The organism is Micromonospora sp. NPDC126480 (assembly GCF_040302465.1).
In the GTDB taxonomy this organism is placed as follows: domain Bacteria; phylum Actinomycetota; class Actinomycetes; order Mycobacteriales; family Micromonosporaceae; genus Micromonospora.
The window spans coordinates 1-114,117 of sequence record NZ_JBEORU010000006.1 but is presented as its reverse complement, the minus strand read 5'-3'; the positions used below and the strand labels follow the sequence as shown (position 1 = coordinate 114,117).

103 protein-coding genes (1 of these 103 only partly in view) are annotated in these 114,117 nt (G+C 73.0%); 39 read left to right on the top strand and 64 right to left on the bottom strand.

What is annotated here, in order from left to right; all coding sequences use genetic code 11:
- The 3 genes from ABTW87_RS07970 to ABTW87_RS07960 form a co-directional block, all read right to left on the bottom strand.
- A protein-coding gene (locus ABTW87_RS07970) for a VOC family protein (protein WP_350649637.1) crosses the window boundary here: on the bottom strand, window positions 1-189 show its 5' end (the start). 204 nt of this gene lie to the left of the window's left edge; only the first 189 of its 393 coding nucleotides appear in the window; the start codon lies at window positions 187-189; its stop codon lies off the left edge, out of view.
- An 80-nt stretch (window positions 190-269) separates the two neighbouring features.
- Entirely contained in the window at window positions 270-1,439 is a 1,170-nt protein-coding gene (locus ABTW87_RS07965; RefSeq protein ID WP_350649635.1) for a sensor histidine kinase, read from the bottom strand.
- Window positions 1,439-2,104 (bottom strand): response regulator transcription factor, encoded by a 666-nt coding sequence (locus tag ABTW87_RS07960; protein WP_350649633.1) that lies wholly within the window; start codon window positions 2,102-2,104, stop codon window positions 1,439-1,441. Before ABTW87_RS07960 ends, ABTW87_RS07965 begins: the two co-directional genes overlap by 1 nt.
- Before the next feature lie 136 nt (window positions 2,105-2,240).
- Between ABTW87_RS07960 and ABTW87_RS07955 the strand changes: the two genes are divergently transcribed.
- Window positions 2,241-3,413 carry a C39 family peptidase gene (locus tag ABTW87_RS07955; RefSeq protein ID WP_350649631.1) on the top strand — a complete coding sequence of 391 codons (1,173 nt, stop codon included), beginning with the start codon at window positions 2,241-2,243 and terminating at the stop codon, window positions 3,411-3,413.
- Between the two features lie 10 nt (window positions 3,414-3,423).
- Here the strand turns inward: ABTW87_RS07955 and ABTW87_RS07950 are convergent, their stop codons facing one another.
- The 3 genes from ABTW87_RS07950 to ABTW87_RS07940 form a co-directional block, all read right to left on the bottom strand.
- Window positions 3,424-4,689, bottom strand: a complete 1,266-nt coding sequence (locus ABTW87_RS07950; RefSeq protein WP_350649629.1) for an outer membrane protein assembly factor BamB family protein — start codon at window positions 4,687-4,689, stop codon at window positions 3,424-3,426.
- A gap of 73 nt (window positions 4,690-4,762) precedes the next feature.
- Window positions 4,763-6,034 (bottom strand): outer membrane protein assembly factor BamB family protein, encoded by a 1,272-nt coding sequence (locus ABTW87_RS07945; RefSeq protein ID WP_350649628.1) that lies wholly within the window; start codon window positions 6,032-6,034, stop codon window positions 4,763-4,765.
- A 146-nt stretch (window positions 6,035-6,180) separates the two neighbouring features.
- A complete protein-coding gene (locus tag ABTW87_RS07940; RefSeq protein ID WP_350649627.1) occupies window positions 6,181-7,455 on the bottom strand; it encodes an outer membrane protein assembly factor BamB family protein in 1,275 nt (424 codons plus the stop codon).
- A 168-nt stretch (window positions 7,456-7,623) separates the two neighbouring features.
- Here ABTW87_RS07940 and ABTW87_RS07935 point away from each other — a divergent pair, with 168 nt between their 5' ends.
- Window positions 7,624-9,450, top strand: coding sequence for a DUF6311 domain-containing protein (locus tag ABTW87_RS07935; RefSeq protein ID WP_350649871.1), 1,827 nt, complete (start codon window positions 7,624-7,626; stop codon window positions 9,448-9,450).
- 47 nt (window positions 9,451-9,497) lie between these two features.
- Here the strand turns inward: ABTW87_RS07935 and ABTW87_RS07930 are convergent, their stop codons facing one another.
- Entirely contained in the window at window positions 9,498-11,306 is a 1,809-nt protein-coding gene (locus ABTW87_RS07930) for a DUF6311 domain-containing protein (RefSeq protein ID WP_350649626.1), read from the bottom strand.
- The gene (locus ABTW87_RS07925; protein ID WP_350649869.1) at window positions 11,306-13,048 is read right to left on the bottom strand and encodes a DUF6311 domain-containing protein; all 1,743 of its coding nucleotides are present in this window, start codon (window positions 13,046-13,048) and stop codon (window positions 11,306-11,308) included. The genes ABTW87_RS07930 and ABTW87_RS07925 overlap by 1 nt, the downstream gene beginning before the upstream one ends.
- 281 nt (window positions 13,049-13,329) lie before the next feature.
- On the opposite strand from ABTW87_RS07925, the gene ABTW87_RS07920 reads away from it, so the two are divergent.
- Window positions 13,330-14,526 (top strand): hypothetical protein, encoded by a 1,197-nt coding sequence (locus ABTW87_RS07920; RefSeq protein ID WP_350649624.1) that lies wholly within the window; start codon window positions 13,330-13,332, stop codon window positions 14,524-14,526.
- Window positions 14,527-14,614: 88 nt separating this feature from the next.
- On the opposite strand, the gene dxs is transcribed toward ABTW87_RS07920, so the two are convergent.
- The 4 genes from dxs to ABTW87_RS07900 all read right to left on the bottom strand — a co-directional run bounded on the left by dxs (window position 14,615) and on the right by ABTW87_RS07900 (window position 21,188).
- Window positions 14,615-16,567: a 1-deoxy-D-xylulose-5-phosphate synthase gene (gene dxs, locus ABTW87_RS07915; protein ID WP_350649622.1), complete on the bottom strand. Its 1,953-nt coding sequence runs from the start codon at window positions 16,565-16,567 to the stop codon at window positions 14,615-14,617.
- Window positions 16,568-16,673: 106 nt separating this feature from the next.
- The gene (locus tag ABTW87_RS07910) at window positions 16,674-17,840 is read right to left on the bottom strand and encodes an anhydro-N-acetylmuramic acid kinase (RefSeq protein WP_350649620.1); all 1,167 of its coding nucleotides are present in this window, start codon (window positions 17,838-17,840) and stop codon (window positions 16,674-16,676) included.
- 52 nt (window positions 17,841-17,892) lie between these two features.
- A complete protein-coding gene (locus ABTW87_RS07905) occupies window positions 17,893-19,128 on the bottom strand; it encodes a class I SAM-dependent RNA methyltransferase (protein WP_350649619.1) in 1,236 nt (411 codons plus the stop codon).
- Complete coding sequence (locus ABTW87_RS07900) at window positions 19,125-21,188, bottom strand: APC family permease (protein WP_350649617.1); 2,064 nt, start codon at window positions 21,186-21,188, stop codon at window positions 19,125-19,127. The genes ABTW87_RS07905 and ABTW87_RS07900 overlap by 4 nt, the downstream gene beginning before the upstream one ends.
- A gap of 163 nt (window positions 21,189-21,351) precedes the next feature.
- Here ABTW87_RS07900 and ABTW87_RS07895 point away from each other — a divergent pair, with 163 nt between their 5' ends.
- Both ABTW87_RS07895 and ABTW87_RS07890 read left to right on the top strand, forming a co-directional pair.
- Entirely contained in the window at window positions 21,352-22,017 is a 666-nt protein-coding gene (locus tag ABTW87_RS07895; RefSeq protein ID WP_350649615.1) for a potassium channel family protein, read from the top strand.
- A gap of 2 nt (window positions 22,018-22,019) precedes the next feature.
- The gene (locus tag ABTW87_RS07890; protein ID WP_350649613.1) at window positions 22,020-22,709 is read left to right on the top strand and encodes a potassium channel family protein; all 690 of its coding nucleotides are present in this window, start codon (window positions 22,020-22,022) and stop codon (window positions 22,707-22,709) included.
- 15 nt (window positions 22,710-22,724) lie between these two features.
- Here ABTW87_RS07890 and ABTW87_RS07885 read toward each other — a convergent pair whose 3' ends face one another.
- From ABTW87_RS07885 to dut, 4 genes are all read right to left on the bottom strand, one after another.
- Window positions 22,725-23,402, bottom strand: coding sequence for a DUF3159 domain-containing protein (locus ABTW87_RS07885; RefSeq protein ID WP_350649612.1), 678 nt, complete (start codon window positions 23,400-23,402; stop codon window positions 22,725-22,727).
- On the bottom strand, window positions 23,399-23,779 hold the full coding sequence (locus ABTW87_RS07880) for an OB-fold nucleic acid binding domain-containing protein (protein WP_350649611.1): 381 nt from the start codon (window positions 23,777-23,779) through the stop codon (window positions 23,399-23,401). The genes ABTW87_RS07885 and ABTW87_RS07880 overlap by 4 nt, the downstream gene beginning before the upstream one ends.
- 126 nt (window positions 23,780-23,905) lie before the next feature.
- Complete coding sequence (locus ABTW87_RS07875; protein ID WP_350649610.1) at window positions 23,906-24,562, bottom strand: DUF3710 domain-containing protein; 657 nt, start codon at window positions 24,560-24,562, stop codon at window positions 23,906-23,908.
- 91 nt (window positions 24,563-24,653) lie between these two features.
- Window positions 24,654-25,160, bottom strand: coding sequence for a dUTP diphosphatase (gene dut, locus ABTW87_RS07870; protein ID WP_350649609.1), 507 nt, complete (start codon window positions 25,158-25,160; stop codon window positions 24,654-24,656).
- Between the two features lie 90 nt (window positions 25,161-25,250).
- On the opposite strand from dut, the gene ABTW87_RS07865 reads away from it, so the two are divergent.
- Window positions 25,251-25,754 (top strand): DUF3093 domain-containing protein, encoded by a 504-nt coding sequence (locus ABTW87_RS07865; RefSeq protein WP_350649867.1) that lies wholly within the window; start codon window positions 25,251-25,253, stop codon window positions 25,752-25,754.
- A gap of 69 nt (window positions 25,755-25,823) precedes the next feature.
- On the opposite strand, the gene ABTW87_RS07860 is transcribed toward ABTW87_RS07865, so the two are convergent.
- Both ABTW87_RS07860 and ABTW87_RS07855 read right to left on the bottom strand, forming a co-directional pair.
- Window positions 25,824-26,702 (bottom strand): hypothetical protein, encoded by an 879-nt coding sequence (locus tag ABTW87_RS07860; protein WP_350649607.1) that lies wholly within the window; start codon window positions 26,700-26,702, stop codon window positions 25,824-25,826.
- Window positions 26,703-26,844: 142 nt separating this feature from the next.
- Window positions 26,845-27,141, bottom strand: coding sequence for a DUF4193 domain-containing protein (locus ABTW87_RS07855; protein ID WP_007075406.1), 297 nt, complete (start codon window positions 27,139-27,141; stop codon window positions 26,845-26,847).
- Between the two features lie 433 nt (window positions 27,142-27,574).
- On the opposite strand from ABTW87_RS07855, the gene ABTW87_RS07850 reads away from it, so the two are divergent.
- Window positions 27,575-28,087 (top strand): LytR C-terminal domain-containing protein, encoded by a 513-nt coding sequence (locus tag ABTW87_RS07850; protein WP_350649865.1) that lies wholly within the window; start codon window positions 27,575-27,577, stop codon window positions 28,085-28,087.
- Window positions 28,088-28,126: 39 nt separating this feature from the next.
- On the opposite strand, the gene ABTW87_RS07845 is transcribed toward ABTW87_RS07850, so the two are convergent.
- Window positions 28,127-28,945 (bottom strand): inositol monophosphatase family protein, encoded by an 819-nt coding sequence (locus tag ABTW87_RS07845; RefSeq protein WP_350649603.1) that lies wholly within the window; start codon window positions 28,943-28,945, stop codon window positions 28,127-28,129.
- Between the two features lie 286 nt (window positions 28,946-29,231).
- Between ABTW87_RS07845 and ABTW87_RS07840 the strand changes: the two genes are divergently transcribed.
- Entirely contained in the window at window positions 29,232-30,845 is a 1,614-nt protein-coding gene (locus tag ABTW87_RS07840; RefSeq protein WP_350649601.1) for an RNA polymerase sigma factor, read from the top strand.
- Window positions 30,846-31,090: 245 nt separating this feature from the next.
- Window positions 31,091-31,324, top strand: a complete 234-nt coding sequence (locus ABTW87_RS07835) for a DUF7455 domain-containing protein (protein ID WP_073835435.1) — start codon at window positions 31,091-31,093, stop codon at window positions 31,322-31,324.
- A gap of 226 nt (window positions 31,325-31,550) precedes the next feature.
- Here ABTW87_RS07835 and ABTW87_RS07830 read toward each other — a convergent pair whose 3' ends face one another.
- The 3 genes from ABTW87_RS07830 to ABTW87_RS07820 all read right to left on the bottom strand — a co-directional run bounded on the left by ABTW87_RS07830 (window position 31,551) and on the right by ABTW87_RS07820 (window position 34,353).
- Window positions 31,551-33,284: a DEAD/DEAH box helicase gene (locus ABTW87_RS07830; RefSeq protein WP_350649599.1), complete on the bottom strand. Its 1,734-nt coding sequence runs from the start codon at window positions 33,282-33,284 to the stop codon at window positions 31,551-31,553.
- 177 nt (window positions 33,285-33,461) lie between these two features.
- Window positions 33,462-34,094, bottom strand: a complete 633-nt coding sequence (locus ABTW87_RS07825; RefSeq protein WP_350649597.1) for a trimeric intracellular cation channel family protein — start codon at window positions 34,092-34,094, stop codon at window positions 33,462-33,464.
- Between the two features lie 40 nt (window positions 34,095-34,134).
- Entirely contained in the window at window positions 34,135-34,353 is a 219-nt protein-coding gene (locus ABTW87_RS07820; protein WP_350649595.1) for a DUF3039 domain-containing protein, read from the bottom strand.
- 88 nt (window positions 34,354-34,441) lie between these two features.
- Here ABTW87_RS07820 and ABTW87_RS07815 point away from each other — a divergent pair, with 88 nt between their 5' ends.
- Window positions 34,442-35,365 (top strand): pseudouridine-5'-phosphate glycosidase, encoded by a 924-nt coding sequence (locus tag ABTW87_RS07815; RefSeq protein WP_350649593.1) that lies wholly within the window; start codon window positions 34,442-34,444, stop codon window positions 35,363-35,365.
- Window positions 35,362-36,258 (top strand): carbohydrate kinase family protein, encoded by an 897-nt coding sequence (locus ABTW87_RS07810; RefSeq protein ID WP_350649591.1) that lies wholly within the window; start codon window positions 35,362-35,364, stop codon window positions 36,256-36,258. The genes ABTW87_RS07815 and ABTW87_RS07810 overlap by 4 nt, the downstream gene beginning before the upstream one ends.
- A gap of 41 nt (window positions 36,259-36,299) precedes the next feature.
- Here ABTW87_RS07810 and ABTW87_RS07805 read toward each other — a convergent pair whose 3' ends face one another.
- Window positions 36,300-36,656 (bottom strand): DUF3099 domain-containing protein, encoded by a 357-nt coding sequence (locus ABTW87_RS07805; RefSeq protein ID WP_350649864.1) that lies wholly within the window; start codon window positions 36,654-36,656, stop codon window positions 36,300-36,302.
- A 105-nt stretch (window positions 36,657-36,761) separates the two neighbouring features.
- On the opposite strand from ABTW87_RS07805, the gene ABTW87_RS07800 reads away from it, so the two are divergent.
- Window positions 36,762-37,049, top strand: a complete 288-nt coding sequence (locus ABTW87_RS07800) for a hypothetical protein (RefSeq protein WP_350649589.1) — start codon at window positions 36,762-36,764, stop codon at window positions 37,047-37,049.
- A gap of 13 nt (window positions 37,050-37,062) precedes the next feature.
- The gene (locus tag ABTW87_RS07795) at window positions 37,063-37,371 is read left to right on the top strand and encodes a YlcI/YnfO family protein (RefSeq protein ID WP_350649587.1); all 309 of its coding nucleotides are present in this window, start codon (window positions 37,063-37,065) and stop codon (window positions 37,369-37,371) included.
- A 32-nt stretch (window positions 37,372-37,403) separates the two neighbouring features.
- On the opposite strand, the gene ABTW87_RS07790 is transcribed toward ABTW87_RS07795, so the two are convergent.
- The gene (locus tag ABTW87_RS07790) at window positions 37,404-38,636 is read right to left on the bottom strand and encodes a low temperature requirement protein A (protein ID WP_350649585.1); all 1,233 of its coding nucleotides are present in this window, start codon (window positions 38,634-38,636) and stop codon (window positions 37,404-37,406) included.
- 45 nt (window positions 38,637-38,681) lie between these two features.
- Window positions 38,682-39,272: an HhH-GPD-type base excision DNA repair protein gene (locus ABTW87_RS07785; RefSeq protein ID WP_350649584.1), complete on the bottom strand. Its 591-nt coding sequence runs from the start codon at window positions 39,270-39,272 to the stop codon at window positions 38,682-38,684.
- Window positions 39,273-39,415: 143 nt separating this feature from the next.
- Here ABTW87_RS07785 and ABTW87_RS07780 point away from each other — a divergent pair, with 143 nt between their 5' ends.
- From ABTW87_RS07780 to ABTW87_RS07770, 3 genes are all read left to right on the top strand, one after another.
- Window positions 39,416-40,474, top strand: a complete 1,059-nt coding sequence (locus tag ABTW87_RS07780) for an iron ABC transporter substrate-binding protein (protein WP_350649582.1) — start codon at window positions 39,416-39,418, stop codon at window positions 40,472-40,474.
- A gap of 74 nt (window positions 40,475-40,548) precedes the next feature.
- Entirely contained in the window at window positions 40,549-42,075 is a 1,527-nt protein-coding gene (locus ABTW87_RS07775) for an ABC transporter permease (RefSeq protein WP_350649862.1), read from the top strand.
- A gap of 67 nt (window positions 42,076-42,142) precedes the next feature.
- Window positions 42,143-43,216 carry an ABC transporter ATP-binding protein gene (locus ABTW87_RS07770; protein WP_350649580.1) on the top strand — a complete coding sequence of 358 codons (1,074 nt, stop codon included), beginning with the start codon at window positions 42,143-42,145 and terminating at the stop codon, window positions 43,214-43,216.
- 72 nt (window positions 43,217-43,288) lie between these two features.
- Here ABTW87_RS07770 and ABTW87_RS07765 read toward each other — a convergent pair whose 3' ends face one another.
- A complete protein-coding gene (locus ABTW87_RS07765; protein WP_350649578.1) occupies window positions 43,289-44,509 on the bottom strand; it encodes a S8 family peptidase in 1,221 nt (406 codons plus the stop codon).
- A gap of 176 nt (window positions 44,510-44,685) precedes the next feature.
- Between ABTW87_RS07765 and ABTW87_RS07760 the strand changes: the two genes are divergently transcribed.
- Both ABTW87_RS07760 and dtd read left to right on the top strand, forming a co-directional pair.
- Complete coding sequence (locus ABTW87_RS07760; RefSeq protein WP_350649576.1) at window positions 44,686-46,170, top strand: DUF7782 domain-containing protein; 1,485 nt, start codon at window positions 44,686-44,688, stop codon at window positions 46,168-46,170.
- Window positions 46,170-46,592, top strand: a complete 423-nt coding sequence (dtd, locus tag ABTW87_RS07755; RefSeq protein ID WP_350649574.1) for a D-aminoacyl-tRNA deacylase — start codon at window positions 46,170-46,172, stop codon at window positions 46,590-46,592. The genes ABTW87_RS07760 and dtd overlap by 1 nt, the downstream gene beginning before the upstream one ends.
- Before the next feature lie 78 nt (window positions 46,593-46,670).
- Here dtd and ABTW87_RS07750 read toward each other — a convergent pair whose 3' ends face one another.
- Genes ABTW87_RS07750 through ABTW87_RS07735 form a run of 4 tightly spaced genes read right to left on the bottom strand, consistent with a single transcriptional unit; the run spans window position 46,671 to window position 52,203 of the window.
- Window positions 46,671-48,995 carry a beta-xylosidase/alpha-l-arabinosidase gene (locus ABTW87_RS07750; protein ID WP_350649572.1) on the bottom strand — a complete coding sequence of 775 codons (2,325 nt, stop codon included), beginning with the start codon at window positions 48,993-48,995 and terminating at the stop codon, window positions 46,671-46,673.
- A 39-nt stretch (window positions 48,996-49,034) separates the two neighbouring features.
- Complete coding sequence (locus tag ABTW87_RS07745; protein WP_502891548.1) at window positions 49,035-49,880, bottom strand: carbohydrate ABC transporter permease; 846 nt, start codon at window positions 49,878-49,880, stop codon at window positions 49,035-49,037.
- Window positions 49,881-49,891: 11 nt separating this feature from the next.
- On the bottom strand, window positions 49,892-50,896 hold the full coding sequence (locus tag ABTW87_RS07740; RefSeq protein ID WP_350649570.1) for a carbohydrate ABC transporter permease: 1,005 nt from the start codon (window positions 50,894-50,896) through the stop codon (window positions 49,892-49,894).
- On the bottom strand, window positions 50,893-52,203 hold the full coding sequence (locus tag ABTW87_RS07735) for an ABC transporter substrate-binding protein (RefSeq protein WP_350649568.1): 1,311 nt from the start codon (window positions 52,201-52,203) through the stop codon (window positions 50,893-50,895). Before ABTW87_RS07735 ends, ABTW87_RS07740 begins: the two co-directional genes overlap by 4 nt.
- Window positions 52,204-52,342: 139 nt before the next feature.
- Here ABTW87_RS07735 and ABTW87_RS07730 point away from each other — a divergent pair, with 139 nt between their 5' ends.
- From ABTW87_RS07730 to ABTW87_RS07720, 3 genes are all read left to right on the top strand, one after another.
- Entirely contained in the window at window positions 52,343-53,413 is a 1,071-nt protein-coding gene (locus tag ABTW87_RS07730) for a LacI family DNA-binding transcriptional regulator (protein WP_350649566.1), read from the top strand.
- A gap of 164 nt (window positions 53,414-53,577) precedes the next feature.
- On the top strand, window positions 53,578-57,270 hold the full coding sequence (locus ABTW87_RS07725; RefSeq protein WP_350649564.1) for a S8 family serine peptidase: 3,693 nt from the start codon (window positions 53,578-53,580) through the stop codon (window positions 57,268-57,270).
- A 137-nt stretch (window positions 57,271-57,407) separates the two neighbouring features.
- Window positions 57,408-58,391, top strand: coding sequence for a helix-turn-helix domain-containing protein (locus ABTW87_RS07720; RefSeq protein WP_350649562.1), 984 nt, complete (start codon window positions 57,408-57,410; stop codon window positions 58,389-58,391).
- A 20-nt stretch (window positions 58,392-58,411) separates the two neighbouring features.
- On the opposite strand, the gene ABTW87_RS07715 is transcribed toward ABTW87_RS07720, so the two are convergent.
- Window positions 58,412-59,200, bottom strand: a complete 789-nt coding sequence (locus ABTW87_RS07715) for a sporulation protein (RefSeq protein WP_350649560.1) — start codon at window positions 59,198-59,200, stop codon at window positions 58,412-58,414.
- A gap of 249 nt (window positions 59,201-59,449) precedes the next feature.
- Here ABTW87_RS07715 and sigB point away from each other — a divergent pair, with 249 nt between their 5' ends.
- The 4 genes from sigB to ABTW87_RS07695 all read left to right on the top strand — a co-directional run bounded on the left by sigB (window position 59,450) and on the right by ABTW87_RS07695 (window position 61,820).
- Complete coding sequence (sigB, locus tag ABTW87_RS07710) at window positions 59,450-60,466, top strand: RNA polymerase sigma factor SigB (RefSeq protein ID WP_502891543.1); 1,017 nt, start codon at window positions 59,450-59,452, stop codon at window positions 60,464-60,466.
- A 117-nt stretch (window positions 60,467-60,583) separates the two neighbouring features.
- Window positions 60,584-60,922 (top strand): ArsR/SmtB family transcription factor, encoded by a 339-nt coding sequence (locus ABTW87_RS07705; protein ID WP_350649558.1) that lies wholly within the window; start codon window positions 60,584-60,586, stop codon window positions 60,920-60,922.
- On the top strand, window positions 60,919-61,416 hold the full coding sequence (locus tag ABTW87_RS07700) for an SRPBCC family protein (RefSeq protein WP_350649556.1): 498 nt from the start codon (window positions 60,919-60,921) through the stop codon (window positions 61,414-61,416). Before ABTW87_RS07705 ends, ABTW87_RS07700 begins: the two co-directional genes overlap by 4 nt.
- Complete coding sequence (locus tag ABTW87_RS07695) at window positions 61,413-61,820, top strand: VOC family protein (RefSeq protein ID WP_350649554.1); 408 nt, start codon at window positions 61,413-61,415, stop codon at window positions 61,818-61,820. Before ABTW87_RS07700 ends, ABTW87_RS07695 begins: the two co-directional genes overlap by 4 nt.
- Before the next feature lie 57 nt (window positions 61,821-61,877).
- Here the strand turns inward: ABTW87_RS07695 and ABTW87_RS07690 are convergent, their stop codons facing one another.
- The 3 genes from ABTW87_RS07690 to ABTW87_RS07680 all read right to left on the bottom strand — a co-directional run bounded on the left by ABTW87_RS07690 (window position 61,878) and on the right by ABTW87_RS07680 (window position 66,587).
- On the bottom strand, window positions 61,878-64,433 hold the full coding sequence (locus ABTW87_RS07690; RefSeq protein WP_350649552.1) for a bifunctional acetate--CoA ligase family protein/GNAT family N-acetyltransferase: 2,556 nt from the start codon (window positions 64,431-64,433) through the stop codon (window positions 61,878-61,880).
- A gap of 24 nt (window positions 64,434-64,457) precedes the next feature.
- Window positions 64,458-65,639, bottom strand: coding sequence for an acetoin utilization protein AcuC (locus ABTW87_RS07685; RefSeq protein ID WP_350649550.1), 1,182 nt, complete (start codon window positions 65,637-65,639; stop codon window positions 64,458-64,460).
- Window positions 65,640-65,714: 75 nt separating this feature from the next.
- Window positions 65,715-66,587 carry a sulfurtransferase gene (locus ABTW87_RS07680; protein ID WP_350649548.1) on the bottom strand — a complete coding sequence of 291 codons (873 nt, stop codon included), beginning with the start codon at window positions 66,585-66,587 and terminating at the stop codon, window positions 65,715-65,717.
- Window positions 66,588-66,744: 157 nt separating this feature from the next.
- Between ABTW87_RS07680 and ABTW87_RS07675 the strand changes: the two genes are divergently transcribed.
- The gene (locus tag ABTW87_RS07675; protein WP_350649546.1) at window positions 66,745-67,431 is read left to right on the top strand and encodes an iron-dependent transcriptional repressor DtxR; all 687 of its coding nucleotides are present in this window, start codon (window positions 66,745-66,747) and stop codon (window positions 67,429-67,431) included.
- 14 nt (window positions 67,432-67,445) lie between these two features.
- Here the strand turns inward: ABTW87_RS07675 and ABTW87_RS07670 are convergent, their stop codons facing one another.
- Window positions 67,446-67,688: a DUF5522 domain-containing protein gene (locus ABTW87_RS07670; protein ID WP_350649544.1), complete on the bottom strand. Its 243-nt coding sequence runs from the start codon at window positions 67,686-67,688 to the stop codon at window positions 67,446-67,448.
- Between the two features lie 377 nt (window positions 67,689-68,065).
- On the opposite strand from ABTW87_RS07670, the gene ABTW87_RS07665 reads away from it, so the two are divergent.
- Window positions 68,066-68,386, top strand: a complete 321-nt coding sequence (locus ABTW87_RS07665) for a TraR/DksA family transcriptional regulator (RefSeq protein ID WP_350649542.1) — start codon at window positions 68,066-68,068, stop codon at window positions 68,384-68,386.
- 143 nt (window positions 68,387-68,529) lie between these two features.
- Here ABTW87_RS07665 and ABTW87_RS07660 read toward each other — a convergent pair whose 3' ends face one another.
- From ABTW87_RS07660 to ABTW87_RS07650, 3 genes are all read right to left on the bottom strand, one after another.
- Entirely contained in the window at window positions 68,530-68,757 is a 228-nt protein-coding gene (locus ABTW87_RS07660) for a hypothetical protein (RefSeq protein WP_502891542.1), read from the bottom strand.
- Between the two features lie 202 nt (window positions 68,758-68,959).
- Window positions 68,960-69,139, bottom strand: coding sequence for a hypothetical protein (locus ABTW87_RS07655; protein ID WP_350649540.1), 180 nt, complete (start codon window positions 69,137-69,139; stop codon window positions 68,960-68,962).
- Window positions 69,136-69,324, bottom strand: coding sequence for a hypothetical protein (locus ABTW87_RS07650; RefSeq protein ID WP_350649538.1), 189 nt, complete (start codon window positions 69,322-69,324; stop codon window positions 69,136-69,138). Before ABTW87_RS07650 ends, ABTW87_RS07655 begins: the two co-directional genes overlap by 4 nt.
- A gap of 130 nt (window positions 69,325-69,454) precedes the next feature.
- On the opposite strand from ABTW87_RS07650, the gene ABTW87_RS07645 reads away from it, so the two are divergent.
- Window positions 69,455-70,297 (top strand): helix-turn-helix domain-containing protein, encoded by an 843-nt coding sequence (locus ABTW87_RS07645; protein WP_350649536.1) that lies wholly within the window; start codon window positions 69,455-69,457, stop codon window positions 70,295-70,297.
- A 10-nt stretch (window positions 70,298-70,307) separates the two neighbouring features.
- Window positions 70,308-70,478 carry a DUF397 domain-containing protein gene (locus tag ABTW87_RS07640; RefSeq protein WP_350649534.1) on the top strand — a complete coding sequence of 57 codons (171 nt, stop codon included), beginning with the start codon at window positions 70,308-70,310 and terminating at the stop codon, window positions 70,476-70,478.
- An 82-nt stretch (window positions 70,479-70,560) separates the two neighbouring features.
- Here the strand turns inward: ABTW87_RS07640 and ABTW87_RS07635 are convergent, their stop codons facing one another.
- The 3 genes from ABTW87_RS07635 to nrdR form a co-directional block, all read right to left on the bottom strand.
- Window positions 70,561-71,496, bottom strand: a complete 936-nt coding sequence (locus ABTW87_RS07635; protein ID WP_350649532.1) for a DUF2332 domain-containing protein — start codon at window positions 71,494-71,496, stop codon at window positions 70,561-70,563.
- 148 nt (window positions 71,497-71,644) lie between these two features.
- On the bottom strand, window positions 71,645-75,580 hold the full coding sequence (locus tag ABTW87_RS07630; RefSeq protein WP_350649530.1) for a vitamin B12-dependent ribonucleotide reductase: 3,936 nt from the start codon (window positions 75,578-75,580) through the stop codon (window positions 71,645-71,647).
- A 65-nt stretch (window positions 75,581-75,645) separates the two neighbouring features.
- Window positions 75,646-76,140 carry a transcriptional regulator NrdR gene (gene nrdR, locus ABTW87_RS07625; protein WP_350649528.1) on the bottom strand — a complete coding sequence of 165 codons (495 nt, stop codon included), beginning with the start codon at window positions 76,138-76,140 and terminating at the stop codon, window positions 75,646-75,648.
- Between the two features lie 570 nt (window positions 76,141-76,710).
- Here nrdR and lexA point away from each other — a divergent pair.
- A complete protein-coding gene (gene lexA, locus ABTW87_RS07620) occupies window positions 76,711-77,496 on the top strand; it encodes a transcriptional repressor LexA (RefSeq protein ID WP_350649526.1) in 786 nt (261 codons plus the stop codon).
- A 41-nt stretch (window positions 77,497-77,537) separates the two neighbouring features.
- Here lexA and ABTW87_RS07615 read toward each other — a convergent pair whose 3' ends face one another.
- Together ABTW87_RS07615 and hflX are read right to left on the bottom strand one after the other, a co-directional pair.
- The gene (locus tag ABTW87_RS07615; RefSeq protein ID WP_350649524.1) at window positions 77,538-79,136 is read right to left on the bottom strand and encodes a hypothetical protein; all 1,599 of its coding nucleotides are present in this window, start codon (window positions 79,134-79,136) and stop codon (window positions 77,538-77,540) included.
- A gap of 47 nt (window positions 79,137-79,183) precedes the next feature.
- Complete coding sequence (gene hflX, locus ABTW87_RS07610) at window positions 79,184-80,635, bottom strand: GTPase HflX (protein WP_350649522.1); 1,452 nt, start codon at window positions 80,633-80,635, stop codon at window positions 79,184-79,186.
- 195 nt (window positions 80,636-80,830) lie between these two features.
- Between hflX and ABTW87_RS07605 the strand changes: the two genes are divergently transcribed.
- Window positions 80,831-82,303, top strand: a complete 1,473-nt coding sequence (locus tag ABTW87_RS07605; RefSeq protein ID WP_350649520.1) for an NAD-dependent malic enzyme — start codon at window positions 80,831-80,833, stop codon at window positions 82,301-82,303.
- Window positions 82,304-82,392: 89 nt separating this feature from the next.
- Here ABTW87_RS07605 and dapF read toward each other — a convergent pair whose 3' ends face one another.
- From dapF to ABTW87_RS07585, 4 genes are all read right to left on the bottom strand, one after another.
- Window positions 82,393-83,241 (bottom strand): diaminopimelate epimerase, encoded by an 849-nt coding sequence (dapF, locus tag ABTW87_RS07600; RefSeq protein ID WP_350649519.1) that lies wholly within the window; start codon window positions 83,239-83,241, stop codon window positions 82,393-82,395.
- 7 nt (window positions 83,242-83,248) lie between these two features.
- Complete coding sequence (gene miaA / locus ABTW87_RS07595; RefSeq protein WP_502891547.1) at window positions 83,249-84,274, bottom strand: tRNA (adenosine(37)-N6)-dimethylallyltransferase MiaA; 1,026 nt, start codon at window positions 84,272-84,274, stop codon at window positions 83,249-83,251.
- A complete protein-coding gene (locus ABTW87_RS07590) occupies window positions 84,157-84,876 on the bottom strand; it encodes a class III extradiol dioxygenase subunit B-like domain-containing protein (RefSeq protein WP_350649515.1) in 720 nt (239 codons plus the stop codon). Before ABTW87_RS07590 ends, miaA begins: the two co-directional genes overlap by 118 nt.
- Before the next feature lie 97 nt (window positions 84,877-84,973).
- Entirely contained in the window at window positions 84,974-85,450 is a 477-nt protein-coding gene (locus tag ABTW87_RS07585; protein WP_350649514.1) for a hypothetical protein, read from the bottom strand.
- Between the two features lie 491 nt (window positions 85,451-85,941).
- On the opposite strand from ABTW87_RS07585, the gene ABTW87_RS07580 reads away from it, so the two are divergent.
- Entirely contained in the window at window positions 85,942-87,150 is a 1,209-nt protein-coding gene (locus ABTW87_RS07580; RefSeq protein ID WP_350649512.1) for a DUF349 domain-containing protein, read from the top strand.
- A gap of 398 nt (window positions 87,151-87,548) precedes the next feature.
- Window positions 87,549-88,973 carry a pectate lyase family protein gene (locus ABTW87_RS07575; RefSeq protein WP_502891541.1) on the top strand — a complete coding sequence of 475 codons (1,425 nt, stop codon included), beginning with the start codon at window positions 87,549-87,551 and terminating at the stop codon, window positions 88,971-88,973.
- A 40-nt stretch (window positions 88,974-89,013) separates the two neighbouring features.
- Here the strand turns inward: ABTW87_RS07575 and miaB are convergent, their stop codons facing one another.
- The 3 genes from miaB to selD all read right to left on the bottom strand — a co-directional run bounded on the left by miaB (window position 89,014) and on the right by selD (window position 92,397).
- Window positions 89,014-90,513 carry a tRNA (N6-isopentenyl adenosine(37)-C2)-methylthiotransferase MiaB gene (gene miaB, locus ABTW87_RS07570; protein WP_350649511.1) on the bottom strand — a complete coding sequence of 500 codons (1,500 nt, stop codon included), beginning with the start codon at window positions 90,511-90,513 and terminating at the stop codon, window positions 89,014-89,016.
- 214 nt (window positions 90,514-90,727) lie between these two features.
- Window positions 90,728-91,207, bottom strand: a complete 480-nt coding sequence (locus ABTW87_RS07565) for a hypothetical protein (RefSeq protein WP_350649509.1) — start codon at window positions 91,205-91,207, stop codon at window positions 90,728-90,730.
- Between the two features lie 200 nt (window positions 91,208-91,407).
- On the bottom strand, window positions 91,408-92,397 hold the full coding sequence (selD, locus tag ABTW87_RS07560) for a selenide, water dikinase SelD (RefSeq protein ID WP_350649507.1): 990 nt from the start codon (window positions 92,395-92,397) through the stop codon (window positions 91,408-91,410).
- A 181-nt stretch (window positions 92,398-92,578) separates the two neighbouring features.
- On the opposite strand from selD, the gene ABTW87_RS07555 reads away from it, so the two are divergent.
- The 4 genes from ABTW87_RS07555 to ABTW87_RS07540 all read left to right on the top strand — a co-directional run bounded on the left by ABTW87_RS07555 (window position 92,579) and on the right by ABTW87_RS07540 (window position 95,985).
- Window positions 92,579-93,334, top strand: coding sequence for an amino acid ABC transporter ATP-binding protein (locus ABTW87_RS07555; protein ID WP_350649505.1), 756 nt, complete (start codon window positions 92,579-92,581; stop codon window positions 93,332-93,334).
- A gap of 61 nt (window positions 93,335-93,395) precedes the next feature.
- Complete coding sequence (locus tag ABTW87_RS07550) at window positions 93,396-94,277, top strand: glutamate ABC transporter substrate-binding protein (protein ID WP_350649503.1); 882 nt, start codon at window positions 93,396-93,398, stop codon at window positions 94,275-94,277.
- Between the two features lie 41 nt (window positions 94,278-94,318).
- A complete protein-coding gene (locus ABTW87_RS07545; protein WP_350649501.1) occupies window positions 94,319-95,026 on the top strand; it encodes an amino acid ABC transporter permease in 708 nt (235 codons plus the stop codon).
- On the top strand, window positions 95,023-95,985 hold the full coding sequence (locus tag ABTW87_RS07540; RefSeq protein ID WP_350649499.1) for an amino acid ABC transporter permease: 963 nt from the start codon (window positions 95,023-95,025) through the stop codon (window positions 95,983-95,985). The genes ABTW87_RS07545 and ABTW87_RS07540 overlap by 4 nt, the downstream gene beginning before the upstream one ends.
- Window positions 95,986-96,035: 50 nt before the next feature.
- Here ABTW87_RS07540 and rny read toward each other — a convergent pair whose 3' ends face one another.
- From rny to ABTW87_RS07490, 10 genes are all read right to left on the bottom strand, one after another.
- Window positions 96,036-97,802, bottom strand: coding sequence for a ribonuclease Y (gene rny, locus ABTW87_RS07535; protein ID WP_350649497.1), 1,767 nt, complete (start codon window positions 97,800-97,802; stop codon window positions 96,036-96,038).
- Window positions 97,803-98,445: 643 nt separating this feature from the next.
- Entirely contained in the window at window positions 98,446-99,117 is a 672-nt protein-coding gene (locus ABTW87_RS07530; RefSeq protein WP_350649496.1) for a regulatory protein RecX, read from the bottom strand.
- 10 nt (window positions 99,118-99,127) lie between these two features.
- A complete protein-coding gene (recA, locus tag ABTW87_RS07525) occupies window positions 99,128-100,174 on the bottom strand; it encodes a recombinase RecA (RefSeq protein WP_350649494.1) in 1,047 nt (348 codons plus the stop codon).
- A gap of 185 nt (window positions 100,175-100,359) precedes the next feature.
- On the bottom strand, window positions 100,360-100,560 hold the full coding sequence (locus ABTW87_RS07520) for a DUF3046 domain-containing protein (RefSeq protein ID WP_091190932.1): 201 nt from the start codon (window positions 100,558-100,560) through the stop codon (window positions 100,360-100,362).
- A gap of 3 nt (window positions 100,561-100,563) precedes the next feature.
- Entirely contained in the window at window positions 100,564-101,949 is a 1,386-nt protein-coding gene (locus ABTW87_RS07515; RefSeq protein WP_350649493.1) for an MFS transporter, read from the bottom strand.
- A gap of 69 nt (window positions 101,950-102,018) precedes the next feature.
- Window positions 102,019-103,158, bottom strand: coding sequence for an acyl-CoA dehydrogenase family protein (locus ABTW87_RS07510; RefSeq protein ID WP_350649492.1), 1,140 nt, complete (start codon window positions 103,156-103,158; stop codon window positions 102,019-102,021).
- A 63-nt stretch (window positions 103,159-103,221) separates the two neighbouring features.
- Window positions 103,222-103,797, bottom strand: a complete 576-nt coding sequence (locus ABTW87_RS07505; RefSeq protein WP_350649491.1) for a hypothetical protein — start codon at window positions 103,795-103,797, stop codon at window positions 103,222-103,224.
- Window positions 103,787-104,374: a hypothetical protein gene (locus ABTW87_RS07500; protein ID WP_350649489.1), complete on the bottom strand. Its 588-nt coding sequence runs from the start codon at window positions 104,372-104,374 to the stop codon at window positions 103,787-103,789. Before ABTW87_RS07500 ends, ABTW87_RS07505 begins: the two co-directional genes overlap by 11 nt.
- A gap of 108 nt (window positions 104,375-104,482) precedes the next feature.
- Window positions 104,483-105,181, bottom strand: coding sequence for a UdgX family uracil-DNA binding protein (locus ABTW87_RS07495; protein ID WP_350649488.1), 699 nt, complete (start codon window positions 105,179-105,181; stop codon window positions 104,483-104,485).
- A gap of 253 nt (window positions 105,182-105,434) precedes the next feature.
- The gene (locus ABTW87_RS07490; protein ID WP_350649486.1) at window positions 105,435-106,775 is read right to left on the bottom strand and encodes an aminotransferase class I/II-fold pyridoxal phosphate-dependent enzyme; all 1,341 of its coding nucleotides are present in this window, start codon (window positions 106,773-106,775) and stop codon (window positions 105,435-105,437) included.
- Between the two features lie 38 nt (window positions 106,776-106,813).
- Between ABTW87_RS07490 and ABTW87_RS07485 the strand changes: the two genes are divergently transcribed.
- Together ABTW87_RS07485 and leuE are read left to right on the top strand one after the other, a co-directional pair.
- Complete coding sequence (locus ABTW87_RS07485) at window positions 106,814-108,055, top strand: bifunctional pyridoxamine 5'-phosphate oxidase family protein/GNAT family N-acetyltransferase (RefSeq protein WP_350649484.1); 1,242 nt, start codon at window positions 106,814-106,816, stop codon at window positions 108,053-108,055.
- Complete coding sequence (gene leuE / locus ABTW87_RS07480; RefSeq protein WP_350649852.1) at window positions 108,055-108,723, top strand: leucine efflux protein LeuE; 669 nt, start codon at window positions 108,055-108,057, stop codon at window positions 108,721-108,723. Before ABTW87_RS07485 ends, leuE begins: the two co-directional genes overlap by 1 nt.
- Window positions 108,724-108,733: 10 nt before the next feature.
- Here the strand turns inward: leuE and ABTW87_RS07475 are convergent, their stop codons facing one another.
- From ABTW87_RS07475 to ABTW87_RS07460, 4 genes are all read right to left on the bottom strand, one after another.
- Window positions 108,734-109,657: a sporulation protein gene (locus ABTW87_RS07475; RefSeq protein ID WP_350649483.1), complete on the bottom strand. Its 924-nt coding sequence runs from the start codon at window positions 109,655-109,657 to the stop codon at window positions 108,734-108,736.
- 23 nt (window positions 109,658-109,680) lie between these two features.
- On the bottom strand, window positions 109,681-110,745 hold the full coding sequence (locus ABTW87_RS07470) for a hemolysin family protein (protein WP_350649481.1): 1,065 nt from the start codon (window positions 110,743-110,745) through the stop codon (window positions 109,681-109,683).
- Window positions 110,742-112,100 carry a hemolysin family protein gene (locus tag ABTW87_RS07465; protein ID WP_350649479.1) on the bottom strand — a complete coding sequence of 453 codons (1,359 nt, stop codon included), beginning with the start codon at window positions 112,098-112,100 and terminating at the stop codon, window positions 110,742-110,744. The genes ABTW87_RS07470 and ABTW87_RS07465 overlap by 4 nt, the downstream gene beginning before the upstream one ends.
- A gap of 180 nt (window positions 112,101-112,280) precedes the next feature.
- Window positions 112,281-113,834 carry a M20/M25/M40 family metallo-hydrolase gene (locus ABTW87_RS07460; protein ID WP_350649478.1) on the bottom strand — a complete coding sequence of 518 codons (1,554 nt, stop codon included), beginning with the start codon at window positions 113,832-113,834 and terminating at the stop codon, window positions 112,281-112,283.
- Between the last annotated feature and the right edge of the window lie 283 nt (window positions 113,835-114,117).

The following is a 114,117-nucleotide window of genomic DNA, read 5'->3' as shown; positions in this document are numbered from 1 at the left end:
CCGGCCCTCCGGCACCCGCTGGAAGAGCATCCCGCCGTCGGCGATGTCCGCGCCCGACAACAACGCGCACTCGTCCTCACCCGGCTTGTTGTCCGGATCGTGTCGCAGGCCGGTCGCCTCCGCCCAGAAACTCGCCACCCGGAACGGGTCGGCACAGTCGAAATCGACCCAGCGCACTCTCGAAACCATGACCCGAGCCTCTCATCCGGATCAAACGGTTTCTCCGGGACGCTGCCGCGTACGGGCCGGTCCGGGCGGACGTGCCGGCGTCAGCGACCGGCCTCGACGGTCGGGGCGGTGTCGAGCCCCGGCAGCAGCACGGTCACCTCGAGGCCGCCGCCCGGCTGCGCGACGGCGCTCACCGTTCCCCCGTGCGCGTCGCACACCGCCCGCACGATCGACAGGCCTAGGCCGGAACCCCGCGCCCCGGTCCGCTCCCGGCCACCCCGCCGGAACGGCTCGAACAGGCCCGGCACGTCGGCCTGGTCCACCTCGAAGCCGGTGTTGCCCACCACCAGCCAGGACCGCCGGCCGTCGGAGCCGGTCCGCACCCAGAGCCGGCCGTGCAGGTGGTTGTAGCGGACCGCGTTCTCGATGAGGTTCCCGGCGAGCCGGTCGAGCAGGCCGGGGTCGCCGACCACAGGCGCGGGCTCCAGCGAGGCCTGCACCCGCAGCTTGATCCGCTCCACCTCCCGGCGTACCGCCGACAGCGCATTGGCGGTGCCGGAGGCCAGGTCGCACTCGGTGCGCCGGGCCAGGCTGCGGCCGGCCTGCGCCTCGCTACGGGCGAGCACCAGCAGCGCGTCGACCAGGTTGTTCGCGCGTTCGGAGGCGTCCCGCACCACGGTGGCCATCCGGCGGTACTCGGCGATGTCCGCGTCGTCGTCGCTGAGCGTCACGTCGATCTCGGTACGCATCACGGCCAGCGGGGTCCGCAGTTCGTGCGAGGCGTTGGCGACGAAGCGCTTCTGCACCTCGAACGCGGTGGCGATGCGGTCCAGCATCGCGTCGAACGTCTGCGCCAACTCGGTCACCTCGTCGTCGGCGCCGGAGTAGCCGATTCGTTGGTCGAGGGTGGTCTCGCCGAGCCGTCGGGCGGTGGCGGTCACCTGGTGCAGCGGGCGCAGCGCACGGCCGGCCACCGCGTACGCGCCGGCCACCCCGACGACGCCGATCGCCAGCAGCGCCGCGAGGCCCTTGGCCAGCAGTTCCCGGCTGGCCGCGTCGACCAGTTGCCGCTGCCACTGCCCGGCGTCGAGAGTCCGGCCGTCGGCCAGTACGACGGTGGTGCCGGGGAGCAGTTCGTCGGTGGGGCGCAGCGCGTCACGGACCAGCAGCCAGGCCAGCAGCACCAGGATCGCACCCGCCCCCACCAGCAGCACGCCGTTGAGCAGCGTGAGGCGGAGTCGGAGGGTGGGCCGCAGCCGGCGCCGGGTCATCACGCCCCCTCGGCGACGCGGTAGCCGGCGCCGACGACGGTTTCGATGAGCGGCGGGTCGCCGAGCTTCTTCCGGAGGGTCATCACGGTCACCCGGACGATTGTGGTGAACGGGTCGGTGTTGGCGTCCCACACCCGTTCCAGCAGTTCCTCGCTCGAGACCACGGCACCGCGGGCCTTGACCAGCTCGCAGAGGACGCCGAACTCCTTGTTGGTCAGGTCGACCGGCGCGCCACCCCGGGTGGCCGTCCGGCGGGCCGGGTCGAGCACCAGGTCGGCCACCTCCAGCACCGGTGGCGCCGCCGGGGTGGCGCGCCGGCCCAGCGCCTGCACCCGGGCGACCAGTTCGTCGAAGGCGAACGGCTTGGGCAGGTAGTCGTCGGCGCCGAGCTGCAAGCCCTCGACCCGGTCGGCCACCGTCCCGCTCGCGGTAAGCATCAGCACCCGGGTCAGCGCACCGGAGGCGGCCAGCTCGGCGCAGATCTGGTCGCCGTGCACGCCCGGCAGGTCGCGGTCGAGCACCACCACGTCGTACCGGGTGACGAAGGCCATCTCGTGGCCGCTGTCGCCGTCGTACGCGACGTCCACCGCCATTCCCCGCTTGCGCAACCCGCGTGCGATCGCGTCGGCGAGGTTGCGCTCGTCCTCGACCACCAGTACCCGCATCCCGGCCTCCTCGCGCCCGACCTCCCGACAACCTAGTGCCGGCCGCCAAACCCGGCCCGCACCGGTGGCGGTTGCAGAAAACCTTCGGAGTACGCAATGCTTCCGGCGGTAATCGTCAGACCGGGGCGGGAGGGTCATGACCGACGCGGCGGTGCGGGACGTCGCCTACCGTGGCTTCCGGTTCCCGGCCGACCTGCGCCTCGGCACCGGCCAGGGGTTGCGTGCCACCGACCGGGGACTGGTGCTGGCCGACACGGCCGACCCGGTCACGCACCGCCACCCGGACGGCCACTCACGGTGGTACGCGGCCGGGAGCTGGACCTCCCCGCCGGTGCCGGCCGGGTTCGCGGTCCGCGAGGTGGTGCCGTCCTGGACGGCGGACACCCCGGGCGACAGCTGGCTGCGGGTCGAGCTGCGGGGCTGGCACGGGGACGCTCCGGTCACCGGCTGGTACGAGCTGGCCGAGTGGGCCGGCGACGACCACGCCGTGCGACGCACCTCCATCCCGGGGCAGCGCGACACGACCGCCTCGGTGGACACGGACACCCTGGTGCTGGCCGCCCCGACAACCGGTTGGCAGGTCCGGGTGACCCTGCTCCGGCCCGCCGACGCCGTCGAGAGCCCGGTGCTGCGCAGCGTCGGCGCGGTCGCCTCCGGCGCGGACCGGACGGCCGGGAGCGACGGGGGCGGCGCGGCCTGGGGCACGGTCCTGGACGTTCCCCGGTACTCGCAGCGCCGCCACGCCGGAGCGCACCCGCAGTGGGCCGGCGGCGGCGACTCCTGGTGCAGCCCCACCTGCACCTCGATGGTCCTCGCGTACTGGGGCGCGGAGCCCGCTCCGGAGCGCTACGCGTGGGTGGAGCCGCCCGGGCCCCGCCCGGTCGTCGTGCACGCCGTCCGGCACTGCTACGACCACGCGTACGCGGGTGCCGGGAACTGGTCGTTCAACACCGCGTACGCCGGCCTGCACGGGATGGACGCGTTCGTCACCCGCCTCCGGTCACTGGCCGAGGCGGAGGCGTTCGTGGCCGCCGGCATCCCGCTGATCGTCTCGGCCACGTTCCGCGCCGGCGAGGTGCGCGGGCTGGACTACGACACGGCCGGGCACCTGGTGGTGCTCGTCGGGTTCACCGCCGACGGCGAGCCGGTGCTCAACGACCCGTACGCCCCGGACGACGCCGGGGTCCGCCGCGCCGTCGCGCGGGGCGCCTTCGCGCGCGCCTGGCAGGCCGGCAGCGGCGGGATCGCGTACGTCGTCCGCCCGCCGGACGTGCCGCTGCCGGCACCGCCGGCGCAGGCCAACTGGTGACGGCCGGCGCTCAGGCCGGGCTCCGCCAGACGCCGAAACCACCCTGCCGAGCGCGGCACACCAGTACCCCGTCGTCCTGCTGACACGAGCCGATGGCCGTCCGGAGCACGTCCCGGCCACGGACCCGGCCGGCGGCGACGTCCAGCTCCGCGACGAGCAGCCCGCCGCCGTCCGGCAGCACCCGCGTCCCGACCACCCGGTCGTCGGTCCCGGGCCGCCGGACCAGTTGCCAGACCCCCAGATCCGCCACCTCGTCACCGGTCGCGGCCCGCAGGACGGCGAAGCGGTCGCCGCCGGGACTCGGCGCGGCCACGAGCAGGCGGTCACCGGCGGACCCGGCCACCGCCGTCCACTCCGGCGCGCTCCAGCGCAGCTCGCCGGTCGCCGGGTCGACCGCCCGCAGCCCTCCGGCCTGCCCGGCGGCGCAGACCAGCCCGGCGCACTGGGTCAGGTGCTCGACGGCGGACAGCGGCGCCGACCAGCGACGGGTCAGCCCGGGAAGCCCGTACGCGGTCACCCCTGCGGAGCCGATCACGTACAGGTTGTCGCCGACCACCCGGGGCCGCCGGGCCGGGGACACCGTCAGGTCCGCCGCCGCCCGCACGTCACCGGTGCGGGCAGCACGGACCACCGTCCGGCCACTGGCACTCCAGACCAGCACCAGCGACTCGATCACGCCGTCGCGGACGTGGTAGTCCGGTCCCTCGGGCGGCACCGGCGCGGACCAGCGCAGTCGGCCCGAATCCAGGTCGACCGCCCGTACTTCGGCGCCGTCGTCCCCGTCGACCCGCACGAACCCGCGACCGGCGGCGTCGACACTGGTGAAGCCGGGCTGTCGCCACCGCACGCGGCCGCTCGTCCCGTCCAACGCGAAGGTCTCCAGCGCGGTGCCCCCGCGTGTCTCCGCGACGACCAGCACCGTGCCGTCCCGCGCGGTCCGCACCCAGGCCAGCCGGCCGGACGCCGGTACCCGGGCCCGCCACCGGGGCGCCGGGCGCTGCGGTCGAGGGGTGAGTCGCTCCGGCAGCGGGTAGGCGAGCACCTCGCCGCCGGGCTCGACGACGAAGAGCCGACCACCGGACAGGAACGCCTCCGACCCGGGCGAGCCCGGCACGACCGCCGCCGCGCGTCCGGCCGGTGGCGCCCCGGCGGTCACCGCGGCGAGCAGCAGCACGAGCACCAGGCCGAGCCGGAACGGGCGGCCGGCGGACCGGGGCCGGCGGGTCGCCGGGGGCGACTGCGGATCGGTCGTCTCACCGAGGTCGATCAGAGTCATTTCGTCCCTCCGTCAGGGTCGCAGTGGCGACGGCCCCCGGTCGCGGACCCGGCGCTCCGGTCGTCCTACCCGGTCAGCGACGCAGCGACCACAGGCCCAGCGAGCCGTCGTTCCGCCGGCACAGCAGGCACCCGTCGGCCACCTCGCAGTCCGCGGCGGCGTCGGGCAGCACGTCGAGCGGCCGGACGGCACCCACCGCCGTGTCCAGCTCGGCGACGAGCAGCCCGCCGTCCGGATGCGCACGCACGCCGATCAGCGGGTCGTCGGGGCGCGGCGACCGGGCCAGCCACCACCGGCCCAGCTCCGCCCGGACGGCACCGGTCGCCGGATCGAGCACCGCCAGGTCGGGGCGTCCGGTGCCGGTGACGCTGAGCCGGGCGAGGACCAGCCGGCCGCTCAGCTCCCACGGGTCGTTCCGGCCGTCGAGGCTCCACAGGGGACGCCCGGTGGCGGCATCCAGGGCCTGCAGGCTGCCGGCCGGGCTGCGGAAGCAGAGCTGGCCGCCGCACCGGCCCGCGTACATCCCGCCGGGGACGGCCGCCTGCCAGCGCCGGTCCAGCCGGTCCACCCCGTACCCGGTCACCCGCGTGCCGTCAGCGATCAGGAGCAGGTCACCGACCACCTGCGCCACGTCGGCCGGGCGGCCGGCGATGCCGGGGAGGTCGGCGCTGGCCACTTCGACGCCGGTCCCGGCGTCCCGCACCTCGATCCGCCCGGACGGGTAGGTGAGCACCACTCGATCCGCCCCGACGTCCGTGAAGTGGTACCCGAACGCCTGCGACGGGACGTACTCCTGCCAGCGCAGCGTGCCGCAGCACGCCTCGACCGCCCGGAGCGTCACGGTTTCGTCGTCCGCGACCTCCCGCAGGACCACGTTCCCGCCAGCGACGAGGAGGGCGGCGCCGGGCTGCTGCCAACGGCGGGCCCCGGTCGCCATGTCCAGCGCCACCGTCAGGCTGTCGCGGGAGCGCAGGTCGTTGCCGCTGAGGAACAGCAGGTCCGGGCCGACGACGAGACCCCGGAACTCGCCCGACACCGGCAGCGGCGCCCGCCACACCTCCGCGCCGGACGGCAGCCGGTGGGCGGTGACCGAGCGGTCCGCGCCGATCCGCTCCGGCGGGTGCACGATGAACAGCGACCCGTCGCCGACGATCCAGTCGGCGCCCAGCGGCGCCGGCACGACGGCCGCGTCCCGGGCCGGCACCGGGGCGGAGGCGGCCGACGTGACCAGGGCGACCAGCAGCACGACGGCGAGCAGCGGCAGCCGTGGGGCCTTCCGGCGCGGACGAACCGGCGGCACCGGCTGGTAGGCGGGGCGCAGCTCGCCCAGGTCGATCACCGTCACCCGCCGTCCCTCCGATCGCGTGCCGCGCTCACGCGGTCCGGTCCGTCGGCGGCCCCGCGTCGACGGACCGCCGGGACGCGGCCCCGCCGAGAGCCTAAGCGCAGCCGGCCCGTCGACGGGCCCCCGATCCGCGGCGACCGCCGCGTTCAATGCCGCAGCGGCCACAGCCCGAGCGACGCGTCGGGCCGCCGGCACAGCAGGTGCCAGCGGGCCACCTCGCAGTCGCCGGCGGCTTCGGGCAGCACGTCCAGCGGCCGGACGACGCCCGCCGCCAGGTCCAGCTCGGCGACGAACAGCCCGCCGCCGGGGTGCGGGCGCAGGCCGATCAGCGGTTCGTCCCGGCGCGGCGAGTGAGCCAGCTCCCACCGGCCCAGCTCGGCCCGGATCGCGCCGGTCGCCGGGTCGAGCGCCGCCAGGTAGGGGCGGTTGCCGCCGGTGACGTCGAACCGGACGGCCAGCAGCCGGCCGGACAGCGCCCAGACATCGCTCCAGCCCTCCAGGTTCCACGCCGGGCGACCGGTGGCGGCGTCGACGGCCCGGACGGCGCCCGAGCGGCTCTGGAAGCAGACCGCGGCCCCGCAGTCCACGGCGAACACGTTCGCCGGCGCGGTGGCGCGCCAGCGCCGGTCCAGGCGGTCCAGCCCGTACGCGGTCACCTCCGGCGCACTGCCGGACGAGACGAACAGCAGGTCGCCGACGATGTCGGGGGACCACTTGTCGTCGCCGGCCGGGTCCAGGTCGGCGGCGGCCAGGACGGCTCCGGTGCCGGTGTCGCGCACCTCGACCAGACCCTCGGGATCGCGGGTCACGAGCCGGTCCAGGCCCGGCCCGGCGAACCGGTAGCGGACCTCCCCGAGCGGCAGCCGCAGCTGCCAGCGCGGGGTGCCGCAGCAGGGGTCGACCGCCCGGAACGTGTACCCACCTTCGATGCTGGACTCCTCCAGCAGCACGTTCCCGTCGGCCAGGTCGACGGCGGAACCGGGCAGCCGCCAGCGGTGCTCCCCGGTGCGCGCGTCCAGCGCCATCGTGGCGCTGCGCTGGTCCTGTGGCGAGTTCCCGGTGACGAGCACCACGTCGCCGCGGGCGGTGGCGTGCCAGAACTCGCCGTCGACCGGCACCGGAGCCTGCCACACCCGCTCCACGCCGGGCAGCCGGTACGCGGTCATCGACCGCTCCGACGCCTGCGGCGTCCGCGGCGCGACGACGAGGAGCAGGTCCCCGACGACCATCCGGTCGACACCCAGCCCGGCCGGTACGACGACCGTCTCCCGCCCGGGAACCGGGACCGAGGCGACGAGCGTGAGCAGGGCGAGGAGGAGGACCACCGGGAAACCCCACGCCCCCGTCCCCGGTCGGCGTCGCCGGACCGGCGGCTCCGGTCGGTGGTCGTCGCGGAGCTCGCCCAGGTCGATCAGACTCATCGGACCTCACCCTCCCCACCGCGCCGGTTGCGGCCCGGCGGCCGGCGGCGACCGCAGCCTATGCGCCGCCCCACCGTGGTGGTTCCGGCGGTGCCGGGCGACACGGCCATCCGCGTACGCGGGTGGCAAATCCGGCACAACCCACCTGTACGATGGCGCGTCGTGGCTGTGCCCGTGGTTGATCCCCCGCTGAAGACCGGCTCCGAGCCCGCCGTCGCGCAGCCGTCGCGACGGGCCCGCTGGCGGCCCGCCCGCGTCGACGTGCTGGCCGTCGTCGTCTACCTGGCTCTCGGCGTGCTGGTCTGCCTCAACTACTGGGTGGACGTGCAGCACCGGGTGTCCGCCCACCTGCCGACCGACCACAGCTGGTTCGAGTGGCTGTTCTCGCACGGTGCGTACTCGCTGCGGCACCTGGAGAACCCGCTCTTCACCACCCGCCAGAACGCCCCCGACGGGGTGAACATGATGGCGAACACCTCCCTGCTCGGGGTGACCCTGCCGCTGGCGCCACTGACCATGCTGGTCGGTCCCCAGGTGGTGTACGCGCTCTACCTCGGGGCCGCGCTCGCTGCCACCGCTGCGACGTCGTACTGGGTGCTCTCCCGGCACCTGGTGCGTTCCCGGGGCGCGGCGTTCGTCGGCGGCGCCTTCCTCGGGTTCGCGCCCGGCATCGTGCACCACGCCAACGGCCAGCCCAACTTCGTCTCCAACTTCCTGCTCCCGCTGATCGTGCTGCGGGTGCTACGACTCGGCGAGCCGGGCCGGTGGCGCCGCAACGGTGTCGTGCTCGGCCTGCTGGTGGCGTACCAGATCTTCATCAACGAAGAGATGTTGCTGCTCACCGCGCTGGCCTGCCTGGTCGTCGTCGTCACGTACGCGGTGCTGCGGCCGCGGGCCGCGTGGCGGCAGGCCGGCACGTTCGCCGCCGCGCTCGGCACCGGCGGCGGGCTGGCGCTGCTGCTCACCGCGTACCCGATCTGGTTCCAGTTCAACGGCCCGCAGTCCTACCGCGGACTGCAGGGCGGCGTGTTCCACAACTGGGGCGAGGACCTGAAGGCCTTCGTCACCTTCCCCCGGGACACCATCGCCGGCGACGAGGCCGTGGAGCAGACGATCGGCCTCACCGAACAGAACACCTGGTTCGGCTGGCCACTTGTGGTGCTGGCGGTGGTCGCCCTGGTGCTGCTGGTCCGCCGGTCCCTGGTCGCCCGCGTCCTCGCGGTGCTGACGGTGGTGTTCACAGTGGCCTCGCTCGGCCCGAAGATCCGCTTCGACGGTGTCGAGACGGAGACCGACGGCCCGTGGGCGTACGTCCCGGACGACCTGCCGCTGGTCGAGATGATGATGCCGACCCGGCTGAGCCTGGTGGTGGTGGCCGCCGTCGGCGTCCTGCTCGCGATCGCCTGGGACACCGTGTCCGGGGCCGGCCGGCCACCGGTGCCCGCCCAGCGCACCGGCGACGGCGCGCCCCGGCCGCGGTGGCGCCTGCTGCGCCCGGTGGGGTACGCGGCCATCGCGCTCGCCGTGCTGCCGCTGACTCCCCGGCCGCTGCCCGCCGAGCCGGTCGAGCCGCCCCCGACGTTCATCACCGGCGGCGGCTGGCGCCCGTACGTGCCGGAGGGCCGCACGCTCGTGCCGGTGCCGATCCCGAGCAACGTGCACGGCCTGTCCACGCTGCGGTGGAGCGCCTTGACCGAGCACGCGTTCCCGATCCCCGGCGGGTACTTCATCGGCCCGAACGAGCTGGGCGAGGGTGTCTTCGGCGCGCCGAACCGGCCGACCAGCACGCTGATCTACCAGACGATGGACCGGAACGCGACGCCGAACATCACCGACGTCGAGCGCCGCCAGGCCGTCGAGGATCTGCGCTTCTGGCGGGCGTCGGTGGTGGTGCTCGGCGCCCACCCCCGGGAGGCGGTGCTGCGCGATCTGATGACCGCCCTGCTCGGCGAGCCGCAGCGGGTCGACGACGTCTGGCTCTGGGACGTCCGGTGAAAGGAAGGGCCCCTTCTTAACGCCTGCGGTGGTGGAAGGGTCCCTTGTTAACCGCCGAGCAGCGGGCGGACGTCCCACACCCACGCGCCGTCGATCTCGCGGCCCGGTCCGAGCAACGCGTCGAGCGTCTCCTTGACCGGGTAGCCGAAGTGCAGTCCACCCTGGACGACGATCGCGGCCCGCCAGTGCCGGAGGTCCTCGACGGCCTGCTGGCGGTCGGCCTCGGTGACGGTCGGCACCTCGCCGGTCTCGGCGACCCGGCGCAGCAGCGCCGCCGTGGGGCGGTCCGGGGCGCCCCAGCGCGCCGTCGGGTCGTCCGCCGAACGGGGGCCGATGAAGAACCCGCCGGGCGCGTCGAAGGCCAGCCCGGTGCGGGCCGACCAGAGCATGCCGGGGCTGGCACCCGCCCCGGTGACCGGGGGCACGGGAACCACGGTCCGGCCGGGCGGGACGTACGACCGCCAACCGCCGTCGGCCAGGAACGCCGGCACCGGCCACACGGGCGTCGTCCGGATCGGTGTGGGCACCAGCGGCAGCAGCGCGACCGCCAGCAGGGCGGCCCAGAGCAGCCGTACCGGGGGCCGGGCGGCGACGGGCACCGGTTCGTCGACCGCCGCCGGCCCACCGTCGGCGGTGGCCGCCAGCACCCGGTCCGTCGCGAGCGCGACCAGGACGCCGAGCACCGGCACGCAGACCAGCGCCAGCCGGGCCGGCACCGCCAGGTCGAGCAGCGGTACGCCGTCGAGCAGCCGGTACGGCCCGGGCACCCCGGTCGCCCTGCCGTCGAGGCGTACCTCGGCACCGAGCGACAGCACCGCGAACAGCGCGGCGCAGACGGCGAGGGCCCGGACGAGCGGCCGGCGGCGCAGCCAGAACACCGTCACCACCGCGAGGACCAGCAGGCCCGGACCGAAGAACGAGTTCTCCTCGGTCGGGTTCGGGGCGAGCAGCCGGGGCAGGTGGTCGTCGCCGAACACGGTCTGCCGCGCCGAGGCGGTGAAGGAGGCCAGGTCGAGCTGGTACGCGGAGGCGTGGAAGGGCAGCCCCCGGTAGTGGCCCGGCCCGGCGAACTGGAACCACAACGGGTACGCCAGCAGCGGCAGCGCCACGGCGACACCCACGCCCAGCCGGCCGAGCAGGGCCGGTGCCGCCCGGCGGGCGGTCGCCCGGTCCGAGACGGCGTACGCGAGGACGAACACCCCGGTGGCCAGGGCGAGGAAGAGCAGCACCTCCTCGCCGAGGAACGCCTGGTAGGCGGCGAGCAGGCCGAGCCACACACCGGGCCGGACGATCCGCCGGCCGTCGGCGGGGAACACCGCCGCCAGGATGGCCGGTACCAGGAACTGGGCCGCCATGTGCGGATGCGCGCCCGCCTGGGCGACCATGCCGGGCGCGAAACCGCAGACGAGACCGCCGAGCACCGCCGCCGGCCGGGAGCCGACCAGCCGCCTGCGCAGCAGCACGTACCAGGCGGTCGCCGTGCCGGCGAGACAGACGACCACCGCCACCAGGAACGCCGCCTGGGATCCGAGGAGCAGGGTGACCGGCGCCAGCGGCACGCCGAGGCCCAGCACCGACGTGTTGGCCATCAGGTTGACGCCGTCCGGGGCGTTGAGCGCCGTCGCGTACAGCGGATTCCCGCCGTCGACCACGACCCGGGCCGCCCGGGCGAGCATCCACTCGAACAGGATCTGGTCGCCGGCCTGGTGGAACAGCCGGTCCGGCCGGCCCCACTGACCCGCCGTGAGCAGCGCGGCGAGGGCGAGGTAGCCGGCGACCACGAGGGCGTCCGGCGTCCACGCGGGCAGCCGGATCCGTCCGGCCGGCGGGGTGCCGGGCGTGGTGCGGACCGGCATCAGGCCGCCGGGTCCGTCAGGGCTCGGACGTCCCACACCCAGACGTCCAGTTCGCGACGGCCGGGTCCGACCAGTTGCTCGACGGTCCTCCGCAGCGGCTCCGCGTGGTGCTGGTCCACCGGCAGCACCAGGATCGCGGCCCGCCAGTGCCGCAGGTCGTCCAGTGAGCGCCGGCGCTGGCGGTCGTCCAGCCGGGGCGTGCGCCCGGTGGTGGCGACCTCGTCCAGCAGCTTCCCCATGCCGCTGGGGCGGCCGCCGAAGCGGCCCGGGTCACCGGTGTTGCCGTTGCGCGGGGCGAGGAAGTAACCGCCGGGGATCTTGAAGTCGAGGTTGGTGGCGGCGGCCCAGCGCATGCCGTGGGTGTTGCCCATGCTGGGCACCGGGATGGGCACCAGCGTCTGGTCCGCGCCGACGTAGCCGCGCCACCGGTCGGCGGTGATGAAGTCGGGCACCGCGGGACGGGAGGTCACCCGCAGCGGCATCGGCGCGATCGGCAGCAGCGCGAGGACCAGTCCGGCGGCGGTGAGCGTACGCAGGGTGCGCCGCTCCACCGGCAGCGTCCGGGACCGCTCGATCGCGAACGCCAGCAGCAGCCCGACGACCACGGTGGTGATGAGCCCGAACCGGGTCGGCACGACCGCGTCCAGCAGCGGCAGCCGGACCAGCCACTCCCACGGCCCGGTCATGAGCTCCCGGTCCCACCATGAGATCCGCTCGCCGAGGGAGAGCACCGCGAAGAAGACGCCGGTCGCCGCGAGGGCCCGGACGATCACCTCGCGCCGCAGCCACAGGACGATGCCCACGGCGATCAGGGCCAGGCTCCACCCGAAGAAGGCGTTCTCCTCGGAGTAGTTCGGGGCCAGGTTGACGTTGGCCCGCTCGTTGCCGCCGAAGGTCGGGGACCCGGGGGCGACGAAGGCGGCGATGTCGTTGCCGTAGTCGCGCACCGCGTCGCTCAGCCCGTGGTACGCCATCGGCCCGGCGAACTGGACGTAGAGCGGGTACGCGAGCAACGCGCCGGCCACGACGGTGCAGGTGCCGAGCGCCTTCGCCAGCGGGCGCCAGGCCTCGTGCCACAGCCCCGGACGCTGGACTACCACCGCGGTCAGGAACACGCCGCAGGCCAGCGCGGTGAAGAGCAGGATCTCCTCGTTGATGAACGCCTGCACGGTCACCAGCAGCGCCAGCAGCAGGCCGTCGCGGTACGGGCGCCGGGACCGGGTGATGACGAGCACCCGCCAGACGATGAACGGCAGCAGGAACTGGCTGATGATGTTCGGATGCCAGTTGGCGTGCGACAGCATCGCCGGTGAGAACCCGCAGAACCAGCCGCCGACCGCCGCCGCCAGCCGACTGTGGACGACGTACCGGGCGAGCACGGCGTACCAGGCGGTGGCGGTGCCGGCCAGGGCGAGCGTCACCAGCAGCACGAAGGTCACGGCCGGGCCGAACAGCAGGGTCACCGGCACCATCGGGATGCCCAGCGCGAGGATGGCCGTGTTGGCCATCAGGTTGACCCCGTCGGGGTAGTTGAACTGCTCGGTGAAGAACGGGAACTCGCCGTGCAGCACCACGCGGACCGAGTGGGCCACGAAGAACTGCACCTGCGCCGGATCGCTGCTGTAGAGGGAGGCCACCCGGCCGGCCGGGTCGACCCAGATCCGGCTGGTCACCCAGACCGCGGCGAGCAGGAATCCGCCGACCACCGCCAGGTGCTGCCGGCGGGGCGTCCACCGTGGCATCCGGAGCCGGCGGCCGCGAAGGCCGGGCACCGGCGTGCCGTTGGCGGACCCGTCGGTGCCGACCTCGGGGCCGGTCGGATCGGACGCGGCCGGAGCTGCGGATTCCGGGGCGGACTCGGCGCGGGTGTCGGCAGGCGTCACAGTCGGCGGAGTCTACCCGAGCGGGAAAATCACACCAAAGTCACCGGAGCATCCCTTGTGGGCGGTGGCAGGGATCATCGCGGCGTCTCGTACCATGACGTTCCGCACGACGATGCCGAGGCGAACGAGGGGGCGTACAGGTGGCTGCAGCCCGCCGGCCCGGCAGAACGGCCGCCGCCCTGCTGGCCCTGGTGACGACCGTGACCGCCTGCGGTCCGGTCGCCGGCCGGGAACCACGCGACCTGGCGGTGGGGTACGACAGCCGGGACGGCTCGCTCACCGTCTGGCCGGCCCGGGGCGTCCTGGCCGGTGACGCCGCGGTGACGGCGGGTGTCACCGAGGCGGTCCGCGACTGGCGCTCACCTCTGGACGACCGGGTGCACGTGCCCTCCTCCGGCATCCTCTGGGCCGGTGCGGTGGACGGCGCGCCGCTGGTGCTGGTCGCCGCGAACGTGCCCGGCGAGAGTGCCTCCTGGCTGCTCCAGGTCACCGAGCGGGACGGCCGGTACGCCGTCACCCACGCCACCGAGTACACCGACCCCGGCTACCTCGTCTACTCCGACGTCCTGCCGGTACGCACCGGTGCGGGGCGGCGCTACCTGCTCTCGGCCCGGGTCGAGCGCGCGCTCGGCCCGGACGGCCGGGCGCTGGCGGTCCAGGACGGCCTGTCCGCGCCGGTGCCCGTCCCGGCCTGCTCCGCGGTGCCGGTGACCGCCACCCTGCGTGCCACCGAGTCACTGCCCCGGGGCCGCTCGGCCGACCGGCTGCTCGACCTCGGCACCGGCCTGGCGGCCCCGCGCTACCCGCTGGTGCGCGACGAGTCCGGCTCCGGGCGGCGTGCGCTCGCCGGCCTGGACACCTGCGCGCTGGCCGGTGAGGAGGGCCCGTTCGGCAGCGTCCGGCGCCGGGTCGGGGACCGCGAGTCGGCGGACTCCGTGCCCCAGTCCTGGCCGATGGCGAAGCTGGCCGTACGGACCCTTGGTGAGTTCGCGGTCGGCGGTGGCGAGCCCGGCGAACTCCAACAGCTCACCTGGGAGACGGCCGACGACACGATGACGGCGGTGGTGTACCGGCCGGTCGGCGGGGGTGCGCCGGTGGCGTCCCCCGCCGACCGGGCCGAGCCGCTGCAGGCGTACGTCCTCACCGTGGCCGGACGGTCCCTGGGCGTGCTGAGCTGGCGGCCCGCCCGGGAGACGTCGCTGACGGTGCCACCCGGCACGACCCGCATCGTCGACCGCCCCGGGCTGACCGTCGTGCCCCTGACCGACGAGCGGCTGACGGTCAGCCTGGCCACTCCCACCAGGACCCACTACCGCTCCCTGGCGGCGCCCCGGTAGCGCGCGGCCGTCCCGGCGCGCTCTGCCTGGGCAGGAACCGCGACGGCGGGTGCCCCGGCCGGGGCACCCGCCGTCGCGGAGCAGCTCGTCAGTTCCGGCGGGCGGCGTCGTCCGTGGTGACCACCGGCTCGATCGGCTCGCTGTCGAGGCGGGAGATCCAGCCGGTCACGTCGCGGGCCACGTCCTGCGCGGTCAGGCCCAGGTCGGCGAGGATCTGCGCCCGGCTGCCGTGCGGGTGCCACTCGGCCGGCACGCCCAGGTCCTTGACCGGCACCCGGACGTCGGCGTCGCGCATCGCCTGGGCGAGGGCGGCCCCGACGCCGCCGACGCGGACGCCGTCCTCGACGCTGACCACGAGCCGGTGCGCGGCGGCCAGCTCGACCAGCTCGGCCGGGACCGGCCGGACCCAGCGCGGGTCGACCACGGTCACGCCGTAGCCCTGCTCGGCGACCCGGGCGGCCACCTCCATGCCGAGCTGGCCGAAGGAGCCGACCGCGACGAGCAGCACGTCGGTGCGGGCCGATTCGGCGAGCACGTCGACCGGACCGACCCGGCGCAGCGCCGGCAGGTCGGCCGCGACGGCGCCGGTCGGGAAGCGGACGATGGTGGGGCCGTCGTCGACGGCGACCGCCTCGCGCAGCTCCTCGCGGAGGGTGGCGGCGTCCCGGGGCGCGGCGATCCGCAGGCCCGGCACCACCCCGAAGACCGACATGTCCCACATGCCGTAGTGGCTCGGCCCGTCCGGGCCGGTGATGCCGGCGCGGTCCAGCACGAACGTGACCGGCAGCTTGTGCATCGCCACGTCCAGCAGGACCTGGTCGAACGCCCGGTTGAGGAACGTCGCGTAGACCGCGACCACCGGGTGCAGGCCGCCCATCGCGAGGCCGGCCGCCGAGGTGGCGGCGTGCTGCTCGGCGATGCCCACGTCGTACACCCGGTCGGGGTGCTTGCGGGCGAGCTTGGCGATGCCGGTCGGCTCGGCCATCGCGGCGGTGATCCCCACCACGTCGGGCCGCTCGTCGGCGATCGCGACCAGCTCCTCGGCGAAGACGTTGGTCCACTTCACGGTCGGCGCGGCGACGAGCCGGCCGGTCTCCACGTCGAAGGCGCCGCCGGGGCCGTGCAGGCAGTCCGCCTCGTCCTCCTCGGCCGGCCGGTAGCCGTAGCCCTTGCGGGTGACCGCGTGCACGATCACCGGGCCGCCGAAGTTCTTCGCGGCGCGCAGCGCACCCTCGACGGCGGCGACGTCGTGCCCGTCGACCGGGCCGACGTACTTGATGCCGAGGTCCTCGAACATCGCCTGCGGGGCGACCGCGTCCTTGATGCCCTTCTTGACCGCGTGCAGCACCTCGTACATCGGCCTGCCGACCAGCGGGGTCGAGCCGAGCGCCTCCTTGACGGTGTCGAGCACCTTCTCGTAGCCCGGGTTGAGCCGCAGCGACGAGAGGTGGTCGGCGAGACCGCCGATGGTCGGCGAGTACGACCGGCCGTTGTCGTTGACCACGATCACCAGGGGGTTGCCGGCGGTGGCGATGTTGTTCAACGCCTCCCAGCACATGCCACCGGTCAACGCGCCGTCACCGACCACCGCGACGACGCTGCGCTGCTCACCGCGCAGGGCGTACGCCTTGGCCAGGCCGTCGGCGTACGACAGGGCGGTGGAGGCGTGCGAGTTCTCGATCAGGTCGTGCTCGCTCTCGGCCTGGTTCGGGTAGCCGGAGAGCCCGCCGCGCTGGCGCAGCTTGTCGAAGCCGTCCTGCCGGCCGGTGAGGATCTTGTGCACGTACGCCTGGTGGCCGGTGTCGAACAGGAGCCGGTCCCGCGGGGAGTCGAAGACCCGGTGCATCGCCAGGGTCAGCTCCACCACACCCAGGTTCGGGCCGATGTGCCCACCGGTGCGGGAGACCTTGGCGACCAGGAAGTCACGGATCTCAGCGGCGAGGACGCCCAACTGCTCGGTGGACATCCGCTTGACGTCCTGCGGACCGCGCACGGCGGCCAGCAGCCCCGGGTGGTTGGCCGTGTCCTGTTCAACGCTCATGACCGGAGAGTCTATCGGCCACGCGACAGCCCGCAGCGCGGCTGGGATCCCCGCAGGTAAACGGGGCCCCGGACGACGCCGGGGAGAGGACCGCCTGAGCATCCGGTCAGGGGCCGACCCGCAGGCGGCGGGGTGGCCGGGCGGGCTCCGCGCCGGCCGCCGGACCGGCCGGGGTCCAGGAGCCCAGCACGGCGGCCCGGGTGGCGCCGGTCACCGACGGCAGGGCCCCCGGCAGCCCGTGCCAGGAGAGCCAGCCCAGCAGGGCGAAGGCGTACGCCTCCTTCGCCTGCGCCGGCACGCCCAGCTCGTCGGTGGTGCGCAGCCGCCACCGGCCGGCACCGAGCGCGGCGAGCCGGCTGGTCAGGGTGGGGTTGCGCACTCCCCCGCCGGCGGCCACCACGTCGACCACGCGGTGCCGCTCGCACTCCGCGGCGACCACCCGGGCGGTCAGCTCGGTGAGCGTGGCGAGCACGTCGTCGGCCGGCACCGGCGCGAGCGCGGTCAGCCGGTCGTCGAGGTAGCCGGCGTGGAACTTTTCCTTGCCGGTGGACTTCGGCGGCGGCGCGGCGTAGTACGGCTCGGCGAGCAGCAGCTCGAGCAGGCCCGGGTGGACCCGGCCGGCCGCCGCGCGGGCCCCGTCGAGGTCGCAGGGGCGCCCGAGGAAACGCCGGGCGGCGGCGTCGAGCAGCGCGTTCGCCGGGCCCACGTCGTACCCGAGGACGGGTGCGCCCGGCGCGACCACCGTCAGGTTGGCGATGCCGCCCAGGTTCAGGGCGGCGCGCGGTGCCCCGCCGGTCTCCGCCGGGTCGAGCAGCAGGGCGTCGAAGGCCGGGACCAGCGGCGCGCCCTGGCCGCCGGCGGCGACGTCCGCCGAGCGCAGGTCGCTGAGCACCGGTACGCCGACCCGGGCGGCCACCCGCGCCGGTGCGCCCAGCTGCAGGGTGCCCCGGACGGTGCCGCCCTCGACCCAGTGGAAGACCGTCTGGCCGGGCGAGACGACCGCGTCCACGGCCCCGCCGGCCAGCTCGACACCGACGGCCGCCGCCCCGGCGAAGACCTCGCCGAGGCGGTTGTCGAGCCGGCACACCGCCTCGATCGTGGTGGCCGCCGGCGGCAGCAGGGCGCCGATCTCGGCCCGCAACCCGTCGTCGTAGTCGACGGTGCGGTGGCCGAGCGGGGTCAGCCGGAGCGTCTCCCCGTCGAGTGTGAACTCGGCGGCCACCACGTCCACCCCGTCGTACGAAGTCCCCGACATCAACCCGACGATGCGCAAGGAAGGGCCCCTTCTTAACGTCTGCGGTAGCGGAAGGGTCCCTTCTTAACACTCAATCGGGCGGCAGCAGCAGTCCCACCAGCTCCACGTGCTGCGTCATCGGGAACAGGTCGAACCCGCGCAGGGCCGCCAGCCGCCAGCCCAGGCCGGCGAACGTGCGCACGTCCCGGGCGAACGCCGCCGGGTCGCAGGCCACGTACGACACCGCGCGCGGCCCGGCGGCGGCCAGCGCTCGCACCACCCCGGAGCCCGCGCCGGAGCGGGGCGGATCGAGCACCACCACGTCGACCGGGCCGGTGACCCGCCGACGGGCCAGCACCGTCTCCACCCGGCCCGGGACGATCCCGACCCGGGGCAGGTCACGCAGGTTCTCGCGGGCCGCGGTGACGCCCGCTTCGGCCGCCTCGACCAGGGTGACCCGGCCGGTGCCGCCCACCCGACCGGCAAGCGCGGCGGCGAAGAGACCGGCCCCGCCGTACAGGTCCCAGGCCGTCTCGCCCGGTGCCGGCTCGAGCTGCGTCAGCACGGCCTCGACAAGAGTGTCCGCCGCCGCCGGATGCACCTGCCAGAACGACGACGCGGGCAGCGTCCACGGCCGCCCGGCGGCCCGCTCGCGGACCCGCTGCGGGCCGCTCACCGGCCGCGCCACGCCGTCGGCGAGGGCGGTCACCGTGACGTCGCCACCGGTCGAGGCGACCGTCTCGACGGCGTCGGCATCCGGCCACCGCGCTCCGCTCGGGGCGAGCACCGGCAGCTCCTGGATCGCCGGGTGGGCGATCCGGCACCGGTCGATCGGCACCACCTCGTGCGAGCGGTGCTTGAGCAGGCCGGCCCGGCCGGCGCCGTCGACCGCGTACCGCACCCGGGAGCGCCAGCCCAGTGAACCGCCGGGCAGCGCCTCCACCCGGACGCCCAGCGCGTCCAGCTCCACGCCGGCCAGCCCGCCCAGCCGGGTGAGCTGCTCGCGGACCACCGCCGTCTTCCAGTCGAGCTGCGCCTCGGGGGTGACGTGCTGCAGGTCGCAACCGCCGCAACGGCCCGGCTTCGCGTACGGGCAGGGCGGCTCCACCCGTTCCGGCGCCGCCTGCAGCACCGTCACCGCGTCGGCCCGGACGAACCCGCGGTGCACCTCGGTGACCTCGACGACCACCCGCTCGCCGGGCAGCGCGTGCCGGACGAAGACCACCTGGCCGTCCACCCGGGCGACGCAGTGCCCGCCCGGGGCGACCGCCCCGACGGTCAGCTCGACCCGCTCGGCCTCCTCCAGCCCCCGGTCGACTCCGGTCACCGGTCGCTCCCGCTCTCCCCCGGCGGCGCGGAGACCACCGGCGGGACGCTCGGCGGCAGGGTGCCGCGCGGTGCCACCCGCGGCCCGCGGGCCGGACCGCGGCTGAGCGTCTCGTCCAGCCGGTCCAGGTCCTTGCTCGCGGTCGAGGCGAGCTGCCACGGCACGCTCGTCACCATCACGCCCGGCTCGAAGAGCAGCCGCCCCTTGAGCCGCAGCGCACTCTGGTTGTGCAGCAGGTTCTCCCACCAGCGGCCGACCACGTACTCGGGTATGAAGACGGTGACCACGTCGCGGGGCGACTCCCGGCGGACGCCGGCCACGTAGTTGAGGATCGGCCGGGTGATCTCCCGGTACGGCGAGTCGATCACGGTCAGCGGGACCGGCACGTCCCGCCGCTCCCACTCGGCCTGCAACTGCCGGGTGTCCTTGTCGTCGACGTTGACCGTGACCGCGGTCAGGCTGTCCGGCCGGGTGGCCTGCGCGTACGCGACCGCCCGCAGCGTCGGCTGGTGCACCTTGCTGACCAGGACGACCGCGTGGTTGCGGGCCGGCAGCACCGGGCGGCCCTCGTCCGGGGTCAGCTCGACGGCGACCCGGTCGTAGTGCCGGCGGATGGCCAGCATCAACCCGTACAGCACGCCCATCGCCACGATCGCGATCCACGCGCCGAGGAGGAACTTGGTGACCAGCACGATCACCAGCACGGTGCCGGTCATCGCCATGCCGAAGGCGTTGATCGCCCGGGAGCGGATCATGCGGCGCCGCACCTGCGGGTCCCGCTCCTTCTTCAGGTACCGGTTCCAGTGCCGGATCATGCCGCCCTGGGACAGCGTGAACGAGACGAAGACGCCGACGATGTAGAGCTGGATCAGCTTGGTCACCTCGGCCTGGAAGCCGACGATCAACAGGATCGCGAAGGTGGCCAGGAACAGGATGCCGTTGGAGAAGGCGAGCCGGTCTCCCCGGGTGTGCAGCTGCCGGGGCAGGTACCGGTCCTGGGCGAGGATCGACCCGAGCACCGGGAAGCCGCTGAACGCGGTGTTCGCGGCCAGGAAGAGGATCAGGGCGGTGACGCCGACGACCACGAACAGCAGCACCGAGCCCGAGCCGAAGACGGTCTCGCCGAGCTGCGCGGTGACGGTCTTCTGGACGTAGCCGTCCGGGCCGGCGACGATCTGGCGCGCCGGGTCCTCCACGAACTGCAGGCCGGTCAGCCGGGCCAGCCAGACGATGCCGAACAGCATGGTCACCGCCACCAGGCCGAGCATCAGCAGCGTGGTGGCCGCGTTGCGGCTCTTCGGCGCCTTGAAGGCCGGCACGCCGTTGGAGATCGCCTCCACGCCGGTGAGCGCGGCGCAGCCGGAGGAGAAGCTGCGCAGCAGCAGGAACGCCATCGCCCACCCGGTGGTGTCGCTCCACTCGGCGGCGATCACCAGGTCGGCGCTGGGGGCGCGCAGGTCCTGGCCGAGCAGCACGACCCGGACCAGGCCGGTCAGGATCATGCCGATGATCACGATCATGAAGCCGTACGTGGGGATCGCGAAGGCGGTGCCGGACTCCTTGAGCCCGCGCAGGTTGACCGCGGTGAGCAGGACCACCGCGATCACCGCGATGAGCACCTTGTGGGTGGCCACGAAGGGGATCACCGAGCCCAGGTTCGCCACCCCGGAGGAGACCGACACGGCGACCGTCAGCACGTAGTCGACGAGGAGGGCGCTCGCCACCCCCACCCCGGCGCGCGGGCCCAGGTTGACCGTGGCCACCTCGTAGTCGCCGCCGCCCGACGGGTAGGCGTGCACGTTCTGCCGGTAGCTCGCCACCACGGTCAGCATCACCACGACGACCGCCAGGGCGATCCACGGCGAGAACACGAACGCCGAGGCCCCGGCGATCGACAGCATCAGCAGGATCTCGTCGGGCGCGTACGCGACGCTGGAGAGCGCGTCGGAGGCGAAGACGGGCAGGGCGATGCGCTTGGGCAGGAGGGTGTGCTGGAGCCGGTCGGACCGGAACGGTCGACCGACGAGCAGCCGCTTCAGCAGCGAGGTGGGTCTGGCCACAACCGCAAAGCGTACGACCAGCGGTGGCACCCGCGCCGGGGTGGCCGATCACGGAAGGGTGTACCGGCGGAGTACCGTCGGTCCGCGACCGGGCCGGGAACGTGGCAGGCTCGCAGACGACGGGTCACCGGTCGACGCGGGCGCGGACGCTGAGGAGGACGCGGTGCATGTGGTGATCATGGGCTGTGGGCGGGTCGGCTCGACCCTCGCGCACAGCCTGGAGGCCCGCGGGCACTCGGTCGCGGTCATCGACCAGGACTCCGACGCCTTCCGCCGGCTGGGCCCGGACTTCGCCGGGATCACGGTGACCGGCGCCGGGTTCGACGGCGAGGTGCTGCGGCAGGCCGGCATCGAGCGGGCGGACGCCTTCGCCGCCGTCTCCAGCGGAGACAACTCCAACATCATCTCGGCCCGGCTGGCCCGGGAGACCTTCGGTGTCACCCGGGTCGCGGCCCGCATCTACGACCAGCGTCGGGCCCAGGTCTACGAGCGGCTCGGCATCCCGACCGTCGCCACCGTGCGGTGGACCGCCGACCGGATGCTGCGCCACCTGGTTCCCGAGGGCAACGTGGAGATGTTCCGCGACGCGACGAGCACCGTCTCGATCGTCGAGGTGCCGGTCCACAAGGACTGGATCGGGCGCTCGGCGCAGGCGCTGGAGGAGGCGACCGCCGCCCGGGTGGCGTACCTCATCCGGTTCGGGATCGGCACCCTGCCCACCCGCTCCACCGTCGTGCAGGAGGGTGACCAGATCTTCATGCTGGTCACCGACGACATCGTCGACGCGGTCACGTCGGTGGCGGCGCTGCCGCCGGAAGGGGGGCAGTGACCATGCGGGTCACCATCGCGGGCGCCGGGAACGTGGGCCGCTCCATCGCCCAGGAGCTGATCGACAACGGCCATCAGGTGATGCTCATCGAGCGCCAGCCCAAGATGCTCCGGCCCGACCGGGTGCCGGACGCGGAGTGGGTGCTGGCCGACGCCTGCGAGCTGGCCAGCCTGGAGGAGGCCGACCTCGCCGGCTGCGACGTGGTGGTCGCCGCCACCGGCGACGACAAGGTCAACCTGGTGGTGTCGCTGCTGGCCAAGACCGAGTTCGCGGTACCCCGGGTGGTCGCCCGGGTCAACCGCGCCGAGAACGAGTGGCTCTTCACGGAGCAGTGGGGCGTGGACGTCGCGGTCAGCAAGCCGCGGGTGATGGCCGCCCTGGTCGAGGAGGCCGTCACCGTCGGCGACCTGGTCCGGCTGATGACCTTCCGGCAGGGCGAGGCGAACCTCGTCGAGATCACGTTGCCGCCGACCGCCCCGTACGTCGGCGAACCGCTGCGCTCGGTGCCGCTGCCCCGTGACTCGGCGCTGGTGGCGATCCTGCGCGGCAAGCGGGTGCTGACGCCCAGCCCGGACGACCCGCTGGAGGCGGGCGACGAACTGATCTTCGTGTGCACGGCGGAGGTGGAGGACGCCGTCCGCGCGGTGGTGCTGGGTCCGGACAGCGTCGCGCGTACCCGCGAGGCGCGCTGACCGAGGCGCCGACCGTCAGGCGGCCGGCGCCGGGGGCGCCTCCCGGGTCACCCGCCGCACCGTCCAGACGGTGAACAGCAGCAGCAGCACGTACGGGGGGTAGCCCAGCACGAGCCGGGCGATGCCGAGTGCGGTGTCCTGCTCGGCGAGGTAGAGCCCGGCCTGCACGCCGACCTTGGCCAGCCAGACCACGCCCCACAGCACGGTGAGCCCGGTGAACGTGCGCACCAGCCGTGGATCCTGGCGCCACTCGGAGGCGCCCTTGGCCACCAGAACCGACCAGATCCAGCCGACCAGCGGCTGCCGGATGGCCGCCGAGAGCAGCAGCACCAGCCCGTAGCCGATGCCGTAGAGGATGCCGGGCAGGTAGAAGTCGCGCTCGTCGCCGGTGCGCCAGGCGATCGCCGCGCCGATCGCGATGCCGAACAGGCCGTTCACCGCGTGCCGGATCGGCCGCCGCTGCGCCAGGCGCAGCACGGCGATGGCCACCGCCACCCCCACCGAGGCGATCACCGCCGGACGCAGGTCGCCGATGATGTTGGCCACCACGAACACGACCACCGGGATGCTGGACTCCAGCAGCCCGCGCCAGCCGCCCAACTGGTCGGCCATCTGCTCGGCGATCGTCGGTAGCGGCTCCTCCTCGCCCGGGCCGGCGCCCGGCTGCGCGGTGCGGTGCTGTCCGGTGGTCACTTCGGCGGCTCCAACTCGTAGTACGGGTTGTAGATGACCTTGCGGTCGTCCCGCACGGCCACCCGGCCGCGCGCGGTCAGGTGCCGCCCGGGTTCGATGCCGGCGATGTGCCGCCGGCCCAGCCACACCAGCGTCACCACGTCGCTGCCGTCGTACAGGTCCGCCTCCAGCGTCGGCAGGTTGGTCCGCGGGGTGTAGACCACCGTGCGGAGCCGGCCGGAGACGGAGACCACCTCGCCGCGGCTGCACTGCCGTGCCGGGACGCCCCCGTGCTCGGCGCTCTCCCGGCGCAACTCCTGCGCCTCGATCTCCGCCTCGGTAGCGGTGAGCCGCCGCAGCACGCGCCGAAGCGTTCCCCGCCGCTCGTCGGTCGACATGACCTCCGCGTCACCTTCCGGGCGGCCGGCCCGCGTGGGCCGGCGGTGGAGCGGCACCGCTGGACACCGGGACCGCTCCGCCAGCGTACGCCGACAGGGCCGGCCCCGGCTGCGGCGGCCGAGCGGTCAGGCCTCGCCGGGCGCGGCGGGAACGCCCTCGCCCGGCCCGGCCTGGTCGGCGACCTCCCGGGGCAGGCGCAGCGGCAGCGGCTCGCGGACCGGCTTGGCCTCCTGGCCCCGGTCGACGACCAGGCCGTCCAGGCAGACGGCCAGCGGGCCGGCGGCGGCCGGGTTGGTCGCCGCCTCGCCCTGGTAGACGCCGCGGACCATCCAGCGCGGCCCGTCGATGCCGACGAACCGCAGGTCGGTGAGGCCGTCCGGGGTGCGGACCCGGGCGTGCAGCTCGGTGCCGTACTCGCCGGTGACCTCCTGGGCGGCGGCGCCGTCGCTGAACAGGGACTGGCGGATCTCCTCGCGCACCTCGTCCCAGATGCCCTCGCTGCGCGGGGCGGCGAAGACGCCGAGCTGGAGCGCGTTCTGCCCGTGGACCAGCACGACCTGCTGGATCACGCCCTGCTGGTCGGCCTGCACCCGCACCTCCACGTCGGGCACCGCCGGGATCTGCAGGCTGCCCAGATCGAGCCGCTGCACCCCGCCGGGGGCCTCACTGGCGTCGTAGGGGCCGCGCGCCGGCGGTTCCGGGGTCACCGGAGCCTCCAGTTCGTTGGCGTCGCGGACGTCGGTCCGCTCGTGCCGATCGGCACGCTTCCGGGAGAAGATCACTGCGTACACCCTCCGCTGTTCGCACTCACCCTGCCACCTCTTCCGTCCCGCCGCGCGCCCGACGGCCACCGGCCTCCGGCCCGGACCACCGTCACGACGCCTCCGGCGCCGGCCGCCGGCCGTCCGTGCCCGCCGGCGCCGGCACCAGCCCGGCGTGGCCGCCGGTCGACCCGTGCCCGCCGGTGCCCCGCCGGGACGTGGGCAGCTCCGCCACCGGCTCGAACTCCGCCCGCGCCACCCGCTGCACGACCAGTTGCGCGATGCGGTCGCCCCGGGAGATCCGGGCCGGCGTGTCCCGATCATGGTTGATCAGGTTGACCAGGATCTCACCCCGGTAGCCGGCGTCGACCGTACCGGGCGCGTTGAGCACGGTCACGCCGAGCCTGGCCGCCAGACCCGAACGGGGGTGCACGAGGCCCACGTAGCCCTCCGGCAGGGCGACGGCCACGCCGGTCGGCACCAGGGCACGACCGCCCGGTGGCAGCTCGACGTCCGCGGCGGCGACCAGGTCCGCCCCGGCGTCGCCGGGATGGGCGTACGCCGGCAGCGGCAGCCCGGGGTCGAGCTGCCGTACGGGCACGGGTACGACGTCGGTCACAGTTCCCCTCTTCCGTCCGGTTCCTGCGGTGACCCTGCCATCCTGCCCGGTCGTCGGCCCGTCGTGCGCCGTACCCTTCACCTCGTGAGCGTGTCCCCGTCCCCGTCCGCGTCGCCGGCCGCCTCGTACGCCGAACGGCTGGCTCTGCCGTGGTGGCTCTGGCTGGGCGGGCTCGTCGCCGCCGGCCTGCTCGCCACCGAGGTCTGGATGGGCGCGCCCGGCGTCCGGGCGTGGCTGCCGTTCGCGGTGCTGCTGCCGGCGACCGTGGCGGGCCTGTGGTGGCTGGGCCGGATCCGGGTGGCGGTCCGCGACGGCGAGCTGCGGGTGGACGACGCCCGGCTGCCGGCCCGGTTCGTCGCCGACGTCGTCCCTCTGGACGCCGCCGGCCGACGCGAGGTGCTCGGCGTCGGCGCGGATCCGCTGGCGTTCGTGGTGCAGCGGCCGTGGATCCCAGGCGCCGTCCAGGTGGTGCTCGACGACCCGGCCGATCCCACCCCGTTCTGGGTGGTGAGCGCGCGGCGGCCGGTCGAGCTGGCCGAGGCTCTCCTCGCCGCCCGGGACGCCGCCCGCACCAGCCCGACCGGGCGGGCCTGAGCCCGGCTCAGCGCCGCCCGCCCGTCCCCCCGGGGTCGGACGCCGCGCAGCCGCACCGGGCGGTCCGGCTCAGGGCGCCGCCGGCAGCGCCGGTGGCGGCCCGGGCAGATCCCGGCCGCGGCGCCGGAGGTCGGCGCGCAGGGTGTCGGCCATCGTCCGGGTCGCCCGCCGGTTGAGGTAGCTCGCCACCGCCGCGCCGGTGAGGAACGGTCCCAGCGTGGTGAGGTTGCGGCCGAAGCGTTTGAGCAGGGTGTCCCGCAGTTCCCGGCGGGCCGCGGTGCCCAGCACCGCGCTCACCCCGACACCCGGCATCATCGGGTTGATCCCCCGTTGCGAGGCCCAGGACTGGACCAGCGCCACCGACCGCTGCGCCCCGCCGGCGGGCAGCGGCACCCCGTACACCTCGTGCAGCTCGCCGGCCAGCTTCAGCTCGATCGCGACGACGGCGACCGTCTCGGCGGCCAGCAGCACCGGCGCGGAGAGCAGGGTCGGGGTCACCGCCCATTCGACGGCGGCAACGCCGCCGCCCGCGGCGCCCACCCCCGCGGTCGCCCGGGCCGCGTTGCGGACGAGGCGGTCGGCCAGGGCCTCCCCGTCCAGGTCGGGGAAGTGCCGGCGCAGCGTGGCCCGGTCCCGGACCGGAACGTGCGGGGCGACCTCGGCGACTGTGTCGACCATCCAGCGTACGGCCGCTCTGGGTTTGAACAGGTCGCCGATGCCGCGCGCGCGGGCCTGGCCGACCAGACGGCCGAGCAGTTGCCGCCGGCGGGCCGGTGCGATGTCGTCGGCCGTCAGCGCCGCGACAGTGGCACCCAACTCGTCGGCATCGCCGCTGGCGGCGCTCGGCGCGGCCCCGGCACCGTCGGCGGCGTTCGGCGCGGCCGGCACGCCGGTGGCGCGCGCCACGTCCGCGCCCCGTGCGGCGTCCCGTTCGTTCCGCTCGGTCATGGCACCGAACCTCCCGCTGGACGCACCGCCGACCTGACGGCCGTCCATGACGAGTCAAGCAGCTACCCGGTCTCCCCGCAGGGTGACCGGAACGAGCGGCGGCCCCGGTGAGGGAGCCGCCGCCGGTGTCGTCGCGTACGGGTCAGACGCACTCGCGGCAGATGAGCTCGCCGTTGCGCTCGACGGCCAGCTGGCTGCGGTGGTGCACCAGGAAGCAGCGAGCGCAGCGGAACTCGTCCTGCTGCATCGGCAGAACCTTGACCGTGAGCTCCTCGTCGGCCAGGTCGGCGCCGGGCAGCTCGAAGCTCTCCGCCACCTCAGCCTCGTCGACGTCCACGGCGCCCGACTGTGAGTCGACGCGCCGGGCCTTCAGCTCTTCCAGGCTGTCCTCGCCGAGGTCGACCTCGTCGCGACGCGGGGCGTCGTAGTCGGTGGCCATCGGTTTCACTCTCCCATGTCGATGTTGTCGCTTCCGGTTGTAACGCCGGACGACGTTGTTTCGGTTCCGCTGGCCGGCCACCACTTGTGTCGGTCACCCGACCCGACACGCGTCGGGTTGGTGCCGCCAGAGGAACTCCCCCGGCGAGCGCGGTACCTTACCCCCCCTTTGGGCGTGGCATGTATACCGCCCTCGTGGCAGAGATGTACGCCCCCGCACGGCAAGTTGTTCCCAATGTGACTCAGGCGACACGAAGATAGGGGTAGTACTACCCGGTTCCCGGTCGGCGCGCCGGCATGTCCGGCTGTTTCCACGCCACGGCCGGACAACCGTTAACCTCAGCGGCGTACTCGGCGGCCGGCGGGGCGGCCCGACCGCCCCCGGCCACCGCCACCCACCACTGTCCGGGAGCGCCCTGATGAGCTTTGCGCGAGTGCGAGCACTCGTCATCGTCGGTCTGCTGGGGGTGCTGGCGCTGGTCTTCGTCGTCGTCGCGCTGGTGCGGGACACGCAGAGCGAGGCCGGGATCGGCGGCGGTTGCCCGGAGGGCTGGCCGCGGGCCGACGTGCGGCTGCGCCAGCAGGAGGAAGTGAAGATCAACGTCCTGAACGGCACCGACCAGCCGGGCCTCGCCAACAAGGTCGCCGACGACTTCCGCAACCGGAAGTTCCAGGTGAAGAAGACCGGCAACCAGAAGGACCAGATCGACGACATCGCCGTCCTGCGGTACGGCCCGAAGGGCGTCGGGTCGGCCCACCTGCTGCGGGCGTACTTCCTGGACAACGCCGAGACCGAGTACGACCCCAAGCGCGAGGACGACACGGTCGACGTGGTGCTCGGCGGCGCCTTCCAGCAGCTGGCCACCACCACCGAGGTCAACCAGTCCCTCGGCGACCTCGGCTCGCCGGTGGCGCCGCCCGGCTCCTGCCCGATGCCGCAGGACTGAGCGGCCGCCGCACCGGCCACCGGCGACCGGTCCCGCACGTCAGGGGCCGCCGGAGGCGTCCAGGTCGGCCAGGCGGTCGTGCAGGGGCGCGAAGAGCGCCGGCGGCGCGGCGATGACCAGGTCGGGCCCGGGCTCCGCGCCCGCCAGCCCGCCGACCCGCAGCCCGGCCTCGGTGGCCACCAGCCCACCGGCGGCGAGGTCCCAGGCGGCCAGACCCTTCTCGTAGTAGGCGTCCACCCGCCCTTCGGCGGCGAAGCAGAGGTCGAGGGAGGCCGCGCCGAGCCGGCGGATGTCGCGGACGTGCGGGATCAGCTCGGTCACCACCCGGGCCTGGTGGGCGCGGCGCTTCGGGTCGTAGCCGAAACCGGTGGCCACAAGCGTCTGGCCGAGGTCCGTCTCGGTGGAGCAGCGCAGCCGTCGGCCGTCGCGCCAGGCGCCGCCGCCGGCGGTCGCCGTCCACTCCTCGCCGGTCGTGACGTTGCGCACGACCCCGGCCACCACCACTCCGCCGACCTCGGCAGCTAGCGAAACCGCGCTGTGCGGGATGTCGTACAGGTAGTTGACGGTGCCGTCGATGGGATCGACGATCCACCGCACGCCGGCCGGTCCGGTCGGGCCGGTGTCCGCCCCGCCGTACTCCTCGCCGAGCACCGCGTCGCCCGGCCGCAGCCGGCGCAGGGCCTCGATCACCTGCCGCTCCACGGCCCGGTCGGCCGCGGTCACCACGTCGGTGGCGGTGCTCTTGGTCGCGGCCACCGAGACGCCCTCGGTGCGCATCCGGTACGCGGTCGCCGCGGCGTCCCGTGCCACCGTGACGGCGATCTCCAGCAGTTCCTGCGGCTCCGGCGCCGACCCCATCCTCGTCCCCTTCCCGCACGACCGGGGTGGTCCCGACCACGCGCGGGTATCATCCTTACAAAGTCCACATCTGCGCCGAATCGGCGGTCTCATCGCCGGTACACCGTGCGCCGCCGGATGATCGCCGTGGACGGCGTTACAATTCACCCTGCCCACGCGCCACGGACCGCCAGCGACCGGACGGCCCGGGACACGGGGGTCCCTCAACGACATCGCCCGGCACAAGCGCTCCGCCTCGCGCCGGACGACCCGGCCGTGCTCGCTCTTCGCCTCCGGAAGGTCATTCGTGACAGAACCCCGCCAGACCGGCGCCGACGTTCGCTCGCTCACCGACACCCTGATCGCACACGCGCAGAGCGCCGGCGGTCAGCTCACGTCGGCCCAGCTCGCGCGCACTGTCGAGTCCGCCGAGGTGACTCCGGCCCAGGCCAAGAAGATCCTCCGGGCGCTCTCCGAGGCGGGCGTGACCGTCGTGGTCGACGGCTCGGCCACGACCGCCCCGCGCCGCCGCGTGGCGGCCGCCCGCTCGGCCACCCCGGCGTCCCGGGCCACCACCGCCAAGACCACCAAGAAGGCCGCCGCGCCCGCCCCGAAGCAGGCGCCCGCCGCCGACGAGGCTCCGGCCCCCGCCCCGCGGAAGGCCACCGCCCGCAAGGCGGCCGGCACCACCGCCGAGGTGGCCGCCAAGGCCGCGGCGCCGGCGAAGAAGGCCACCCGGGCCACCAAGGCGACGGTGGCCGCGGCGACCGGCCCGGCGAAGGCCGCCAAGGCCGCCGGCAAGGGCGAGACCGAGGGCGAGGGCGACATCGACCCGGAGGAGCTCGCCGCCGAGATCGAGGACGTGGTCGTCGAGGAGCCGGCCGAGCTGACCCAGGCCGCCGAGGCCGACGCGGCGAACTCCGCTAGCGACAACGACTTCGAGTGGGACGACGAGGAGTCCGAGGCGCTCAAGCAGGCGCGCCGGGACGCCGAGCTCACCGCGTCCGCCGACTCCGTCCGGGCGTACCTGAAGCAGATCGGCAAGGTGCCGCTGCTCAACGCCGAGCAGGAGGTCGAGCTCGCCAAGCGGATCGAGGCCGGGCTCTACGCCGCCGAGCGGCTGCGCGCGGCCGACGAGGGCGAGGAGAAGCTGAACCGCGAGATGCAGCGCGACCTGCTGTGGATCTCGCGGGACGGCGAGCGGGCGAAGAACCACCTGCTCGAGGCGAACCTGCGCCTCGTGGTCTCGCTCGCCAAGCGGTACACCGGCCGCGGGATGGCCTTCCTCGACCTGATCCAGGAGGGCAACCTCGGCCTGATCCGCGCGGTCGAGAAGTTCGACTACACCAAGGGCTACAAGTTCTCCACCTACGCCACCTGGTGGATCCGCCAGGCCATCACCCGCGCCATGGCCGACCAGGCCCGCACCATCCGCATCCCGGTGCACATGGTCGAGGTCATCAACAAGCTCGGCCGCATACAGCGTGAGTTGCTCCAGGACCTGGGCCGCGAGCCCACTCCGGAGGAGCTGGCCAAGGAGATGGACATCACACCGGAGAAGGTGCTGGAGATCCAGCAGTACGCCCGGGAGCCCATCTCGCTCGACCAGACCATCGGCGACGAGGGTGACAGCCAGCTCGGTGACTTCATCGAGGACTCGGAGGCCGTGGTCGCGGTCGACGCGGTCTCGTTCTCGCTCCTGCAGGACCAGCTCCAGCAGGTGCTGCAGACGCTGTCCGAGCGTGAGGCCGGCGTGGTCCGCCTGCGCTTCGGCCTGACCGACGGCCAGCCGCGCACGCTTGACGAGATCGGCCAGGTGTACGGCGTGACCCGCGAACGCATCCGGCAGATCGAGTCGAAGACGATGTCCAAGCTGCGTCACCCGTCGCGTTCGCAGGTCCTGCGGGACTACCTGGACTGACCAGACCCGGTCAACCCAGAGTGTCGCTTTGAACACGTGGCGCTCAACGCCGCATGGTGATCGTTCGGTTGCGGGAATGTGATCGTTGACGTGGCACCCTTGGTGCATGGCACGCTGTCGGAGCCATGTGTGACCTCGGTCCCCCGCGGGCACACAGGGAAGGCGAGGCCCGACAAGGGTGTTGCAGGATAGGTGAGCAACGACCGAAGAGTGTGTTCATCGGTGACGACCAGAGGAGGAAGGCGATGACCCCGACCCTCACGCCGCCGCCCGAGACGGTGAGCCCCCCGGCCGCCGATGAACGGTGCGACCGCTGCAATGCTGCCGGCAAGCTGCGGATCACCCTCGCGGGTGGGAGTGAGCTGGTGTTCTGTGGGCACCACGCGAACAAGTACGCGGAGGATCTGGTGAAGATCACCGTGCGGTACGCGACGGACCCGGAGTTCAGCTGGCGTGGCGCCGATCTGATGGCGAACTGAGTACGCAATCCGACATAAGCCGGCCGGGGCCCGAAAGGGCCCCGGCCGGCTTCGTCATACCCGCGCCACGCGCCGCTCGCCGCGCGCCAAGATCGTGCTCGACCGCACAAGTAGTGCCCTCCACCGCGCACCGAGGCCACTACTTCGCACAACCAGCACGATCTTGACGGGCACGAGAGAGATCCGGACGAGCCGGCCGGCCCGGGACGGGCGCCCCCACAACGCCTCAGAGGGTCTGTACGGTGGCGATCCGTTCCTCGAGCTGCTCGATCGTCGCCTGGGCGCTGGGCGGCCCGCCGCAGAGGCGGCGCAACTCGGCGTGGATCTTGCCGTGGGGTTGGCCGGTGCGGTGGTGCCGGGCGGCCACCAGAGCGTTCAGCTGGCGCCGTAGCGCCACGCGGCGTTGCGCCGCACTCATCGGTGCCGGCGGGGCGGCGGGGCCCGCAGCGGCCGTCTCAGCGGGCCGCTCGGTGCTCCTACGCCGCTGCGCGGCGAGCTGTTCGGCCTGCCGCTTGGACAGGAGCATGGCCACCTGGTCGGCGGTGAGCAGGCCGGGCAGTCCGAGGTACTCCTCCTCCTCGGGGGTGCCGGCCTGGGCGGCGGTGCCGAAGGAGGCGCCGTCGAAGATCACCTGGTCCAGCTCGGCGGTCGCGGAGAGCGCGGCGAAGCTCTTTTCCAGCTCGCCGCTGGCCTGGTCGTCGCGCTGGGCGCGTTCCAGCAGGTCGTCGTCGAAGCCCTCGCGGTCCTTGGGCTTGCCCAGCACGTGGTCCCGCTCGGCCTCCATCTCGCTCGCCAGCCCGAGCAGGTGCGGCACGCTGGGCAGGAAGACCGACGCGGTCTCCCCCGGCCGGCGCGCCCGGACGAACCGGCCGATGGCCTGCGCGAAGTACAGCGGGGTGCTGGCGCTCGTCGCGTACACGCCGACGGCCAGGCGGGGAATGTCGACGCCCTCGGAGACCATCCGGACCGCCACCAGCCAGCGCTGGTCGGACGCCGCGAACGTCGCGATCCGGGTCGAGGCGCCCACGTCGTCGGAGAGCACCACGGCGGCCTTCTCCCCGGTCACCTGCTCGAGGAGCTTCGCGTACGAGCGGGCGGTCTGCTGGTCGCTGGCGATGACGAGGCCGCCGGCGTCCGGCATCCCGGCGTTGCGCAGCACGCTCAGCCGGGCGTCCGCGGCCCGCAGCACCTGCGGCATCCAGTCACCGGCCGGGTCGAGCGCGGTCCGCCAGGCCTGCGCGATCAGGTCCTGGGTCATCGGCTCGCCGAGCCGGGCCGCCAACTCCTCGCCGGCGTTCGTCCGCCACCGGGTCTCCCCGGAGTACGCGAGGAACAGCACCGGCCGCACGACACCGTCGCGCAGCGCGTCGGCGTAGCCGTACACCGAGTCCGCGCGGGAGCGCAGGAGGCCGTCGCCACCCCGCTCGTAGGTGACGAAGGGGATGGGGTTGTCGTCGGAGCGGAACGGCGTGCCGGTGAGCATGAGGCGGCGCTCGGCACCCTCGAAGGCCGCCTTCACCCCGTCGCCCCACGTGCGGGAGTCACCGGCGTGGTGGATCTCGTCGAGGACGACCAGGGTGCGCCGGGTCAGCGTGCGTCGCCGGTGCACCTGTGGGGCCATGCCGACCTGGGCGTACGTGACGACGGCGCCGTGGAAGTCGGCCGACGAGTGCAGGTCGGCGTTGCGGAAGGCGGCGTCGAGCTGGATGCCCACCCGGGCGGCGGCCTGCGCCCACTGGGTCTTGAGGTGCTCGGTCGGTGCGACCACGGTGACCGCCTCGACGGTGCCGTCGGCGAGCAGCTCGGCGGCGATCCGGAGGGCGAACGTGGTCTTGCCGGCGCCCGGGGTGGCGACCGCGGTGAAGTCCGGGTCGCGGCGGCGCAGGTACTCCACGAGGGCCTTGCGCTGCCATGCGCGCAGTGCCGGGAACGTCTCGAGCGCCGGCGTCCGGGGTGCCACGCGAAGCTCCTCTCCACCGCCTGAGGTACCGACCCCGGGCCGCGGGCCACGGGTGCCACCGCCCATGAAAACGCCTCCGCGCAGAGGTGCCGCGAAGGCCGACTCAGCATAACCAGCGGTCACCCCGCGCCCCACCCGACGCCACGCGAGTCACACCTGTCCCATGGAACCCGCGGGTCAGGTGGGGCGGGGTGGGCGGAAGGTGGGCAGCGGGGCGGACCAGCGGCGGCGCAGGGAGACCAGGCGGATCAGGAAGACCAGGACCGCCGCCGCCGTCAGCCAGAGCGCGTTCGCGTGGCCGAGCGCCTCCAGCAGCACGACGAGGACGGCGCCGATGAGCGCGGCGACCGCGTAGATCTCGCGCCGGAGCACCACCGGGATCTCGGCGGTGAGCAGGTCCCGACCCAGGCCGCCGCCGATCGCGGTGAGCATCCCGACGACGCACGCGCCGACCGCCGGCACGCCGGCGCCGAGCGCCTTCACGGTGCCGGTGACGGTGAACAACGCCAGGCCGGCGGCGTCCAGCACCAGGACGGTGGTACGCAGCCGGGCGAACTGGGGGTGCAGCCGGAAGACGGCGACGGCGGTGACCGCGGCGGTGACGGCGTACCGCCAGTCCGCGAAGGCCAACGGCGGGGCCTCGTCGATGACGAGGTCCCGGAAGATCCCACCGCCGAGCGCGGCCACGAACCCGACGAAGACGACGCCGAAGAGGTCCAGCCGCTTGGCCACGGCCGCCGAGGCACCGGAGGCGGCGAAGACCGCGACCCCGGTGAGATCGGCGAGCAGGAGGGCGGTGGAGGTGGTCACCGCCGCAGGTTACGCGGGCGGCTCCGCCGCCCGCCCCGGTTCACTTGGCGAACGAGTCGTAGATCTCCTTGCACTTCGGGCACACCGGCGAGCCGGGCTTGGCCGCCTTGGTGACCGGGAACGTCTCGCCGCAGAGCGCCACGACGAAGGTGCCCATCACGGCACTCTCGGCGATCTTCTCCTTGCGCACGTAGTGGAACATCTCCGGACCGGTGTCCGCGTCCTTCACCTCGGGACGCTCGAGGACCTGTGTGCTCACGTACTCACCTCCGGCCGACAAGTCTGGCAGGTCACCCGTTGCCCGGTCCACTGCAGGTCCGGCCGGCCGGGGTCGTACCGTGGCCGTCGTGACCGACTTTCACCTTCGATTCGGTGCCGAGGTCGGCGACGCCCTGCGCGCCGGCCGTCCCGTGGTGGCCCTGGAGAGCACCATCGTCTCGCACGGCCTCCCCCGGCCCGACAACCTCCGGGTGGCCCGCGAGATCGAGCAGGCGGTCCGGGACGCCGAGGCGGTGCCGGCCACCATCGGCATGGTCGCCGGGCAGCTCGTGGTCGGCCTCGACGACGCCGAGCTGACCCGGCTGGCGACCGTCGACCCGGTGGCGAAGCTCTCCGTACGCGATCTCGCGGTGGCCGCCGCGACCGGCGCGGACGGCGCCACCACCGTCGCCGCCACCAGCGCGGTGGCCGCCGCGGCGGGCATCGGCGTGTTCGCCACCGGCGGCCTCGGTGGCGTGCACCGGGAGGCCGCCGAGAGCTTCGACGAGTCCGCCGACCTGGTGACCCTGGCCCGCACGCCGATCGCGGTGGTCTGCGCCGGGGTGAAGTCGATCCTCGACGTGGGTGCCACGCGGGAGCGCCTGGAGACCCTCGGGGTGGGCGTGGTCGGCTACCGCACCCGCCGCTTCCCCGGCTTCTACCTGACCGACGGCGGGTTCGATCTGGACTGGTCGGTGGACTCACCGGAGCAGGTGGCCGAGGTGCTCGCCGCCCGGGACCAGCACGGCCTGCACACCGGCGGGCTGGTCGTGGCCAATCCCCTGCCCGCCGGCGAGCAGCTCGACCCGGCGCTGCACGACCGCACCCTCACCGAAGGGCTGGCGCTGCTGGAGCGCGAGGGGATCACGGGCAAGGCGGTGACGCCGTTCCTGCTGGCCCACTTCCACTCCGCCACCGAGGGCGCCAGTCTCGCGGTGAACGTCCGGATCATCCTGCGCAACGCCGATCTCGCCGCCCGGATCGCGGTGGCGGCGGCCGCCCGGCCGGCATGAAGCCACCCCGCGTCCTCGTCGTGGGTGACCTGATCACCGACGTGGTGGCCGTGCTGGGCGGGCCGCCGGTGACCGGGTCGGACACGCCGGCTGAGATCCAGTTCACCGGGGGCGGCCAGGCGGCGAACACGGCGGCCTGGCTGGGTGCGCTCGGCGTACCCGTGACGCTTGTCGGCGCGGTCGGCGACGACGGACCGGGCCGGGACCGGGTCGCCGAGCTGACGGGCGGCGGCGTCGACTGCGCGGTCACCCGGGTGCCCGACGCGCCGACCGGGACCGTCATCGTGCTGGCCACGCCGGCCGAGCGGACGATGGTCACCGAGCGGGGGGCGAACCTGCGGCTGGCCCCCGAGGCGGTCGACGCGGCCCTGGCGGCCGCGCCGGACGCCGGCCACCTGCACCTGTCCGGGTACACCCTGCTGGATTCCGGGTCCCGACCGGCGGGGCTGCGCGCGCTGGCCGCGGCCCGCGAGCGGGGCCTCACGGTAAGTGTGGACGCGGCCTCCGCGGCGCCCCTGCGGCGCGTCGGCGCGGCGGCCTTCCTGACCTGGGTACGCGGCGTCGACCTGCTCCTGGTCAACGCGGAGGAGGCCACGGTGCTGGCCGGTGGGCTCGACCCGGCCGCACAGGGGCGGGTGCTGTCGGCCTCGGCGCGGCGGGTGGTGGTCAAGCGCGGCGCGGCCGGTGCGGTCTGGGTCGACCGGGACGCCACGATCGCGGTGGCGCCGACGCGGCGGATGAGCGTGGTCGATCCCACCGGGGCCGGCGACGCGTTCGCCGCCGGGCTGCTGACCGCCTGGCTGACCGGGGCGTCGCCGGAGGCCGCACTGCGCCGGGCCGGCGACCTGGGCGCCTCGGCGGTGGGTCAGGTCGGGGCACGACCGCCACGCTGACGGGGGGGGCTCCGGCCCGGCCGTGGCCGGGCCGGGGGCGGTCAGGGCTCGGCGTCGATGACCTTGTGCGGCCGCTCCTCGGCGGTGAGGCTCATCGGCGGCGTGTCGTCCCGCCGCCGGGGCTGGAACCGGCGGGCGAGCCGGTGCTGTTCCTTCGGCGGCCGGTCGTTCGCGAGCAGAACGGCCAGCCACGGAATGAGGATCATGCCCAGGCCCACCAGGGGCAGCCAGAGCCAGAGCATGGGAGCCTGCGCGCCGACCAGGACCGCGCCGACGATCACGCACACGACCCGGATGCCCATCATCAGCACGTACCGCTTCTGCCGGCTGGTGAGCTGGTCGTCCTGGCTGCGCGAGGCGTCGGTGATCAGGATCGGCTGGTACGCCTGACGCTTCACCACGGACCTCCTCGAGGGGATTACGCCCCATCCTGTCACCTCGGCCGCGTGATCAGCGAAAATCGGTTCATCTCGGCCGTGTTACATCCGTGGTACGCTCGCGGCGTGGGCAGCAGGTTCAGCTTCACCGACGAGGCGCTGGCCAACCTGAGGGTCTACGACGTCACGCCGGGGGAGGTCTGGGAGGCGCTGCACAGCAGCGGGCGGGTCATCCGCCACCTGGGTGACGACGTGATGGTCGTCTACGCCTCCGCCCGCCGGGGACGCCGGCTGGCCGTGCTGCTCGCCGAGGCCGACGGCACCGACAACGACTGGGACATCCTCTCCGCCCGCGAGCTGACCGACGCGGAGGCCAAGCGCTACGACGAGGCCGTGCGGAGAGAACGCCGATGAGGAGGCGGTCAGCATGCACCGTGACGACGCCATCAAGCGGTTCCACGGCGACGACGCGCTCGCCGACCTGATCGACGAGAGCCAGCCGGCGGAGCTGCCCGTTCCGGACACCGAGGGCCCCATGGTGAGCCGGTCGGTGCGGCTGCCCCTGGAGACGTACGAGCGGGTGCGCGCCGCCGCCGACGCCCGGGGCATCGGGGTGACCACGCTGATGCGGCAGTGGATCGAGGCCGGCCTGGCCGACCTGGACGACTCGGCGACCGTCTCGCTCGCCGACGTCCGCCGCGCGCTGGCCGCGCTCTCCCGCCCGACCGCCGCCTGACCCGCCGGTCCGCCACCTGTCGGTCCCGGCCGTCAGGGCGAGAAGTTGCCGCCGCCGGAGGTCCGGTGCCCCAGCGGGGAGGCCGTCATCTCCATCGGTTGGCCCCGGCTGCGCAGCCAGTCCGCGCTCGCCACGCCGGCGAGCACCGCGACGACGGCGGCCTGTGCCACCATGGACATCGCCTGTGTCAGCGGCACGGCGACAAGCACCAGCACCACCACCGCCACCACCCGGGGAACGGAGACCCGGCCGAAGACCTCGTACTCGAAGCGGGACCTGGCGAGCAGGAAGACCACCGGCCCGCCGATGACGAAGAACAGCCATTCCGAGTCGAGCAGGTCGAACGGGTGCATGATCACCAGCTCGTAGCCGACACCCGCCATCAGCACCCCGCCGATGATGAACAGGTGGGTGAAGCTGGCGGAGGTGCCGAGCCGGCCGGGCTCGCGCGCCACCCGCAGGGCCTCGGCGAGCAGGTGGCCCGCCCGGTGGAAGTAGATGCGCCAGAACAGCGCGGTGGTGACGAAGGCGAGCACGAAGGCGGCGGCCGGCTCCGCGGCGAACGTCTGTCCGCTGTACGCGATGCCGATCACCAGGATCGACTCGCCGAGCGCGATGAGGAACATCTGCTGGTAGCGCTCCGCGAGGTGCTCGCCCTCGATGCGCCACCCGGACGGCCGGGCCGGGCCCAGCCGGGGCACCGGCCAACCCAGCGTCAGGCCCAGATAGTCGATCGCCAGGGCGAGCGCCCACAACGCCATGCGCAGCTCGTCCGGGCCGAGCGCGCCGGCGACCCAGGGCACCCCGCCCACCGCCGCCCAGGCCGCGAGCCGCAGCGGCACCTGCCGGCGTCGGTGCCCGCGCAGCGCTGCCGCGATGACCAGCGGCCGGCCGATCATCACGACCAGGTACGCGAGGACGAACGGCAGCGCCCGCTCCTCGAAAGCGCGGGGCACCGTCACGGCCATCATCAGGCTGCCGAACATGGTGCCGACCACGACCGCCTGGATGATGCCCCGCTCCGGTTCGTACCGGCTGGTGACCCAGGTGGTGATGGTCCAGACCAGCCACAGCGCCAGGAAGAGCATCAGGGTCTCGACGACGCCGACGAGCATCCGGCCGCCCTCCACCTCCTGGATGAGCCGCACGGACAACCGGGTGAGCGCGAAGACGAAGACCAGGTCGAAGAAGAGCTCCAGGAAGGTGGCGCGGGGCGAGCTGACGCTGGGACGGAGCAACGCCGCGCCGTCACCATCCGCCCCCATGCCCGCCATCATGACTTCAGCGGGCCGGGCCGGGCCGGCTTTTCGTCAGGCGCCTGCCGTTTTCGCCTTGGCCGCCGCCTTCATCTGCTGCTTGTACTCGCGCACCCGGCGCAGCGACCCGGCGTCCGTGACGTCGGCGACCGACCGGTACGCGTCCGCGTCGCCGTAACCGCCGGCGGCCTCCCGCCAGCCCTCGGGCGTGACTCCGAAGCGCTTGCCGAGCAGGGCGACGAAGATCTGCGCCTTCTGCCGGCCGAACCCGGGCAGGTCGGCGACGCGGCGCAGCAGCTCGCGGCCGTCGGTCACCTCGGCCCAGAGGCCCCCAGCGTCGCCGTCGTACCGGTCGACGAGGACCCGGCACACCTCCTGCACCCGGGCGGCCATGGCCTTGGGGAAACGGTGCAGGGCCGGCGGGGTCGCGAAGAGGGCGACCAGGGCGTCCGGGTCGTACCCGGCCAGCTCGGCGGCGTCCGGCTCGTGCCCGAGCCGCTCGGCCAGGACGTACGGCGACGAGAACGCCTTCTCCATCGGGACCTGCTGGTCGAGGACCATCCCGACGAGCAGCGCCAGCGGGCTGCGCCGCAGCAGCGCGTTGGCCTCCGGGTCGATGGGCAGCTCGAGCGTCATGCGCTCCATCCTGCCCGCCGGGCACCCGCCCCCGCACCCCGACCCACCCGCCGGTACGAGACACGTGATCCGACCCGCACTCCGATTCACCGTGAGGTTAGCCTGTGCTAACTTCGTCGGCGTCCGCCGATCCGTCGCGAAGGGTTGCCGTCGTGTCCGTACTGCTCCGCCGGTCCACGGCGACGCTCGTCGCCGCCGGGCTGCTCGCCACCGGCCTGATCGCCTGCGGGTCGGGCGACGACGACGCCGCCGACCCCGGCAAGCCGAACGACAGGACGATCACGGTCTACAGCGGCCGCAACGAACAGCTCGTGAAGCCGTTGCTCGAGAAGTTCACCCAGCAGACCGGCATCCAGGTGAAGCCGCGGTACGCGAGCACCGCCCAGCTCGCCGCGCAGCTGGTCGAGGAGGGCGACAGGTCGCCGGCCGACGTCTTCTTCGCCCAGGACGCCGGCGCCCTCGGCACCGTCGCCAAGAAGGGCATGTTCGCCACCCTCCCGGAGGCCGCCACCGGTGCGGTCCCCGAGACGTACCGGGCCCGCAACGGCCAGTGGGTCGGCGTCAGCGCCCGCGCCCGGGTGCTGGTCTACAACGCCGACCAGGTCACCGCCGACCAGCTGCCGGCGTCCGTCTTCGAGCTGACCGACCCGAAGTGGAAGGGCAAGGTCGCGCTCGCCCCGACCAACGCCTCGTTCCAGGCGTTCGTCACCGCGATCCGGGTCCAGCACGGCGACCAGAAGGCGAAGGACTTCCTGGCCGGGCTCAAGGCGAACGAGCCGCAGATCCGGGACAACAACATCAAGATCGTCGAGGACGTCAACAACGGCGGGGTTCCCGTCGGCCTGGTCAACCACTACTACCTCGGTGAAATCGCCAAGGAGCAGGGCACCACGCCGGACGCGATGAAGGCCAAGCTGCACTTCTTCCCGGGCGGCGACACCGGTGCGCTGGTCAACGTGGCCGGCGTCGGCGTGCTCACCCGCGCCGCCGAGGACGCCGACGCCAAGGCGTTCGTCGACTACCTGCTCGGCCCGGAGGCGCAGAAGTACTTCGCCGAGGAGACCTTCGAGTACCCGGTGGTCACCGGCGTGGTCGGTCCGGCGTACGTGCCGCCGCTGGCCGAGCTGAAGGTCCCGAACATCGACCTGAACGACCTCGACACCCTCGAGACCACCGTTGCCATGATCACCGAGTCGGGGTTGGTGCCCTGAGCACTCCGACGACGGCGGCGGGGCCGGCCCTCCACAGGCCGGCCCGCTTCGGCGTACGCGGGCGGGCGCGACGACTGGCCCCCCGCCCGGCGCTGCTCGCGGCCTCGACCGCGGCGGTGGCCGTGGCCCTGCTCCCCCTGGTCTACCTGGCGGTACGCACCGCCGAGGCCGGGTGGGAGCGGGTCGTCGAGGAGCTGTGGACCGAGCGGGTCGCGCTGCTCGCCCTGCGCAGTCTCGCCCTGGCGGCGGTGGTCACCGCCGGGTGTGTGCTGCTCGGCGTCGGCGCCGCCGTCCTCGTCACCCGCACCGACCTGCCCGGCCGGCGACTCTTCGCGGTGCTGGCCGCCCTGCCCCTGGCCGTCCCCACCTACATCGCGGCGTTCGCCTGGGTATCGGAACTGCGCGGGCTGGAAGGCTTCTGGCCGGCGGCGCTGGTGCTGACGCTCTGCTCGTACCCGTACGTCTTCCTGCCGGTCGCCGCCGCGCTGCGCGGCGCGGACCCGGCGCAGGAGGAGGTGTCCCGCTCGCTGGGACGTAGCGGCTGGCAGACCTTCACCGCGGTGACCCTGCGCCAGGTCCGCCCGGCCACCGCGGCCGGCGCCCTGCTGGTCGCCCTCTACGTGCTCTCCGACTTCGGAGCCGTCTCGATCCTGCGCGCCGACACCTTCACCCGGGCCATCTTCGTCGCCTTCGACCTGGGCTTCGACCGCACCGGCGCGCTGGTGCTCTCCAGCGTGCTCGTGGTGCTGACCGTGCTGCTGCTCACCGCCGAGACCGCCACCCGGCGGCGCGGCGCCCGGTACGCCCGGCTCGGCGGCGCCCGCCGTCCGCCGGTCCGGCTGCGGCTCGGCGCGACCCGCTGGCCGGCGCTCGCGGCGCTGCTCGGCATCGCGGCGCTCGCCCTCGGTGTGCCCGCGCTGAGCCTGGCCCGGCGGCTCGCCGGTGGGGTGTCCCGTCCCGGCGCCCTGCCGGAGGTGGCGGTCGCCGCCGGCAACTCGCTGACCGTCTCGCTGGCCGGTGCGGCGCTGACGATGCTGCTGGCGCTGCCGCTGGGGCTGCTCGTCGCCCGCGCGCCGGGCGGGCTGACCACGGTGCTCGACCGGCTGGCGTACCTCGCCCACGCCCTGCCCGGCGTCGTGATCGGGCTGTCGCTGATCTTCTTCGGGATCACCGTGGCGTACCCGCTCTACCAGACCCGCTGGCTGCTGGCCCTGGCGTACGCGACGCTCTTCCTGCCGCTCGCGGTGGGCGCGGTGGCCGGCGCCGCCGCGCAGTCGCCTCCCGGGCTGGAGGAGGTGGCCCGCTCGCTCGGCCGCACTCCGCTGACCGTGCTGCGCACGGTGACCCTGCCGCTGACCCTGCCCGGCATCGGGGCCGGCGCGGCCCTGGTCTTCCTGACCTGCATGAAGGAACTGCCCGCCACCCTGCTGCTGCGTCCGACCGGGACGGACACGCTCGCCACCGAGCTGTGGACCGCCACCTCCGTCGGGGCGTACGCCGCCGCGGCCCCGTACGCCGCACTGCTGGTGGCGATCGCGGCGCTGCCCACCTGGCTGCTGGTCGCCCGCAGCGGCCTGCTCGACAAGGAGAACCGGGAATGAGCGAGCGAAGCGTCAGGCTCAGCGCCAGGGTGCCTCAGGACGGCACGGAGCGAAGCGGAGTGCCGGCATGAGCGAGGTAGTGCTGACGGGTGTGGTCAAGCGGTACGGCGCGGTCACCGCACTGGCCGGGGCCGATCTCACGGTCCCGTCCGGGCTGCTCACCGCCGTGCTTGGGCCGTCCGGGTGCGGCAAGACGACGCTGCTGCGCTGCCTCGCCGGTTTCGAACGCATCGACGGGGGCGAGATCCACGTCGGCGGCGTCGCGGTCGCCGGCAACGGTCGGCACGTTCCCGCCCACCGACGCCGCATCGCCGTGGTGCCGCAGGAGGGGGCGCTCTTCCCGCACCTCACCGTCGCCGACAACGTGGCGTACGGCCTGGACCGCGCGGCCCGCCGGGGCGACCGGGTCGAGGAGGTGCTGACCCTGGTGGGTCTCGCCGGGTACGGCGACCGGATGCCGCACCAGCTCTCGGGCGGCCAGCAGCAGCGGGTCGCGGTGGCCCGGGCGCTCGCGCCCCGCCCGTCGGTGGTCCTGCTCGACGAGCCGTTCAGCGCTCTGGACGCCGGGCTGCGGGCCGGGCTCCGCCACGACGTGCGGGAGGCGCTGCGCGCCGACGGCGCAACCGGTGTGCTGGTCACCCACGACCAGGGCGAGGCGCTCTCGGTCGCCGACCGGGTGGCGGTGCTGCGGGCGGGCCGGGTGGTGCAGGCCGGGACGCCGACCGCCGTCTACCGCGAGCCGGCCGACGAGTGGGTGGCCGGTTTCGTCGGCGACGCGGTGCTGCTGCCGGCGATGGTCGAGGACGGCGCCGCGCGTACCGCGCTGGGCACCGTGCCGGTGGCCGGCGCCGCACCGGCCGGCCCGGTGACGGTCCTGGTCCGGCCGGAGCAGGTCCGCCTCACCCCGGGTCCCGGTGCGGTCACCGCCACCGTGCTGCGGCACGACTTCCACGGGCATGACGCGCTGGTCGGCCTCCGGCTCGCCGACGGCACCCGGGTGACCGCCCGGATCCTCGACAGCGCCCCCACGGCCCCGATCGGCGCCGAGGTCGGCGTCAGCGTCGAAGGCACCGCCCGCGCCTTCCCGGTGAAGGAAGGGCCCCTTCTTAACGCCTCGGGTAGGGAAAGGGTCCCTTCTTAACGGGCCGCCGTCACGAGGGCGGCCCGACGGACCGGGAGCGGTCCGCCGGGCCGCGGCGGGGCGGGGCGCGGTTCAGTTGACGACGAAGAGCAGGCGGTTCGGCGAGCCGGAGCCGGGGCTGGTCACCACACCGGTGGTGGCGTTGCCGGTCAGGTAGCTGCTGACCTGTGACGGGCTCCACGACGGGTTGGCCGACAGGACGAGGGCGGCGGCGCCGGCCACGTGCGGCGCGGCCATCGAGGTGCCGCTGATCGTGTTGGTCGCCGTGTCGCTGGTGTGCCAGGCCGACGCGATGCTCGATCCGGGGGCGAACACGTCCACGCAGGAGCCGTAGTTGGAGAAGGAGGACCGCGCGTCGCTGCTGGTCGTCGAGCCGACGGTCAGCGCGGTCGACGTACGGGCCGGCGAGTAGTTGCAGGCGTTGGCGTTGGAATTGCCCGCCGCCACGGCGTACGTGACGCCGGAGCGGATCGAGTTGGCCACGGCGTTGTCGATGGAGGTGCTGGCCCCGCCGCCGAGGCTCATGTTCGCCACCGCGGGCTTGACCGCGTTCGCGGTCACCCAGTTGACGCCGTTGACCACGCTTGTGGTGCTGCCGCTGCCGGAGCAGTTGAGCACCTTGACGGCCACCAGGCGCACCGACTTGGCCACCCCGTAGGTGGAGGCGCCGACGGTGCCGGCGACGTGGGTGCCGTGGCCGTTGCAGTCGGTGTTGGAACCACCGACCGTGTTGGTGCCCCAGGTGGCCCGGCCGCCGAACTGGCTGTGGCTGGTCCGGATGCCGGTGTCGATGATGTACGCCCGCACGTTGGAGGCGGTGTTCGGGTAGGTGAACGTGCCGCTGAGTGGCCGGTTGCGCTGGTCGATGCGGTCCAAGCCCCACGGCGGGTTGGTCTGGGTCGCCTGGACGGTGATCACCTGGTCCTGCTCGACGTAGGCGACGGCGGGGTCGGCGGCGAGCCGGCGGGCCTGGGTCTCGGTCATCTTGGCGGCGAAGCCGGTGAGCGCGGCACTGTAGACGTCGGCGACGCTACCGCCGTACCGCTTGGCGAGCGCGCCGGCCCGGGTCGGCACCGAGGAGCGGGCGGCGAAGGTGCCGGCCGCGCCCACCGCATCGGCCTTGAGCACGACGAGGTAGCTGCCGCTGATCGCGTTCGGCGCGCCGGCGCCCCGGATCTCGCCGGTGGGCGCGGCGAACGCCGGAGTGGTGCTGGCCGCGGAGATGGCCGCCGCGGTGGCGACGACGGCGAACGCCCGGACGAGGCGCCGTCGTGCGGTGGACCCTGCTGGCATCTTCTGCCTCCCTTGCCGGGCGGCCGGCCGGCTTCTGACCGGGCGGTCCGCACCATCGATGAAACCCGATGCGATGCTAGCGTTTCATCGATAGTTATGACAGGGATGTAAGTCGATGAATCTCGGATGTCACGGGTGCCCGGGTCCCGGCCGGTGCCAGGAGGCAGGATGGCGAGGTGGACGAACACGACATGCTGCTCTCCCCAGCCGGGGTGTCGGCCCTGCGGACCGCGCTCACCAGGGCGAACTTCACGTCGAACGGCATCGCCGTGCGGCTGGGCGCGCAGGCCACCGGCGGCGTGGCCCGCAACGACTTCCGCGCCGCGCTGCGAGCCACCGAGGACCGGGATCCCCTCGCGACGCTGATCCGGGTCTTCATCTGCGAGCAGACCGAGCCGGAGGCCGCGGTCGCCGCCGCGCTGGCTCCCCTGTCGATCGAGGAGGCGCTCGCCGGCGGTCTGGTCGAGCGACACGGTGACGGGCTGCGGATGGGCCTGGACCTGGAGCCGTACGGGGACGACTGGTGGGTGCTCGCCGACGTGCCCGCCAGCGCCCGCCCCGGCCGGCCGCTGCACGCCGAGCACGTTCTCGGCATCGGCGGTGCGACCCAGACGCTCATCGGCGCGACCGTCCGCCGGCCGGTGGCGACCGCACTGGACCTGGGCACCGGCTCCGGTGTCCAGGCGCTGCACCTGTCCACCCACGCGCGGCGGGTCACCGCCACCGACGTCTCCGAGCGGGCGCTGCGCTTCGCCGCCACCACCGCCGCGCTCAACGGCCAGGACTGGGAGCTGCTGCGCGGCGACATGGTCGCGCCGGTCGACGGCCGCCGCTTCGACCTGGTGGTCAGCAACCCGCCGTTCGTGGTGGGGCCGGGCACCACCACGCACGTCTACCGCGACTCCGGCCGGGTCGGCGACGCGATCGGCGCGGAACTGGCCGCGGCCGCGCCCCGGCTGCTCACCGACGGCGGCACCATGCAGTACCTCGCGAACTGGGTGCACGTCGCCGGCGAGGACTGGGCGGAACGGGTCACCGGGTGGTTCGCCGGCAGCGGGCTGGACGCCTGGGTGATCCAGCGGGAGGTCGCCGACCCCATGGCGTACGTGAACCTGTGGCTCACCGACGTCGGCGAGTCGGCCGACCCCCGGCGGATGGCCGAGTGGCTGGACTGGTTCGACGCGCACAAGGTCGAGGCGATCGGCTTCGGCATCGTCTCGCTGCGCCGCGGCGGCCACGACGACCCGATCCTCCGAGTGGAGGACCTGCGCCAGCGGGTCGCGGCGCCGCTCGGCGACCGCGTCGCCGACTGGTTCGACCGCCAGGACTGGCTCCGGGTACGCGGCGCCGACGGGCTGCTCGCGGCGCGCTACCGGGCCGCCGACGGCCTCCAGCTGCGGCAGGAGGCCACCATGGGCGACGAGGGCTGGGCGGTCGACCGGCAGGTGCTGGCCATGCCGCACGGCCTGCGCTGGGCCGAGGAGATCGACCCGCTGGTGCTGGCTCTGGTGGGCGGGGCGGACGGGCGGCTGCCGCTGCGCGACCAGCTCGCCCTGCTCGCCGCCGCGCACGACGTGACACCGGACGAGCTGGCGGAGGCGGCCGTCCCGATCGTGACGCACCTGGTCGAGCGCGGCTTCGTCGAGCCGGTGGCGGACTGATGCGGGCGGTGGTGCAGACGGTCGGCCGGGCCAGCGTGACAGTCGACGGCGAGGTGGTCGGCGCGATCGAGGACGGCCTGCTGGTGCTGCTGGGCGTGACCCACACCGACACCGGCGAGACCGCCCGGACGGTGGCGCGCAAGGTGCACGAGCTGCGGATCCTCGACGACGAGCGGTCGGCCGCCGACACGGGCGCGCCGATCCTGGTGGTCAGCCAGTTCACCCTCTACGGTGACGCCCGCAAGGGCCGCCGTCCCACCTGGACGGCGGCGGCCCCCGCCGCCGTGGCGGAGCCACTGGTGACGGCGGTGGTCGAGGAGCTGCGGGCTCGCGGCGCCAAGGTCGAGACCGGCCGGTTCCGGGCGCACATGCTGGTGGAGAGCGTCAACGTCGGCCCCCGGACCATCCTGCTCGACCTCTGAGGTCCCGCTGATCATGAGGCTGACGGCGATCCGGATCTCCACCGGCGCCGCCAACCCCATGATCGTGCCTGCCGGGGGCTAGCTCAGGTTGGTGGTCGTCCAGCGGGCGGAGGCGGTGGTCACGGGTGCGGTTCCGCCGACCAGCGTGGTCAGCGCCTGGACGTCCCGCCGGGCGCTCGTACCGACCCAGAGCTCGACGTCACCGGGCTCCACGACCCGGGTGAGCGTACGGTCGGAGAAGGCCAGACGGGTGGTGGGCACCGTCAGCTCGAGCGTGACCGACTGGCCCGGCTCCAGGTGCACCCTCCGGTACCCGAGGAGCTGCGCCACCGGACGGGTCACCGAGGCCACCACGTCGCGGCCGTAGAGCTGGACCACGTCGTCGCCGGCGACCGCGCCGGTGTTCGTCACGGACACCGACACCCGCAGCGCACCGTCGGTCGGCACCGTGGCGGGCACGGTCAGCTCGGCGTACTCGAAGGTGGTGTAGGACAGGCCGTGGCCGAACGGCGCCGCGGGAGTCGCCGCCAGGTTGGTCACCTCGCTCCCCTCGCCGAGCGTGGGATGCAGGTACGAGTACGGCTGCGCCCCCGCCGAGGCGGGGATGCTGACCGGCAGCCGGCCGGACGGGTTGACCCGCCCGGACAGCACTCCGGCGATCGCCCCGGACCCCTCCTCGCCCGGGAAGAACGCCTGCAGCACCGCAGCGCACCGCGCCAGGGCCCAGTCGACCGCGTACGGCCGACCGGTGAGCAGCACGAGGACGACCGGCGTGCCCGTCGCCAGTACCGCCTCGACGAGCTGGCGCTGCACTCCGGGCAGCTCCAGGTCGTCCCGGTCGCAGCCCTCACCGACCGTGCCGCGCCCGAAGAGGCCGGCGTGGTCGCCGACGACCAGGACGGCGACGTCCGCGGCGGACGCCGCGGCGACGGCCTCCTCGAAGCCGGACCGGTCGTCGCTGTCCACGTCGCAGCCCCGCGCCCAGGTGACGACATCCGCACCGAACTCGGCACGCACCCCTTCCAGGACCGTCGGCGCCTCGATGCCCGTCTCCACGTCGGGATGCTGGACGAGCACGTGGTTCAGGAACGAGTAACACCCGAAGAGCGCGCCCTGCCGGTCCGCGTTCGGACCGATGACCGCCACCCGTCGGCCCGCGGGCAGCGGAAGGACGTCCCGGTTGGAGACCAGGACGATCGACTCCTCCGCGAGGCGGCGGGCGATCGACCGGTGCTCGGGCGAGTCGAGGTCGACCGCCGCGGGCGGTTCGTCGGTGAACGTGGCGTCGAGCAGCCCGAGTTCCAGCTTCTGGCGCAGGACGCGCAGCACGGCCCGGTCCAGGAGCGCCTCGTCGAGCTTGCCGGCCCGCACCGTCTCCGGCAGGGTCAGGTACGCGTCGCCCGTCGGGAGCTCGACGTCGACACCGGCGACCAGCGCCTGCACGGCCGCCTCCGCATGATCGCCTGCGACGTGGTGCAGCAGGTTCAGGAAGGCGACCCCGTAGTAGTCGGCCACCACCGTGCCGTCGAAGCCCCACTGGTCACGCAGCACGCCGGTGAGCATCGCCGGATCGGCGGCGACGGGCACGCCGTCGATCTCGGTGTACGAGTGCATGACGGACCGCGCGTTGCCGTCGAGGATCGCCATCTCGAACGGAGGGAACAGCACGTCGGCGAGCTCCCGCGGGCCGGCGTGCACGGGGGCGAAGTTGCGCCCGGCGCGCGAGGCGGAGTAGCCGGCGAAGTGCTTCAGGGTGGCGTGCACACCCTGCGACTGGAGGCCGCGAACGTACGACGTGCCGATGGTCCCGACCAGGTAGGGGTCCTCGGAGACGCACTCGTCGACCCGGCCCCAACGCGGGTCGCGGATCACGTCGAGCACCGGGGCGAGGCCCTGGTGGATGCCCAACGCCCGCATCGAGGCCCCGATCGCCGCGGCCATCTCGGTGACCAGCTCGGGATCGAACGCGGCGCCCCAGGCCAGCGGGGTGGGGAAGGTCGCCGCCTTCCACGCCGACAACCCGGTGAGGCACTCCTCATGGACGATCGCCGGTATGCCCAGCCGGGTGCCCGTCACCAGGTCCCGCTGGAACTTCCACAGCCAGGCCGCGCGGGCCGCCGCGTCGACGGGGCGGGTCCCGTAGGCCCGGGTGAGATGGCCCAGGCCGTGCCGGGAGAAGTCCTCCAGCCTGGTCGTGTCGGCGAACTCGCCCTGCAGGGGTGCGACCGCCTCGCCGTCCGCCTTCTCCCAGAACCCGACGATCTGCGCGAGCTTCTCCTCGATCGTCATCCGGCCGAGCAGTTCGCGTACGCGCGCCTCACCGGCGTGCCCGTCCGGCCCGTCGTGATCCGGCGTTGCCTGAGCCGGTGCCGGCCCGTCCACCACCGCGTGGACCTCAGTCATGCTGTGCCTTTCCCTTGGTTGTGCTGGTACCGCTGTCGCTCAGCCCTTGACCGCGCCCTGGAGGCCGCCGACGATCTGCTTCTCGGCGAACGTGAAGAAGAGCAGTGCCGGCAGCATCGCCAGCGACGTGAAGGCGAGGATCCCCGCCGTGTCGGAGGTGTACTGGCTTGAGAAGTTCTGCACACCCAGCGGCAGGGTGTGCAGGTCGGCGTCGCCGAGGACGAGCAGCGGCAGGAGGAACGCGTTCCAACTCGCCACGAAGGCGAGGATCCCGACGGTGACGAGCGCCGGCCGCGACAGCGGCAGCACGATACGCCAGAGGAAGCCGAGCCGGCCGGCGCCGTCGATCGCGGCGGCGTCCTCCAGTTCGCGGGGAATCGCGGACAGGAAGGGACGCAGGATCACGATCGTCAGGGGCAGTTGGAAGGCGACCTGCGGAAGGATCACCGCGTAGTAGGAATTGATCAGGTTCAAGTCCCGCAGCATGAGGTAGAGCGGCAGGATCGCCGCGCCGGCCGGGAAGAGCAGGCCGAGCGTGAAGAAGGTGTAGAGCGCCTCGCGTCCGCGGAAGGTGTACCGGGCGAGCACGAACGCGGCGCCGACGCCGAGCAGCACGACACTGAGCGTCGTGCCCAGGGCGATGACCGCGCTGTTGAAGGCCTGGCCCCAGAAGTCGCTCTGTGTCAGCACCCGGACGTAGTTGTCCCAGACCCACGGGTCGGGTAGGCCGGCCGGATCCGCGACGATCTGTGGGGTGGTGCGGAAGCCGCCGACGATCACGTAGATCACCGGCGTGATCGACACGGCCGCGACCGCGAACGCCAACGCGTACGTGAGCGGGGCGCTCCGGGACATCGGGCGGCGGCTGGCGGACGGGGACGGCATGACGTTCGCGGTCACGATCGGTGCACCCTTCCGGTGATGGCGCCCTGGATGTCACGGCGGAGAAGGAAACGCTGGAACAGCAGCGCCGCGACGAACGAGATGGCGAACAGGATCACGGCCACCGCGTTGCCGTAGCCCCACAGCCGGGCGAAGAACCCGTTGTCCACCATGTACGTCGCCATGGTCGCCGATGCGCCGAGCGACCGCACCGCGGGTACCGAGGTCACCCAGATCACGTCGAAGACCTGCAACGAACCGATCATCGACAGGAACATCCAGATCCGGATCGTCGGGCCCAGCAACGGGAGCGTGATGTGGCGCTGGATCTGCCACCAGCTCGCACCGTCGATCGCGGCCGCCTCGTTGAGCTCCTGCGGCACGTTCGACAGGCCGGCGAGCAGGAGGATGATGGCGAAGCCGACGTACTTCCAGGTCAGGACGAGCAGCAGCGTCCAGATGACGACGTCGAGGTCGGCGAGCCACGCCTGCACCAGGCCGCCCATTCCCAACGACCGCAGCAGTTCGTCGAGCGTGCCGTCGGGGGTCAGGATCAGCTTCCACATGATGCCGACGGTGACCTCGGCGAGCACGTAGGGCACGAACACCAGCAGGCGGAACACCGTCCGGCCGCGGAAGCTCCGGTTGAGCAGCAGGGCCACGCCCAGCGCGACGGGGCCCTGGATCAGCAGCGACCCGAAGACGATTATCGCGTTGTTGCGCAGCGCGTCGAGGAAGATCGGGTCCTGGAAGGCGAGGACGTAGTTGTCGAAGCCGACGTAGTCGGTGGGTGGGCCGACCCCGCGCCAGCGGAAGAGGCTGTAGTAGAAGGCAAAGCCCATCGGCACCAGCACGAACATCACGTACACGATCACCGCTGGCGTGGTGAGGCCGATGATCTCGTACCACTTGCGTCGCGTCTCGGCCGCGCGGTAGGACGAACGCCTGGCGGGCCGGCGCCCCGCCGGCGGCGCGGTCGCGCCGCCGGCGAGGCTCAGTGTCGGGTCGGTCGTGGTCACTTGCGTGCGGCCGCCTTCATCGCCTCGACGACCTGTTCCGGTGTGCCGTTTCCGGCGAAGATCGCCACGATCGCGTCGTTCATCGCGGTGCCGACGGTGCTGCCGTACGCCGTGTCGAGCCAGAGCTGCACGTAGCTCGCGCTGGAGGTGGCCTCCAGGATGGACTTCAGGGCGGGGTCCGTCACGCCGTCCGCCGCGCCCTTGGCCACCGGCAGGCCGGTGCCGGTCTCGGCGTAGCCCTTCTGCACCTCGGGGCTCACGATGTACTTGAGGAACTCGACGCACTCGGCCGGGGCGTTCTTGGCGCACGCGAACCCGTCGCCACCACCGAGGGCCGCCTTCGGGTCGCCGGCGGAACCGGAGATCGCCGGCACCGGGAACCAGCCGAGGAACTTGCCGAGCGCGGCCTTGTCGGCGGCGACGGTGTCCAGGGTGCCCCGGTTCCAGTCGCCCATCAGCTCCATGGCGGCCTTGCCGTTGGCGAGCAGGCCGTTCGCGCTGGTGGGGTCGTTCTGGCCCGGCGTGGCGATGAAGTTGGGCTGGAACGGCTCGGTGTCGATGAACGCCTTCAGGTCCTGGCCGGCCTTCACGAAGCACGGGTCGTCGAAGACCTTGTCGGTGGACGCCTTCTTCAGGGTGTCGATCGAGCAGGCGCGCAGCGCGAAGTTGTACCACCAGTGCGCGGCCGGCCACTTGTCACCGGCGCCCAGGGCGATCGGGATGACGTTTATGGCCTTGAGCTTCGTGACCGCCTCGTTGAGTTCCTCGAAGGTGCTCGGCGGCGCCGTGATGCCCGCCTTCGCGAACATGTCCTTGTTGTACCAGATGCCCTCGATGCCCATCCGGTACGGCAGGCCGTACTGCTTGCCGTCGACCGCCCAGATCTCGGTCGCGCTGCCGATGTCGGCGACCTCCGTCTTGACCTGGTCGGTGATCTCCTTGAGGTAGTCGGCCTCGACCTGCTCGCGGATCTCGCCGCCACCCCAGGACTGGAAGATGTCCGGCGGGTCGTTGCTCAGCAGGGCGGCAGGGAGCCGGGTGCGCTGGAGCTGGTTGGTCTCGATCGCCTCGATCTCGATCGTGACGGTCGGGTGCTTGGCGGAGAAGTCCTTGGCGACCTTCTCCCAGTAGGTCTTGCCGGGCCCGTCCTGTGAGGCGTTGTGCCACCAGGTCAGGGTGACCGGGTTCTTGAAGAGTTCGCTCTCGGGGGGAGCCTCGGACTCACCGCCGCCGCCACATCCGGCAACAAGCAGCGCGGTCGTGATGGACAGGGCTAGGACGGTGCTGGCACGGCGCTTTATCGCCATCGGTGTCTCCTCGACTAGTCAGTCGCGGTGCTCGGCCTGCGGGGGAGTTTTACAGCCGTGTAACTCCGAGTCAATCGTTGTCGATAACGTTTTCGACTCGCTGACGGCGGGGCTCGTCGAGCGCTCTATCATCGTCGACGTGGCGTTCCCCCAGCGTGTCAACATGTCGGACGTGGCCCGTGCGGCCGGCGTCTCCGTCGCAACCGTATCCAAGGTGGTGAATGGCCGGTACGGCGTGGCGCAGGCGACCGTGGAGCGCGTCCAGCAGATCATCCACCAGCTCGGATACGAGGCCAGCCTGGGTGCGCAGAGCCTACGCAGTCACCGCACGAACGTGCTGGGCATCCTGGTCGCCGAGTTCGAACCGTTCTCCACCGAGCTGCTCAAGGGCGCCTCCTCGGAGGTGACCGGCACCGGCTACCAGTTGCTGGCCTACTCCAGCGGCGACGGCGCCGGCGCGGCCGTGGGTTGGGAACGGCGCTCCCTCGCCCGCCTCTCCGGAACGCTCATCGACGGAGCCGTGATCGTCACGCCGACCGTGGTGGAGACCAAGCAGGGGTTCCACGTGGTGGCCGTGGACCCGCACACCGGCCCGTCGGGTCTGCCCACCGTCGACTCCGACAACTTCGCCGGCGCCGTACTCGCGACCAACCATCTCCTGTCGCTCGGCCACCGCCGGATCGCGCACATCAGCGGGCGGCCCGACCTCGAGTCCGCCCGCCTGCGCGAGGCGGGCTTCCGTAAGGCCATGGCCGACGCCGGCGTGGCGGTGGACGAGGCGCTCGTCCGCGTCGGCGGGTTCCGGACCGAGAGCACCGCCAGCATCGCCACGGAGCTGCTCGCGCTCCCCGACCGGCCGACCGCGATCTTCGCGGGAAACGACCTCTCCGCGATCGCCACGATGGACGTCGCCCGGAGGATGGGACTCGCGGTGCCCGACGACCTGTCCGTGATCGGCTTCGACAACATCCCGGAGTCGGCGCTTGTCAACCCGCCGCTGACCACGGTCATGCAACCGCTGCAGCGCATGGGCGCCGAGGCGATGCGCCTGCTCGTCGACCTGATCGGCGGCGTCGAACGCGACACACACATCCGGCTGCCCACCGAGCTGGTCATCCGCTCGTCCTGCCGCCCGTACCTCCCTGCCCCACGACCGAGCCCACTGTTGAGCCCGCCGGTGCCCGACGGCGCCGCGACGACGGGCGCCTGAGCGCGCGGCGCACGCTCGAACGGCCGCGACCCGGAGCGGCTCCGCGCCATCCCGCCCCACCTGGTACGGGCGGGACCGATCCGCAGATGGCGGGTTCGCGCCACGGCGCGAGCCCGCCATCGAACTTTGTTCACCAGGCCCGAGGGCGGCGGTAGAACCGTGCCATGCCTTCCCCCTCACAGCCCTTCGCCTCCGGCCGGACGAGACGGCGGCTGATCGCCGCCGCGGCGGCGGCCGGGATGGTCGCGGCCGGAGCCGCGGCGATCCACACGCCCGCCACGGCGGCCGGGCCGACCCCGACCCACGCACCCGCCGCGACGAGGGACACCCGCACCGTCACCCTGGTCACCGGTGACGTGGTCACGGTGACCACCTTCGCCGACGGCCGGGCCACGGCCGACGTCGACCGGCCGGACGACGCCACCGGCGGCGTCCGCGTCCAGCAGAGCGGCGACGACCTGTACGTCCTGCCCGACGAGGCGATGCCGCTGCTGAGCAGCGACCGGCTCGACCGGCGGCTGTTCAACGTCACCGACCTCATCGAGATGGGGTACGACGACGCCCGCGCCACCGCGCTGCCCCTCATCGCCACCTACCCGAAGGCGTCGGCCCGCTCGGCCCGTCCGGCAGCACCGAAGGGCACCAAGGTCGTCCGTGACCTGCCCGGAATCGGTGGCCGGGCGCTGGCGGCCGACAAGAAGCAGGCCCGCACCGTCTGGTCCGCCGTCGCACCCGCGTCGGCTCCCGCGACAGCGCTCGGCAGCGGGCTGGCGAAACTCTGGCTGGACGGCCGCGTGAAGGTCAACCTGACCGAGAGCGTGCCGCAGGTCGGCGCGCCCGAGGCGTGGGCCGCCGGCTACGACGGCGCCGGGGTGACGGTCGCGGTGCTGGACAGCGGCGTCGACGCGACCCACCCCGACCTGGCTGGCCAGATCGACGAGAAGGTCAGCTTCGTACCGGGCGAGGACACGTCGGACGTGCACGGCCACGGCACCCACGTCGCCTCGACCATCGCCGGCACCGGCGCGGCCGGCGGCGGTGACCACAAGGGCGTCGCGCCGGGTGCGGACCTGATCGTCGGCAAGGTGCTCGGCAACGACGGGTACGGCCAGGACTCCTGGATCATCGCCGGCATGCAGTGGGCGGCCGAATCCGGTGCCGACGTCGTCAACATGAGCCTCGGCGACGCGTCGCGCACCGACGGCACCGACCCGATGGCGCTGGCGGTGGACACTCTCTCCGCGCGGCACGGCACCCTCTTCGTGGTCTCCGCCGGCAACTCCGGACCGCAGAGCATCGGCTCGCCCGGGACCGCCGGGAGCGCCCTCACCGTCGGCGCCGTGGACAAGCAGGACCAGCTCGCCTGGTTCTCGAGCACCGGGCCGCTCGCGCGCACCGGGGCGCTGAAGCCGGACATCGCCGCGCCGGGGGTCGGCATCTCCGCGGCCCGCTCGCAGCAGTCCCCGGGCGAGGGCATGTACCAGAGCATGGACGGCACCTCGATGGCCGCTCCGCACGTGGCGGGGGCAGCGGCGATCCTCGCCCAGCGCCACCCGGAGTGGACCGGCCCGCAGCTCAAGGACGCGCTGATGAGCAGCGCCGAGGCCGTGGCGGACAGCTACGGCCCGTACCAGGTGGGCACCGGCCGGCTGGACGTGGCGGCGGCGCTGCGCAACCCCGTGCGGGCCACCGGGTCGGCGTTCTTCGGTAACTTCGACTGGCCGCACGAGGCCACGGACGCCCCGGTTGCCAAGCCGGTGACGTTCACCAACTCCGGCGCCGCCGCGGTCACCCTGAACCTCGCCGTCACCGGCACCGGCCCGTTCTCGCTCAGCGCCTCCTCGGTGACCGTGCCGGCCGGCGGCAGCGCCGAGGTCACGGTGTCCGGCGACCCCCGGTCGGCCCCCTACGGTCAGGTCACCGGGTACCTCGTCGGCACCGACGCAGCCACCGGCGCCCCGGTCACCCGCACCGCGCTCGCCCTGCTCAAGGAGGAGGAGCGGTACGACCTGACCGTGAAGCTACGCGGCCGCGACGGCAAGCCGGCCCGCTCGACCATCGCCCTGAAGCGGGCCGGCGAGTGGTTCACCTGGTCGTACGCCGTCGACGGTGAGCGGACCCTGCGGCTGCCGCCGGGCACGTACACCGTGGAGTCGGCGCTCGACGTGCCGGGTGAGCGGGCCGATTCCCTGGGCCTTGCCGTGCTCGTCGACCCGGAGACGGTGCTCGACCGGTCGTCCGAGGTGGTGCTGGACGCCAGCCGGGCCCGCCTGCTCGACACCACCGCCCCGCAACGCACCCAGGACCGGCAGCGCCGGATCGACTACACCGTCGAGTACGCCGGCGGCGACAGCTACCGTTCGGTCTACCAGTTGCCGATCAGGTACGACGACCTCTACGTGCTGCCGACCGAGCGGGTCGAGCAGGGGTCGTTCACCATGGCGGCCCGGTGGCGCAAGGGCGAGCCCATGCTGACCGTGGCCGTCCCCGGCCTGCCGCCGGTCAACGCCACCGTGCAGCCGGGCGCCGCGCTCACCGCGGGCACCGACCGGCTGCCGGCGGTCCACGTCGGCACCGGCGGCCCGGACGAGTACGCCGGCCTCGAAGTCACGGGCAAGGTGGCCATCGTGACCCGCAGCGACGCGGTCCCCGCACCGGATCGCGCCGCCGCCGCGGCGGCCGCCGGGGCGAAGCTGCTCCTGGTCGTCAACGACGGTCCCGGCATCCTCAACGAGTACGTGGGCGAGTCCCCGATCCCCGTCGGCACTCTGAGTCGAGACGCCGGCGAGCAGCTCATCGAGGCGGTCCGGACGAAGGCGCCGAAGCTGACCGCCACCCGGGTGCCATTCGCCAGCTACCTCTACGACCTGACCGAGGTCTGGCCCGGCCAGGTGCCCGACCGGGCGCTCACGTACCACCCGACCCGGAACGACCTGGCCCGGATCGACGCCCGCTACTACGCCGTCAAGGACACGCAGGGCTCCGGCTACCGGTACGACATGACGTTCAGCCCGTCGTTCGGCTTCCCGGAGACCGAGCGGCACCCGGGCAGCCGCACCGAGTGGGTCACCCCGGACGTGGTCTGGTACGAGGTGCACAGCCAGGGCACCTGGACCGACACCGCGTACCTGAACACGTACGCCAGGGGCACCACCACCGGGCTGGACTGGTTCGCCCCCGCCGTCCGGCCGGCCTTCAGCCGGGCTTTCGGGGTGAAGAACAGCCGCTACCGCGACTACCTGACGGTCAACGTGCAGGCCTGGAGCCCGTCCGACGACGTGCTCGAGCACGGGGGCAACCTGGAGTGGGGCTCGGTACCGACGAACCTCAAGCTGTACCAGGGCGACACCCTGCTGGCCGAGAACGTCTTCAACTCCGACCTGCAGTGGGCGGAGGTGCCCGGCGGCACGCTGCCGTACCGCCTGGTGCTGGACGCGTCGCGGCCGGCCGAGGAGTGGCGGCTGTCCACCCGTACGCACACCGAGTGGGACTTCGTCTCCAGCTCGAACGAGGCGGACACCTTCGTCCCGTTCGCGCTGCTGCAGCTCGACTACGCGCTGGAGACCGACCTGCGGGGTGACCTGAAGGCCGGCACCACCAAGCGGATCGGGATCAAGGCGGGACCGCAGCCCGGCGGCAGCGGCACCGGCACGGTCAGGTCCGTCGAGCTGGAGGTCTCGTACGACGAGGGCGCCAGCTGGCAGCGGGTGACCCTGAGCCGCTCCGGTGACTGGTGGAACGGGTCGCTGAAACTGCCGAAGAAGCCGGGCGGCTTCGTCTCGGTGCGGGTGGCGGCGCGCACCGACGCCGGCTTCGGCATCCGGCAGGAGCTCATCCGGGCGTACGGCCTGCGGTGATAGCGCCGTTCGGGGCCCCGGGACCGGCACCGTCCGGGGGTCCCGACGGCGTGTCCGCTCCGCCGCGGACCTGGTCAGGACTCATGGGTGTGTCCCATACTTCCCGTGCCGCGACGGGCGCAGGGAGGCAGCCACCGATGCTGGGCGTACTGGGGCTGAGCCCCGAGGACGAGGCGGTCTACGGCCTGCTGGTCCGGCGGGCACGGACCGACGTCGCCGGCCTCGCCGACGCCCTGCGGCTACCCGCGACGGCGGTGGCCTCGGCACTGGAGCGCCTGGTCGACTGCGGCCTGGTGGCGTCCGGGCCGGACACCGAGTTCTCGGTGGCGCCCCCGGCGGTCGCCCTGGGGGCGCTCATCAGCGAGCAACGCTCCGCGCTGCGCAGCGCGGAGCTGGCGCTCGTCACCCTCGCCGAGGAGTACCGCGGCGCGGTGGCGGGGCGCACGATCGACGAGCTGATCGAGGTGGTCACGGGCGTCGACGCCGTGCGGCACCGGTTCGCCCAGGTGCAGCACGCGGCGCGTACCGAGGTCCGGAGTTTCGTCACCACGCCGTTCATCGCCGTGCCGCCGGGCACCAACGCCGTCGAGTCAGTGGCGGTGGGCCAGGGGGTGCGGTTCCGGGTCGTCGTGGACCGGCCCACCCTCGCCGAACCGGGGGTGGTCGCGGAGACCGTCGAGTCGCTGCGTAACGGCGTCCAGGTGCGGGTGGTCGAGTCGTTGCCGATCAAACTCATCCTCGCCGACGCGGAGCTCGCCCTGGTGCCGCTGACCGCCACCGCCGGCGGCGAGCCCGGCGCGGTGCTGCTGCACCGCTCCGGGCTGCTGGCGGCGATGGACGCGCTGTTCGAGATCGTGTGGCGGCACGCCCACCCGCTGAGCGCTTCGGCCGCCGGGGCGGTGAGCGACGCCGCGGGGCACGACGGGGCCGACGGCCCGACCGAGCTGGATCGCCAGGTCCTGGCGTTGCTGCTGGCCGGGCTCACCGACCAGGTCGTGGCCACCCGGCTCGACATGTCGCTGCGCACCCTGCAACGGCGGCTGCGGCACCTGATGGACCTCGCCGGGGTGGAGACCCGGATGCAGCTCGGCTGGTACGCCGCCCGGCACGGCTGGGTGTGAGCGACCGGGCGGCGGTCCGGTCAGAAGAACAGGCCCCGACGCTGGAGGGACTGGCGCAGCCAGGCGTCGAGCTGGGCGGTCCAGTCGGTGCGGTCGGCCGTCGCGTGGTCCACGGTGAAGCGGCCGAACGCGTCCCGGCCCTCGGTGAAGACGCCACCGCGCTTGTCCAGTTCGAGAACGACCTGGATCTGGCGCGGGTCGGTCACGAAGGTGACCTCCAGCTGGTTGACCGCGCGGGCGTACTGCGGTGCCGGGTAGAACTCGATCTCCTGGTAGAACGGCAGCGTCTGGTGCACGCCGTAGATGTGGCCGCGCTCGACGTCGGCACGGGAGAACCGGAAGCCCAGCCGCAGGAACGCCTCCAGGATCCGCTCCTGCGACGGCAGCGGATGCACGGCCACCGCGTCCAGGTCGCCCTTGTCGACCGCGCGGGCCACCTCCAGTTCGGTCCGCAGGCCCATCGTCATGCCGTGCAGGTGCTGCCCGTACAGCTCGGTCAGCGGGGTCTCCCAGGGCACGTCGAAGCGGAACGGTACGTCGTACCGCTGCCCGGGCTCGAGCCGGAAGGCGCCGGTGGCCCGCTGGCGGTGGAACTCCTGGGTGGTCTGGTACTCGTTGTCACCGCTCTCCACCTCGACGCGGGTGACCAGGCCCAGCGCCACGTACGACACGTCCACCGCGTGGTCGCCGCCCGCGACGTGGACGGTCCCCTCGAGCTGGCCGCCCGGGCGGCAGTTCGGATTGGCGAGGACGGTTTCCACCGAGGGGCCACCGACCCCCATCGCCTGCATGAGCCGCTTGAAGACCACGACGCCCTCCATCACCTGTGCCGGGGGTTCGCCGGCGGTCGCCGGCGGCGGCCGGCCTCCACCGGCCGACCGCTGGCACGGTAACCGCCGCCGGCAAGGGCTCCCCTACGGCGACACGCCCAGTGGGATTCCTGTCGGGTCCCCGATCGCCTCACTCCCGTTTTACGCCCGGCCCGCCAAGCTGTTTGTCAACCGGCACCACTGGGCCGGATCTCGCGGCACAGACGTGGACACGGGGAGAGACGAAAGATGGCCTTGCAGATGATGGAGCACCGGATGCGCCCGGCCGCCACGACCGATACCGACCACGGCACCGACACCCTGACCGACCTGGACGCCACCGACGAGCGCGGTGTCTCCACGGACCTGGTCCGGGCGTACCTCAACGGCATCGGCAGGACCAAGCTGCTGACCGCCGCCCAGGAGGTCGAGCTGGCGCGCCGGATCGAGGCCGGGCTCTTCGCCGAGGAGAAGCTGGCCACCTGCACGCCGGTCTCCGCGGAGCTGCGGTCCGACCTGGAGCTCGTCGCCGCCGAGGGGCGCGCCGCCAAGGACCACCTGCTCGAGGCGAACCTGCGCCTCGTCGTGAGCATCGCCAAGCGGTACACCGGCCGCGGGATGGCCTTCCTCGACCTGATCCAGGAGGGCAACCTCGGCCTGATCCGCGCGGTCGAGAAGTTCGACTACACCAAGGGCTACAAGTTCTCCACCTACGCCACCTGGTGGATCCGCCAGGCCATCACCCGCGCCATGGCCGACCAGGCCCGCACCATCCGCATCCCGGTGCACATGGTCGAGCAGGTCAACCGCATGGTCCGGGCCCGGCGGGAGCTGTCGGTCACGCTGGGCCGGGAGCCCACCGTCGCCGAGGTGGCCCGGGCGCTGGACGTCCCGGAGTTCCAGGTGATCGAGCTGATCTCGTACGACCGCGAGCCGGTGAGCCTGGACCAGGCGGTCGGTGAGGACGGCGAGAGCGCGCTCGGCGACTTCGTGGCGGCGGTGGACCCGGCGGCCGGCCCGGACGACGCCGCCGCCAACGGGGAGCTCCGGCAGGAGGTGAGCATCGTGCTCGCCACCCTGTCGCAGCGCGAGCAGGCGGTGATCCGGCTCCGGTTCGGGCTGGACGACGGCCGGCAGCGCACGCTGGACGAGGTCGGGCGGGAGTTCGGCCTCTCCCGGGAGCGGATCCGCCAGATCGAGAAGGTGACGCTGCTCAAGCTGCGGGCGCCGGAGCGGGCGCAGCGGCTGGAGGCGTACGCCTGCTGAGGTGGGCGTGCCCGACGACGGCCCCGGCGGTTCGCCGGGGCCGTCGTCGTGGTGGTGCTTGACTCCGTCCTGCGTACGGGATAGAAACCTCTTGGTTATGAAACCGGGAGGTTATGAATGACTGCGGACCTGGACGCGACGTTCGCGGCGCTGGCGGACCCGACCCGGCGCGCCATCCTCGCCCGGCTGGCGGCCGGCGAGGCGACCGTCACCGAACTGGCCGCGCCGTTCGCGATGAGCCAGCCCGCGGTGTCCAAGCACCTGCGCGTCCTCGAACGGGCCGGCCTGGTCAGCCGGGGGCGGGACGGGCAGCGGCGGCCCTGCCGCCTGGAGGCCCGGCCGCTGCGGCAGGCCACCGCCTGGCTCGCCGACTACCGCGACTACTGGGCGGAGAGCTACCAACGCCTCGACGCCCTGCTCGACGAGCTTCGCGACGCCGGGGACGGCGTGCCGTGAGCACCGCCGACGACCCGCTGGTCGTGCACGCCCCAGGAGACCGGGAGATCGTGCTGAGCCGGCTGTTCGAGGCCCCCGCGCACCAGGTGTTCGCCGCCTTCACCCGCCCCGAGCTGCTGCGCCGCTGGTACGGCGCCCAGGGCTGGCGGCTGATCGAGTGCACGGTGGACCTGCGGGTGGGCGGCCGGTGGCGGTACGTGTCGCAGGGGCCGGACGGCGAGCGGATGGGGCAGGCCGGGGTGTACCGCGACATCCGGCCGCCGCACCTGCTGGTCTGCACCGAACTCTTCGACGACCAGTCGTACCCCGGCGAGACCCTGGTGCGCCACGAGTTCACTGAGCTGGCCGGGCGTACCACCGTGACCACCACCCTGCGGTACGCGACCGCCGAGGGCCGCGACCGCGTACTGCGCTACCCGATGGCGCGCGGCGTCGGCGAGAGCTTCAGCCGCCTCGCCGAACTGCTCGCCCTGACGACAGGAGAGAGACCATGAACTGGACCCTGGAAGTGGTGATCGTCCCCGTTTCGGACATCGACCGGGCCAAGGCGTTCTACGCCGACCGGCTCGGCTTCGACGTCGACCACGACACCGTCGTCGGCGACGACATCCGGATCGTGCAGTTGACCCCGCCGGGCTCCGGCTGCTCCGTGGTGATCGGCAAGGGCGCGGTGCCGGAGATGCCGCCCGGGTCCCTCAAGGGGCTCCAACTCGTCGTGCCCGACCTGCACAAGGCCCGGGCGCAGCTGGTGGAGCGCGGTGTGGACGTCAGCGAGATCCAGGTCATCGGTAAGAACCCGCGGCCGGTGCCGGACCCGCTCGACAACGTCGGCTTCGTCTTCTTCGACGACCCCGACGGCAACTCCTGGGCCGTCCAGCAGATCAGCAGCCGCGCCTGACGGGCGTTAAGAAGGGGCCCTTCCACAACGCCCGGCGTTAAGAAGGGGCCCTTCCTTTCACAAGCGGCGGGGGCCGGTGTCGGGGCGCGCCGCGGCCGAGCCGATCCGGACCGTCGCGTGCAGCACCGACAGGCCGTCCGGGCGGGCCAGCACCGGGTTCAGCGTCAGCGCGCGGACCCGGGGCTGCTCGTCGGCGAGCCGCCCCACCCGCAGCAGCAGATCGGCCAACGCCGCCCGGTCCACCGGCGCCGCCCCGCGGTGCCCGCGCAGCAGCGGGGCCGCCCGGGGCTCGTCGACAAGTTCGGCTGCGTCGAGGTCGGTCAACGGCACGGCCCGCCACGCCCGGTCACCGAGCAGCTCGGTGGCGACGCCACCCAGGCCGAAGCCGACCACCGGCCCGAACGCCGGGTCCTCCACCAGCTCCACCACGCAGGCCACGCCGGGCGGGACCATCGGCTGGACCAGGACGTTCCCGCCGAACTCGGCCGACATCTCGGCGTACGCCCGCCGCACGGCCGTCTCGTCGGGCAGGTCGAGGCGGACCGCGCCGAGGTCCAGCCGGTGCCGCAGGCCCGGGGCGGCGGCCTTCACCGCCACCGGGTACCCGAGCAGCCGTGCCGCCTCGACCGCGGCCTCCTCGGACGCCGCCGGCACGGAATCGACCACCTCGATCCCGTACGCGTCCAGCAGCCCGGCCGGGTCGAACGACTCCGGGCGCAGCGCCGCCTGGGCCACGTCCCGGTCCACCCCGGACAGCTCGGGCAGCATCCCCGCGGGCCGGCGCAGCCAGCCCGAATAGGCGGTCACCCGGCCCAGCGCACGTACCGCCTCCTCCACGCTCGGGTACGCGGGCACCCCGGCGGGAGCACGCCCGGCGAGGAACGTGGCCACGGTGGGCTTGCCGCCGGCGAGCGCCGTGGGCAGGGCCGCGGTGAAGTCCGTCTCGGTGTCCGGCAGCTGACCGGGCAGCGGCGGCGCGAACACCGCCACCAGCGAGTCCACCGCCTCGTCGGCGGCCGCCGCGGCGAGCGCGGCGGCGAACTCGGCGGCGCCGGCGCGCGGCCCGACGTCGCGCGGGTAGCCGTCGGCCAGGGTGAGCCCCTGCGCGGCACAGGCGGTGGCCGCGAGGCCGGCCAGCGCGGAGGAGTTCCCGACGACGGCGACCCGGTCGCCGGCCGGCAGCGGCTGGTTCGCCAGCAGCAAGCCGACGTCGAGCAGCTCGGCGACGGTGTCCACCCGGATCACGCCCGACTGGGCGAACAGCGCGCTCACCGCCTCCTCGTCCGGGCCGGCCGAGCCCCCGAGACCAGGTGGGCGGGCCGGCGAGGCCAGTGCGACGATCGGCTTCTCCCGCCCGATCCCCCGGGCCAGCCGGGCGAACTTGCGCGGATTGCCGAAGGTCTCCAGGTACAGCAGGATCACGTCGGTGCCGGGGTCGTCCTGCCAGTACTGGAGCAGGTCGTTGCCGGAGACGTCGGCCCGGTTACCGGCCGAGACGAAACTGGACAGGCCCAGCCCCCGCCGGTCCGCCTCGGCCAGCAGCGCCACCCCGAAGGCGCCGGACTGGCTGAACAGCCCGACCCGACCGGGCACCGGCAGCCGCGGGGCCAGCGTGGCGTTCAGGCGTACCTCGGCGTCGGTGTTCGCCACGCCCAGGCAGTTCGGGCCGACGACCCGCATGCCCGCCGCGTGGGCCGCGCGGACCAGCCGGCGCTGCGCGGCGGCGCCCTCGGCCCCGGCCTCGGCGAAGCCCGCGCTGATGACGACCAGGCCGTGCGCCCCGGCGGCGGCCGCGTCGCCGACCACCTCCTCCGCCGCCTCCGGTGGCACCGCCACCACGGCCAGGTCGACCGGCAGGCCCGCGCCGGCCGCCGACCGGTACGCGGGCAGCCCGGCGACCGTCCGCGCGGACGGGTGCACCGGCACCACCGACCCGGTGAACCCGTAGTCGCGCAGGTGCCCGAGCACCGCCGCGCCGACGCCCTGCCCGGTGGCGCTGGCCCCGTAGACGGCCACGCCGCGCGGCGCGAGCAGCCGGGCCACGGACCGGGCCTCGGTCCGGTGCTCCCGGCCCCGCTGCACCTGCAGGGTCGCCTCGGTCGGGGCGATCGGGAAGCTCAGGTGCACGACGCCGTCGGCGAACTGGCGCTGCACCTGGTACCCGAAGTCGGCGAAGACCCGCAGCATCGCGCCGTTGGCGGGCAGCACCTCGGCGACGAAGGTCATGATGCCGATCCGCCGGGCCGCGTCGGCGAGGTGCTCCAGCAGCACCGACCCGATACCCCGGCCCTGATAGGCGTCCTCCACCACGAACGCCACCTCGGCCTCCGGCGACTCCGGGCCGAGCCGCTCGTACCGGCCCACGGCGACGATCTGGTCGCCGACCAGCACCACGAACGCCTCCCGGTCCCGATGGTCGACGTTGACGAAGCGCTGCAGGTCCCGCTCCGGGATCCGCGGGTACGGCGAGAAGTAGCGCAGGTAGCGGGTGCGCTCCGAGAAGCGCGAGTGCATCGCGACGATGCCCGGTGCGTCGGACGGCCGGATCGGCCGCAACTGGACGGTGGTGCCGTCGCTGAGCAGCACGTCCACCGGTTGATCCACTGTGGTCACGGTAAGCGGCCCTTCCCGCCCGCCTCAGTCGCGCGGGTCGTGCGGATCGAGCCCGAGCAGCGGGAACACCGCCTTGCGGGTGGCCGCGATGGCGCGGTCCACGGCGTTCGGTTCCCCGGAGGGCTGCCACGACTCGTACGACGGGTCGACGTCGTCGGTCATCCGCAGCGGGATGTCCCGGCCGGGGCAGCGGGCGGCGGCCAGCTCCCGCCAGGCGGGCGGGGTGAGTGTGGCCGGGTCGAGCGGCTCGCCGGTGGCCACCGCGAGCAGGTGGGTCCACGCCCGGGGCACGGCTTCGACCAGCGCGTACCCGCCGCCGCCGGTGGCCACCCAGCGCCCGTCGCACAGCTCGTCGGCGAGCGCCCGCAGGGCGATGTACGTTGCGCGCTGCCCGTCGACGGACAGGTGCAGGTCGGCGAGCGGGTCGAGCCGGTGCCCGTCCGCGCCGCACTGGGTGACCAGGATCTCCGGCTGGAACGCGCGCAGCACCGACGGCACGATCGCGTGGAACGCGCGCTGCCAGCCGGCGTCGCTAACGCCCGGGGGCAGCGGCACGTTGACCGCGCTGCCCTGCGCCTCCGGCCCGCCGGTCTCGTCGGGGAACCCGGTGCCCGGGAAGAGCGCCAGCGGCGTCTCGTGCAGGCTCACGGTGAGCACGCGGGGGTCGTCCCAGAAGGTCTGCTGCACCCCGTCGCCGTGGTGGACGTCCACGTCGACGTACGCCACGCGGCGCGCACCGAGGTCGAGCAGGCGGGCGATGGCCACCGCGGGGTCGTTGTAGACGCAGAAACCGGAGGCCCGGGCGGGCATCGCGTGGTGCAGCCCGCCGGCCACGTTGACCGCCCGCCGTGCCTCGCCCCGCCAGACCGCCTCGGCCGCCGCCACCGAGGCGCCGGCGATCAGCGCGCTGGACTCGTGCATGCCGGGGAACACCGGGTTGTCGGAGGTGCCCAGCCCGAAACCGGCGAACAGCGGGTCCTGCGGGGCGATGCGGACGGCCTCCAGGTAGCGGGGATCGTGCACCCGGGTCAGCAGGTCGTCGTCGGCGGGCTCCGGCTTGACCAGCCGCACCCCCGGGCGCTCCAGGACGCCCAGCTCCCGCGCGAGCGCGACGGTCAGCTCGACCCGTACCGGGTCGAGCGGATGGTCACCGAGGTCGTAGGCGAGCAGCGACTCGTCCCACACCACCACCGTGTCGTCCGACATGCGCCCATCGTCGCACGGGCCGCCCCGGCCACCCACCACGCGCGCTGCGCACGCGCAGGTGTCGGGCGGTGCGGCTCACGCCGCCGGCGCGGACCCGGCGGGCTCCTCCCCCACCGCGACCGGGCGGGCGGGGTCGGCGACCCAGTTGCTCCACGAGCCGACGTACAGGGCGGCGTCCGGTCGGCCCGCCAGGTGCAGCGCGAACACCGCCTGCGCGGCCGTCACGCCGGAGCCGCAGTACGCGCCGACCGGGTGGTCGCCGGTCACCCCGGCGGCGGCGAACCGCTCCCGGAGCCGCCGGGCCGTCGGGAACCGGCCCTCGGCGACGTACGCGGTCGCGGGCAGGTTCACCGCGCCCGGCACGTGGCCGGCGACGGGGTCGATCGGCTCGGTCTCCCCGCGGTAGCGGGCCGCGGCCCGCACGTCGACAAGCACGCCCTCGTCGGCCGCGGCGAGCCGGGCGGCCCCGGCCGCGTCCAGCACCGGCAGCGCACCGGGACGCACCTCGACGTCGCCGGGCCGCGGCGCGGGCACCTCGGTCGACGTGGGTCGGCCCGCCCCCACCCAGGCGGGGTAGCCACCGTGCAGGAGGCGTACCTCCCGGTGGCCGGCCCAGCGCAGCGTCCACCAGGCGCGGGCGGCGGACATGCCGTCGCCGCCGTCGTACACGACGACGGGGTGACCGGCGCGGACGCCGGCGGCCCGCAACGCGGCCTGCAGCGCGGCGGGGTCGGGCAGCGGGTGCCGACCGGCGGCGCCCGGCGGGCCGCACAGCTCGGTGTCCAGGTCGACGAAGACCGCGCCGGGCAGGTGGCCGGCGGCGTAGTCGTCGCGCCCGGGCGGACCGGTCAGGCGCCAGCGGACGTCGAGCAGGGTCGGCGGGTCACCGCCGTCGAGTTCGGCGGCGAGCCGGTCGACCTCGACCAGCAGCTCCTCGGTACCGGACATGGCGTCCAGTCAACACCATCCCGTTGCCCACGGGGTGGTTCGGCGTCGGCCGTTCCCCGTCACGCGGGGTAGCATCGATCACTGGAGGGTCTGCCGTGAAGCATGATTTGGTCGACACGAGTGAGCGCGGAAATACCTCCGCCGAGAGGAGGCATCGATGCGCCACGATCTAGTGGACACGACCGAGATGTACCTGCGTACCATCCTCGAACTCGAGGAGGAGGGTGTGCCGCCGCTGCGCGCTCGGATCGCCGAGCGGCTGCGGCAGAGCGGCCCCACCGTCAGCCAGACCGTCGCGCGGATGGAGCGTGACGGCCTGCTCACCGTCGAGGGCGACCGGCACCTGTCCCTCACCTCGGCCGGCCGCAACGCGGCGATCTCGGTGATGCGCAAGCACCGGCTGGCCGAGCTGCTGCTGGTCAACGTCATCGGGATGCCCTACGAGGAGGCCCACGAGGAGGCCTGCCGGTGGGAGCACGTGATGAGCGACGCGGTGGAGAAGCGGGTGTACGACCTGCTCAACCGCCCGACCCGCTCGCCGTACGGCAACCCGATCCCCGGGCTGGAGGAGCTGGGCTCCCCGGGGCCGACCGACGCGGAGTCGACGGAGAGTGAGCGCAACCTGGCGTTCCCCGGTCTGTCCGGCCCGGTGGTGGTCCGCCGGATCTGCGAGAGCGTGCAGACCAACGCGGACGTGCTGCGCCAGCTGCACGCCGCCGGGGTCGACCCGGGCGCGACGGTGACCGTGGCCCAGGAGCGTGACGGGGTGTCGATCGACCGCTCCGGCGACCGCATCCGACTCCCCCGCGAGGTCGCCAGCCGCGTCTTCGTAGCGGCAAGCTGACCCCCGCTCCTCGGTCAGTCGTCGACGTAGGGGCAGTGCCGGCAGCCGCGACCGCAGCAGGTGCCACGACGGGCCAGGAAGCCGGCCGTGAGGACGAACAGGCCGGTGGCCGGGTCGGGGTAGCCGGCCTGCCCGGCGGTCAGGGCGGCCGTGTGCGCGGCGAGGATGCGTGTCCGGTCGGGGTGCTCGGGCGCCAGCCGGGACGGGTGCGGCTCCGTCAGGGGCCGCGGCGCCAGCGGTCGTCGCTCTCCACTCACCCGGCAAGTCTAGGAACGCCCCGCGGCGGTTGATCCCCTCGACGGCGGCATCGCGACCACGGACGAGTGCGGCTTCGGGAAGGACGTTGGCTTTCTCGTCGGCGGGGCCTATGGTTGCCGGATGCATCGGTCCGGCCAGCACTCGGTCACCGTCGTCGCGCTGACGACGGCGTCCGACGCTGCCCGCCGGCCGTTCCAGCACTCGACCCGGGCGGTGCGTACGGCGGTCGCGCCGTCCCCCGTCGGCTCGGCCGCCTCCGCGCAGCCGAGCCCCACCGGGCGTGGCCCTCCGTGGACCGGTACGAATCTCGGTACCGGCCGCCAAGGGCGAAGCGACAACGCTTCGGCCCTTTTTTCTTTTCCGGAGGAGTCCACCCATGACGACACACGTTCAGCCCGACGAACGCAACTGGCTCGGCGAGCTGCGGGACACCCTGACCCACGACTTCGAAGTGCAGACGGCGCGGCTGACGCAGCTCACCGCGGACACCGGCGACCCGGGCGAGGCGCACACCCAGAGCGCCCTGATCGCCACCACCCGGCAGAGCCTGGACCAGATCAGTGGAGCGTTGCGACGGATGGCCGAGGGGCGCTACGGCACCTGCGAGCGGTGCTCCGGGTCGATCCCCCGCGAGCGCCTCGAGATCCTGCCGCACGCGCGCTTCTGCGTGCCGTGCCAGGAGAAGCAGGGCCGCTGACGGCGGCGGGCTGCCGTGCCCAACGGGGAGGCACGGCAGCCGCCACGCCCGCCGGCACCACTGGCAGGGACGATCGGATACGCCAGAGCGGCACGACACGTGCGGTGGGGGCCGCTACGGCGTATCCGATCATGAACGCAGCATCACGAGGGCCGGTCCGGTTTCGCGTATCGCCCGGGCGACGGTTTGTCGCCAGATGAGTGCGGCCTTCGCCGCTGGCGGATCTCGTCGAGGTGCTGCTGCTTGTGCTGCCGGACCATCTCGTCCCACACGTCCTGGTCGTAGTCCGGGTCGGGCGGGATCCACTTGTGTGACCCGTCGCTGTAGTGGAAGCGCTCGTCCCCCGGCCGGATCACGCTCACCGGATCCATCCGAGGAAGCGTCGGTGCAGGAGTCCCGCCGGAACCCAGGTCAGATCCTCGGCGGCCGAGACCAGGTAGGACCCCATGTAGAGCGCGAGCGACACCGGCGCTCCCTCGAACTCCGCCGCCAACTCCCTGCGCCGGGTCGGGCACGGCCACGGCCCGTTGCATCCACCGCAGGTCCACACCGGCAGGACCGGCCCGTGCGTGCTCACGAGTCGCCGCCGAGGAAGCGCCAGGTGGCCGCGCGGGCATGCCAGCGGCACGCCCATTCCGCCTGATAACAGGGGTACGGAGACATCCGCGCCCACCACCGCCGGCAGCCGATACAGAGCCCATCCACATCGGGCAGATGCACCGCCAGGATCTGGCCGGCCCGCTGCTCGGTCACGCCTGCTCCTCCCCCGGCCAATGGCCACGACGGATCGGGATGCGGTGTCGGGCGCGGCAGGGCAACTCGGTGCCGCACCGGCAGACCCGCCGCCACAGCCGCCACGACCAGACCGGGCGATGCCGCCGGGCCAGGGTCAGCGCCGCCGCCAGCAGGTACCCGTCGTACGACACACGCGGCGGCATCGCCCCTCCAGCCCCGGGACTCATCATGAACTTGCACCGACATTTTTGCGCGCGCATTTTTGTGTGGTCAACCTCAACACGCCAAGAAGGTCCGAGCGTGTTGGAGGGGCCAACCGGCACAATGACCGGCATGGAGAGTCCGACCTTCGTTCGCTTCCAGCTCGGCGCGCAGCTTCGGCGGGTCCGCGAGGAGGCCAACGTGACGGCCGAGCAGGCCGCCGAGGTAATCGAGGTCTCGGCAAGTACGCTGCGGCGCATCGAGGCGGGGCGGGTCGGCATCAAGGGACCCGCGCTCAACGCGCTGTTGGATCGCTACGGCGTGACCGACGCCGAGCTACGCGACACGCTGCTGTCGATGGCGAAGAGCGGGAAACAGCGCGGCTGGTGGGCCAAGTACGGCGACCTACCGTCGTCGTACCGGCAGTACATCGGCTTGGAGTCCGCCGCCGAGGAGGTACAGAACTTCGAGACATTGGTCGTGCCAGGCTTGCTCCAGACGGCGGACTACGCCCGGGCCATGACCAGCGAGGACGCATTCGAGCCATCGCCGGAAGCGGTTGAGCGTCGGGTTGCCGTCCGGATGCAGCGTCAGGAGTTGATCACGTCGGGGAAGCTGCGCCTCGTGGCAGTTCTCGACGAGGCGGTGCTGCGCCGTCAGATCGGCGGGGCAGCGATCATGGCCGACCAACTCACCGCGCTGCTTGAAGCCAGCAAGCGCTGGAACGTGTCGGTCCAGGTGATCCCGTTCCGAGAAGGCGCCTACGCCTCCATGCTGTCCAGCTTCCACATCCTGAACTTCGCTGAGGGTCCAGGCGTGGTCTACATCGAGGGCCTTACGGGCGACCTGTACGCGGAGGGAGAGGATGTGAGGCGCTGTACGGTTGTCTTCAACAGCCTGCGCGCCGCGGCCTTGTCACCCACAGACTCGGCCGCGATGATCGAGGAGATCCGAGACGCGAGGCGTAAGGAGTAGGAGGCGGACCGTGGACTCGCAGTGGCGCAAGAGCACCCGAAGCGGCAGCAACGGTGCCTGCGTCGAGGCCCGGTACACGGACAACACCGTCGAGGTTCGCGACAGCAAGGACACCTCGGGTTCGATCCTTCGCTTCGGCGGCCGGACATGGTCCGCTTTCCTCACTCACCTGCGGCGGTAGGCAGCACTCGGGCAACTGAGTCGCTGCCATATAAGGCGACCGCCCAACGTCCGACCGACGGGGACGGGGACCGCTGATCCGGCTAGCCGAACCAGAACAGTGCCTGCCCGTGCCCGCGGGCCCAGGCGAGCGGCGTGCCATCCAGCGCGAGCACGTTGTGGAACCCTTCGCCCGGCGGCTCGGGTAGCTCGTCGTAGCGCAGCACCTGTGGGCCCTCGGTTGCGATCCAGTGCCCGGGCAGCTCACGAACCAGCTCGACGAAGGCGTTCCGCCGTGCGGTCGGCACCTGATACAGCACCGAGCTGTGGAACACCACCAGGGTCGCGTCGGGTGGTGCCAGCGCGGCCAGCGCCGGGAGGTCGTCCAGCAGGTCACCGCGGACGAGCAGCGGCGGGTCGGCCGCGACGACAGCTGCGGCGGCGCGCAGTCGGGCCCGCCGATGCGCATGCTCCGGCCAGATGAGTGCCTCCAACCACGCGACGTCGTCCGGATCGGTGACGTCGAGCGGGTTGAGGTCCAGCCCGGCCCGCCACACCACCGTGGGCACCTGGGTCGGGGGCGTGGTGCCGGTGAGCGCGCAGTCGAGGACCGGCTCGCCATCGCCCAGGACGTGGCTGCCGTAACGGTACGCGTACCGGTCGGGGTAGAGGCAGAGGCCGGCGGAGGCTCCGATCTCCAGGAGCGCCAGCGGCTGTGGCAGAGCGGTGAGCACTGGCAACAGTACGGCGCACCGGCCGGCCTCGTTCGTCTGCGTCGCCCTGGCCCGGATTCCCAGCTCGATGGCCGGCCAGTTCGTGAGGACGTGGTCGTGGAAGGCCGTGGGGTCCTCAACCGGACCACCGAGCAGCCGGACCACGGCGAACAGCAGGTTCGGCTGCCGTTTGGGCGGCGGAAGCGTCTCGATCAGAGCGAGCAGATCGGCATCGCGGGACACGGCCAGCGCCAGACGCTCGTACGCGGGTGACACACCGCGCGCCTCGCGCCCAGCGAACGTGCGGTAGGTCTCGGCGGCCGTCACGCCCTCAGGATCGCAGCACACCGGAGCATCCACCGACCCGCGGTACGGCAAGTCGGGGTGTCCCAGTGCGTTGGACACCCCGACTTGCCGTATTCGGTGTCGATCAGGCGAGGCGCGGCCCGGGCAGTCAGCCCGGGCCGCGCGTACGTCAGCTGCAGCCGCTGGTGCTGCCGCAGCCCTCGCAGACGTAGCAGCTGCCGGCCGGGCGCATCTTCGTACCGCAGGTGAAGCAGAGCGGCGCGTCGGCGGCCTTGCCGATGACGGCCTCCAGCAGCTCGGTGCTGGAGCCGACAGACGGCGCCGGCTTGGCGGCGGCGACGTCCGCCACCTCCTGCGCCGGCTGGGCGATCGGGCCGGACTTCGGCTCCTCCGGCCTGGTCTCGACCGGGGCGGAGGCGGCCATCGCGGTGAGGTCCGCACCGCTCGCCTCCGCCTCCGCCTCGGCCGCGAGCTGGGCGGCCCGCTCCTTCGCGGTGAAGATGCCCAGCTCGGCGCGGCGCTCGTACGGCAGGAAGTCCAGGGCCAGGCGACGGAAGATGTAGTCCATCACCGAGGCCGCCATGCGCACATCAGGGTCGTCGGTCATGCCGGCCGGCTCGAAGCGCATGTTTGTGAACTTGCTGACGTACGTCTCCAGCGGGACGCCGTACTGGAGACCGATGGAGATGGCCACCGAGAAGGCGTCCATCACGCCGGCCAGGGTCGAGCCCTGCTTCGACATCTTGAGGAAGACCTCGCCGAGGCCGTCGTCCGGGTACGACGACGCGGTCAGGTAGCCCTCGGCGCCGCCGACCGAGAAGGAGATGGTCTCGGACGGGCGCTTCTTCGGCAGCCGCTTGCGCACCGGGCGGTACTCGACGACCTTCTCCACGACCGGCTCCACAGCCGCGGGGGTCTCCGGCTCGGCGGCCTTCTTCTTCGCCGCCGACAGCGGCTGGCCGACCTTGCAGTTGTCCCGGTAGATCGCCAGAGCCTTGAGGCCGAGCTTCCAGCCCTCGAAGTAGATCTTCTCGACGTCCTCGACGGTGGCCTGCTCCGGCATGTTGACCGTCTTGGAGATGGCGCCGGAGATGAACGGCTGGACGGCGGCCATCATCCGTACGTGCCCCATCGGGGCGATGGACCGCTCGCCCATCGCGCAGTCGAAGACCGGGTAGTGCTCCGGCTTGAGGCCGGGGGCGTCCACCACGTGGCCGTGGTCGGCGATGTGCTCGACGATCGCCTCGACCTGCTCCTCGGGGTAGCCGAGGCTGCGCAGGGCGCGCGGCACGGTCTGGTTGACGATCTGCATCGAGCCGCCGCCGACCAGCTTCTTGAACTTGACAAGCGCCAGGTCCGGCTCGACGCCGGTGGTGTCGCAGTCCATCATCAGGCCGATGGTGCCGGTGGGCGCCAGCACGCTGGCCTGCGAGTTGCGCCAGCCGTTCTTGTCACCGATCTTGTTGCCGAGCGTCCACTGCTTGGTGGCCTCCCGCTGGACCGCGGTGGCGACGGTGCCGGCCGGCTTGATCTCGTCGTTGGCGGCGGCGTGCTTGCGCATGACCCGCTTGTGCGGCTCGGCGTTGCGGGCGTACCCGTCGTACGCGCCGACGACGCCGGCCAGCTCGGCCGAGCGGCGGTACGCGGTGCCGGTCATCAGCGAGGTGATCGCCGCGGCCAGCGAGCGGCCCTGCTCCGAGTCGTACGGCAGGCCCGAGGCCATCAGCAGCGCGCCGAGGTTGGCGTACCCGATGCCCAGCTGCCGGTAGGCCCGCGTGGTCTCGCCGATCTTCTCGGTCGGGAAGTCGGCGAAGCAGATCGAGATGTCCATCGCGGTGATGACCAGCTCGACCGACTTGACGAACTTCTGCACCTCGAAGCCGCCGTCGGCGCGGAGGAACTTCATCAGGTTCAGCGAGGCCAGGTTGCACGAGGAGTTGTCCAGGTGCAGGTACTCCGAGCACGGGTTCGACGCGGTGATCCGGCCGGTCTCCGGGCAGGTGTGCCAGTCGTTGATGGTGTCGTCGTACTGCAGGCCGGGGTCGGCGCACTCCCAGGCGGCCTGGGAAATCGTGCGGAACAGGTTCTTGGCGTCGATGGTGTCGATCACCGCGCCGTCGAGGCGGCCACGCAGGTCGAAGGCGCCGCCGTTCTCCACCGCGGTCATGAACTCGTCGGAGACCCGGACCGAGTTGTTGGCGTTCTGGTACTGGACGCTGACGATGTCGGCGCCGCCCAGGTCCATGTCGAAGCCGGCGTCCCGCAGCGCGCGGATCTTGTCCTCCTCGCGCGCCTTGGTGACCACGAACTCCTCGATGTCCGGGTGGTCGACGTCGAGGATCACCATCTTGGCCGCGCGCCGGGTGGCGCCACCGGACTTGATGGTGCCGGCGGAGGCGTCGGCGCCGCGCATGAAGCTCACCGGGCCGGAGGCGGTGCCGCCGGAGGAGAGCAGCTCCCGGGAGGAGCGGATCCGGGACAGGTTGACCCCGGAGCCGGAGCCGCCCTTGAAGATCAACCCCTCCTCCTTGTACCAGTCCAGGATGGAGTCCATCGAGTCGTCGACGGCGAGGATGAAACAGTTGTGGACCCGGAGGTTGCCGGCGAGGAACTCGCCGCTCTCGGTCTGGATGTCGTAGACCTCCATCGCCCCGAGCGGTTCGACGCGGTCGATCTCCAGCCGCTTGACGTCGTTGGCCGGACGGCCAGACTTGGCGAAGCTCTGCTCGAGCTTGGCCATCTTCTCGGCGCCGACGAACCCGATGTGGGTGGCGAAGAGGTCCCGGTCGCCGTCGTTCTGGATGCGGACCGACCAGCAGCCCTTGCGGTCCGGGCGCGGGTCCGCCTTGTACCCGACGCGGGAGAAGATCCCGAACCGCAGCAGCAGGCTCTGCACACCGCGGATCAGCTTCTCCGAGATCATGTCGGCCGCGACGAGCGTCGAGTGCTCACGGGCCGAGACGTAGCCCTCGGCCTGGAAGATGCTGCGCAGGTACGCCGCGACGACCGGCAACGGCGCGGTGAAGAGCCGCTCCGGCACCTCCATCTCGACGCCGCGGGTCAGCAGGCTCCACTTCTCCACGAACGGGCGCAGGTGCTCGCCGTACAGGCGGGTGCGCCGGCAGTCGAGCTGGTCGTCCTGCGTCACGACCGGGCGCTCATTGCGGTGCACGCCGGGGAAGACCTCGTCGAGGGTGCCGGTCACCCACTTCAACTCATCGTCGTTGACGGTCATCGCCTCGATCGTCAACGAACGGTTGCTGCCCTCGTCGTACTGGCCCACGAACCCGTCCGACTGCAACCAACCGGCGAGCGCGGCCTCACGGATCTCCCGCAGGTCGAGTTCGCTCTCGCCGTAGGCGTACGTGCGGTGCCACTCGAGCCTGTCGCCGGGCTTCAGGGTGCCGGCCTCCACCCACTGGCCCGTTCCGTCGCCCGTGCTCTTCCACACCACGTGGTCCGGCGTGACGTCGAGCAGGTAGCCCGCCTTGGTGTGCAGCCGGATGACCTCACGGACTCCGTTGGCCTTGACGGCCACGATCCTGGTCAGCCCGTTCCCGTCGTACACCTTGGCCCCGACGGCGCCGTCCTCGACCAGCTTGCCGATCGGCACCAGCCCGTCCGGTGTGCTGACCAGCGAGTCGTACGGAAGGCACGCGCTGACCTGCTGCGGCGAGGGCGTGCCCACGTTGAACCAGACCGGCGAGTTGAAGCTGAACACCTGGTGCAGCAGCATCCAGGTCAACTCGTGGGCGAAGACCTCGGCGTCGGCCGGGGTCGCGAAGTAGCCGTACTCCTCACCGGCGGTGCGGTAGGTGCTCACCACCCGGTCGATCAGCTGCCGGAGGGACCACTCCCGCTCCGGGGTGCCCACCGCGCCCCGGAAGTACTTGGTGGTCACGATGTTGGCCGCGTTGACGCTCCACGACTCCGGGAACTCCACGCCGCGCTGCTCGAAGTTGATCGAGCCGTCCCGCCAGTTCGTCATCACGACGTCCCGGCGCTCCCAGGTCACCTCGTCGTACGGGTGGACCCCCTCGGTGGTCCACACCCGCTCGACCTTCAGACCGGCCCCCGCCTTGTTCCGTGACCTGCTCGTCGTCACGACGTCGCCCCCTCGTCTGCGCGGTCACCCAACCGCATGTACCGATTTCTTCTGTACTGCACAAGTCAACTGGTGTGGCCGGCGGACCCGGCCGCTCCGGCCCCTTCGCGGGCCCGCGCCGCCTCACGCAGCGTCTCGATCTCGCGCTCGAAGTCCGCGAGCGAATCGAACGACCGGTAGACGCTCGCGAACCGGAGATACGCCACCTCGTCCAGGTCACGCAGCGGGCCCAGGATCGCCAGGCCGACCTCGTGACTGGGGATCTCGGCGGCCCCCTTGGCCCGGACGGTCTCCTCCACCTTCTGCGCCAGCAGCGCGATGGAGTCGTCGTCGACCGGCCGGCCCTGGCACGCCTTGCGCACCCCGCCGATGATCTTCGTCCGGCTGAACGGCTCGGTGACCCCGCTGCGCTTCACCACCGCGAGGACGGCCTCCTCCACCGTGGTGAACCGCTTGCCGCACTCCGGGCACGAGCGCCGCCGGCGGATCAACTGGCCGTCGTCGGCCTCCCGCGAGTCGACGACCCGGGAGTCGGGATGCCGGCAGTACGGACAGCGCATGAGCCCGACCTCCTTCTGTCGAACGCGGGCCACACCGGCCGCCCCCGGGCACGCGTCATCACGGCGGAGCCATCCTTCGACGGTCTTCGCCGTGCCGGCGGTGCGGAGTGGCGGTCGGTAGTTGAACCCCAACCTATAGGCAACTTACGCCCGTGTGACTACTACATCTAGGGGTTGACGGTATGCCGCCGAGGTTCTGAGGTCAAGTTGGCCAGCGTGTCCGGCGCGTCACCCGAGTCCGGGACCGCTCCCCTCTTCCCCGTCGCCCGCAAACCCAACCCCGCCACCCCCGGTCCGGTTATCGGCCGGCCGGCTGAACGCCGTCCACGATCCGGCAGATTAGAACAGCCGTTCGATCCGACGTACCATTTAGCAGAACACGAGTACGACCCGCGCGGTTTTTCACCCCGACACGCCGAGCAAGCTCGTACAGATGTTTGAAAATGACTGATCTCACCTATACGGTCATGAACGACAGGCGCGCGGCGGATCTGCTCCGCCGGTGTCACCGCACCACCGCACGCACCACGAGCCGACGAGGCACCACAGCGCCGACCAGGGAGGACGGACGTGACCGAGGACCGGGCCAGCCGGCCGAAGAGCCCGCAGCAGATCACCGAGGCGGGCGCGGCGACCACGCGTCGCCGGGGTGCCGCGCGCAGCCGCACCGGCACGGCCGCCGTGCGCCCGGTCACCCCCGTGGTGAGTGCCTTTCCCGATCCGGCGACGGTCGACCTGACCGCCCGGCAGCGGCGGATCCTGGAGTTCATCCGCACCTGGGTCGAGCGGCACGGTTACCCGCCGAGCGTGCGCGAGATCGGCGAGGCGGTCGGTCTGGTCTCGCCGTCAAGCGTCGCCTACCAGTTGAAGGAACTGGAAAAGAAGGGCTTCCTGCGCCGCGACCCCAACCGGCCGCGCGCGGTCGACGTCCGGGCGCCCAGCGAGGCGATCGACGACGAGCTGACCCGCTCCCAGCGCCCCACGCCGGCGTACGTGCCGATGCTGGGCCGGATCGCCGCCGGTGGCCCGATCCTCGCCGAACAGGCCGTCGAGGACGTGTTCCCGCTCCCGCGTGAGCTGGTGGGCGAGGGCGAGGTCTTCATGCTCCAGGTCAAGGGCGACTCGATGCTCGACGCGGCGATCTGCGACGGCGACTGGGTGGTCGTCCGGCAGCAGCCCACCGCCGAGTCCGGCGACATCGTGGCCGCGATGCTCGACGGCGAGGCGACGGTGAAGACCTACCGCCGCCGGGACGGCCACGTCTGGCTGATGCCGCAGAACCCGGCCTTCGACCCGATCCCGGGTGACGACGCCACGATCATGGGCCGCGTCGTCGCCGTCCTACGCCGCATCTGACCCGTTCGGCGCCGTGATCCGCGCCCGCTGCCGGGCGCGGGTCAGTAGCGGTCGCCGTAGTGGCCGCGGCCCGGCACCTGCCCGTACTGGCCACCCCAGCCCTCGTCGTAGCCGTTGTCGCGACGCCGTCCACGCGGATCCGGCTCGCCGCCATCCCGGCGCGGCGGCTCGGCACGGCCACCGCCGTACACACCTCCGCCGGCCGGAGCGCCGCCGTAGACCCCACCACCACCGGCGGCCGGGCGGCCACCGTTGGCCGGGCGGGCGCCGTTCGCGGGACGGCCGCCGTCCGCCCCGGGCCGGGCGCCACCATAGACGCCGCCGCCGGAGGGCCGGCCCCCGTAGACCGCGCCACCGGCGGGACGACCCCCGCCGTACACGCCGCTGCCGGCGGGGGCGGCACCCGGCGCGCGGGGCCCGCCGCCGTAGCCGCCGCCGGCCGGAGCACCGCCGTACACGGAACCCCGAGGACGGTCGTCGGGGGCGAAGCCGTCGCCGCGATCGTCGGCGCCCGGCGCGTCGTCGGGATCGCCGGCCGGCTTGCGCCGGGCCCGCAGGATGCCGAACACGCCCGCGCCGACCATGGCCGCGCCGAGCAGGCCTACGGCGCCGACCAGGTACATGATGTCCTGCAGCGAGAGGCTGTCGAACCAGGACGCCTCGGCCTTCTTCTTCGGCCCGGCGGCCGCCTCCGCGACCGGCTTCGCGCCCTCCGTCGAAGGCTTGTACGCGAGGATGTCGATCGGCTCGCCCTCGTCGAGCTGGCCGCCGTCGGAGACGGTGAGGAACGTCTTGCCGTCCGGGGTGTACGCGATCGCCTCACCGAACGGGTCGGCGAGCGGAGTCACCCGGGGCTCCCCCGTGGTCAGGGCCTTCACCACGTTCCCGTCGGCGACGTCGTACTCGAAGGCGTCCGCGTACGTACGCAGCACCACGCGGGAACCGTCCGGGGAGCGCGCGGCCCCGGTGATCGCCGTCCGCCCGAGCACGCCGAGCCGGTTGTCGGTCTCGGTCTTCGGCAGGGTGATCTCGCCGACCTTCGTCATCTGCGCGGGCTCGGTGTCGCCGGTGGGCAGCTCGCCCTCGGCCGTGAAGATCTCGGCCTTGCCGGAGGTGACCTTCGTGATGATCAGCGGGGCGTTGTCGTCACCGACGAGCAGCGCCTCCGCGTCGCGCGGCTTGCCGTCGGGGTACGCGAGGCGGTGCAGGACCGGCTGTTTCCCGCCGCCCGCCGGCATGGTCCACACCGCCACCCGCTCGCGACGGTTCTTGCTGGTCACGTTGTCGCCGGTGTCGGCGATCCAGAGGGTCTTGCCGTCCGGTGAGAGGGCCAGGTCCTCCGTGTCCAGCGGGCCGCCGCCGGAGTAGCGGACCGGATCCTTGGCGACCTTGCACTTCGTGTCCAGGTAGAAGACCCGCTTGCGGCTCTCCAGCTCGGTGCCGTCGTTGATCACGATGTAGCCGGTCTTCGTCGCGACCAGCCCGGACAGCTCGCTGAGCCGTTCGTCGGTCACCGTGCAGCGCTTCTGGCCCGCCGCCACGGCCGGCGACGGCGCGGTGACCAGGACGACACCGGTGGCTGCCACGGTCGCCCCCAGCAGGCTGAGGGCACCCGTGACCGAGGTGAGAACGCGGCGCATCCTCATAGTGTCGCACGACGCCGCGCCGGTACCATGCGCCCGGACGCCTAGGAAGGGGACCCGACGGCCTGCGGCTCCGCCGCCCGGAACGGCTCCAACTCGGCGGCCAGCGCCGCACCGACCCGCACGTGCAGCAGGGTGCCCTCGGGCAGGTGTGAGGTGCTCAGCACCTCGCCCTGGCGGTGCACCCGGGCGACCAGGTCGCCCCGGTCGTACGGCAGGACCGCGCGGACCTCGACCGCCGGTCGCGGCAGCCGGGACTCGATCGCGGCGCGCAGCTCCTCGATCCCCCGACCGGAGTGGGCGGAGACGAAGATCGCCTCCGGCCAGAGCCGCTTGAGCCGCAGCAGCGTCTCCTCGTCGGCCGCGTCGGTCTTGTTGACCGCGAGCAGCTCCGGCAGCCGGTCGGCGCCCACCTCGGCGAGCACCTCGCGGACCGCGCGGACCTGCTCCTCCGGGTCCGGGTGGGTGCCGTCGACGACGTGCACCACCAGGTCGGCCTCGGCCACCTCCTCCAGCGTCGAGCGGAACGCCTCGACGATCTGGTGCGGCAGGTGCCGGACGAAGCCGACCGTGTCGGAGAGCGTGTAGAGGCGGCCGTCGCTGGTGTTGGCCTTGCGGGTCGTCGGGTCCAGCGTGGCGAAGAGCGCGTCCTCCACCAGTACGCCGGCGCCCGTCAGCCGGTTGAGCAGGCTGGACTTCCCGGCGTTGGTGTAGCCGGCGATGGCCACGGCCGGCACGGCGTTGCGGGAACGGCGGGCGCGCTTGGTCTGGCGTACCGTGCGCATGCCCTTGATCTCCCGACGCAGCCGGGCGATGCGGTGCCGGATCCGGCGCCGGTCGGTCTCCAGCTTGGTCTCACCGGGACCGCGCAGACCCACGCCGCCGCCGGCGCCGCCGCCACGCCCGGAGCCACCGGTCTGGCGGGAGAGGGTCTCACCCCAGCCGCGCAGTCGGGGCAGCAGGTACTCCAGCTGGGCCAGCTCGACCTGCGCCTTGCCCTCCTTGCTCTTCGCGTGCTGGGCGAAGATGTCAAGGATCAGGGCGGTGCGGTCGACCACCTTGACCTTGGTGCGCTGCTCGAGGTTGCGCAGCTGGGACGGGGACAGCTCGCCGTCGCAGATCACCGTGTCGGCGCCGGTGGACAGCACGACCGCCCCGAGGTCGTCGACCTTGCCGCGGCCGACGTAGGTGGCCGGGTCCGGGCGGTTGCGGCGCTGGATCAGCCCTTCGAGCACCTGCGAGCCGGCCGTCTCGGCCAGCGCCGCCAGCTCGGTGAGGGAGTTCTCCGCGTCCTGCTGGGTGCCCTCGGTCCAGACGCCGACGAGGACGACCCGCTCCAGCCGCAGCTGGCGGTACTCGACCTCGGTGATGTCGGTCAGCTCGGTGGAGAGGCCGGGGACCCGCCGCAGCGCCTGCCGCTCCGACAGCTCGAACTCACCGGTGGTGGCGTCGAGCTCGTCGTCCTCGTGGGGAAGGAAGGTCTCCTGCTCTCGCAAACTGCGTCTCCTGTCCGTTTTATCCGTCACCGGGGAGTTTCCGGCGTGTACGAGCAATCCTGACATGTGCCAACGCCGGACGCACCCGCTATATGCCCGTCGGCGTACCGGTCAGTAGCGGGGCCGGATGCGTGCCGACCTGCGTGGGCGAGTAGAAATGCGGGCGAGCCGTTCAGCGTCGACGGAGGGATCTGCGTGGCCATCACCCGACTGCCGAGTGCCGGATTCTCGATCACGATCCGGATCGCGGTGCCCGCCGACGCATCCTCGATCGGGCGGCTGACCACGTCGGTCGGCGAGGCCGGGGCGATCGTCACCGCGCTCGACGTGGTCGACTCCGACCCCACCCACGTGATCGTCGACCTGACCTGCGACACCGCCGACGCGAGCCACGCCGACCAGGTGGTCGACGCGCTCACCGCGCTTGACGGTGTGGACGTGCGCAAGGTCTCCGACCGCACGTTCCTGCTGCACCTCGGCGGCAAGATCGAGGTCAGCTCGAAGGTCGCGCTGCGCACCCGTGACGAGCTGTCCCGCGCGTACACCCCGGGGGTCGCCCGGGTCTGCATGGCGATCGCGGAGAACCCGGCGGACGCCCGGCGGCTGACCATCAAGCGCAACACGGTCGCGGTGGTCAGCGACGGCTCGGCGGTGCTGGGCCTGGGCAACCTCGGGCCGGCGGCGTCGTTGCCGGTGATGGAGGGCAAGGCGGCGCTGTTCAAGCGGTTCGGCGGGGTGGACGCCTGGCCGGTGGTGCTGGACACCCAGGACACCGACGAGATCGTGCAGATCGTCAAGGCGATCGCGCCCGCGTACGGCGGGATCAACCTGGAGGACATCGCCGCGCCGCGCTGCTTCGAGATCGAGGCGCGGCTCCGCGAGGCGCTGGACATCCCGGTCTTCCACGACGACCAGCACGGCACCGCGATCTGTGTGCTGGCCGCGCTGACCAACGCGCTACGCGTGGTCGGCAAGGACCTCGCGGACGTGCGGGTGGTGGTCTCGGGCGCGGGCGCGGCCGGCACCGCGATCATGAAGCTGCTGCTGCGCCAGGGCGTGGGCGACATCATCGCGTACGACCGGGACGGCGCCCTGCACCGCGGGATGGCCGGGCTCAACCCGGCCTGGCAGTGGCTGGCCGAGCACACAAACAAGGAGAACTACTCCGGGGACCTGCGCGGTGCGATGCGCGACGCGGACGTCTTCATCGGCGTGAGCGCGCCCAACCTGCTCAGCGGCGACGACATCGCCACCATGGCCAAGGACGCGATCGTGTTCGCGCTGGCCAACCCGGACCCGGAGGTCGACCCCCGGGAGGCGCGCAAGTACGCCGCCGTGGTGGCCACCGGCCGTTCCGACCAGCCGAACCAGATCAACAACGTCCTGGCCTTCCCGGGTGTGTTCCGGGGCATGCTGGACGCGCACGCCGAGGAGTTCACCGAGGAGATGGCGATCGCCGCCGCTCGGGCCATCGCCGACGTCGTCGGCGAGGACAAGATCAATCCCACGGTCATCGTCCCCAGCGTCTTCGACTCCCGCGTCGCCCCCGCGGTGGCCGCCGCGGTCCGCGCCGCCGCCCAGAACCCGTCGGCGACCCCGCCCCCGGCCGCCGACCCGGGGCCGGCCGACCTCCCCGAGATCGCCGCGAACGCCAGCGCCACCCCGTAACCCCCGCTCGCCTCGGCGATCATGGAGTTGTGGTGCCTCACAAGGAGGCGCATACCGGGTAACAACACCCACCACAACTCCATGATCGGCTAAGGGGTCGGCAGTGCGGAGGGGGTTGCGTGGCCGGTGGCCACCAGTACTGCGGGGCCGGCCAGCCAGCAGGTCTGGTCGGTGAGGGTGACTGTCAGGCGACCGCCGGGAACGTCGACCGCGACCACTCCCGTGGTGCGGTCCAGGTCGCGCAGGGCCACCGCGGCCACGGCGCAGGCACCGGTGCCGCAGGAGAGGGTCTCCGCGCTGCCGCGCTCGTAGACCCGCATGCGGACATGGCCGTCGGTGCCGTCGACCGGGTCGCCCGGGGCGCTGAACTCGACGTTGACACCGGCCGGGAAGACGTTGGCGTCCACCTCCGGCGCCCGGGTCAGGTCGAGCGCGGTCAGCTCCAGGCCGGCGGGCACCGGGCAGACCAGGTGCGGGTTGCCGACGTCGACGGCCGTACCGGCCAGGGTCAGCCCGGCGAGGGCCGCGGTCGAGGTGTCGTACAGCCGTGGGCGGCGCATCTCCACGGCGACGCCCTCCCCGTCGACCCGGGCGCGCACGAGGCCGGCCCGGGTGGCCACCGTCAGGGCGGCGTCGGCCGGCGCGGCCAGCCCGGCGTCCAGCAGGTAGCGGACGAACACCCGGGCGCCGTTGCCGCACATCTCCGCGAACGAGCCGTCGGAGTTCCAGTAGTCCATGAACCACTCGGCGTCACCGGCCAGCGCGGCGCCGTCCGGATGCTTGGCCGCGCGGACCACCCGCAGCACGCCGTCCCCGCCGATCCCGCGCCGCCGGTCGCACAGCGCCGCCACCAGCCCGGACGTGAGGTCGAGCGCGCCGTCCGGGTCGGGGAGGATCACGAAGTCGTTGCCGGTGCCGTGCCCCTTGGTGAACTCCACGCCCCCATCATCGCGCAGCGTCGCGGACCACCCGCAGCGCATCCGCCACCAGGGCGTCCGACGCCGAGTCCAGCCAGTGGATCCGCGGGTCCCGCCGGAACCAGGAGCGCTGCCGGCGGACGAAGCGACGGGTGGCGCGGACCGTCTCCTCGTACGCCTCGGTCTCGGTCAGCTCGCCGGCCAGGAACCGCAGGACCTGCTGGTAGCCGAGGGCGCGGCTGGCCGTACGCCCCGCCGGCAGGCCCCGGCCGGCCAGCTCGCGGGTCTCGGCGACCAGGCCGTCGGCCCACATCCGGTCCACCCGCAGCGCGATCCGCTCGTCGAGCAGCGCGGTGTCCAGGTCGACGCCGACCTGCACCGACGGGTAGTACGGGGTGGGTTCGGGCAGCGCGGCGGTGAACGGGCCGCCGGTCAGCTCGATGACCTCCAGGGCGCGGACGATCCGGCGGCCGTTGCCGGGCAGGATGCCCGCCGCCGCCCCCGGGTCGACGTCGCGCAGCCGCGCGTACAGGGGGGCGGGCCCGAACTGGGCGAGTTCCGCCTCCAGCCGCTCCCGGACGGCCGGGTCGGTGCCCGGGAACTCGAACTGCTCCAGCACCGCCCGCACGTAGAGCCCGGACCCGCCGACCAGCAGCGGCACCCGCCCGCGGGCGAGGATGTCGTCGACCGCGGCGCGGGCGAGGCGCTGGTACTCCGCGACGCTCGCCGGCTCGGTCACCTCCCAGATGTCCAGCAGGTGGTGCGGCACCCCTTCGCGTTCGGCGACGGTGAGCTTCGCGGTGCCGATGTCCATGCCGCGGTAGAGCTGCATGGAGTCGGCGTTGACCACCTCCCCGCCCAGGGTGTGGGCGAGGGCGATGCTCAACGCCGACTTGCCGGCCGCGGTCGGCCCGACCACGGCGACCACCGGGCCGGTCACGCCGGCTCCCAGGAGGCGACGAGGTAGGCCACGCCGTACGGCGCCGCGTCGTGGGTCAGCTCGCCCCGCCAGTGGCCACCGGCCGCGTGGACCGCGCCGGCGAGCACCTGCCAGGGCGCGCGGCCGGCGGCCTTCAGCTCGGTGGACAGCCCCGGGTCGAGGTTGCGGAGGGCGTCGACGTCCGCCGTGGCCAGGGCCCGGGCGACCCCCCGGTCGTACGGCTCGGCGCGCGGGTCGTCGTAGCCGGGCGCCCGCTCGCCCCGGCAGGCCGACCCGTCGCCCATCACGAGCAGCGCGATCCGGCGCTCGCCACCGTCGACGAGCGTCGCGCCGAGGGCGGCGCAGCCGGCAGCGGCTTCGCCGAACGCGACCGCCTGGGCGTACCGGGGCAGTGCCGTGCCGGACCGGCGCAGCAGCCACGCGCCGAGGGTCAGACTGAGCGGGAGGCGCGCCTCGTCGGAGCGGTCGCCCCGCCAGAGCGGCACCCGCAGGTCGACCCCGTAGCGGTGGAGCGAGCCGTGCTCGGAGGCGTCGAACGTGGCGGTCGCCGGGGCGGCGCCGACGACGACGAGTTCATCCGGCCCGGCGGCCAGGAGCCGGGCGACGGCGGCGTCGCAGGCGGCACGGAGTTCGTCCAGCTCGGGCGCGGCGGCACCGGCCACCTCGGGGACGAGCAGCGGCGGGTGCGGGCAGACGGCGGCGGCGACCAACGACACCCGGAAACGTTAACCGCCGGCCGGCGCGGCCCGGGCGCGGGATCGCCGCACCGCGGTCGCCCGCACCCGGTACCGGGTGCGGGCGACCGCGCGGGCCCTACGCCCGTCCGTACTGGGGCGCGGAGCACCAGGACTCGGTCCCCTGCACCACGCAGGCCCTGACCTTGACCAGCGTGTTCTCGCCGATGTTCCCGGTCGCCCACGGGCTGCAGTACGGCGAGTTGTGCCCCCGGGTCGTCGCGATCCGGTCGGTCTGCCAGGTGCTGCCCGGGTTGATGTCCATCTGGATCTCGATGCCGACACCGTCGGCCTCGTAGTCACACGCCTGCAGCGCATCACCGGGGTCGTCGCCGACCGGGTCGGAGTTGAACCAGACGATGCCGATCAGCTTGTCGTTCTTGTTGAAGACGTCGAAGCCACGGTCGTAGGACTCGCTCTTGTCCGCCCCGCGCAGGAACGTGCTGGTCCGCACCCAGTAGCCGGTGCCGAGCGCGGCGTGCGCGGGCGCCTGGACCACCAGGCCGAGGATCGCCGCCATGGCGACGGCGAATGCCATTCTGAGCGTACGGTTCATGTGACCTCTCCCGTTGACGGTGCCGCACCGGCAGCCGGCGCGTGCGGACACGGCGACGACGGGGGGGTCGTGACGAAGCCCCCGTCGCTTCGACCGATGGCGATGGACGGTACGCGGAAATGATCGTCCACACAAGACGATGAGCTGGCCGGAACGCCACCGGCGGGCGGGCTCGGGTCGCCTGGTCGCCCCGGCCGCCCTGCACCATGGTCTGGAACCGCCACTGCCCGGCCGGGTCCGGGACGAACGGTTCCTTCTCCGGCACCACCACGACGGCACTCCCGTACGCCGTACGGTAATCGTACGGAGGATTCCGACACTCCCCCTCTGACGGGGGCGGTCGGGCACTAGGACACCGTATGGTCACGGTCGGCGATAGGCGCTCGACGGGAACGGGGGCGTACCTGTGACAATGCCGTGGAGAAACTTGGCTGCGCCGTGGCGGTGCTCGCGGGACTGACCCGCGACGCCGGGAGAACGAGGATGGGCACATGAGCGACTGGACTGCCTTCGGACGGGTGGACGCGGACGGCACCGTGTACGTCAAGACCGCCGAGGGCGAGCGGGTGGTCGGTTCCTGGCAGGCAGGTGCACCGGAGGAAGGACTGGCCCACTTCGCCCGTCGCTTCGCCGACCTGGTCACCGAGGTGGATCTGACCGAGGCCCGGCTCAACTCGGGCGCGGCGGACGCGAGTCACTCGCTCAGCACGATCCGCCGGCTGCGTTCCTCGCTGGCCGAGGCCCACGTGGTCGGCGACATCGACGGGCTGGCCACCCGGCTGGACCGGCTCGCCACCGTGGCCGAGGAGAAGGCCGGTGAGGCCCGGGCGGCCCGCGAGGCGGCCCGCAGCGAGGCCCTGGCCCGCAAGACCGCCCTCGTCGAGGAGGCCGAGAAGCTGGCCGCGGAGTCGACCGGTTGGAAGACGGCCGGGGACCGGCTCAAGGAGATCCTCGAGGAGTGGAAGACCATCCGCGGGGTCGACAAGAAGACCGACGGCGAGCTGTGGAAGCGGTTCGCGGCGGCCCGGGACGGCTTCACCCGCCGGCGCGGCGCCCACTTCGCGTCCCTTGACGCGCAGCGCAAGCAGGCGCAGACCGTCAAGGAGGAGCTGGTCGCCGAGGCCGAGAAACTCAAGGACTCGACCGAGTGGGCGGCCACCGCGGGCCAGCTCAAGGAGCTGATGAACCAGTGGCGTGCCGCGCCGCGTGCCTCGAAGGAGGCCGAGCAGCGACTCTGGGAGAGGTTCCGCGCCGCGCAGGACGCCTTCTTCACCCGCCGCAGTGAGGTCTTCTCGGCACGGGACAACGAGCAGCGCGCCAACCTGGAGCGCAAGCAGGCGCTGCTGGCCGAGGCCGAGGCGCTGGACGTCGACGGCGACCCCAAGGGCGCGCAGGCGAAGCTCCGGGAGATCCAGGCGCAGTGGCACGAGGCCGGGCGGGTGCCCCGGGAGGCGGCCGCCGGCCTGGAGCGGCGGCTGCGCGCCGTCGACGAGAAGGTCCGCGAGGTGATGGACTCCGCGTGGCGGCGTACCAGCCCGCAGGACAACCCGCTGCTGGCGCAGATGCGGGCGCAGGTGGCGGAGGCCGAGGAGCGGCTGACCCGGGCCCGGGCGGCCGGGGACGCCCGGCGGATCAAGGAGGCCGAGCAGGCGCTCGCCTCGAAGCGCCAGTTCCTCCAGCTCGCCGAGCAGGCCGGCTGAGCCGATCGTTCCGGAGGCCCCCGGATCCCCGTACGGGACCCGGGGGCCTCCGGCATCTGTCCGGTCGACATTTACATCGACGTTTATCTGTGCTTTCCTGAGGAAAGCGCTTGCCCAAACCGCGGGCGACGCACGGGAGCCGTTCCGACAAGTACGACGGCAGGGCGCACCTCCGCGACCGCCACCGCATCGCTGCCACTGGGCACGGCAGCCTCCGATGCCGGGGCGGACCCTGCCGGCCACCTTCGGATGACGCGCAGCCAGGCGTGCCCCGCGGCGCCGTAACCCGATCCACCGCCGTGGCGACACGTGTCGCGGACGCATCCGGGCCGGCGCCCACAGCCGGTCCGCGACGACGCGCCATCCCACCCTGTCCAGGATTCGAGGGGAGAACACTCGTGCGCGCAAGACTGATGCGGCGACTGGCGTCGCTGGCCGTGACGGTCCTCGCGGTGCCCGCGGCGGTCGTCGCGGTGACCACCGCCCCGGCCGGAGCGGCGACCGTCGACACCGGTGCCTGGTACGTCTTCGTGAACCGGCACAGCGGCAAGGCGATGGACCTGTGGGGCTGGTCGACGGCCGACGGCGGTGAGATCCGGCAGTACACCCGCACCGACGCGACCAACCAGCAGTTCCAGTTCGTCGACGTCGGCAGCGGCTACTACCAGCTCCGCAACCGGCACTCGGGCAAGGCCGTCACCGTGCCCAACTCCAACGACGGCGTGCAGGTCACCCAGGTCACGGCGAGCAGCGACACCAAGCAGCACTTCACCCTGAAGGACTCCGCCGGCGGCTACGTCCGGTTCCTCAACCGGCACAGCAAGAAGGCGCTGGACCTGTGGGAGTGGTCCACCGCCGACGGCGGGATGATCTCGCAGTACGCCGACCTGGACGGCTACAACCAGCAGTGGCAGCTGATCCGCCTCGGTGGCGGCGGCACCACCCCGCCGCCCCCGCCGCCCCCGGCCGGCGGCCTGGTCGGCTGGGCCACCCAGAACGGCGGCACCACCGGCGGCGGCAACGCCGCGACGACCACAGTGACCAGCGCCTCGGCGCTGAGCAGCGCGCTCGGCTCCAGCAGCGCGGCGGTGATCCGGGTCTCCGGCACCATCTCCTGCTCCGGCATGCTGCGCGTCCGATCCAACAAGACGATCCTCGGCAACGCCGGCGCCACCATCGCCGGCTGCGGCTTCACCATCAACGGCGACCGCAACGTCATCGTCCGCAACCTCACGTTCCGGGGCTGGGACGACGACGCGATAAACGTCGAGCAGTCGGCGACGAACATCTGGATCGACCACAACACCTTCACCGACGGCTACGACGGCGCGGTCGACATCAAGCGCGGCTCGGACTTCGTCACCGTGTCCTGGAACCGCGTCCACAACCACGACAAGACGATGCTGCTCGGGCACAGCGACAGCAACGCCAGCCAGGACGTCGGCCACCTGCGGGTGACCTACCACCACAACTGGTTCGACGGCAGCAACCAGCGCAACCCCCGGGTCCGCTTCGGCAACCCGGTGCACGTCTACAACAACTTCTACGCCAACGTGGGCGGCTACGGCGTCGCGTCCACGATGAACGCCGGCGTGCTCGTCGAAGGCAACTACTTCGAGAACGTCGACGACCCGTACCACCTCGGGGAGGGCAGCTCCGGGCCGGGCTCCATCGTGGCCCGCAACAACCACTTCGTGAATTCCGGCAGCGGGCAGGCCGGCGGAAGCGTCAACGGCATCCCGTACCCGTACACCCTGGACAGCGCGAGCAGCGTCAAGTCGATCGTGACCGGCGGCGCGGGCGCCGGCCGGATCTCCGTCTGAGCACGCCGGTCGGGGCCCGCCCGGCGGGCCCCGACCCCGGTCAGTGGGCGGCGCAGCCCGTCGCCGGCGCCGGCGCCGCGGCCGGCCCGCCGATCGTGGGCAGGCCCAGCAACACCCCCGGGGTACGCGGGGAGCGCCCCGCCTCGGCCGCGTCCCCCGCCCTGGTGCGCCGGTGCGACAGCGGCTCGCCGTCGGCGTTGAGGTGGTGCGGAGCGGCGTACGTGACCGTGGTGTGCACGATGTCGCCGGGGCGGATCCGCCCGGCCAGCGAGCCGGCGTCGAAGTGGACCAGGCGGCCGTCGCGCGCCCGGCCCGACATCCGGCCGGTGCGCTCGTCCTTGCGCCCCTCGCCGACGGCGACCAGCACCTCGACGGTCTCCCCCACCAGCTTCCGGTTCTCCGCCCAGGTGATCTCCTCGACGCAGGCGATCAGCCGCTCGTAGCGCTCCTGCACGACCTGCTTGGGCAGCTGCCCGTCCATGGTGGCGGCCGGGGTGCCGGGGCGCTTGGAGTACTGGAACGTGAACGCCGACGCGAACCGCGCCTCGCGGACCACGTCAAGGGTGCGCTCGAAGTCGGCCTCGGTCTCGCCCGGGAAGCCGACGATGATGTCCGTGGTGATCGCCGCGTCCGGCATCGCCGCCCGGACCTTCTCGATGATGCCCAGGTACCTCTCCGACCGGTACGACCGGCGCATCGCGCGCAGCACGTCGTCCGAGCCGGACTGCAGCGGCATGTGCAGCGAGTGGCAGACGTTCGGCGTCTCGGCCATCGCGGCGATCACGTCGTCGGTGAAGTCCTTCGGGTGCGGGCTGGTGAACCGGACCCGCTCCAGCCCGTCGATGTCGCCGCAGGCCCGCAGCAGCTTGCCGAAGGCGTACCGGTCGCCGAACTCGACGCCGTAGGAGTTGACGTTCTGCCCGAGCAGCGTCACCTCCAGCACGCCCTCGTCGACCAGGGCCCGCACCTCGGCGAGGATGTCGCCGGGGCGGCGATCCTTCTCCTTGCCGCGCAGGGACGGCACGATGCAGAACGTGCAGGTGTTGTTGCACCCGACGGAGATCGACACCCAGCCGGCGTACGTCGACTCGCGGCGGGTCGGCAGCGTGCTCGGGAAGACGTCGAGCGACTCGAGGATCTCCACCTCGGCAGCCGTGTTGTGCCGGGCGCGCTCCAGCAGCACCGGCAGCGACCCGATGTTGTGCGTACCGAAGACCACGTCGACCCACGGCGCCCTGCGGACGATCTCGCCGCGGTCCTTCTGGGCCAGGCAGCCACCGACCGCGATCTGCATGCCGGGGTGCTTGTCCTTCACCGGGCGCAGGTGACCCAGGTTGCCGTAGAGCCGGTTGTCGGCGTTCTCCCGGACCGCGCAGGTGTTGAAGACCACGACGTCGGGGGTGTCCTCGGCGTCCGCGGCGCGCACGTAGCCCGCCTGCTCCAGCAGGCCGGAGATGCGCTCGGAGTCGTGCACGTTCATCTGGCAGCCGTAGGTGCGCACCTGGTAGGTGCGCAGGCTGCTCGCCGCTGCGGTAGTCATGACCAGGACAGCGTATCCGGGAGGACCGGATCGACCGGAACCGAGGAGGGAGCCGGCTCCCCACCGCGCCCGGGGGTAAGGAAGGGCCCCTTCTTAACGCCTGCGGTAGAGGAAGGGTCCCTTCTTAACACCCGGCGGGAAAGACGCGCCGCCGGCTGTTAAGAAGGGACCCCGGTACAACGCCAGGCGTTAAGAAGGGGCCCTTCCTTGCGTCTCAGGCGGCGGCGAGGGCGGGGAGCACCGAATCCGGCGCCCAGCGGGAGCGGTGGCACCGCGACCAGCCGCGGCAGCCCGGGTTCGCCTCGGTGCACAGTCGCTGGTTGCTGAGGACCTCGCCGTCGTCGGTCTCCCGGACGTCGAAGTGCACCGGGCGGATCGTCCCGTCCGGGGCGACCAGCAGGTGCCGGGTCTCGTCGAGCGTGTCGTCGCGCAGTACGCAGTTGCGCTCGAGCAGACGGGCCAGGGCCGCGACGCTGGGCAGCTCGGCCAGGGTGTCCGGCACCCCGTAGCAGTCGACGATCGTGGCGAACTCGCCCGGCGCCCGCCAGATGTCGCAGACCACCGCGTACCTCGGCAGGCGCGCCGGGTCCGCCACGGCCAGGGGCATCACCACCCGGCCGAGCGCCTCGGCCAGTGCCGGCCAGACCTCCGTCGGCCGCACCTGGTCGATTCTCCAGTTCCACAGCTCGGTCATGCCGCCTCCTCGCTGTGCTCGTTCCACCGGCCTCCGGATCGGGCCTTACTGACGATGGTGGGGTGCATATGACCTCAGCCGGGGGCAAGTTACCGGTCTGTGACCATTCCGGGCAAAATTTCCTCGAGCGCCATTGCTCCGAGTAGCCAGAAGATGACAGTTTATCGGGTATGGTGCCACGTTCCGGCATCCGACACGACTCACCTCAGCACGACGAGGTGCTCGCCCCGAGGCAGCAGCTCCCCGATCACCGGGGCGCCCGGCAGCTCGCCCGCGACCAACAGGCCACCTGAGGTCTGCGCGTCGGCCAGCAGCAGCCGGTCCGCCTCGCCCGCCGGCCCGAAGTCCGTCCACGGGCTGACCCAGTCCAGGTTGCGGCGGGTGCCCCCGCTGACGTGGCCGTCCCGGACCGCCTCCCGCGCCCCTGCCAGGTACGGCACCCGGCCGATGTCGATCGCGACCGTCAGGCCGCTGGCCCGGGCGAGTTTCGACGCGTGGCCGAGCAGCCCGAAGCCGGTCACGTCGGTGCCGCAGCGGACCCCGCCCGCCACTGCCGCGCGGGCGGCGTCCCGGTTCAACGTCGCCATCGTCGCCACCGCCTCCGGGAAGACCTCACCGGTGACCTTGTGCCGCGTGTTGAGCACCCCGACGCCGAGCGGCTTGGACAGCGACAGCGGCAGCCCGGCCCGCCCGGCGTCGAGGGTGATCAGGCGCTCCGGGCGGACCGTCCCGGTGACCGCGAGGCCGTACTTCGGGCCCTCGTCGTCGACGCTGTGCCCGCCGGCGAGGTGGCAGCCGGCCTCCCGGGCCACGTCCCGGCCGCCACGCAGCACCTCCCCGGCCAGCTCCAGCGGGAGGACGCCCCGCGGCCAGCAGAGCAGGTTGAGCGCGACGAGCGGGGTGCCACCCATCGCGTACACGTCGGAGAGGGCGTTGGCCGCGGCGATGCGACCCCAGTCGTACGCGTCGTCGACGACCGGGGTGAAGAAGTCGGCGGTGCTGACCAGGCCGGTGCGCTCGTCGAGCCGGACCACGGCGGCGTCGTCGCCGTGGTCGAGGCCGACCAGCAGGTCGGCGGCGCCCGCCGCCGGGCCGAGGCCGGCCACCATCGCCTCCAGCTCACCGGGTGGGATCTTGCAGGCGCAGCCGCCGCCCCGGGCGTAGCGGGTCAGCCGTACCGGTCCGGTCATCCCCATATGATCTCGACGGCCCGTGAACCACGCCACCTCGGCGGTCAGAATCGGACTCGACGCGCGTCCCGGAGACGGTGTTACCGCTCCGTGACCAACTGAGTTGCATTCCGCCACATCACGCCGCCTACAGTTGCCCAACCGGAGGTCATCCGACCTCCCGTGCGCGACGACAGGGACGGTGGACGACGTGACGACGGGCGAACCGCTCATCGTGCTGGACTCGGTCAACAAGTGGTTCGGGCCGCTGCACGTGCTGGACGACGTCTCACTGTCGGTCGGCCGCGGCGAGGTCGTCGTCGTCATCGGCCCGTCCGGCTCCGGCAAGTCGACGCTCTGCCGCGCCATCAACCGGCTCGAGCCGATCAACTCCGGCACCATCACCTTCGACGGCCAGCCGCTGCCGGCCGAGGGCAAGGCCCTCGCCAAGCTGCGCAGCGAGGTCGGCATGGTCTTCCAGTCGTTCAACCTGTTCGCGCACAAGACCATCCTGGAGAACGTCACGCTCGGGCCGGTCAAGGTACGCAAGGAGAAGCCCGGGGCGGCCCGCGAGCGCGGTCTGGCCCTGCTGGACCGGGTCGGCATCGCCAACCAGGCCGACAAGTTCCCCGCCCAGCTCTCCGGCGGCCAGCAGCAGCGGGCGGCGATCGCCCGCGCGCTGGCGATGCAGCCCAAGGCGATGCTCTTCGACGAGCCGACCAGCGCGCTCGACCCGGAGATGGTCGGCGAGGTGCTGGACGTGATGACGTCCCTGGCCCGCGACGGCATGACGATGGTGGTCGTCACGCACGAGATGGGCTTCGCGCGGCACGCGGCCAACCGGGTGGTCTTCATGGCCGACGGCCAGCTCGTCGAGGACGCGCCCCCCGCCGAGTTCTTCGCGAACCCGCGCAGCGAGCGGGCCAAGGACTTCCTCTCCAAGATCCTCACGCACTAGGCGTCCGTAAGTGGAGGCGTGCCGTCCCCCGGCCCGGCTCCGTCCGAAGAAGGAGAAGAGTATGCGTATGAAGCGCGTAGCGGCGCTCGCCGCGGCCGCCACCCTGGCGCTCGGCCTGGCCGCCTGTGGCGGCGACAGCGCCGACGACGAGGGCACCGGCGCCGGCAGCAAGTCCTTCGCCGCCGGCAGCACCATGGAGCGCCTGAACAAGGCTCAGGCGATCAAGATCGGCACCAAGTTCGACCAGCCGGGCTTCGGCCTCAAGGGCCTGTCGGGCAAGCCGGAGGGCTTCGACGTCGAGGTCGCGAAGATCATCGTGAAGGAGCTCGGCATCCCCGAGGACAAGATCGAGTGGGTCGAGGCCCCCTCGAAGGTCCGCGAGGACGTCATCGTCAACGGCACCGTCGACCTGGTCGCCGCGACGTACACGATCAACGACAAGCGCAAGGAGCGCGTCGCCTTCGCCGGGCCGTACTACGAGGCCGGCCAGAACATCATGGTGAAGAAGGACGACAGCACGATCACCGGACCGGACTCGTTCAAGGACGGCACCAAGAAGGTCTGCTCGGTGACCGGCTCGACCCCGGCCGAGGAGATCAAGAAGTACGTCAAGGACGTCGCCACCCAGCTCGTCCTGTTCGACACGTACGACAAGTGCCGGGACGCCCTCAAGGGCGGCCAGGTCGACGCGGTGACCACCGACAACGTCATCCTGCTCGGCTACATCGCCAAGGACGAGGCCTCCTTCAAGCTGGCCGGCGAGAACTTCACCAAGGAGCCCTACGGCATCGGCGTGAAGAAGGAGGACACCGACTTCCGCAACTTCATCAACGACACGCTGGAGAAGGCGTTCTCCGACGGCAGCTGGCAGAAGGCCTGGGACGAGACCGCCGGCAAGTTCGGTGCCGAGCTGGGTTCCGCGCCGACCGTCAACCGCTACTGATCTGACCGGCTGATCTGGAGGGTGGGGAGGAAGTCCGGCCCGTGGGTGTACTCATCGACAAGTTCGACGTCTTCGCGGGTGGTTTCTGGCTCACCCTCCAGATCTGCGTCCTCGCCGCGATCGGCGCCCTCATCCTGGGCGCCGTCGTGGCGGTCCTGCGGATCTCGCCGGTGCCGCCGTTGCGGGCGGTCGGCACCGCGTACGTCAACATCTTCCGCAACATGCCGCTGACCGTGGTGATGTTCTTCGCCGCGTTCGGCCTTCCCGCGCTCGGCTCCAACGCGGACTTCCTCCGCATCCCCGGCCTCGACATCGTGTTCAGCCGGCTCGGCACCGACCTGCCGTACTTCCGCTTCGCGCTGATCGCCCTCGTGCTCTACACGGCGGCGTTCGTCTGCGAGGCGCTGCGCTCCGGCGTGAACGCGGTGCCCGCCGGGCAGGCGGAGGCGGCCCGGTCGCTCGGCCTGACCTTCACCCAGAACCTGCGGTACGTGGTGCTGCCGCAGTCCTGGAAGGCGTCGATCGTGCCGCTCGGCTCGGTGATCATCGCGATGATCAAGAATTCGGCGCTTGTCGGCTTCTTCGGCGTCGTCGGCGACCTGTCCCAGACCGCCGACCAGCTGACCTCGGCCGAGGGCTACGCCTTCATCCCGGTCGCCATCGGCATCTCGATCGGATACCTGATCATGACCGTACCTCTCGGCGCGCTCCTCGACCGGATCGAGCGGCGGCAGGCGGTGGCCCGATGAGCCAGCAGACCGTCCTCTACGACGTCCCCGGGCCGCGGCAGCGCCGGATCACCCTGATCGGAAGCATCGTCGCCACCATCCTGCTGCTGGTCGGGGCGTACTTCCTGATCTACAAGCCGCTGGACGACAAGGGCCAGTTCTCGATGGAGTTGTGGGGGCCGCTGGTCGACCCCGGCAACGAGAACTTCGCGCTGGTCTGGGAACGGATCGGCGTCGGCTTCAAGAACACCCTGATCGCCGCTGCGCTCGCCATCGTCACCTCGCTTGTCGTCGGCACGCTGCTGGCGGTGCTGCGGATCCAGCTCAAGAGCCTGGCCCGACGCCGCTTCACCGGCATGGCCGCGCCGCTGGCGTACCCGCTGCGCGGGCTGAACCTGGCGCTCTCGGCCATCACCCGCGTCTGCGTCGAGGTCTTCCGGGGCCTGCCCGTGGTCATCACGATCTTCTTCGTGGCCCGGGGCTTCCCCGAGTTCGGCGTCACCTTCGACACGCTCTGGTACCTGGTCATCGGCCTCACCATCTACAACTCGGTGGTGATCGCCGAGATCCTCCGCTCCGGCATGGAGGGCCTCCCGGGTGGCCAGGCCGAGGCGGCCTCCGCGATCGGCCTCTCCCCGCTGCAGACCACCCGGATGATCCTGCTCCCGCAGGCGTTCCGGATCATGCTGCCCGCGCTGATCAGCCAGCTGGTGGTCGTCCTCAAGGACACCTCGCTCGGCTTCATCATCAGCTACGAGGAGACCTTGAACATCGGCAAGCAGATCATCGGCGCGCTGGACAACCCGATCCAGGTCTACACCGTGATCGCCGTGCTGTTCATCGTCGTGAACTACTCGCTGTCCAAGCTCGCCCAGTACGTGCAGCGCCGGCTCTCCCGGGGCCGCCGGACCGCCGGCACCCCGGCCCAGCAGCCGCCGGCCACCGCCCTCATCTCGCAGGCCGAGGGCGGCAGCAACTGACCTCAACGACGAAGGGGGCGGTCCCGGCCGCCCCCTTCGTCGTACCGGCGTCAGCGGGCGATCTCGGTGACCCGGGACTCGCGGACCACGGTCACCCGGATCTGACCGGGGTAGGTCAGTTCCTCCTCGATCTGCTTGGCCACATCCCGGGCCAGCACGGCGGCGCCGATGTCGTCCACGTCATCGGGCTTCACCATCACCCGGATCTCCCGGCCGGCCTGCATCGCGAAGACCTTCTCCACGCCGAGCTTGCCGGCAGCGATCTCCTCGATCCGCTCCAGCCGCTTCACGTACGCCTCGAGGCTCTCCCGCCGCGCGCCCGGGCGCCCGCCGGAACAGGCGTCGGAGGCCTGGGTGAGGACCGCCTCGATGGTCTGCGGCGGCACCTCGTTGTGGTGCGCCTCGATGGCGTGCACGACGTCGTCGCTCTCGCCGTACTTGCGGGCCACGTCCGCGCCGATGATGGCGTGGCTGCCCTCGACCTCGTGGGTGAGCGCCTTGCCGATGTCATGCAGGAACGCGCACCGTTTTATCGTCGGCACGTCGAGCCGCAGCTCGGCGGCCATGACCCCGGCGATGTGCGCGGTCTCGACGAGGTGCTTCAGCACGTTCTGCCCGTACGACGTGCGGTAGCGCAGCCGGCCGAGCAGGGTGACCAGCTCCGGGTGGATCTCGGTGATGCCGACCTCGACCAGGGCGTCCTCGGCGGCCCGCTGGCAGAGCTGCTCCACCTCGTGCCGGGCAAGGTCGTACACCTCCTCGATCCGGTGCGGATGGATCCGCCCGTCGAGCACCAGCTTCTCCAGGGTGAGCCGGCCGACCTCCCGGCGGACCGGGTCGAAGCAGGACAGCAGCACCGCCTCGGGGGTGTCGTCGATGATCAGGTTGACGCCGGTCACCGACTCGAAGGCGCGGATGTTGCGCCCCTCCCGGCCGATGATCCGGCCCTTCATCTCGTCGCCCGGCAGGTGCAGCACGCTGACCACGCTCTCCGCGGTCTGCTCGCTGGCCACCCGCTGGATGGCGTCGACGACGATGTGCCGGGCGCGCTCCTCGGCGGTGCTGCGCGCGTCCGACTCGATGTCGCGCACCAGCAGCGCTGCCTCCCGCTTGGCCTGCGCCTCGATCGCCTCGATCAGCTCCGCGCGGGCCGCCTCCGCGGTGAGCCCGGCGACCCGCTCCAGCTCGCGACGACGCTGCTCCTCCGCCCGGGTCAGTTCCTCCTCCCGCTCGGCGAGGGCCGACTCGCGGGCAGCCAGGCCGGCGTTGGCAGCGCTGAGCTGCCGCTCCCGCTCGGCGAGCCGTTCCACCTCCTCGGTGTGCAGCCGCTCGCGCTCGTCCATCCGGGCGGCCCGGCGTTCCACCTCGGCCGCCTGCTCCCGGGTCGTCGCCGCGAGGACGGCGACCTCCCGCTCGCCGCTGCGCCGCGCCGCCGACCGGAGCTGCTCGGCGTCGGCCTCGGCCTGCTTGTGCGCCCGCTCCAGGATGGTGTCCGCCTCGGCCCGGGCGTCGTCGAGCACCCGCCGTGCCTCCGCCCGGGCGGCCTTCGCCTCGGCCTTGGCCGCGGCCGCCTCGGTACGCGCCGCCGCGGCGGCGGACTTCGCCACGTCGATGGTGCTGTTCGCCTCGTCCGCCGCCGACCGCAGAGCGGCGAGGGACTGCTCCTGGCGGTCCTTCTCGGCGATGAAGGCCGGATCCTCCGGCGCGGGCGCCGTCCCGAGCCGGCGCACGACCCGGACGCCGAGCAGCACCGCGCCGAGCACGACCAGGGTCAGCACCAGCACGGCCACGAGGAGGACGACGTCGAACCCGCTCATGCCGGCACTCCACCGCGGGCGGGCGCCTGCGAAGGCCGCGGAAGGTGTGGGCCCCCGCCGGGGCCGTCTCCTTCCGCGATCTCCCGGTCGCGGAACGCGCGGCGCCGGCCGCCCGGTCGAGGGGGCCGCACGCCGGGCGCTCCGGACCGCCCGCTCATACCGGTCTCCCTGCTGACCCCTGCAGCCTCGCCATGGCGCGCCTCCCCTGAACGTCGCGCCGCAGGGACGTGCCGGTGGGCACGCTCCTGCGGCTCTGGACGCCCGACCGGAGCGGCTGGCCGTGGGGTAGCCCTCCCCGCCGGCGGCGCCCGGGCGGCATCGTCGGCGGCCAGGTGCAGTTGTCGCATCGGCTCCGGACCGGCCTGTCCGGAGCTGACACCGCGGCCGACGGGTCGGCCAAAGTGATGCTGTTCTGTTACGCGATCTATGTTGTGCGCTTAGCCTGCGTTGGTCGGGCAATGTGAGCCTGTATGGCGAGGCTAGGTCTCCGGGGGCGGTCCGGTCAAGAAGCCATGATCAAACCCCCCGAACGGAGAGAACACGAGAGATAACTTTCCGCTGATCGGAAGGTCGGACAGCAGGGGACAAACGCCGCCAGCCTGCGACGACGGCCGCCCCCTTCCGGCCAGCTCGACGGTCAGCTCTACGGGCGGTCGAGATCCGCCTCGGCGTCGACGAGCGCGTCGGCGTCGATCTGCTCGGCGAACTCGGCCGCCTCCGCGCTCTGCGCCGCGATCGCGTCCTTCACGGCTCGGATCGCCACGCCCGGTGGGTAGCCCTTCCGGGCCAGCATCCCGACCAACCGCCGGAACACCGCGTCCGGCTCGCCCCGGGCGGAACGCAGCTTCCGCTCCGCCAGCGCCCGGGCGGTCTCGGCCTCGGTCTCGTCGTCCAGCTCGCCGAGTGCCGCCTTCGCGACATCGCCGTCGACGCCGCGCTGGCGCAGCTCCGTCGCGAGCGCCCGGCGGGCGAGGCCACGGCCGGTGTGGCGGCTGGACACCCAGGCGCGGGCGAAGGCGGCGTCGTCGATGATGCCGACCTCGTCGTACCGGTCGAGGACCGTCGCGGCGGTCTCCTCGGAGATGCCCCGCTTCGCCAGCGCCCCGGCCAGCTCGGCGCGGGTACGCGGGCGGACGGCGAGCTGGCGCAGACAGATCTCCCGGGCCACCTCGGCCTCGTCCCGAGGCGGGGTGGCCCCGGCATCGGTATCGGTGTCCGCGGACCGCCCACGGCGACCGCGGCGGAGCCCTCCGTCACCCGCGCGGGGCGGGCTGGCGTCCCAGCCCCGCCCCGTGCGGGCGCGTCGTGATGCCACTGGCCTTCGATCAGAAGTCGACCGGCGGCAGCTCTGGGCCACCGGCGGCGTCGCCCGCGCCGATCCCGACGCCGAGCTTCTCCAGGATCTTCTTCTCGATCTCGGCGGCCACGTCCGGGTTCTCCCGGAGGAACTCGCGGGCCTTCTCCTTGCCCTGGCCGAGCTGGTCACCGTCGTACGTGTACCAGGCCCCGGACTTGCGGATGATCGCCTGCTCGACGCCCACGTCGATCAGCGAGCCCTCGCGGGAGATGCCCTTGCCGTACATGATGTCGAACTCGGCCTGCTTGAACGGCGCGGCGACCTTGTTCTTCACGACCTTGACCCGGGTGCGGTTGCCGACCACGTCGGTGCCGTCCTTGAGGCTCTCGATACGACGCACGTCGAGCCGGACCGACGCGTAGAACTTCAGGGCCCGACCACCGGTCGTGGTCTCGGGCGACCCGAACATGACGCCGATCTTCTCGCGGAGCTGGTTGATGAAGATCGCCGTGGTGCCGGTGTGGTTGAGCACACCGGTCATCTTGCGCAGCGCCTGGCTCATCAGCCGGGCCTGCAGACCCACGTGGCTGTCACCCATCTCGCCCTCGATCTCGGCGCGCGGCACGAGCGCGGCGACCGAGTCGATGACGATGATGTCGAGCGCGCCGGAGCGGACCAGCATGTCCGCGATCTCCAGCGCCTGCTCGCCGGTGTCCGGCTGGGAGACCAGCAGGGCGTCGGTGTCGACGCCGAGGGCCTTCGCGTACTCCGGGTCGAGCGCGTGCTCGGCGTCGACGAACGCGGCGATGCCGCCGGCCCGCTGCGCGTTGGCCACCGCGTGCAGCGCCACCGTGGTCTTACCGCTGGACTCCGGACCGTAGATCTCGACGACCCGGCCCCGGGGCAGGCCGCCCACGCCGAGCGCCACGTCGAGCGCGATGGAGCCGGTCGGGACCACCGCGGTCTGGATGACCGGGCGCTCGCCGAGCCGCATCACCGAGCCCTTGCCGAACTGCTTGTCGATCTGAGCGAGAGCAAGGTCGAGTGCCTTCTCCCGGTCAGGCGCTGCCGCCATCGTTGCCACCCCTGCCTTCGCCGGCGTCTTTGCTGAGCTTCGCGTCACGCGGGACACGCTAGGCGCTGGGTCCGACAGAAAACCAGCGGCCATGCCGCGAGCTGTGGACGAGCACCCCGCTGTGGACAATAGCCGAACAGGTGTACGAGTGGGCAAGCGACACGCGGACGAGGCGAAAAGGCTGCTCAGCGTAGCCGGGCGGGCACCCGGTCGGGATACGCGGCGACGACCGCGCGCCACACGACGTGCGTCTCCTCACCCGCGGCGAGGGCCTGCTCGATCGTCCGCCCGCCAAGTTGGGAGAGGACCTGGTCGCTGGCGATGCTGGCCGCGTACCCCGGCCCGAAAGCCTCCTCCAGCCGCGTCCAGAAGTCGGTCAGCCGCACTGCTCATTCCTCCTTGTCGGACGCCCCGGCGGGCTCGTCGGATACCCCCGTGGGCTCGTCGGACACCCCGGCGGGCACCGGACGCAACGCCAGCGCCACCAGCGGCACCACCGCGATCGCCGCCAGCAGGGTGAGCACCGGGTACCCGGCCCGCATGACGAACCCGCTGACCGCGGCGGCCCCGGCCCCGGCCAGCCCCATGGTCAGGTCGGAGAAGCCCTGCACGCTCGGGCGGACGGCCGCCGGCACCGACTCCGACAGCAGCGTGGAGCCCGCCACCATCGTGCCGGACCAGCCCAGCCCGAGCAGCACGAGGCCGACCGAGAGCCGGGGGGTGTGGTGCCCGGCGGTGCCGGCGACGGCGCACGCGGCGAGCAGCAGCCCGACACCGCCGAGGATCACCGCACGCCGGCCGAACCGGTCGGTGAGCCAACCCACCAGCGGGGACAGGGCGTACATGCCGGCGATGTGCAGGCTCAGCACGATGCCGACCACCCGGAGGACGGCCGCGTCGTCGTGCGACTCACCGAGCCGCACCGGCGTCATCGACATGACCGCCACCATCACCACGTGGCCCACCGCCACCGCGGCGATGCCGAGCCGGGCCGCCGGCCGGCCGCGTACCACCTGCCAGGCCACCCGCATCCCGGCGCCCCGCCGGGCCGCCGGCGCCGCAGCCACGACCGCGCCCGGCGGTGGGGTGACATCCGGCGCCGCGGGAGGCGCGACGGGAGCGTCCGCCGCCGCCAGCCGGCGCGCGGTGAGCAGCGGGTCCGGCCGCAGCAGCACGACGAGTACGCCGGCCGCGAGCACGAAGGCGGCGGCGCTGAAGGCGAACGGGCCGGCCAGCGTTGGCAGTCCCCAACCGCTGGTGACCTCGTCGGCGAGCGCGGCGAAGTTCGGCGCGGCCACCGCGCCGATGGTGGTCGCCCAGACGATCAGGGAGAGCTGGCGGCCCCGGCGGGCCGGCTCGGCGAGGTCCACCGCGGCGTAGCGCGCCTGCAGGTTGGCCGCGGTGCCACCGCCGAAGAGCAGCATGCCGAGGAAGAGCAGCGGAACGGAACGGGTGACGGTCGCGAGCACCACCAGCACCGCGCCGGCAGCGCCGACCAGGTAGGCGACGGCAAGCCCGGGCCGGCGGCCGTGCCCGTTCATGATCCGGGTGACCGGGACGGCCAGCAACGCACCGCCCACCACGGCGGCGCTCTGCGCCAGACCGGCGACCGCGGTGCCGGCGATCCGGGCGGCGAGCAGCGCACCGACCGCGATGCCGATGGTGACACCGATGCCGCCGATGATCTGGGTGCCGAACAGCAGGCGCAGGGTGCGCCGCTGGATCGACGCGACGTCGGGCCCGGTTCGGGCCGGCACGGTCAGGTCGGTGGTCATCGCCGTCTCCCCCGAGGTAAGGAGTGCTCATCCTCTCGCACCGGACCGGGCCGCCGGCACCGGGTTTCGCTAGAGGCCGAGCCCGCGGCCGATGATCTCCTTCATGATCTCGGTGGTGCCGCCGTAGATCGTCTGCACGCGACCGTCCAGCCAGGCCTTCGCGACCGGGTACTCCAGCATGAACCCGTAGCCGCCGTGCAACTGCACGCAACGGTCGGCGACCCGGTTCTGCAGCTCCGTGGTCCACCACTTGGCCTTCGCCGCGTCGGTCACCGACAGGCGCCCGGCGTTGAACTCGGCCACGCAGTGGTTGACGAAGGTCCGGGCGATCGTCACCTCGGTGTCCAGCTCGGCCAACAGGAAGCGGTTGTGCTGGAACTTGCCGATCGGCCGGCCGAACGCCTCCCGGCTGCGGGCGTAGTCGAGCGTGAGGGCGAGCAGCTTCTCCGCGGCGGCCACCGCGGCGACCGCGATGCTGAGACGTTCCCGGGGCAGGTTGCCCATCAGGTGGTAGAAGCCGTGGTTCTCGGTGCCGATCAGGTTTTCCGCCGGCACCCGGCAGTCGTCGAAGAACAGCTCCGCCGTGTCGTTGGCCTTGAGACCGACCTTGGCCAGTCGACGGCCCCGGCTGAAGCCGGGAGTGCCGGTCTCCACGGCGATCAGGCTCACCCCGTGCGCGCCCTGGTCGGCGGTACGGGCCACCACCACGACCAGGTCCGCCATCTCGCCGTTGGTGATGAACGTCTTCTGGCCGTTGAGCACGATCGTGTCGCCGTCACGCACCGCGCTGGTGCGGACTCCCGCCAGGTCGGAACCGGCACCGGGCTCACTCATCGCGATCGCGGTGACCAGGTCGCCGGAGCAGAAGCCCGGCAGCCACCGCTTGCGCTGGTCCTCGGTGGTCAGCTCGGTGAGGTACGGCGCCACGACGTCGTTGTGCAGGCCGAACCCGAGCCCGGAGCAACCCGCCGCGACGATCTCCTCGACCAGCACCGCGTTGAACCGGAAGTCCTGCTGACCGCCGCCGCCGTACTCCGGGTCGACGTCCATGCCGAGCAGTCCGGCCGCGCCGGCCTTGCGCCACACCTCGCGGTCGACGATGCCCTCGGTCTCCCAGCGCTCGTGGTGGGGGACCGCCTCGCGGGCCAGGAACTCCCGGCACAGGTCGCGGAACTCCTCGTGGTCCCGCTCGTACAGCTGCTGCTCCATGGCGGCCAGTGTGGCACCGCCCACCGACGCTGCCCAGCGGCACCCGGCTCCGCGCCGGCCCGGTCAGCGGCGTGGTTCGAGGCGGCGGGCCTGGACCACCACCCAGCCGGCCCACACGGCCAGCGGCAGGGCGAGCAGCCCGTAGACCACCGACCACGACCGCGACCCGCCGTACCAGCCAAGCAGGGCCAGTGCCGCGAGCACCGGCAGGCCCACGGCGAGCGCCAGGGCCGCGCCACGCCGGCGCCAGGCGAGGTACGCGGGCAGCTCGTGACGCAACCGTTCGGCCCCGGGCGGCTCGCCGGTCCGCAACGCCCGCCCGAGAGCCCGCTCATCCGCCCGCCGCCGGCCGATCTCCTCCCGCTCGCGACGCGCCGCGTCCTGGACCGGACCGGCCCCGTACGGCGGGTGCCACTTCTGCACCCGCGGTTCCAGCCACAACGGCACCAGGAACCAGGCGGGCAGCCAGACCAGGGCGACGAGCGCGCCGCCGAGGACGGACTCCACCCGGAACTCGTCCCGGCCGAACAGCAGCCGGACCCCGGCGCTGAGCGGGCTCAGCAACAGCCAGGCGAGCACCACCCGCAGCAGCGGTGGGACCCGGCGCAGCCGCGCCGGCCCCGTCCGGTCACCGGCCACGGCGGGCCTGCTCCGCACCGGGGCGGAAACCGCAGGCTCCGTCCGCCACTGCGGAACCGGGCCTGGCGGCGGCGAGACGACGATCGGCCCGCCGGCAACGGACCAGCGCTCGGACGGCGACAGCCAGCACCACGGCCAGGAGAACGAGGAAGCCGATCCCGGTCACCGGGTAGTCGACCCCCGGCGCGAGGAGAGCGAGGCCACCGAAGAGCGGGACGCCGATCAGGACCCCCGTCCAGGCCCCGCGACGGGCGATGCGCACCTGCTCGACGAGTTCGGCCCGATCTGCCGCGGCGGCCGGGACCACGCCCCGACGCAGCGCCTCCCGTGCCCGCCGGAGGTCGTCGGTCCCGCTGCGCCGGCGGCGATCGACGTACTCGAGCAGCGGCACCAGCAGCCCCCAACCCGCACCGTACATTCCGGCGCGGACGACGGTTCGGGCCAGCGGCTCGTCAGCCGGGTCCGCCAGCCTGGCCGGAAACCAGATCAGCGTGGCGATCGCCGCGCCCACCAGGTAGCGCCCGGGCTGGCCGAGCCGGATCGGGAAGAGCTTACGGCCGGACCGAGCACTGGACATGCGGACCCGGTACCCCGTCACTACCGCCGGCACTCCTGATGGGACAGTGCCGTTGCGATCCCTGCCGGCGGTCCGGTCAGCAGTCGGCCCCGGCAGCCGCCCACGCGGTCATCCGAGAGCCCGGGCGGCCACCGCCAGGTCCGCGACCAGCCCGTCGTACGCCTTGTCCTGGTCGTCGGCGCGCAGCACGGCGGACGGGTGGATGGTGGCCAGCAGGCGGGCCTCGGGAGCGTCGGCGACCGTGCCCTTCGCGTCCACCGGAACCCGCTGGAAGTCCTCCGGGTGCTGCGCCGAGGCCGGCCACGGCAGCAGCTCGCCCCGCTGCCGGGTGACCCGGAAGGCGGGACCGAGCAGGGCCTTCGCGGCGGTCGCGCCGAGCACCACGACGATCTCTGGCCGGAGCTGGGCGAACTCGGCGACCAGCCAGGGCCGGCAGGCGGTGATGTGGACGCGGTCGGGGGTCTGATGGATACGCCGCTTGCCGCGCAGCTCGAAGCGGAAGTGCTTGACCGCGTTGGTCAGGTAGATGTGCCCCGGGTCGAGCCCGGCGTCGTCGACCGCCTTTCGCAGCAGCCGGCCGGCGGGACCGACGAAGGGCAGGCCCTTCTGGTCCTCCATGTCGCCCGGCTGCTCCCCGACGAACACCACCCGGGCGCTCGCGTCGCCCCGCCCGAAGACCGTCTGCGAGGCGTCCCGGTACAGCTCGCAGCCGCGACAGCCGGCGGCGGCGGCACGCAGCTCGTCGAGCGTGTCGGCCTCGGACGGGATGAACTGCTGGGCACCGGGCGCGGTCTCGGTCTCGGCCATGACGACCGTTCTACCCCGTGCCGACCGGATCACGCGGCCCCGCCCGCCCGACGCGCCGCGGGCCGTCCCCCGGCGGGTCGCCGCCGGCGGGTCGCCGCCAGCGGGCCGCCGGCAGCGGACCGCCGCCGGCGGGTCGCCGCTGACCCTCCGCGCAACTTCGGGGAAAGTGCGGCCTCGGGCTGCCAGGAGGTCGCAGTTTCCCCGAAAGTGCGCGCGTACCGCGCGGACGCGCGGAGTTCCGGGCGCGGACGGGTCATGTCGCGTAGCGGCCGGGCGTGCCGGGGTGCAGGGCCTGGGCGACCGCCTCGGCGAGCGGCGCGAGGTCGGCCTCGTCGAGCGGGCTGACCGTGAGGCGCACGGCGGGACCGGCGCCGAGGCGGTAGAGCGCTCCGGGCGCGACCGCCCAGCCGGCGTCGCGCAGCGCGGTCACCACGCTCGTCTCGTCGGTCACCGGCAGCCAGACGTTGATGCCGCTGCGACCGCCGGCCGGCACACCGCGTGCGGCCAGCTCGGCGAGCAGGCCGGCGCGGCGCCGCTCGTAGCTCTCCCCCGCCCGGCGCACCTGCGCGTCGACGGACGGATCGGACCACAGGCCGAGCACCAGCCGTTGCAGCACCGTGGACACCCACCCGGTGCCGGCGCGCATCCGCCCGGCCACCCGGGCCACCGTCGCCTCGTCACCGACCAGCACCGCGAGCCGCAGGTCCGGCCCGTACGGCTTGCTGACACTGCGGACGAAGGCCCAGCTCGGGGTGGCCCCGGCGAGCGGGTGCAGCGGCACGCGGGCCAGCTCGGCGGCGTGGTCGTCCTCGATCAGCAGCAGGTCGGGCCGGTCGGCGAGCAGCGCCCGCAGGCGCCCGGCCCGCTCGGCGGAAACCGCGGCTCCGGTCGGGTTCTGTGCGCGGCTGGTGACGACAAGCGCCCGCGCGCCGAGGGCAAGGGCAGCCTCGACACCGTCCTCGGTGGGCCCGTCGTCGTCCACCGGCACGCCGATCGGGCGCAGCCCGAGCGCGGCGACCAGGTCGAGCAGGTTGGCCCAGCCCGGGTCCTCGACCGCCACCGCGTCGCCCGGGCGCAGGTGGGTGCCGAGCAGTCGCTCGATGCCGTCGAGCGCACCGCCGGTGACGGTGAGTTCGCCGCCCGGCACCCCGTCCGCGGCCAGCCGCTCGCGGGCCACGTCGGCGAGGTCGGGCAGGACGGCCCGGCCGGCGTAACCGGTGGGCGGACCGATCCGGTCGGCGAGCGCGGCCAGGTGGGGGCCGAGCGGTGGCAGCAGGCGGGGGTCGGGCTGGCCGAGCGCGAGGTCACGGATTCCCGGCGCGGGCGGCGGCAGCAGGGCCGACCGGCCGCCCACCACCGGCGGGCGGGGACGGACCCGGGTGCCGTGCCGACCGGCGGTGACGACGAGGCCCCGCTGGCGCAGTTCCTGGTACGCCCGGGCGACTGTCGCCGGGCTGACCGCCAGCTCGGCGGCGAGCGCACGGACCGCCGGCAGCGCCGCCCCGGCGGCCAGTGCTCCCGACCGGATGCCGGATTCGACGCTTGCCGAAATCGTGGCCGACGTCGCCCCGCTGATCTGATAACGTACTGACACAGTTCCAGGATCGTACTAGTACATAGGCGGGATGTCACGTGTACGCACCCACCCCCCGTACCACGGCCAGCCGTTCGCGCGACCGGATGAGCTACGACCGGGACGCGGCCCACGCCGTGCTCGACGAGGCGTACGACTGTGCGCTCGCGTTCAACGTCGACGGTGAGCCCCGCGTCCTGCCCACCCTGCACGTCCGCATCGGCGAGACGCTCTACCTGCACGGCTCGACCGGCAGCCGGCCGCTGCTGGCCGCGCGGGGCGACGGCCTACCGGTCTGCGTGGCCGTGACCCTGCTCGACGCTCTGGTTTACGGCCGCTCCCAGTTCCACCACAGCGCCAACTACCGTTCGGTGGTCGCGCACGGCACCGCGCGGCTGGTCACCGGGACGGACGAGAAGGCCCGGGTGCTCACCGCGCTGGTGGAGAAGGTGGGCCGGGGGCGCAGCGCGGAGAGCCGCCCGCCGACGCGGCGTGAGCTGGCCGAGACCGCCGTCCTGGCGTTGCCGCTGCGGGAGGTGTCGGTCCGGTCCCGCACCGGCGGCGTCCGCGACGACGCGGCCGATCTCGACCTGCCGTACTGGGCGGGCGTGCTGCCGCTGCGGCTCACCGCCGGCCTGCCCGAGCCGGCCGCGGGGGTGACCGCGCCGGTCCCGGCGTACCTGCGCACGGTGGCCTCGCCCTGGTTGGAGCCGGTCGTCCTGCGCGGCGAGCACGTGGTGCTGGAGCCGCTGGACCCGGCCCACGCCGAGGAGCTGTTCGCGGCGCTGGACGACCCCGAGGTGTGGCGGCACGTCGGCAGTCCCCGGCCGGGAGGTGCCGCCGACGTGGCGGCGCAGGTGCGGTCCGCGCTCGACGCCCACCGGCGGGGTCTCCGGGTGCCGTGGGTGCAGCGGTGCGCGGTCACCGGGGCGGTGGTCGGCACCACGTCCTACTACCAACCGGACGAGGACCTGCGCACGGTGGAGATCGGCTACACCCAGTTGGGCCGGCCCTGGTGGCGCACCGGCATCAACACCGAGGCGAAGCTGCTGCTGCTCGGCCGGGCGTTCGACGAGCTGGGCGCCGTCCGGGTCACCTGGCAGACGAGCACGCTCAACGAGCGGTCGCAGCGTGCCATCGAGCGCCTCGGCGCCACGCGGGAGGGCACCGTGCGGTCCAACCGCCGGCGGGCCGACGGCACCTGGCGGGAGTCGGCGCTCTACTCGATGCTCGCCTCCGAGTGGCCAAACGCACAGGTCAGCCTGCGGGAAAGGCTTCTGTCGGCGGTGCCGGCGGCGTGATGATGTCCGGCGTGCTGGGGATCACCGACATCTGGACGTACCTGCTGGGCACGGTGGCCATCATCCTGCTGCCGGGGCCCAACTCGCTGTTCGTGCTCTCCACGGCGGCCCGACGCGGTGTGGCGGCGGGATACCGGGCGGCGGGCGGCGTGTTCGTGGGCGACGGCGTGCTGATGTTCCTGTCGGCCGCCGGGGTGGCGTCGCTGCTGAAGGCGTACCCGCCGCTCTTCCTGGTGATCAAGTACGCGGGCGCCGCGTACCTGGGCTATGTGGGTGTGAGCATGCTGCGCGGCGCGTGGCGCCGCTGGCGCACGCGCAACGACCCCGAGACGCCGCGGCTCATCGACGCCGCGGACCCGGCGCAGCTGCGCAGCCCGTTCCGCAAGGCCCTGGTGGTGAGCCTGCTCAACCCGAAGGCGATTCTGTTCTTCGTCTCGTTCTTCATCCAGTTCGTCGACCCGGGCTACGCGTGGCCGGCGCTGTCGTTCCTGCTGCTCGGGCTGCTCGCCCAGGTGACAAGCGCGCTCTACCTGACGATGTTGATCTTTGCGGGGACGTTCCTGGCCGCCCAGTTCCGCCGGCGCCGCCGTCTCGCCGCCGGTGCGACGACCACGGTCGGGGCCCTCTTCCTCGGTTTCAGCCTGAAGCTGGCCACCGCCTCCGTCTGACCCGCGCAGGTCAGGTGCCGTCGCCGCCCCCACCGCCGACGCCGGCGCCACCGGCCGTGCCGCCCAGGCCGAAGCCGGGGCGGACGGGTTCGTCGGGGGGCCGGCTCACATGGGCGGACTCGGTGATGTTGGCCGACCAGTCGGCGTGCGCCGCCGCGGCGGCGTGCCGGTTGATCGTGTGCCGCAGCCACCCGTCCACCGTCGCCACCCAGTCCCGCCGGTCGGCTCCGGCGTGCCAGATCCGGAACCGGCTGATGCTCTGGTGGGTGATCCCGGCCAGCGCCAGCCGCCGGTCGCACCAGAAGAGCACTTCGAGCCCGGCCGAGTTGGCCACGAAGGTCACCTCGAGTTCGGTGATCGGCCCGGCGTACAGCGGCGCGACCCAGTAGCCCAACCGCTGGTGCAGCGGAAGCGCCTGCTCGACGCCGGGCAGCCGGCCGTCGACCAGCCCGGCCTGCCGCATGTTGAAGCCGAGCGTGTCCAGCGCGGCCAGGATGTGCGCCTGGGCGGGCAGCGGGTGCACGAACAGCGGCACCATGGCGCCCTGGTCGAGCCGCGGCTCGATCGCCACCTCGGTCCGCAGGCCCGTCCGGAGGCTGAGCAACGGCACCCCACCGAGGATCGTCACCGGGGTCTCCCAGGGCATCGGGAACTCGAACGGGATGCTGCGCGCCCGCCCGGCACGCAGCACGAAACCGCCCGCCACCCGGGCCTGGTGGAACTGCACGAGGCGGCGGGGCGCGTCCGGGTCGTCCGGCTCGGCCGTGGTGACCAGGCCGAGCCGGACGTGCAGCACCGGTACGTCGGTCGACCCGGCGCTGACCAGGACCCGGCCCGGTAGCCGCAGCCCGGGTCGGGTGCTCGGGTTGGCCAGCGCGGTCCGGACGGTCAGCCCCGTCCAGCCCGACTCCGGTGACACCCCCGTCAACCGCACCGGCCCCGCTTACCCGGGCCGGGTCAGCGCAACCGTCGCCCCCGCGGAATCGGGTCGGTCTCGTCGTCGAACTCGCCGATGACCTCCTCCAGAAGGTCCTCGAGCGCCACGAAGCCGATCGGTCGGGCCGGCCCGCCGCCGTTGCGGACCAACGCCAGCTGCGACTGCCGGGCCCGCATCGCCGTCACCGCCTCGGTGACCGTCGCCGACGCGGGCAGCGTGAACGCGGCGGTCATCAGCTCACCGGCGGTCGCCGCCGGACGGGTCGCGGTGGCGCGCACGGCCTCGCGGACGTGCACCAGGCCGCAGACGTCACCGACCTCGTCGAGCACCGCCAGGCGGGACCGTCCGCTCTCGCGGCTGACCTGCTCCACCCGACCCGCGCCGTCGTCACGGCGTACGGTGACCATCCGGTCGAACGGCTCCATGATCTGCGCCACCGTCGTGCCCTGCAGCTCCAGCATGCTGGTCAGCAGCTCGTGCTGCTCCGCGCCGAGCGTCCCGTGCTCGCGGGACTGCTCCAACAGGATGCGCAGCTCGTCCGGGCCGTGCACCTGGGCCAGCTGATCCTGCGGGTTGACCTTGACCAGCCGGAGGATGCCGTTGGCCAGCGCGTTCAACGCCGACAGCACCGGCCGGGCCACCCAGGCGAAGGCCCGGAACGGCAGCGCCAGGAGCGTGGCGGACCGCTCGGCGTCGGTGATCGCCCACGACTTCGGCGCCATCTCGCCCACCACCAGGTGCAGGAAGGTCACCAGGCTCAGGGCGAACACCAGCGCGATCGCGTGGCTGGCCGCGTCAGGCAGGCCGACGGCGTGCAGGAGCGGGCTGAGCAGGTGCTCGATCGCCGGTTCGGCCAGGGCACCGAGGCCCAGCGTGCACAGCGTGATACCGAGCTGCGCGCCGGCAAGCATGAGCGACAGCTCACGTACGCCGTCCAGCGCGGCCCGGGCGGCGCGGCTGCCGCCGGCGGCGGCCTGCTCCAGGCGGTAGCGCTTGCTGGCCACGAGGGCGAACTCAGCGGCGACGAAGAAGCCGTTCAGCGCCAGCAGGATCACCGAGGCGCCGAGTGCGATGCCCGGGCTCACGCGGTCACCTCCCGCCGGCCGCCCGGCTCCAGCAGGCGCAGCCGGACCGAGTCGGCGACGTGCCGGTCGACGGCGAGCACCTCGACCAGCGCCTTCGTGCCGACCGGGGCCTCGTCGCCGTCCACCGGCAGGGTGACCTCCAGCCGGTCGCCGACCTCGGGCACCCGGCCCAGCTCACGCATGACCAGGCCGGAGAGCGTGTCGTACTCCGGGGCCTCGGGCAGCGAGATGCCGGTGCTGTCGGCGACCTCGTCGATCCGCCAGCGGGCCGGCACCACCCACGAGCCGTCGTCCTGCCGCGTGGGTGTCCGCTCCGGCGGGTCGTCCTCGTCGCGAATCGGGCCGACAAGTTCCTCGGCGATGTCCTCCAGGGTGATCACGCCGGCAAAACCGCCGTACTCGTCGACCACGCAGGCGAGCTGCCGGTGGCCGGACCGGAGCCGGTCGAGGACCGTGGGCAGCGGCAGGGTCTCCGGCACCAGCAGCGGCGGCACGGCCACCGCGCTGACCGGGGTGGTGGCGCGGCGTTCGAGCGGTACGCCGAGCACGTCGGCGATGCCGATCACGCCGACCACGTCGTCGACGCCCTCGGCGCCCCGGACGGGGAAACGGGAGCGGCCGGTCTCCAGCAGCTCGACGACGCGGCTGACCGGCTCGTGGGCGCGTACGGTGTGCACGTCGACCCGGGGAACCATGGCCTCCCCCGCGGTGAGCTGGCGGAAGTCCAGCCCGCGGTCGAGCAGGGTGGACATCTCCGCGGTCAGGCGCCCCTCCTGGCGCGATTCGGCGATGATCTGCTCCAGGTCCTCCGGCGTCGCGCCGCTGGGCAGCTCCTCGATCGGCTCGATGCCGAGCCGGCGCAGCAGGCGGACGGCGGAGCGGTCGAAGAGTTTGATCAGTGGGCCGGCCACCTTCAGGTAGATCAGGGTGGAGCTGGCGAGTGCCCGCGCGAGCGGCTCGGCACGGGCGATGGCGAGGTTCTTCGGGGCCAGCTCACCGATCACCATCTGCACGACGGTGGCGATGACCAGGGCCAGGAACACCGACAGCGGCAGGCTCACCGAGGTCGACATGCCGGCCTGGCCGAGCAGCTCGGCCAGGCCCGCGCCCAGGTACGGCTCGGCGACGTAACCGACCAGCAGGGCGGTGACGGTGATGCCGAGCTGCGCCCCGGAGAGCATGAACGACAGCCGGCCGGTCACCTCCAGGGCCCGGGCGGCGGCCCGGTCGCCCTCGTCGGCGCGCTGCCGGAGCTTGCCGCGGTCCACGGCGACGTAGCCGAACTCCTGGGCCACGAAGTAACCGGTCGCGACGGTGAGCACGATGATGAGGAGAAGCCCGACGACGATCAACACGGGTGGCTCAGGGCTCCCGGTCGGGTCGGGATCAGGGAGTGCCGGGTATGACCCGGCCTACTACTGCTGCCCTCCTGGGCAGACGAGTCGATCATGCCGCCATTTTATCGGTAACCGCTGAAGGTTCGCTGACAGTGCCGGAAGGGTCCCCGCCGACGCGGGCACCCTCCCGCCTCGATGTCAGCTCTGGGTGATTCTGACGTCGTCGACCGCCGCCTCGACCAGGCTCGCGGTGCCGGCGTCAGCCGCGTCGACGACGATCCGTACCGTCTGTCCCCGCAGGGCGGAGATGTCCGCGCTGCCGGTCTGCCAGGCCGCGGCCCGGTTGCTCGCCGCTCCGGTCGCGTTGAGCGCGGTCACCGTGCTGCCGCCGACGACCCGGACCCGCAGGTAGTCGGCGCTGCTGGCGTTGCTCAGGTGGGCGAGGTACCAGGAGAACGACAGGGTCAGCGTCCCGGTCGAGGGCAACGTGATCGTCGGCGACTGGATGGTGCTGACCCCGCCGTCTAGGTCGTACGTCCCGGCGCTGCTGCCGGCGGCCGCGCCGGTGACCAGGTCGTAGCTGCCGCTCACCGTGGTGCCGAGCTGGGTGGTCACCCCGGAGCTGCTGGTCGCGGCGGGATCACCGCGCTCCCAGGCGCCGGTCGTGGCGGTGTCCGTGCCGGTCGGGTTCACGGTCCAGCCGGTCGCGGTCTCGAAGGTGTCGCTCCACACCGTGCTGCCGGGCGGGGTCGCCGCCTGGGCCAGCGCCCACACCGTGTACGCGATCGCGTCGGCGTTGCGGTTGAGCGCGGTGTCGTTGATGTTGGCGGAGGTGTCGCAGGAGCGGTGGTAGCAGGGGTCGAACGCCTGCCCCGCCGTACCGCCCCAGAGGGACGCGTGGGTGCTCGACTTGATGCCCTCGGCGCCGGTGAAGGTGCCGCCGGCCGGGATGCCGACCGAGATGAACGGCCCGTAGTCGCTGCGACCGTCGAAGTCGGTGCCGCGGGTCGGCACGCCGATCGAGGTGAAGTACGCCTGGATGGTCTGCTCGATCTGGGCGGAGCCGGCGGGGCCCGGGCCGGCGCCCACGCCGTCGGAGTTGTCACCGTCGTAGACGAAGTAGCCGGCGTTGGGCGAGCCGACCATGTCGAAGTTGAGGTACTGCGTGATCCTTGCCCGCTCCGCGGTCGGCAGGTTGTTCACGTAGTGGCGGGAGCCGCGCAGTCCCAGTTCCTCCGCGCCCCACCAGGCGAACCGCAGTCGCTTGTCGGGGGCGAAGCCGGTGCGGGGCACGGCGAGCGCCACCTCGAGGATGGCCGCCGAGCCGGAGCCGTTGTCGTTGATGCCCGGTCCGGCGGTGACGCTGTCCAGGTGGGCCCCGGTCATGACCACCGAGTTCGGGTCGCCGGCCGGCCACTCGGCGAGCAGGTTGTACCCGGTCGCCCCGTTGTAGGTGAACGACTGCACCGTCGTGGTGTAGCCGGCCGCGTCGAGCTGCGCCTTCAGGTAGTTGACCGAGGCGAGGTAGCCCGGCCGGCCGTGCGCCCGGTTGCCGCCGTTCGCGTTGGCGATCGACTGGAACTGGGTCAGGTGGGTCTTCACGTTCGCGAGCGGGATGTCCGGAGCGGCGACGGCAGCCGTCGTGAGGTCGGGCTCCGCCGGGGCGGCGCCGGCCGCCGACGCGGTCAGGGCCGTCACGGCTGCGGCGGCCAGCGCGGCCAGCCAGGGGGCTCGGGGGGTACGGGGTCTCATGGGTCCTCCGGATCGGGGTGCCGGCCGCACCGGTGGGCGCGACCGCGGGTCCGGCCATCGATCGATGACCATCACTGCGCAGCGTGCAGCGGGACTCCCCCTCGGACAAGACGCAAGTCGCCGGAATCGCCACCGAGCCGCAATTGCGACGCGCCGGGCCGGCGTTAAGAAGGGGCCCTTTGTCTACCGCTTGGGTTCTAGGGATCGTTGCAACACCTGACTGTTTCAGGGGTTGTGATGGTCTTCGAGGTCCGCAGTGATCGAGGGCCGCAGGGTCGTAAGA

What these genes read in the sequence shown, in the direction of transcription:
- ABTW87_RS07965 (WP_350649635.1), bottom strand. Translation starts at nt 1,439, where the DNA reads ATGACCCGGCGCCGGCTGCGGCCCACCCTCCGACTCCGCCTCACGCTG.
- ABTW87_RS07960 (WP_350649633.1), bottom strand. Translation starts at nt 2,104, where the DNA reads ATGCGGGTACTGGTGGTCGAGGACGAGCGCAACCTCGCCGACGCGATC.
- ABTW87_RS07955 (WP_350649631.1), top strand. Translation starts at nt 2,241, where the DNA reads ATGACCGACGCGGCGGTGCGGGACGTCGCCTACCGTGGCTTCCGGTTC.
- ABTW87_RS07950 (WP_350649629.1), bottom strand. Translation starts at nt 4,689, where the DNA reads ATGACTCTGATCGACCTCGGTGAGACGACCGATCCGCAGTCGCCCCCG.
- ABTW87_RS07940 (WP_350649627.1), bottom strand. Translation starts at nt 7,455, where the DNA reads ATGAGTCTGATCGACCTGGGCGAGCTCCGCGACGACCACCGACCGGAG.
- ABTW87_RS07930 (WP_350649626.1), bottom strand. Translation starts at nt 11,306, where the DNA reads ATGCCGGTCCGCACCACGCCCGGCACCCCGCCGGCCGGACGGATCCGG.
- ABTW87_RS07925 (WP_350649869.1), bottom strand. Translation starts at nt 13,048, where the DNA reads ATGCCACGGTGGACGCCCCGCCGGCAGCACCTGGCGGTGGTCGGCGGA.
- dxs (WP_350649622.1), bottom strand. Translation starts at nt 16,567, where the DNA reads ATGAGCGTTGAACAGGACACGGCCAACCACCCGGGGCTGCTGGCCGCC.
- ABTW87_RS07890 (WP_350649613.1), top strand. Translation starts at nt 22,020, where the DNA reads ATGCGGGTCACCATCGCGGGCGCCGGGAACGTGGGCCGCTCCATCGCC.
- ABTW87_RS07880 (WP_350649611.1), bottom strand. Translation starts at nt 23,779, where the DNA reads ATGTCGACCGACGAGCGGCGGGGAACGCTTCGGCGCGTGCTGCGGCGG.
- ABTW87_RS07860 (WP_350649607.1), bottom strand. Translation starts at nt 26,702, where the DNA reads ATGACCGAGCGGAACGAACGGGACGCCGCACGGGGCGCGGACGTGGCG.
- ABTW87_RS07855 (WP_007075406.1), bottom strand. Translation starts at nt 27,141, where the DNA reads ATGGCCACCGACTACGACGCCCCGCGTCGCGACGAGGTCGACCTCGGC.
- ABTW87_RS07845 (WP_350649603.1), bottom strand. Translation starts at nt 28,945, where the DNA reads ATGGGGTCGGCGCCGGAGCCGCAGGAACTGCTGGAGATCGCCGTCACG.
- ABTW87_RS07835 (WP_073835435.1), top strand. Translation starts at nt 31,091, where the DNA reads ATGACCCCGACCCTCACGCCGCCGCCCGAGACGGTGAGCCCCCCGGCC.
- ABTW87_RS07810 (WP_350649591.1), top strand. Translation starts at nt 35,362, where the DNA reads ATGAAGCCACCCCGCGTCCTCGTCGTGGGTGACCTGATCACCGACGTG.
- ABTW87_RS07795 (WP_350649587.1), top strand. Translation starts at nt 37,063, where the DNA reads ATGCACCGTGACGACGCCATCAAGCGGTTCCACGGCGACGACGCGCTC.
- ABTW87_RS07790 (WP_350649585.1), bottom strand. Translation starts at nt 38,636, where the DNA reads ATGGGGGCGGATGGTGACGGCGCGGCGTTGCTCCGTCCCAGCGTCAGC.
- ABTW87_RS07785 (WP_350649584.1), bottom strand. Translation starts at nt 39,272, where the DNA reads ATGGAGCGCATGACGCTCGAGCTGCCCATCGACCCGGAGGCCAACGCG.
- ABTW87_RS07770 (WP_350649580.1), top strand. Translation starts at nt 42,143, where the DNA reads ATGAGCGAGGTAGTGCTGACGGGTGTGGTCAAGCGGTACGGCGCGGTC.
- ABTW87_RS07765 (WP_350649578.1), bottom strand. Translation starts at nt 44,509, where the DNA reads ATGCCAGCAGGGTCCACCGCACGACGGCGCCTCGTCCGGGCGTTCGCC.
- dtd (WP_350649574.1), top strand. Translation starts at nt 46,170, where the DNA reads ATGCGGGCGGTGGTGCAGACGGTCGGCCGGGCCAGCGTGACAGTCGAC.
- ABTW87_RS07750 (WP_350649572.1), bottom strand. Translation starts at nt 48,995, where the DNA reads ATGACTGAGGTCCACGCGGTGGTGGACGGGCCGGCACCGGCTCAGGCA.
- ABTW87_RS07745 (WP_502891548.1), bottom strand. Translation starts at nt 49,880, where the DNA reads ATGCCGTCCCCGTCCGCCAGCCGCCGCCCGATGTCCCGGAGCGCCCCG.
- ABTW87_RS07735 (WP_350649568.1), bottom strand. Translation starts at nt 52,203, where the DNA reads ATGGCGATAAAGCGCCGTGCCAGCACCGTCCTAGCCCTGTCCATCACG.
- ABTW87_RS07725 (WP_350649564.1), top strand. Translation starts at nt 53,578, where the DNA reads ATGCCTTCCCCCTCACAGCCCTTCGCCTCCGGCCGGACGAGACGGCGG.
- ABTW87_RS07720 (WP_350649562.1), top strand. Translation starts at nt 57,408, where the DNA reads ATGCTGGGCGTACTGGGGCTGAGCCCCGAGGACGAGGCGGTCTACGGC.
- sigB (WP_502891543.1), top strand. Translation starts at nt 59,450, where the DNA reads ATGGCCTTGCAGATGATGGAGCACCGGATGCGCCCGGCCGCCACGACC.
- ABTW87_RS07705 (WP_350649558.1), top strand. Translation starts at nt 60,584, where the DNA reads ATGACTGCGGACCTGGACGCGACGTTCGCGGCGCTGGCGGACCCGACC.
- ABTW87_RS07695 (WP_350649554.1), top strand. Translation starts at nt 61,413, where the DNA reads ATGAACTGGACCCTGGAAGTGGTGATCGTCCCCGTTTCGGACATCGAC.
- ABTW87_RS07685 (WP_350649550.1), bottom strand. Translation starts at nt 65,639, where the DNA reads ATGTCGGACGACACGGTGGTGGTGTGGGACGAGTCGCTGCTCGCCTAC.
- ABTW87_RS07680 (WP_350649548.1), bottom strand. Translation starts at nt 66,587, where the DNA reads ATGTCCGGTACCGAGGAGCTGCTGGTCGAGGTCGACCGGCTCGCCGCC.
- ABTW87_RS07675 (WP_350649546.1), top strand. Translation starts at nt 66,745, where the DNA reads ATGCGCCACGATCTAGTGGACACGACCGAGATGTACCTGCGTACCATC.
- ABTW87_RS07665 (WP_350649542.1), top strand. Translation starts at nt 68,066, where the DNA reads ATGACGACACACGTTCAGCCCGACGAACGCAACTGGCTCGGCGAGCTG.
- ABTW87_RS07660 (WP_502891542.1), bottom strand. Translation starts at nt 68,757, where the DNA reads ATGGATCCGGTGAGCGTGATCCGGCCGGGGGACGAGCGCTTCCACTAC.
- ABTW87_RS07650 (WP_350649538.1), bottom strand. Translation starts at nt 69,324, where the DNA reads ATGCCGCCGCGTGTGTCGTACGACGGGTACCTGCTGGCGGCGGCGCTG.
- ABTW87_RS07645 (WP_350649536.1), top strand. Translation starts at nt 69,455, where the DNA reads ATGGAGAGTCCGACCTTCGTTCGCTTCCAGCTCGGCGCGCAGCTTCGG.
- nrdR (WP_350649528.1), bottom strand. Translation starts at nt 76,140, where the DNA reads ATGCGCTGTCCGTACTGCCGGCATCCCGACTCCCGGGTCGTCGACTCG.
- ABTW87_RS07615 (WP_350649524.1), bottom strand. Translation starts at nt 79,136, where the DNA reads ATGCGCCGCGTTCTCACCTCGGTCACGGGTGCCCTCAGCCTGCTGGGG.
- ABTW87_RS07585 (WP_350649514.1), bottom strand. Translation starts at nt 85,450, where the DNA reads ATGAACCGTACGCTCAGAATGGCATTCGCCGTCGCCATGGCGGCGATC.
- ABTW87_RS07580 (WP_350649512.1), top strand. Translation starts at nt 85,942, where the DNA reads ATGAGCGACTGGACTGCCTTCGGACGGGTGGACGCGGACGGCACCGTG.
- miaB (WP_350649511.1), bottom strand. Translation starts at nt 90,513, where the DNA reads ATGACTACCGCAGCGGCGAGCAGCCTGCGCACCTACCAGGTGCGCACC.
- ABTW87_RS07565 (WP_350649509.1), bottom strand. Translation starts at nt 91,207, where the DNA reads ATGACCGAGCTGTGGAACTGGAGAATCGACCAGGTGCGGCCGACGGAG.
- selD (WP_350649507.1), bottom strand. Translation starts at nt 92,397, where the DNA reads ATGACCGGACCGGTACGGCTGACCCGCTACGCCCGGGGCGGCGGCTGC.
- ABTW87_RS07550 (WP_350649503.1), top strand. Translation starts at nt 93,396, where the DNA reads ATGCGTATGAAGCGCGTAGCGGCGCTCGCCGCGGCCGCCACCCTGGCG.
- ABTW87_RS07540 (WP_350649499.1), top strand. Translation starts at nt 95,023, where the DNA reads ATGAGCCAGCAGACCGTCCTCTACGACGTCCCCGGGCCGCGGCAGCGC.
- rny (WP_350649497.1), bottom strand. Translation starts at nt 97,802, where the DNA reads ATGAGCGGGTTCGACGTCGTCCTCCTCGTGGCCGTGCTGGTGCTGACC.
- recA (WP_350649494.1), bottom strand. Translation starts at nt 100,174, where the DNA reads ATGGCGGCAGCGCCTGACCGGGAGAAGGCACTCGACCTTGCTCTCGCT.
- ABTW87_RS07515 (WP_350649493.1), bottom strand. Translation starts at nt 101,949, where the DNA reads ATGACCACCGACCTGACCGTGCCGGCCCGAACCGGGCCCGACGTCGCG.
- ABTW87_RS07510 (WP_350649492.1), bottom strand. Translation starts at nt 103,158, where the DNA reads ATGGAGCAGCAGCTGTACGAGCGGGACCACGAGGAGTTCCGCGACCTG.
- ABTW87_RS07500 (WP_350649489.1), bottom strand. Translation starts at nt 104,374, where the DNA reads ATGTCCAGTGCTCGGTCCGGCCGTAAGCTCTTCCCGATCCGGCTCGGC.
- ABTW87_RS07495 (WP_350649488.1), bottom strand. Translation starts at nt 105,181, where the DNA reads ATGGCCGAGACCGAGACCGCGCCCGGTGCCCAGCAGTTCATCCCGTCC.
- leuE (WP_350649852.1), top strand. Translation starts at nt 108,055, where the DNA reads ATGATGTCCGGCGTGCTGGGGATCACCGACATCTGGACGTACCTGCTG.
- ABTW87_RS07460 (WP_350649478.1), bottom strand. Translation starts at nt 113,834, where the DNA reads ATGAGACCCCGTACCCCCCGAGCCCCCTGGCTGGCCGCGCTGGCCGCC.